Source organism: Flagellimonas marinaquae, from assembly GCF_023716465.1.
In the GTDB taxonomy this organism is placed as follows: Bacteria; Bacteroidota; Bacteroidia; order Flavobacteriales; family Flavobacteriaceae; genus Flagellimonas; species Flagellimonas alginolytica.
Genome location: NZ_CP092415.1, coordinates 1,368,874 through 1,484,216, shown reverse-complemented (window position 1 = coordinate 1,484,216; position 115,343 = coordinate 1,368,874). Strand labels below are relative to the sequence as shown.

99 protein-coding genes and 1 tRNA gene (2 of these 100 only partly in view) are annotated in these 115,343 nt (G+C 41.6%); 42 read left to right on the top strand and 58 right to left on the bottom strand.

Annotated elements, in window-relative coordinates:
* Positions 1-1,187, bottom strand: the 5' portion of a protein-coding gene (locus MJO53_RS06690; RefSeq protein WP_252080961.1) for a sigma-54-dependent transcriptional regulator. 178 nt of this gene lie to the left of the window's left edge; only the first 1,187 of its 1,365 coding nucleotides appear in the window; its start codon is at positions 1,185-1,187; its stop codon lies beyond the left edge, outside the window.
* 203 nt (positions 1,188-1,390) lie between these two features.
* Here MJO53_RS06690 and MJO53_RS06685 point away from each other — a divergent pair, with 203 nt between their 5' ends.
* The 10 genes from MJO53_RS06685 to MJO53_RS06640 all read left to right on the top strand — a co-directional run bounded on the left by MJO53_RS06685 (position 1,391) and on the right by MJO53_RS06640 (position 19,209).
* Positions 1,391-2,731 carry a TolC family protein gene (locus MJO53_RS06685; RefSeq protein ID WP_224836023.1) on the top strand — a complete coding sequence of 447 codons (1,341 nt, stop codon included), beginning with the start codon at positions 1,391-1,393 and terminating at the stop codon, positions 2,729-2,731.
* A gap of 8 nt (positions 2,732-2,739) precedes the next feature.
* Entirely contained in the window at positions 2,740-3,990 is a 1,251-nt protein-coding gene (locus MJO53_RS06680) for an efflux RND transporter periplasmic adaptor subunit (RefSeq protein ID WP_224836024.1), read from the top strand.
* Between the two features lie 70 nt (positions 3,991-4,060).
* Positions 4,061-4,756, top strand: coding sequence for an ABC transporter ATP-binding protein (locus MJO53_RS06675; RefSeq protein ID WP_224836025.1), 696 nt, complete (start codon positions 4,061-4,063; stop codon positions 4,754-4,756).
* A 113-nt stretch (positions 4,757-4,869) separates the two neighbouring features.
* Entirely contained in the window at positions 4,870-7,218 is a 2,349-nt protein-coding gene (locus MJO53_RS06670) for an ABC transporter permease (protein WP_252080960.1), read from the top strand.
* Positions 7,219-7,240: 22 nt separating this feature from the next.
* A complete protein-coding gene (locus tag MJO53_RS06665) occupies positions 7,241-9,640 on the top strand; it encodes an ABC transporter permease (protein ID WP_252080959.1) in 2,400 nt (799 codons plus the stop codon).
* 47 nt (positions 9,641-9,687) lie between these two features.
* Positions 9,688-12,120, top strand: a complete 2,433-nt coding sequence (locus tag MJO53_RS06660) for an ABC transporter permease (protein WP_252080958.1) — start codon at positions 9,688-9,690, stop codon at positions 12,118-12,120.
* Positions 12,121-12,144: 24 nt separating this feature from the next.
* Complete coding sequence (locus MJO53_RS06655) at positions 12,145-14,595, top strand: FtsX-like permease family protein (RefSeq protein WP_252080957.1); 2,451 nt, start codon at positions 12,145-12,147, stop codon at positions 14,593-14,595.
* Between the two features lie 29 nt (positions 14,596-14,624).
* Positions 14,625-17,039, top strand: coding sequence for an ABC transporter permease (locus MJO53_RS06650; RefSeq protein WP_252080956.1), 2,415 nt, complete (start codon positions 14,625-14,627; stop codon positions 17,037-17,039).
* 9 nt (positions 17,040-17,048) lie between these two features.
* Complete coding sequence (locus tag MJO53_RS06645; protein ID WP_252080955.1) at positions 17,049-18,545, top strand: serine hydrolase domain-containing protein; 1,497 nt, start codon at positions 17,049-17,051, stop codon at positions 18,543-18,545.
* Between the two features lies 1 nt (position 18,546).
* The gene (locus tag MJO53_RS06640; RefSeq protein WP_224836031.1) at positions 18,547-19,209 is read left to right on the top strand and encodes an ABC transporter ATP-binding protein; all 663 of its coding nucleotides are present in this window, start codon (positions 18,547-18,549) and stop codon (positions 19,207-19,209) included.
* Here the strand turns inward: MJO53_RS06640 and MJO53_RS06635 are convergent.
* From MJO53_RS06635 to pdxA, 7 genes are all read right to left on the bottom strand, one after another.
* Positions 19,206-20,324, bottom strand: coding sequence for an NAD(P)/FAD-dependent oxidoreductase (locus MJO53_RS06635; protein WP_252080954.1), 1,119 nt, complete (start codon positions 20,322-20,324; stop codon positions 19,206-19,208). The genes MJO53_RS06640 and MJO53_RS06635 overlap by 4 nt on opposite strands.
* Before the next feature lie 33 nt (positions 20,325-20,357).
* On the bottom strand, positions 20,358-21,716 hold the full coding sequence (accC, locus tag MJO53_RS06630) for an acetyl-CoA carboxylase biotin carboxylase subunit (protein WP_224836033.1): 1,359 nt from the start codon (positions 21,714-21,716) through the stop codon (positions 20,358-20,360).
* Between the two features lie 87 nt (positions 21,717-21,803).
* Positions 21,804-22,304: an acetyl-CoA carboxylase biotin carboxyl carrier protein gene (accB, locus tag MJO53_RS06625; protein WP_224836034.1), complete on the bottom strand. Its 501-nt coding sequence runs from the start codon at positions 22,302-22,304 to the stop codon at positions 21,804-21,806.
* 26 nt (positions 22,305-22,330) lie between these two features.
* On the bottom strand, positions 22,331-23,326 hold the full coding sequence (locus MJO53_RS06620; RefSeq protein WP_252080953.1) for a beta-ketoacyl-ACP synthase III: 996 nt from the start codon (positions 23,324-23,326) through the stop codon (positions 22,331-22,333).
* Between the two features lie 176 nt (positions 23,327-23,502).
* Positions 23,503-23,703 (bottom strand): 50S ribosomal protein L32, encoded by a 201-nt coding sequence (rpmF, locus tag MJO53_RS06615; RefSeq protein WP_100816683.1) that lies wholly within the window; start codon positions 23,701-23,703, stop codon positions 23,503-23,505.
* Positions 23,704-23,710: 7 nt separating this feature from the next.
* Entirely contained in the window at positions 23,711-24,244 is a 534-nt protein-coding gene (locus tag MJO53_RS06610; RefSeq protein WP_252080952.1) for a YceD family protein, read from the bottom strand.
* 110 nt (positions 24,245-24,354) lie between these two features.
* On the bottom strand, positions 24,355-25,407 hold the full coding sequence (gene pdxA / locus MJO53_RS06605; protein WP_252080951.1) for a 4-hydroxythreonine-4-phosphate dehydrogenase PdxA: 1,053 nt from the start codon (positions 25,405-25,407) through the stop codon (positions 24,355-24,357).
* 58 nt (positions 25,408-25,465) lie between these two features.
* Between pdxA and MJO53_RS06600 the strand changes: the two genes are divergently transcribed.
* Positions 25,466-26,056, top strand: coding sequence for a riboflavin synthase (locus tag MJO53_RS06600; protein ID WP_252080950.1), 591 nt, complete (start codon positions 25,466-25,468; stop codon positions 26,054-26,056).
* Positions 26,057-26,061: 5 nt separating this feature from the next.
* Here MJO53_RS06600 and MJO53_RS06595 read toward each other — a convergent pair whose 3' ends face one another.
* Positions 26,062-27,864, bottom strand: coding sequence for a sodium:solute symporter family protein (locus tag MJO53_RS06595; RefSeq protein WP_252080949.1), 1,803 nt, complete (start codon positions 27,862-27,864; stop codon positions 26,062-26,064).
* Positions 27,865-27,932: 68 nt separating this feature from the next.
* Between MJO53_RS06595 and MJO53_RS06590 the strand changes: the two genes are divergently transcribed.
* Positions 27,933-28,688, top strand: a complete 756-nt coding sequence (locus MJO53_RS06590; protein WP_252080948.1) for a sulfite exporter TauE/SafE family protein — start codon at positions 27,933-27,935, stop codon at positions 28,686-28,688.
* Positions 28,689-28,809: 121 nt separating this feature from the next.
* Here MJO53_RS06590 and MJO53_RS06585 read toward each other — a convergent pair whose 3' ends face one another.
* The 8 genes from MJO53_RS06585 to MJO53_RS06550 form a co-directional block, all read right to left on the bottom strand.
* A complete protein-coding gene (locus MJO53_RS06585) occupies positions 28,810-31,425 on the bottom strand; it encodes a M14 family metallopeptidase (protein WP_252080947.1) in 2,616 nt (871 codons plus the stop codon).
* A 132-nt stretch (positions 31,426-31,557) separates the two neighbouring features.
* Positions 31,558-31,965 (bottom strand): alternative ribosome rescue aminoacyl-tRNA hydrolase ArfB, encoded by a 408-nt coding sequence (gene arfB, locus MJO53_RS06580; protein WP_252080946.1) that lies wholly within the window; start codon positions 31,963-31,965, stop codon positions 31,558-31,560.
* The gene (locus MJO53_RS06575) at positions 31,943-32,938 is read right to left on the bottom strand and encodes a sulfate/molybdate ABC transporter ATP-binding protein (RefSeq protein ID WP_224836043.1); all 996 of its coding nucleotides are present in this window, start codon (positions 32,936-32,938) and stop codon (positions 31,943-31,945) included. Before MJO53_RS06575 ends, arfB begins: the two co-directional genes overlap by 23 nt.
* Positions 32,939-33,082: 144 nt before the next feature.
* Positions 33,083-35,239 (bottom strand): prolyl oligopeptidase family serine peptidase, encoded by a 2,157-nt coding sequence (locus MJO53_RS06570; protein WP_252080945.1) that lies wholly within the window; start codon positions 35,237-35,239, stop codon positions 33,083-33,085.
* Between the two features lie 77 nt (positions 35,240-35,316).
* Positions 35,317-36,330 carry an aspartate-semialdehyde dehydrogenase gene (locus MJO53_RS06565; protein WP_252080944.1) on the bottom strand — a complete coding sequence of 338 codons (1,014 nt, stop codon included), beginning with the start codon at positions 36,328-36,330 and terminating at the stop codon, positions 35,317-35,319.
* 191 nt (positions 36,331-36,521) lie between these two features.
* Positions 36,522-36,929 (bottom strand): large-conductance mechanosensitive channel protein MscL, encoded by a 408-nt coding sequence (gene mscL / locus MJO53_RS06560; protein ID WP_224836046.1) that lies wholly within the window; start codon positions 36,927-36,929, stop codon positions 36,522-36,524.
* Between the two features lie 75 nt (positions 36,930-37,004).
* Entirely contained in the window at positions 37,005-38,114 is a 1,110-nt protein-coding gene (alr, locus tag MJO53_RS06555) for an alanine racemase (RefSeq protein ID WP_252080943.1), read from the bottom strand.
* Complete coding sequence (locus tag MJO53_RS06550; RefSeq protein WP_252080941.1) at positions 38,107-38,751, bottom strand: thymidine kinase; 645 nt, start codon at positions 38,749-38,751, stop codon at positions 38,107-38,109. The genes alr and MJO53_RS06550 overlap by 8 nt, the downstream gene beginning before the upstream one ends.
* A gap of 155 nt (positions 38,752-38,906) precedes the next feature.
* On the opposite strand from MJO53_RS06550, the gene MJO53_RS06545 reads away from it, so the two are divergent.
* Both MJO53_RS06545 and rsmI read left to right on the top strand, forming a co-directional pair.
* A complete protein-coding gene (locus MJO53_RS06545) occupies positions 38,907-39,593 on the top strand; it encodes a hypothetical protein (protein WP_252080939.1) in 687 nt (228 codons plus the stop codon).
* A 47-nt stretch (positions 39,594-39,640) separates the two neighbouring features.
* Complete coding sequence (rsmI, locus tag MJO53_RS06540) at positions 39,641-40,315, top strand: 16S rRNA (cytidine(1402)-2'-O)-methyltransferase (protein ID WP_252080937.1); 675 nt, start codon at positions 39,641-39,643, stop codon at positions 40,313-40,315.
* Here the strand turns inward: rsmI and MJO53_RS06535 are convergent.
* The 5 genes from MJO53_RS06535 to MJO53_RS06515 form a co-directional block, all read right to left on the bottom strand.
* Positions 40,312-40,509, bottom strand: coding sequence for a helix-turn-helix transcriptional regulator (locus MJO53_RS06535; RefSeq protein ID WP_207030963.1), 198 nt, complete (start codon positions 40,507-40,509; stop codon positions 40,312-40,314). The two genes, rsmI and MJO53_RS06535, sit on opposite strands and share 4 nt — an antisense overlap.
* A complete protein-coding gene (locus MJO53_RS06530; RefSeq protein ID WP_252080935.1) occupies positions 40,506-40,916 on the bottom strand; it encodes a hypothetical protein in 411 nt (136 codons plus the stop codon). Before MJO53_RS06530 ends, MJO53_RS06535 begins: the two co-directional genes overlap by 4 nt.
* 90 nt (positions 40,917-41,006) lie before the next feature.
* On the bottom strand, positions 41,007-41,591 hold the full coding sequence (locus tag MJO53_RS06525; protein ID WP_252080933.1) for a Crp/Fnr family transcriptional regulator: 585 nt from the start codon (positions 41,589-41,591) through the stop codon (positions 41,007-41,009).
* A 66-nt stretch (positions 41,592-41,657) separates the two neighbouring features.
* Entirely contained in the window at positions 41,658-42,248 is a 591-nt protein-coding gene (locus MJO53_RS06520) for a DinB family protein (protein ID WP_252080931.1), read from the bottom strand.
* A gap of 90 nt (positions 42,249-42,338) precedes the next feature.
* On the bottom strand, positions 42,339-42,941 hold the full coding sequence (locus MJO53_RS06515) for a carboxymuconolactone decarboxylase family protein (protein ID WP_224836053.1): 603 nt from the start codon (positions 42,939-42,941) through the stop codon (positions 42,339-42,341).
* A 55-nt stretch (positions 42,942-42,996) separates the two neighbouring features.
* On the opposite strand from MJO53_RS06515, the gene MJO53_RS06510 reads away from it, so the two are divergent.
* The 4 genes from MJO53_RS06510 (at position 42,997) to MJO53_RS06495 (ending at position 47,148) form a co-directional block, all read left to right on the top strand.
* Positions 42,997-43,419 (top strand): OsmC family protein, encoded by a 423-nt coding sequence (locus MJO53_RS06510; RefSeq protein ID WP_224836054.1) that lies wholly within the window; start codon positions 42,997-42,999, stop codon positions 43,417-43,419.
* A 94-nt stretch (positions 43,420-43,513) separates the two neighbouring features.
* Entirely contained in the window at positions 43,514-44,185 is a 672-nt protein-coding gene (locus MJO53_RS06505; RefSeq protein ID WP_252080928.1) for a lysoplasmalogenase, read from the top strand.
* An 8-nt stretch (positions 44,186-44,193) separates the two neighbouring features.
* Positions 44,194-45,882, top strand: a complete 1,689-nt coding sequence (gene recJ, locus MJO53_RS06500; RefSeq protein WP_252080927.1) for a single-stranded-DNA-specific exonuclease RecJ — start codon at positions 44,194-44,196, stop codon at positions 45,880-45,882.
* Between the two features lie 6 nt (positions 45,883-45,888).
* Entirely contained in the window at positions 45,889-47,148 is a 1,260-nt protein-coding gene (locus tag MJO53_RS06495) for an MFS transporter (protein ID WP_252080925.1), read from the top strand.
* Here the strand turns inward: MJO53_RS06495 and MJO53_RS06490 are convergent.
* The 4 genes from MJO53_RS06490 to MJO53_RS06475 all read right to left on the bottom strand — a co-directional run bounded on the left by MJO53_RS06490 (position 47,145) and on the right by MJO53_RS06475 (position 50,793).
* Positions 47,145-47,912, bottom strand: a complete 768-nt coding sequence (locus MJO53_RS06490) for a UDP-2,3-diacylglucosamine diphosphatase (protein ID WP_252080923.1) — start codon at positions 47,910-47,912, stop codon at positions 47,145-47,147. The two genes, MJO53_RS06495 and MJO53_RS06490, sit on opposite strands and share 4 nt — an antisense overlap.
* 231 nt (positions 47,913-48,143) lie before the next feature.
* Positions 48,144-48,911 (bottom strand): enoyl-CoA hydratase/isomerase family protein, encoded by a 768-nt coding sequence (locus MJO53_RS06485; RefSeq protein WP_252080922.1) that lies wholly within the window; start codon positions 48,909-48,911, stop codon positions 48,144-48,146.
* A gap of 34 nt (positions 48,912-48,945) precedes the next feature.
* Positions 48,946-50,280: an MATE family efflux transporter gene (locus tag MJO53_RS06480; RefSeq protein ID WP_252080921.1), complete on the bottom strand. Its 1,335-nt coding sequence runs from the start codon at positions 50,278-50,280 to the stop codon at positions 48,946-48,948.
* A 12-nt stretch (positions 50,281-50,292) separates the two neighbouring features.
* Positions 50,293-50,793: a GNAT family N-acetyltransferase gene (locus MJO53_RS06475; RefSeq protein ID WP_252080920.1), complete on the bottom strand. Its 501-nt coding sequence runs from the start codon at positions 50,791-50,793 to the stop codon at positions 50,293-50,295.
* Between the two features lie 53 nt (positions 50,794-50,846).
* On the opposite strand from MJO53_RS06475, the gene MJO53_RS06470 reads away from it, so the two are divergent.
* The 3 genes from MJO53_RS06470 to MJO53_RS06460 all read left to right on the top strand — a co-directional run bounded on the left by MJO53_RS06470 (position 50,847) and on the right by MJO53_RS06460 (position 52,182).
* Positions 50,847-51,644, top strand: coding sequence for a universal stress protein (locus MJO53_RS06470; RefSeq protein WP_224836062.1), 798 nt, complete (start codon positions 50,847-50,849; stop codon positions 51,642-51,644).
* 57 nt (positions 51,645-51,701) lie between these two features.
* Positions 51,702-51,775 (top strand) — tRNA-Ala (locus tag MJO53_RS06465).
* Positions 51,776-52,014: 239 nt separating this feature from the next.
* Positions 52,015-52,182 carry a hypothetical protein gene (locus MJO53_RS06460; protein WP_252080919.1) on the top strand — a complete coding sequence of 56 codons (168 nt, stop codon included), beginning with the start codon at positions 52,015-52,017 and terminating at the stop codon, positions 52,180-52,182.
* 584 nt (positions 52,183-52,766) lie between these two features.
* Here MJO53_RS06460 and MJO53_RS06455 read toward each other — a convergent pair.
* The 13 genes from MJO53_RS06455 to MJO53_RS06395 form a co-directional block, all read right to left on the bottom strand.
* Complete coding sequence (locus MJO53_RS06455; RefSeq protein WP_252080917.1) at positions 52,767-53,276, bottom strand: phosphohydrolase; 510 nt, start codon at positions 53,274-53,276, stop codon at positions 52,767-52,769.
* A gap of 288 nt (positions 53,277-53,564) precedes the next feature.
* Entirely contained in the window at positions 53,565-54,569 is a 1,005-nt protein-coding gene (locus MJO53_RS06450; RefSeq protein ID WP_252080916.1) for a hypothetical protein, read from the bottom strand.
* A gap of 44 nt (positions 54,570-54,613) precedes the next feature.
* A complete protein-coding gene (locus tag MJO53_RS06445; RefSeq protein ID WP_252080914.1) occupies positions 54,614-55,357 on the bottom strand; it encodes a PP2C family protein-serine/threonine phosphatase in 744 nt (247 codons plus the stop codon).
* 5 nt (positions 55,358-55,362) lie between these two features.
* Positions 55,363-58,125, bottom strand: coding sequence for a serine/threonine-protein kinase (locus MJO53_RS06440; RefSeq protein ID WP_252080912.1), 2,763 nt, complete (start codon positions 58,123-58,125; stop codon positions 55,363-55,365).
* A gap of 45 nt (positions 58,126-58,170) precedes the next feature.
* A complete protein-coding gene (locus tag MJO53_RS06435) occupies positions 58,171-58,944 on the bottom strand; it encodes a tetratricopeptide repeat protein (RefSeq protein ID WP_252080911.1) in 774 nt (257 codons plus the stop codon).
* Between the two features lie 4 nt (positions 58,945-58,948).
* Positions 58,949-59,371: a hypothetical protein gene (locus MJO53_RS06430; RefSeq protein ID WP_252080910.1), complete on the bottom strand. Its 423-nt coding sequence runs from the start codon at positions 59,369-59,371 to the stop codon at positions 58,949-58,951.
* Positions 59,372-59,523: 152 nt separating this feature from the next.
* Entirely contained in the window at positions 59,524-60,630 is a 1,107-nt protein-coding gene (locus tag MJO53_RS06425; protein WP_252080909.1) for a WG repeat-containing protein, read from the bottom strand.
* A 6-nt stretch (positions 60,631-60,636) separates the two neighbouring features.
* The gene (locus MJO53_RS06420; protein ID WP_252080908.1) at positions 60,637-61,875 is read right to left on the bottom strand and encodes a hypothetical protein; all 1,239 of its coding nucleotides are present in this window, start codon (positions 61,873-61,875) and stop codon (positions 60,637-60,639) included.
* Between the two features lies 1 nt (position 61,876).
* Positions 61,877-62,440: an RNA polymerase sigma factor gene (locus MJO53_RS06415; protein ID WP_252080907.1), complete on the bottom strand. Its 564-nt coding sequence runs from the start codon at positions 62,438-62,440 to the stop codon at positions 61,877-61,879.
* A gap of 17 nt (positions 62,441-62,457) precedes the next feature.
* On the bottom strand, positions 62,458-63,327 hold the full coding sequence (locus MJO53_RS06410) for a hypothetical protein (protein WP_252080906.1): 870 nt from the start codon (positions 63,325-63,327) through the stop codon (positions 62,458-62,460).
* Complete coding sequence (locus MJO53_RS06405) at positions 63,324-65,666, bottom strand: FHA domain-containing protein (protein ID WP_252080905.1); 2,343 nt, start codon at positions 65,664-65,666, stop codon at positions 63,324-63,326. The genes MJO53_RS06410 and MJO53_RS06405 overlap by 4 nt, the downstream gene beginning before the upstream one ends.
* A 5-nt stretch (positions 65,667-65,671) precedes the next feature.
* Positions 65,672-66,508, bottom strand: coding sequence for a M48 family metallopeptidase (locus MJO53_RS06400; RefSeq protein WP_008183741.1), 837 nt, complete (start codon positions 66,506-66,508; stop codon positions 65,672-65,674).
* Positions 66,509-66,568: 60 nt separating this feature from the next.
* Positions 66,569-68,152 (bottom strand): PcfJ domain-containing protein, encoded by a 1,584-nt coding sequence (locus tag MJO53_RS06395; protein ID WP_252080904.1) that lies wholly within the window; start codon positions 68,150-68,152, stop codon positions 66,569-66,571.
* Positions 68,153-68,706: 554 nt separating this feature from the next.
* On the opposite strand from MJO53_RS06395, the gene MJO53_RS06390 reads away from it, so the two are divergent.
* The 6 genes from MJO53_RS06390 to MJO53_RS06365 all read left to right on the top strand — a co-directional run bounded on the left by MJO53_RS06390 (position 68,707) and on the right by MJO53_RS06365 (position 73,039).
* Entirely contained in the window at positions 68,707-68,976 is a 270-nt protein-coding gene (locus tag MJO53_RS06390) for a helix-turn-helix domain-containing protein (protein WP_252080903.1), read from the top strand.
* A 75-nt stretch (positions 68,977-69,051) separates the two neighbouring features.
* Positions 69,052-70,257 carry a primase-helicase family protein gene (locus MJO53_RS06385; protein ID WP_252080902.1) on the top strand — a complete coding sequence of 402 codons (1,206 nt, stop codon included), beginning with the start codon at positions 69,052-69,054 and terminating at the stop codon, positions 70,255-70,257.
* 205 nt (positions 70,258-70,462) lie between these two features.
* Positions 70,463-71,365: a CHC2 zinc finger domain-containing protein gene (locus MJO53_RS06380; RefSeq protein ID WP_252080901.1), complete on the top strand. Its 903-nt coding sequence runs from the start codon at positions 70,463-70,465 to the stop codon at positions 71,363-71,365.
* A gap of 12 nt (positions 71,366-71,377) precedes the next feature.
* A complete protein-coding gene (gene mbpA, locus MJO53_RS06375) occupies positions 71,378-71,707 on the top strand; it encodes a mobilization protein MbpA (RefSeq protein WP_252080899.1) in 330 nt (109 codons plus the stop codon).
* 5 nt (positions 71,708-71,712) lie between these two features.
* The gene (locus MJO53_RS06370; RefSeq protein WP_252080897.1) at positions 71,713-72,573 is read left to right on the top strand and encodes a relaxase/mobilization nuclease domain-containing protein; all 861 of its coding nucleotides are present in this window, start codon (positions 71,713-71,715) and stop codon (positions 72,571-72,573) included.
* Positions 72,574-72,583: 10 nt separating this feature from the next.
* The gene (locus MJO53_RS06365; protein WP_252080896.1) at positions 72,584-73,039 is read left to right on the top strand and encodes a DUF6730 family protein; all 456 of its coding nucleotides are present in this window, start codon (positions 72,584-72,586) and stop codon (positions 73,037-73,039) included.
* A gap of 115 nt (positions 73,040-73,154) precedes the next feature.
* On the opposite strand, the gene MJO53_RS06360 is transcribed toward MJO53_RS06365, so the two are convergent.
* The 3 genes from MJO53_RS06360 to MJO53_RS06350 all read right to left on the bottom strand — a co-directional run bounded on the left by MJO53_RS06360 (position 73,155) and on the right by MJO53_RS06350 (position 76,415).
* Positions 73,155-74,372 carry a site-specific integrase gene (locus MJO53_RS06360; RefSeq protein WP_252080895.1) on the bottom strand — a complete coding sequence of 406 codons (1,218 nt, stop codon included), beginning with the start codon at positions 74,370-74,372 and terminating at the stop codon, positions 73,155-73,157.
* A 230-nt stretch (positions 74,373-74,602) separates the two neighbouring features.
* Positions 74,603-75,397, bottom strand: coding sequence for an RluA family pseudouridine synthase (locus tag MJO53_RS06355; protein ID WP_252080894.1), 795 nt, complete (start codon positions 75,395-75,397; stop codon positions 74,603-74,605).
* Positions 75,398-75,470: 73 nt separating this feature from the next.
* Positions 75,471-76,415 (bottom strand): TolB family protein, encoded by a 945-nt coding sequence (locus tag MJO53_RS06350; RefSeq protein ID WP_252080893.1) that lies wholly within the window; start codon positions 76,413-76,415, stop codon positions 75,471-75,473.
* A gap of 157 nt (positions 76,416-76,572) precedes the next feature.
* Between MJO53_RS06350 and MJO53_RS06345 the strand changes: the two genes are divergently transcribed.
* Complete coding sequence (locus MJO53_RS06345; RefSeq protein ID WP_252080892.1) at positions 76,573-77,283, top strand: SDR family oxidoreductase; 711 nt, start codon at positions 76,573-76,575, stop codon at positions 77,281-77,283.
* Here MJO53_RS06345 and MJO53_RS06340 read toward each other — a convergent pair whose 3' ends face one another.
* From MJO53_RS06340 to MJO53_RS06325, 4 genes are all read right to left on the bottom strand, one after another.
* Complete coding sequence (locus tag MJO53_RS06340; RefSeq protein WP_252080891.1) at positions 77,284-80,016, bottom strand: PD-(D/E)XK nuclease family protein; 2,733 nt, start codon at positions 80,014-80,016, stop codon at positions 77,284-77,286.
* A 62-nt stretch (positions 80,017-80,078) separates the two neighbouring features.
* On the bottom strand, positions 80,079-81,437 hold the full coding sequence (locus MJO53_RS06335; protein WP_252080890.1) for an OmpA family protein: 1,359 nt from the start codon (positions 81,435-81,437) through the stop codon (positions 80,079-80,081).
* A gap of 123 nt (positions 81,438-81,560) precedes the next feature.
* Positions 81,561-82,754 carry a glycine C-acetyltransferase gene (gene kbl / locus MJO53_RS06330; RefSeq protein ID WP_252080889.1) on the bottom strand — a complete coding sequence of 398 codons (1,194 nt, stop codon included), beginning with the start codon at positions 82,752-82,754 and terminating at the stop codon, positions 81,561-81,563.
* Positions 82,755-82,768: 14 nt separating this feature from the next.
* Positions 82,769-85,888 (bottom strand): UvrD-helicase domain-containing protein, encoded by a 3,120-nt coding sequence (locus tag MJO53_RS06325; protein WP_252080888.1) that lies wholly within the window; start codon positions 85,886-85,888, stop codon positions 82,769-82,771.
* 121 nt (positions 85,889-86,009) lie between these two features.
* Here MJO53_RS06325 and MJO53_RS06320 point away from each other — a divergent pair, with 121 nt between their 5' ends.
* Positions 86,010-86,618, top strand: coding sequence for a superoxide dismutase (locus MJO53_RS06320; protein WP_252080887.1), 609 nt, complete (start codon positions 86,010-86,012; stop codon positions 86,616-86,618).
* Between the two features lie 52 nt (positions 86,619-86,670).
* Here the strand turns inward: MJO53_RS06320 and MJO53_RS06315 are convergent, their stop codons facing one another.
* The gene (locus MJO53_RS06315) at positions 86,671-88,470 is read right to left on the bottom strand and encodes a M61 family metallopeptidase (protein WP_252080886.1); all 1,800 of its coding nucleotides are present in this window, start codon (positions 88,468-88,470) and stop codon (positions 86,671-86,673) included.
* A 150-nt stretch (positions 88,471-88,620) separates the two neighbouring features.
* Here MJO53_RS06315 and MJO53_RS06310 point away from each other — a divergent pair, with 150 nt between their 5' ends.
* A complete protein-coding gene (locus MJO53_RS06310) occupies positions 88,621-89,007 on the top strand; it encodes a DUF2007 domain-containing protein (protein WP_252080885.1) in 387 nt (128 codons plus the stop codon).
* A 16-nt stretch (positions 89,008-89,023) separates the two neighbouring features.
* Here MJO53_RS06310 and MJO53_RS06305 read toward each other — a convergent pair whose 3' ends face one another.
* A complete protein-coding gene (locus MJO53_RS06305) occupies positions 89,024-90,523 on the bottom strand; it encodes an ArnT family glycosyltransferase (protein WP_252080884.1) in 1,500 nt (499 codons plus the stop codon).
* A 383-nt stretch (positions 90,524-90,906) separates the two neighbouring features.
* On the opposite strand from MJO53_RS06305, the gene MJO53_RS06300 reads away from it, so the two are divergent.
* Both MJO53_RS06300 and MJO53_RS06295 read left to right on the top strand, forming a co-directional pair.
* On the top strand, positions 90,907-91,482 hold the full coding sequence (locus tag MJO53_RS06300) for a hypothetical protein (RefSeq protein WP_224836074.1): 576 nt from the start codon (positions 90,907-90,909) through the stop codon (positions 91,480-91,482).
* A 7-nt stretch (positions 91,483-91,489) separates the two neighbouring features.
* Entirely contained in the window at positions 91,490-92,917 is a 1,428-nt protein-coding gene (locus MJO53_RS06295; protein WP_252080883.1) for a flotillin family protein, read from the top strand.
* Positions 92,918-92,965: 48 nt separating this feature from the next.
* Here MJO53_RS06295 and MJO53_RS06290 read toward each other — a convergent pair whose 3' ends face one another.
* Positions 92,966-94,462 carry a PLP-dependent aminotransferase family protein gene (locus MJO53_RS06290; protein WP_252080882.1) on the bottom strand — a complete coding sequence of 499 codons (1,497 nt, stop codon included), beginning with the start codon at positions 94,460-94,462 and terminating at the stop codon, positions 92,966-92,968.
* Between the two features lie 91 nt (positions 94,463-94,553).
* Between MJO53_RS06290 and MJO53_RS06285 the strand changes: the two genes are divergently transcribed.
* Together MJO53_RS06285 and MJO53_RS06280 are read left to right on the top strand one after the other, a co-directional pair.
* Positions 94,554-96,386 carry a TonB-dependent receptor plug domain-containing protein gene (locus tag MJO53_RS06285; RefSeq protein WP_252080881.1) on the top strand — a complete coding sequence of 611 codons (1,833 nt, stop codon included), beginning with the start codon at positions 94,554-94,556 and terminating at the stop codon, positions 96,384-96,386.
* Positions 96,387-96,573: 187 nt separating this feature from the next.
* A complete protein-coding gene (locus MJO53_RS06280; RefSeq protein ID WP_252080880.1) occupies positions 96,574-97,443 on the top strand; it encodes a cupin-like domain-containing protein in 870 nt (289 codons plus the stop codon).
* Positions 97,444-97,446: 3 nt separating this feature from the next.
* Here the strand turns inward: MJO53_RS06280 and MJO53_RS06275 are convergent, their stop codons facing one another.
* The 4 genes from MJO53_RS06275 to MJO53_RS06260 form a co-directional block, all read right to left on the bottom strand.
* Entirely contained in the window at positions 97,447-97,932 is a 486-nt protein-coding gene (locus MJO53_RS06275) for a regulatory protein RecX (RefSeq protein ID WP_252080879.1), read from the bottom strand.
* Between the two features lie 7 nt (positions 97,933-97,939).
* A complete protein-coding gene (locus MJO53_RS06270; protein WP_252080878.1) occupies positions 97,940-100,294 on the bottom strand; it encodes a glycogen debranching protein in 2,355 nt (784 codons plus the stop codon).
* Between the two features lie 90 nt (positions 100,295-100,384).
* Entirely contained in the window at positions 100,385-101,935 is a 1,551-nt protein-coding gene (locus MJO53_RS06265; protein ID WP_252080877.1) for a ribonuclease E/G, read from the bottom strand.
* A 272-nt stretch (positions 101,936-102,207) separates the two neighbouring features.
* Complete coding sequence (locus MJO53_RS06260) at positions 102,208-102,498, bottom strand: HU family DNA-binding protein (protein WP_014032385.1); 291 nt, start codon at positions 102,496-102,498, stop codon at positions 102,208-102,210.
* Positions 102,499-102,622: 124 nt separating this feature from the next.
* Here MJO53_RS06260 and mutY point away from each other — a divergent pair, with 124 nt between their 5' ends.
* From mutY to gldD, 4 genes are read left to right on the top strand one after another with little or no spacing between them, the layout of a single operon-like run.
* Positions 102,623-103,660, top strand: coding sequence for an A/G-specific adenine glycosylase (gene mutY, locus MJO53_RS06255; RefSeq protein ID WP_252080875.1), 1,038 nt, complete (start codon positions 102,623-102,625; stop codon positions 103,658-103,660).
* Positions 103,661-103,683: 23 nt separating this feature from the next.
* A complete protein-coding gene (locus MJO53_RS06250; protein WP_224836083.1) occupies positions 103,684-104,166 on the top strand; it encodes a single-stranded DNA-binding protein in 483 nt (160 codons plus the stop codon).
* A 29-nt stretch (positions 104,167-104,195) separates the two neighbouring features.
* Positions 104,196-105,506: a gliding motility-associated protein GldE gene (locus MJO53_RS06245; protein WP_252080874.1), complete on the top strand. Its 1,311-nt coding sequence runs from the start codon at positions 104,196-104,198 to the stop codon at positions 105,504-105,506.
* Complete coding sequence (gene gldD / locus MJO53_RS06240) at positions 105,496-106,053, top strand: gliding motility lipoprotein GldD (RefSeq protein WP_224836085.1); 558 nt, start codon at positions 105,496-105,498, stop codon at positions 106,051-106,053. Before MJO53_RS06245 ends, gldD begins: the two co-directional genes overlap by 11 nt.
* Here gldD and MJO53_RS06235 read toward each other — a convergent pair whose 3' ends face one another.
* On the bottom strand, positions 106,054-106,488 hold the full coding sequence (locus MJO53_RS06235) for a hypothetical protein (RefSeq protein WP_224836086.1): 435 nt from the start codon (positions 106,486-106,488) through the stop codon (positions 106,054-106,056).
* A 136-nt stretch (positions 106,489-106,624) separates the two neighbouring features.
* Between MJO53_RS06235 and MJO53_RS06230 the strand changes: the two genes are divergently transcribed.
* The gene (locus tag MJO53_RS06230) at positions 106,625-107,014 is read left to right on the top strand and encodes a hypothetical protein (protein WP_224836087.1); all 390 of its coding nucleotides are present in this window, start codon (positions 106,625-106,627) and stop codon (positions 107,012-107,014) included.
* Between the two features lie 64 nt (positions 107,015-107,078).
* Complete coding sequence (locus tag MJO53_RS06225; protein ID WP_252080873.1) at positions 107,079-109,193, top strand: TonB-dependent receptor domain-containing protein; 2,115 nt, start codon at positions 107,079-107,081, stop codon at positions 109,191-109,193.
* 804 nt (positions 109,194-109,997) lie between these two features.
* On the opposite strand, the gene MJO53_RS06220 is transcribed toward MJO53_RS06225, so the two are convergent.
* From MJO53_RS06220 to MJO53_RS06205, 4 genes are all read right to left on the bottom strand, one after another.
* Positions 109,998-111,896: an amidophosphoribosyltransferase gene (locus tag MJO53_RS06220; protein ID WP_224836089.1), complete on the bottom strand. Its 1,899-nt coding sequence runs from the start codon at positions 111,894-111,896 to the stop codon at positions 109,998-110,000.
* Positions 111,897-111,940: 44 nt separating this feature from the next.
* Entirely contained in the window at positions 111,941-112,867 is a 927-nt protein-coding gene (locus MJO53_RS06215) for a PfkB family carbohydrate kinase (protein WP_224836090.1), read from the bottom strand.
* Positions 112,868-113,022: 155 nt separating this feature from the next.
* Positions 113,023-113,658 (bottom strand): viroplasmin family protein, encoded by a 636-nt coding sequence (locus MJO53_RS06210; protein WP_252080872.1) that lies wholly within the window; start codon positions 113,656-113,658, stop codon positions 113,023-113,025.
* Complete coding sequence (locus MJO53_RS06205; protein ID WP_252080871.1) at positions 113,658-114,221, bottom strand: phosphoribosylglycinamide formyltransferase; 564 nt, start codon at positions 114,219-114,221, stop codon at positions 113,658-113,660. The genes MJO53_RS06210 and MJO53_RS06205 overlap by 1 nt, the downstream gene beginning before the upstream one ends.
* 162 nt (positions 114,222-114,383) lie before the next feature.
* Here MJO53_RS06205 and MJO53_RS06200 point away from each other — a divergent pair, with 162 nt between their 5' ends.
* A complete protein-coding gene (locus MJO53_RS06200) occupies positions 114,384-114,617 on the top strand; it encodes an acyl carrier protein (protein WP_009778413.1) in 234 nt (77 codons plus the stop codon).
* Between the two features lie 101 nt (positions 114,618-114,718).
* Positions 114,719-115,343 carry the 5' portion of a beta-ketoacyl-ACP synthase II gene (gene fabF, locus MJO53_RS06195; protein WP_224836093.1) on the top strand. It continues 626 nt past the right edge of the window, so only the first 625 of its 1,251 coding nucleotides appear in the window; its start codon is at positions 114,719-114,721; its stop codon lies off the right edge, out of view.

Genomic DNA, 115,343 nt, shown 5'->3' with positions numbered 1-115,343 from the left:
AGAAAATCCGAAGGCTTTAAAACATTGCCATCGGATAGGATAACCGCTCGTTCCATGGTATGTTGTAATTCACGAACATTGCCTGGCCATGCATATTCCAGGAGTTTTTCCTGTGCAGTTTGATTTATCCTTAGACCCCCTTTATCATATTTATGGGCAAATTTTTTAAGGAAAAAGTCTGCCAACACTAAAATATCATCATCCCTATCTCTGAGGGGGGGGACTTCGATATGAATGGTATTGATGCGGTACAATAGATCTTCGCGGAACAATCCATTGGCGACCATTTGCTCCAAATTGCAATTGGTGGCACAGATAAGCCGAATATCCACATCGATAGGTTTGTTCGAGCCTACCCTTACCACTGTTCTGTTTTGGATGGAGGACAATAGTTTTGCCTGCATTTGTAGGGAAAGGTTACCAATCTCATCCAAAAAAAGCGAACCTTGGTGTGCGGCCTCGAATTTACCCGCCCTATCTTCTTTGGCATCGGTAAATGATCCTTTAACATGCCCAAAAAGTTCACTTTCGAACAAGTTTTCGGCTATGGACCCCATGTCTACCGGAATAAAAACTTCTTCTTTTCGGGTCGATAATCTGTGCAGCTCACGAGCAATTAGTTCTTTTCCAGTGCCATTTTCACCGGTAATCAGTACGTTAACGTCCGTTTTTGCCACTTTTGCCACTAAGTTCAACACCGCGGTAAGCGCCTTGGATTGACCGATAATATAATTTCTTCCCTCGTTAATGACCTGTTTTAGATGGTTCTCTTTTTTCTTGAGCTTATTTATTTCTTGTTTGGACTTTCTAAGCTCATGGGCGGATTTTACGGTAGTCATTAAACGTTCGTTGTTCCATGGCTTCAATACAAAGTCGGATGCTCCTTGCTTCAGGGCCTTTACCGCCAAATCCACGGCTCCATAGGCTGTCATCATTATTACTGAGGTGTCCGGGGATCGTTTTTTTATCTCGTTGAGCCAGAACAGTCCTTCGTTCCCGGTGTTGACGCCAGCAGAAAAATTCATGTCGAGAAGCACAATGTCTATTTTTTCCAAGTTTGGAAAAGAGGTGATCTGGTTGGGATTGAATATCGTTTGGACGCTTTTGTACTCAAACTGCAAAAGAATTTCCAAAGCACTCAGTACGCTTTTGTTATCATCAACCACTAAAATATTGGCATCGACCATAAGACTACTATTTCCTATTCTTTTTTAAAACTAGTAAATGCCAGAGTACAAATGCCAAAAGTGTAAAATATTTGGACAAATTTTGTACAAAATTTTTACACCTCATTCAAGCATATTATAACTTTACGGACACAACTGTCTGGTAATCAGCAATAATTTATTTTGGCACAAGAATAGCCTTGAATTTGGCACAGGATATCATTATGAGATTAAAAACATACATAACATCATTATTTCTTATCACATCCGTGGTAGCGTTCTCGCAAAAGTTGTGGACTTTGGAAGCATGTGTGGACTATGCCATTGAACACAATCTACAGGTAAAGAACACTACATATAATAATGATTCCAGCAAAGAATCTTACAGACAGTCGGTCAGGGATTTGTTGCCTACTGTTTCTGGCTCGGCCGACTACACCATTCGATACGGTAGGTCCGCAGACCCACAGACCAACGATTTTGTGAACACGGATTTTTTTAGCAATAATTATTCACTCAACGCCAATTTGGATCTGTTCCGGGGCTTTCAAAAATTGAATACCATCCGCGCATCCAAATTTATCTACAAGGCTACCCAAGAAGATATATTACAGGAAAAATTTTTGTTGGCCTTTAGGGTAATGAGCGCGTATTACGATATTAAGTTTTTTGAAGGGTTGGTGGCCAATTCCCTGGAGCAGCTCGAAATTTCGCAAGGAAATTACGACTTGGTGGCCAAGCAGGTGGAATTGGGCTTGATGGCCGGCGCCGATCTTTACGAAGCAGAATCCAATCTATTGGGGGATAAACTGTTATTGACCCAAAACAGGAACCAACTTACCAATGCCAAACTGGTATTGATCCAAGAAATGAACTGGACCGGAGCGTCCGATATACAACTGCAGGAAACCATGGGCCAGGAAATGGCGGCCATGGAAGAGCGGATTTCCCTGGACTCGCTGTACAAAACAGCAAGAGATTTTGTGCCGTTGGTAAAATCACAGGAATACCGGGTCACGGCAGCAAAAAAGCAAATGCAGGCCACAAGGGGCTCCTTATATCCTTCTTTATCTTTATTTGCGGGTTACGGCACCAGTTATTTCGAAACGAACGTGGATCAGAACGGAGAGGTGATTCCATTTAAAACACAGTTTACGGACAATCAGTCCAAATTTGTAGGAGCGCAATTGAACATTCCGATCAGTAGTGGATGGTCCAATCACTCACGGGTAAAGCAACAGAAAATAGCCTATATGCAGGCCAAAAACAATTTAGAGATACAAGAGCAGGAACTATTTCAATTATTACAACAATTGGTGCAGGACAACAGGGCCTTAATTGCCGAGTACGAACAGAGTGCCAAACAAGTGGAATCTCAAAAAATTGCGTTTGACATTGCACAAAAACGTTACGAAAAAGGACTGATCAACGCATTGGAACTTTTTCAGGCAAAAAATCTGTACGGAGTTGCACAGAACCAGAACCTGCAAGTAGGCCTAAGACTTAAAGTAAATCAAAGCACCATAGATTTTTATAACGGGCTGCCCATTTTCAATATCAACTAAAACATACCATGGATATACAATTAGAAAAAAAGAAAGGACTTAAACTCAAACACTACGGCTACATCGCTTTGGGGATATTACTATTGTTTGTTGGTTATAAATTGGTATTTGCCAGTTCCATGTCCACTTTTAGAACCGAAAAAGAACGTTTATCACTTTCCACGGTTACCGATGGCAAGTTTGACGACTATATTACCATTAATGGTAATGTGGCGCCGATAGCTACTATTTATATGGATGCCTACGAAGGCGGACGGGTTTCCGAAAAACTGATAGAGGAAGGCTCCATGGTAAAAAAGGGGGACATTATCCTAAGACTGGAAAACATGGCCCTGTACGAACAAATTTTGGCCAGTGAAAGTAACTTGGCCCTAAAACAGAACGATCTACGATCTACCAAGCTCACTTTTGATTCCAGACAGGTAGAAGGTAGAAGGTCCTTGGCCACAGCAGAGTACGATCTCCAACGCTTAAAACGTAACTACGAGCAGAACCAAGAATTGTTCAAAGACGAACTAATATCCAAGGAAACCTACCTACTGTCCAAAGAAAACTACGAACTGGCCAAAAAACAATACGATATTGTTAAGCTCCAAACAGAGCAGGACGATGAATTGCGCAAAACATCATTAACTGGATTGGATGCCGACCTCGCAAGGATGCAAAAAACACTTTCCATGGTCTATGATCGCTTGGACCACCTAAATGTTCGCGCCCCCGCCGACGGACAATTGGGTTTTTTGGATGCTGAAATAGGGCAAAATATTTCACAGGGACAACGCATAGGGCAAATTAATGTACTTACCGATTTTAAAATTGAAGCGGATATAGACGAACATTATATAGATCGCGTAAAAAGAGATCTTTCGGCCACTTTGGAGCGTAATGGGAACGAATACAAATTGCGATTGCGAAAAGTGTACCCTGAGGTGAGAAACGGAAGGTTCCGGGTGGATCTGGTCTTTGTGGATGACAAGCCAGAAACCATCCGTGCCGGACAGAGCTACAATATCAGATTACAACTAGGGGAGTCCAACGATGCGCTTTTATTGCCGAAAGGAGGATTTTTCCAAAGCACCGGAGGACAATGGGTTTTTGTTGTAGACCCAAACGGGAACGAAGCCATTAGGCGAAACATAAGATTGGGAAAACAAAACTCAAGATATTATGAGGTCTTGGAAGGGCTTCAGCCAGGAGAACAGGTCATTACCAGCAACTACGATAGTTTTGGCGATGCCGAGCGGATCGTATTGAAATGATCCAAGCCTATGTAACAATCATCAAAAACGAACAGTCTTTACAATAAATCGAAAAAAACAACCATCAAAAATGATACAGATAACAAACCTAAAAAAGAGTTTTCGAACGGAAGAAGTGGAAACCTTGGCGCTTAACGGCGTAAATCTAAAAGTGGAAGAAGGTGAATTCGTCGCAATCATGGGCCCTTCTGGATGTGGTAAATCAACCCTGTTGAATATTATCGGCATGCTGGACAATCCATCCGAGGGAAGTTACAATTTTGCCGGACACGAAGTCGGCGGCCTAAAAGAAAGCCAGCGTACCCAACTTAGAAAAGGAAATCTCGGATTTGTTTTCCAGAGCTTTAACCTGATCGATGAGCTAACGGTTTTTGAGAATGTAGAACTACCCTTGATCTACCTTAAGATGAACAAAGCTGAACGCAAGGAAAAGGTGTTGAAAGTTTTGGAACGGATGAAGATCGCACATCGGGAAAAACATTTTCCACAACAGCTATCCGGAGGGCAACAACAAAGGGTGGCCATAGCAAGAGCAGTAGTAACCAATCCAAAATTGATATTGGCGGATGAGCCGACCGGTAACTTGGATTCCAAAAACGGAATAGAGGTAATGAACCTGTTGACCGAACTCAACCAAGAAGGGACCACTATTGTAATGGTAACTCACTCCGATCGCGACTCACACTATGCGCATAGGGTCATTAACCTATTTGACGGTCAAATTGTGACCGAGAGCCAAAACAAACCTATGAAAAGTATGGTATAGGAGTTTATTCACCTGCCCTGATCGAGTTTATGTCGAGCGCCAGACTGCCGCAGCCAGGTAGTCGAAGCAAAGGGTCAATCAAAAAAACAATCAAATAAATCAAAACCATAATCATGTTCAAGAACAACCTAAAAATCGCATGGCGAAACCTCTGGAAAAATAAAGGCTATAGCATGCTGAACATTTTTGGACTGACTATCGGCATTACATGTGCCGCCATGATCTTGCTCTGGGTAGAGGATGAGGTAGGGTACGATAAGAATTTTGCGAAACAGGATGTGGTGTATTATATACCTACCAATCAGCAGTACGATGGCGAGTGGAGAACCTTTTTTGAGGCCACTCCCGGTCCGTTGGCCGAAGTTTTGAAACAGGAAGTACCCGGTATTATTGGTGCTGCTAGAACAAAAGGCGAAGATCTTTTATTTAGGGTAAATGAAATATCGGTCAATAAATACGGACGATTTGCAGATCCTGATTTTTTGAGCATGTTCAGCTTAAATTTTGTTGAAGGCAACCTGGAAACCGCTTTCAATGAGGTGGATGCCATCATCATTTCACAAGAAACTGCAAAGCAATTATTTGGGGGAAATTCTTCTGCCATTGGTAAAGTGGTTAAAATAAATAACGATACCAATTATACGATTTCGGGGGTATACGAAGATTTGCCCAAAAACGTGACCTATGGTTTTGATTGGGTAGCTCCTTTTGAACGTTTTGCCAAAGGGAAGGATTGGATGAAGGAATATGGAGCTAATTTTTCTGACACTTTTGTTGAACTATCTCCCGAAGCAAATTTTGATGTTGTCAATCAGAAAGTGAAGCAAATACTTCCCGAAAAGACAGAAGACGATGAAACCGTTGCCTTTTTGTTCTCAATGAAAGATTGGCATTTAAGGTCCACTTTTGAAGGAGGAAAAAACGTCGGAGGCCAAATTACCTACGTTCGGCTGTTCAGCCTTATCGCGATCATTATATTGTTGATCGCCTGTATCAACTTCATGAACTTGGCAACTGCCCGTAGCGAAAAGCGGGCCAACGAGGTTGGAGTGCGAAAAGTATTGGGGTCCGGAAGAAAGGGGTTGATCTCACAATTCATGGCAGAAGCTATAATAACCGCAACCATCTCCACTTTTGTGAGCATACTGTTGTTAAAATTACTGATGCCGCAATTTAATATACTTATCGATAAGCAATTGGAGCTACGGCTTTTGGACCCTGTCCATTTACTTACTCTGGCCGGCATTACATTGGTATGTGGTATTGTTGCAGGGTGGTACCCAGCCTTTTATTTGTCCTCTTTTATGCCAGTGGAGGTGCTAAAAGGGGCACGAATAACAAAAGGGAGCGCAGCATTCATTAGAAAAGGATTGGTCGCCGCCCAATTTGTAGTTTCCATTGTGTTCATTATCAGTACCATTATCGTTTACCAACAGATACAGCATGTAAAAGCACGCGATTTGGGCTATGATAAGGAAAACTTGGTCAAAATACCAGTGACCGGGGATATGATCAAAAATTTTGTTCCTATTGAAGAGGAAATGAAGGCATCGGGCAATATAGAAAGCATCGGGCTGAACAATTCCGACATCCTTTCCGGGGGCAACAATACATCGGGGCTCAAATGGCAGGGGGGCGTAGATACCGAAAATGTCCTGGTTTCGGTGAGGAATATCACATCCGATTTTTTCAATACCGCAGGAATGGAAATTATTGAAGGAAGAGGGTTCAGTAAAAATCCCGCTCAGGACAGTACCAATATCATCGTGACGGAATCTTTTGCAAAATTGATGGGGAGTGGAAGTGCCATTGGTAAAACCGTGGAAGAGGACTATCCTGTAATCGGGGTGGTGAAAGATTATTTATACGACGATATGTACGGAACCAGTGACCCCGTTATATTTTTTAACGACCCGAGCGAAGCCCGTTTTATGTATGTGAAGGCCAAATCCGGTATAGCAACGGCAACGGCTTTGGCAACTATGGAGGCATCATTGAAAAAGTTCAACCCAGCTTTTCCTTTTGAATACGAATTTGTGGATGATGCTTACGATGCCAAATTTAAGAGCGAAAAATTAATAGGAAGCCTTTCGCAAATTTTTGCATTGCTGGCCATATTCATCTCCTGTTTGGGATTGTTCGGGCTGTCGGCCTTTACCGCAGACCAACGTAGAAAGGAAATTGGTGTACGTAAGGTGTTGGGGTCTAGTGTAACCGGAATTGTTGGCCTACTGTCCAAAGATTTTATGCGTTTGGTGCTCATGGCCATAATCATTGCCGTTCCAGTGGCCTGGTTCTTAATGCAGAATTGGCTGGAGGGCTATTCCTATCGTATTTCCATAAATGCTTGGGCATTTGCCATAGCAGGGGCCATTGCCATAATCATTGCCTTGGTGACCATAAGTTTTCAGGCCATAAATGCGGCCAGGGTCAACCCGGTAAAAAGTTTACGTTCAGAATAAATCAATCAAAAAACCATCGATCATGTTTAAGAATTATCTAAAAATTGCCTGGAGGAACCTTACCAAGAACAAGGGATATACCATAATCAATGTAGGAGGTCTGGCCCTTGGCATGGCCGTAGCCCTGATCATAGGGCTGTGGATCATGGACGAGCTTTCGCACAACAGCTACTTTTCCAATAAAAACCGGATAGCCCAGGTGTTCCAATCACAGACCTTTAACGGTGAAACCGGAACAGGCCCTGCGATACCACGCCCTTTGGAAATGGCATTTCGGGAAAGTTATATGGATAATTTTAAACATATGGTGATGTCTTCATGGACCACGCCCCAGTATCTAAAGTATAAAGAAACCAGTATTTCCAGAGAAGGAAACTTTACACAAAGGGAAGCGCCCGAAATGTTGGACTTAAACATTTTAAAGGGCGAAATGGACGGAATTCGGGAAATTAATTCCATTATGCTATCCGAATCTACCGCAGAAGCACTTTTTGGAAATGAAGACCCTATTGGCAAAACTATAGAGGTAAACAGTCAATACGACATGATGGTAACAGCGGTTTACGAGGATATTCCTTTCAATACATCTTTTAACGACACTCATTTTTTAATGCCTTGGGATAAATACGTATCCATCAACGAATGGATAAAAAATGCCGAGGACCAATGGGGGAACAACTCGTTTCAAATGTTTGTTCAGATAGCCGACAATACAACGATGGAAACCGTAACTGAAAAGATTCGGAATGTTAAGAAAAACCTGAACGAGGACACCGTTGAATTTAATCCTCAATTGTTTTTGTTGCCAATGGAAGACTGGCACTTACGATCTCGGTTCGAGAACGGAATGCAGGTCGGTGGCAGAATAAAATATGTATGGTTGTTCGGGATAATCGGTGTTTTTGTCCTTTTGTTGGCATGTATCAATTTTATGAACCTTAGTACCGCACGATCTGAGAAAAGAGCGAAGGAAGTAGGCATCAGAAAATCAATAGGATCACAGCGGGGCCAGTTGATCAATCAATTTTTGGGCGAGTCCTTTTTAGTTGTGCTTTTTGCTTTTTTTATCGCTATTGTGATCGTTGTGCTATCTCTAAACGGATTTAATGATTTGGCCAGAAAAAAGATTGAGTTTCCTTGGCTATCAATGGGGTTTTGGGGCGCCTCCTTGGCATTTATATTGTTCACAGCGCTTCTGGCCGGCAGTTACCCGGCACTTTACCTTTCCTCGTTTCGACCCGTAGATGTTCTAAAGGGCACCTTTAAGGCGGGCAAACACTCTGGCTTGCCAAGAAAAATCTTAGTCGTGGTACAGTTTACGGTTTCCGTGGCCTTTATTATCGGAACTGTTATCGTAATGCAACAAATCAATCATGCCAAAAACCGACCTATTGGTTACGATAAGGAAGGATTGATTCAAGTGCCTACCATGAGCGAAGATTTTACGGGAAAGTTTGAATTGATGCGAGAAGCGTTCACAAACTCTGGAGCAGTGACAGAAATGTCCACTTCAAGTGCACCCACAACCAATATTTGGTCCAATCGGAGCGGATTCAAATGGGAAGGAAAACCAGAAGGATTTCAAGAAGATCTTGCATGGACCGAGGTATCTCCCGAGTATGCAAAAAGCCTTAATCTAAAAATTGTGGCAGGGCGTGATTTCTCAAGAGATTTTGCTTCCGATTCCACAGCCGTGCTCATAAATGAAACTGCCGTAAAATATATGGGACTACAGGACCCGGTAGGCAAGTTTATTACGGACTCCGACACCGAAGACCCATTTGAACCCATGAAGATCATTGGAGTGGTTCAGGACATGATTGCCCAATCCCCATACGAACCAGTAAAACAAGGTATGTATGTATTCGACAGGCACGGAAATGGCTCATATTATAATATGAGATTGAACCCCAACCAAAGTGCCAGTCAAAATATTGCGATAATCGAAAGGGTTTTTAAAGAACACTTCCCAAATATCCCTTTTCATTATGATTTTGTTGATGAGGAATATGGCGAAAAATTTGCAGCGGAGGAACGCATTGGTCGACTTTCGGGCATTTTTACCGCTCTGGCCATTTTGATCAGTTGTTTGGGACTGTTCGGTCTAACCTCTTTTGTGGCGGAACAGCGAACCAAGGAGATTGGGGTAAGAAAAGTGCTGGGAGCATCTGTATTTAATGTGTGGAACATGTTGTCCAAGGACTTTTTAAAGCTCGTGATCATTTCCTGCTTTATTGCAGTGCCAATTGCCTATTATGTAATGAACGGGTGGTTACAAGAGTATCCCTACCGTGTGATATTGAAATGGTGGATTTTTGTCCTGGCCATGATCGGGGCCATGGCCGTAACCATAATCACGGTAAGTTTTCAGGCGATCAAGGCGGCAAAATCCAACCCGGCCCGAAGTTTACGAACAGAATAACATCAATTCTGTAGGAGTAATAACTACATCAATCAAAAACGAACACCATGTTTAGGAACAATCTAAAAATAGCCTGGAGAAGCCTTAAAAAGCAGCCATTCTTCACCTTTCTCAATGTTTTCGGATTAGCAATAGGAATGGCTGGTGGGCTTTTGCTCGGCCTTTACATTTACGATGACCTGAGCCACGATAAAATGTTCACGGACGCGGAACGCATCTATCGCATCAATACGGATATGAAGTTCGGCGGTGCAGCGGAAGAAAATGCCGAGGTATCGGCACCCATGGCAGGAGCCATGGTAAACGACATACCCCAAGTGGAGATGGCCACAAGGTTTCGAAATATAGGAGGTGTTTTTATTCGTTCCCAAAACGCTAAAGACAATGTTCGGGAGCCCCAAGTATCCTATGCCGACTCTACGTTTTTCGATATGTTCGGCATTGAATTGCTGTATGGTGATAAGCGAACCGCATTGACAGAGCCCAATACAATGGTGATTACAAGAACTGCTGCCGAAAAACACTTTCCCATAGATCGGGCCGTAGGAAAAACACTTGTGATCAATGATCAAGATATGTACACCGTAACAGGTGTACTGGAAGACTTGCCGAAGAACTCAATTTTTAAGGACAAACCTCTTTTCTTGGCCATGTCCGGATATGAGGATGCCCAGTTGGCCGAATGGGGCAACCATAATTATTTTACCTTCATAAAATTGGTGCCCGGCACCACCGGAACCGACATACAAAATGAGTTACAGGCCATGGTGGGAAGATATTTGATTCCCTACGCACAGCGGTTTTTTCCGGGCATTACGGAACAGCAATTTCTGGATTCAGGCAATTATGTGAACTATTCCACCATTCCTTTGACCGACATTCACTTACATTCTGGAAGAAACCCGGAGTTCAGTGCCGTGAGCGATATCAAAAACGTGTATATTCTAGGAGCCATTGCTCTTATTTTACTGGTATTGGCCAGTGTTAACTTTATGAACCTTTCCACGGCGCATTCGCTAAAACGAGCAAAAGAAGTAGGAATTAGAAAAACATTGGGGTCCCAGCGCAGCGGATTGATTGGTCAGTTTTTAACGGAGTCTGGACTTATCGCCATGGGAGCCCTGATATTTGCCATAATCGTGGCCTATATTGCCATTCCTTTCTATAATGAGCTTTCAGGAAAAGAATTGTCCGTTCCTTTTTCCAATCCAATTTTTTGGCTGATTTTGATTATTGCCGCATTGGTTCTTGGTCTGTTTTCCGGAAGTTATCCTGCCTTTTTTATGTCACGTTTTGTAGCGGCAAAAGTACTTAAGGGGCAAGGGGACAACGCCATCGGCGGTGGAAGGGTAAGGAATGCCCTGGTCATACTGCAATTTAGTATATCGGTGTTTTTGATCATGGGCACACTCACCGTATTTCAACAACTCAGATTTATCCAGGGCAAAGATCTGGGGTATGGAAAGAACCAAGTGTTGATCATAGGAGGAGTAAACGCACTCGAAGGAAGAAAACAAGCATTTAAAGATGCCGTATTGCGACTTAGTCAAGTAGACAATGCCACATTGAGCAGCTTTTTGCCCACACCTTCGGCCCGCAGCAGCGGCACTTATTTGTTGGCAGAAGACCGCAGCCAGGAAAAATCCATCAACATGCAACAATGGGCCGTGGACGATGATTATTTGATTACTATTGGACTTTCCTTGGTTTCCGGACGAACTTTCGATCTCGATAAATTCGCCACAGACTCATTGGCCATAATTGTGAACGAGAAAGCGGTCTCCATACTCGGAAAAACACCGGAAACCGTTATCGGAACCCAATTTGTAAATAATTTGGAAGAGGGCACCTTATCAACCGTAATTGGAGTGGTAAAAGACTTTCATTTTGAGACACTAAGAGAAGAAGTAGGGGCTCTTGCTCTGTTCAATGGAGCGGAATTTTCCAGCAACTTGGCCATAAAGCTAAATGGAGGCGATGTGTCCCGAACTCTTACCGAAATTGAGAATATTTGGAGGAATATGGCGCCTACCCAGCCATTCGACAGTTATTTTATGGACGATTCTTTTAACACCAGCTACGATGCGGAACAAAGACTGGGAAGGATTTTTATGATCTTCACCATATTGTCCATTATTATTGCCTGTCTTGGACTTTTGGGCCTAGCTACATTCAATGCTCAAAAACGCGTAAAGGAAATCGGTGTAAGAAAAGTACTGGGAGCAGGCGTGGGACAGATAGTTTACCGTTTGTCCTCGGACTTTTTAAAACTGGTGGGGCTTGCGGTGGTTATAGCTTTGCCATTGGGCTGGTATGCCATGGACCGTTGGCTACAGGATTTCTCGTACCGAATCGATATTCCATGGTGGATTTTTGCCCTGTCCGCATTGTTGGCTGTCGGCGTTGCACTTGTAACCGTGAGCTACCAAAGTATAAAGGCAGCCATTGTGAATCCGGTGAAGAGCCTAAGGGCAGAATAAAAGGAAACAAATTAAAAAAGTAAAATGATCGTAAACTATCTTAAAATCGCTTTGCGGAGTATATTAAAGAACAAGCTCTTTTCCTTGATCAATGTACTGGGGCTTTCCATAGGTGTTTGTGCTACGATGGTGATCGGTTCAATTGTCCATTACGATTTTACGTTCGATACCTTTCATAAAGATAAGGACAGAATTTACCGGTTAACGACGGAGTGGGAATCCCACGGAAATACGTTTTCCAATCGAGGGGTCGCCCTACCGTTGGCCCGTACTTTTCAAGAAGGAACAACAGGGGTTGAACTGGCCACCCATTTTAGAAACACAAGTTTTTCAAAAGTTGAAAACAAGAACTTGGACCTCACATTTAAGAACATTCAAAACTCCATTTTAGCGGATAATACCTACTTTCAGTTGTTTACCTACGATTGGATTGCTGGAGACAAGGAGTCGGCACTTGCCGAAGCTGCCCAAGTGGTACTCACAAGAAAAACAGCAGAAAAATACTTCCCGCATACGGAAGTTGGGACTGTTGTTGGTAAAACGTTGATGTATAACGATTCCATTCCGGTAAAAGTAACGGGCGTGGTAGCCAATTTTACCCAGAACAGCGATTTAAGGTTTAGTGAGTTTATGTCCATGGCATCGGCCAAAATGTTTGGCCTGCCCGATATAGAAACAAATAATGAATGGAACAGTACCAGTTCAGGAAACCAATTATTTTTTAAGATAAAGGACGAGGCAAGTATAGTTGCCATACGATCCCGTTTGGATGCATTGGCCAAAGAACATAAAAATAAAGCGCCTTGGGCCGAGAACGAAACACGCACCTTTCTTATGCAACCCCTTTCCGAAATACATTTTGGCGGGGAATACGCTGAGTATCCTTTCAATAATTCGGAACACGTTGCGAGTATAAAAGTGCTAAAGAGTTTAGGGTTTGTGGCTTTGTTCCTTTTATTGTTGGGATGTGCCAATTTTATTAACCTTAATTCGGCACAAGCACTCACAAGGGCAAAAGAAATAGGAATACGCAAAACACTGGGCAGCTCCAAAAAGCAGGTGATTCGGCAGTTTTTGTTTGAATCATTCATTTTAACCAGTATAGCGGCAGCGTTATCTCTGGTACTGGCACCTTTTCTTCTCCGGCAATTCTCAGATTTTTTGCCTGGAGATATTTCACTCTCCGTGCTTTATTCCTTTGTTGGGATACTTGGAATTATTGGTCTAGTTGTCCTGGTAGCCATATTGTCCGGGTTTTATCCTGCTTTTGTGCTATCCGGGTTTCGACCGGCATCCGTTTTAAAAGGTCAATTTTCCAAAGGAGATCAAGGTGTACGATTGCGGAAGACCTTAACGGTTTTTCAATTTGTGGTCGCACAGGTTTTTATCATCGGGACCCTTTTGGTGGCCAAACAACTGCATTATGTAATGAACACCGACATGGGCATTAAAACCGATGCCGTAGCATTTGTTACCGTTCCACGGAACGATCGATCAGCGATTAAAAAAGAGCGTTTTTTTAGTCAAGTAAAAGAAATCAAACAACTATCCTCAGTTAGTTTGGGAGGAGACCCTCCGGCTTCGAACAGTTATACGTCCACCGTGCTCGATTACTTTAAGGGTGATCTTGAGAAGCATCAATCCACTCAAATACTGTGGGGCGATGCAAATTATTTGGATACCTACAATATTCCCATCATATCTGGTCGTGATCGTTTGAACGACAGTATACAGGAGTATGTCGTAAACGAAGCTTTTGCCAAGGAAATGGGGTTTGAAAACCCCGAGGACGTGGTCGGTGAATTTTTAAAACTGGACACTACGAACATTCAGATAGTAGGACTTATGCAGGATTTTAACCAACGCTCTTTAAAATCAGGAATAAACCCAATGGCAATGACCGGGGATTGGGGCGGGGACAACTATTCGCCCTTCCATAGTGTGCATTTTGATCTGGGCCCAGATCCTGAACAATGGGACGTTGCAATCAAACAAATCGAGGAAGCTTGGTCCACAGTTTATCCGGAAGAGGAAATGCGTCTTCAGTTTATGGATGAGATAGTCAAGAATTTTTATCGTACCGAAAGAAGCACGGTTCAATTACTAAAATGGGCTACGGGATTGGCCATATTGATCAGTTGTATGGGACTTTTGGGATTGGTTGTATATACCACGGAACGCAGGGTAAAGGAAATCGGGGTTCGCAAAGTGTTGGGGGCCAATGTTGCACAATTGAACCTATTGCTCTGTAAGGAATTTTTGATTTTGGTAGGAATTGCTTTTGCGATCTCTGTGCCCATTTCGTGGTACCTGATACAAGAATGGATTCAGGACTTTGCCTATAAAACCAATATGAGTTGGTGGGTATTTATGTCCGGTGGCTTAGGAATGGTATTGGTGGCCATTGCGGTGATCAGCGCCAGAACCTATAAAACGGCAAAGATCAACCCCGTGGATAGCCTAAGGAACGAATAGTCGAAAATCATCAATCAAAAAACTATAGTATGTTCAAGAACTATTTAAAAATCGCTTGGAGAAATCTTATCAAGAACAGAATATTTACCTTATCCAATATGATAGGATTGACCTCCGCATTTGCTGTGGCCATTCTCTTGGTAATGACGGCACTTTTTGAACTTTCCTACGACCAGTTCCATAAAAATAAAGATGTGGCGTATCAACTTTACTTATCCCACCAAACCCCAAGGGGAGTAGAGGCAAGTGTGTCCAACCCTGTTCCTTTGGCACCAGCCCTTAAAGAGGAGGTTGCTGGCATAAAATATATCGCAAGAACTGTGAGCGAGGATGTTTTGGTCACCTACAATACCAAGGAGCTGAGTTTGGATGCCGAGTATGTTGATCCGGAATTTTTTAAAATTTTTACCTATCCAACCTTGTGGGATGATACAAGAAATCCTTTGCCAGAGAAGAATTCTGTTGGAATTACCGTTAAGACCGCAAAAAAAATATTCGGCACCGTGGATAATGTGGTCGGAAAAACGATTTCCATAAAAATCGGACGAGAAGAAAAGCCATTTACGATTGCTTCCATTTTAAAGGATACCCCGGCCAATAGCAGCATCGATTTTGGGATAGTGATTCCATTTGAGAACCATCCGGAATTTCTTTCCAACATTGATCGCTGGGATTCCCAGTTCCACCCAATTTATCTTCAATTGGAAAATGGAGTGGATCCAATACAGTTTGAGCAGAGTACAGAGGCCTTTACCTCGCTCCATTACCAAGAAAGCATAGAAAGCGATATTAGGGATGGAGCACAACCCAATGCGGAAGGCCATTACAAGCAATTCCATTTGACACCTATAACCGATCTACACTTTGTATCTTATAATACCGGAGTGGCGGAGGCGAACCGTACATTTCCAATTATAATTTTGTGCATTGCCATGGTAATTATTTTTATAGTTAGCGCAAACTTTATAAACATGAGCATTGCCCTTAGCGAGAAACGCTTAAAGGAAGTTGGCATGCGTAAAACCTTGGGCGCTATACAAAAGCAATTGTTCTTTCAGTTTTGGATGGAGAGTCTATTTGTTTTTGCATTGTCCATCGTACTGGGATTAATGGTCAGCCAAATGCTATTGAACCCATTTAAGACACTTTTTAATACCAAGGCCACTTTCGCCGATGTTGCCCAACCAGAAGTAATCCTAATTTTTGGACTGGTTATTTTTTGTATCACCTTGATAGCAGGAGGATATCCGGCATTGTTGATGAGTAAATTGGGTGCTCTGAAAGCCTTAAAAGGCAAATTAGACCTTGGTAAAAATAGATTGCGTAATGGACTCATTGTAGTGCAGTTTGCCATAGCCATTATTTTGATCAGCGGAACTTTGGTTTTGAACGGTCAATTGGATTTTATGAGGAACAAGGATTTGGGTTACAACAAAGAACAAGTGATCTCTATACCCTTAAATGGCAAAAAACAGAGTTACAATGTGGTACAACTGTTACGGGAAGAACTTACGGGAAACCCGGATATTTTAAGCGTGACCGGCGCGGACAACAACCTTGGTTTGGGTCGGGACGGAAGCCTTTCCAGCAGTATGATGGGTTTTGATTACCAAGGGCGTGGCGTGGTCACAAATACCATTACTGTTGATTACGACTATGCAGAGACCTTAGACCTGGAAATAATAACGGGCCGAATGTTCAACAGGGAACACCAGACCGATAGTCTTAGTTTGGTCATAAACGAGACCATGGCAAAACAATTGGGAGCAGAGGACCCATTAGCGGTCACTATACCCATGGACGAAGACGTGGTGTACTCTGTAATAGGGGTGATAAAAGATTACAATTTTCAGGATGTGGGTAAAAAAATAGAGCCGCTCACACTTTTTATGGATAAAAATTGGGACCTGTACTATGCCTATGTGAAGGTATCACCAAATAATGTGGCAAATTCCTTTGAAGCCATTAAAACTGCTTGGAAAAAAATAGAGCCCCAAGCAGAGTTTTTGGGGTCTTTTTTGGATGAAAACGTAGATCGGACTTTCCGCCGGGAAAAAACAATGGCGACAATAATTACCAGTGGGAGTATACTTGGCATTTTATTGAGCTGTATAGGCCTTTTTGCCATCTCCATGTTAGTGGTGGCACAAAGAACCAAGGAGATAGGTGTACGAAAAGTGGTTGGGGCCAGTGTTTCCTCCGTAGCACTTTTGCTTACCAAGGATTTTTTAAAACTTGTTGGTCTGGCCTTTATAATTGCCACACCGATTGCATGGTATTTTTTGCATGAATGGTTACAGAACTATGCTTCGCACGTGTATCTAAGTCCGTTGTTTTTTGTAGGTGCCGGCCTTGTAGCCTCTTTTATAGCATTGGTTACCGTTGGGTCACGAACCGTAAAAGCAGCTTCGATCAATCCCGTGAAAAGTTTACGGACAGAATAATTATACAACATGAGATACTCTGTATTGCAAGCCATAGGTCTGATATTACTGTTTGTAGTGACTACTTTTGGCCAAACTCCCGTTACTAAAAACGAACTTGAGCTTAAAATTGATAACTATTTGAGCCAAAGTGAAAACAATGGATATTCGGGAAGTGTACTTGTGGCCAAAAAAGGAAAGGTTATTTTTTCAAAAGGGTATGGTTGGGCCGATAAAAAATTGAAAATTAAGAACACCCCATCTACAGTATTCAATATTGGTTCTGTGACAAAGCAATTTACCGCAGCGGCAATATTAAAGCTAATGGAAGATGGCAAGTTGGATGTTTCGGATAAAATTGAAAAGTTCTTCCCTCAATCACCCATCGATAAGAAGAATATTACCGTTCATCAATTACTTGTACAGACATCTGGTATATCACCAAGTACAGGAGGTTTTAGATACGACCCAGCTAAAAAAGAAGCCTTTTTAAAGGAGTTTTTTACATCCAAGCTAATGTATGCCCCCGGAACCAAGCACACCTATGCCAATGCCAATTACATAATGTTGGCCGCTATTATTGAGAAAGTCTCCCAAATGGATTATGAATCATTTTTAAGAATCAACTTTTGGGAACCTTTACAAATGAACCATACCGGGTACAAAGGAATTGGGTTTAATAGCGAGCGAATTGCTCACGGGTATTATTACCATTACACCACAGGGCAATGGAAAGATTGGGGGATAACACAACAGTATTTGCCCGCGAACAATGATCATTGGTACAGTATCGGAAAAGGCGATATATACTCTACGGTAGAAGATTTATATACTTGGCACCTGGCATTGGAAAAAAACACAGTACTTTCTGCCGAATCCAAAAAAATGATGGAGTACCCATATGTGTCCGAGAATGAATCAAACAGTTCCTTTTATGGGTATGGTTGGGCGATATTCAATACACAGAACAACTCAAAAATTGTTGCACACAACGGCAGCAATGGCATTTACTTTGCGGACTTCCTCAGATTTGTTGAGGACGATATGGTAATTATTGCATTGTCGAGCAGTATTTTAAATCCACAATCGGAGAATGTTGCGTGGGAAATTGCATCAATGGCGACGGATAAAGATTATGATCCCGATCCTATACCAAAAAACTCATATGAATTGGTTTTTGATTTTATAAGGACAAATACACCTAATAAATTGAGCGAATTGCCAGGGTTTATAGAAAAGCGAACAGGAGCGCCAATAAAGGAAAAGGCATTGTTGAACCGTATTGGATTTAAGCAGGTTTCGGAAGATTTGGACATAAATTGGGGCATAGCACTTTTAAAATTGAATACCGAGCTTTTCCCCGAAGACGGAAACCTATGGGATACCTTGGGAGAAGGCTATTTTTTGATAAACGACACGGTTAACTCATTAAAAAGCTATAAAAAAGCCTTGGAACTTAAGCCCGAATCTAATTGCTACTGGTGCGATAATGCAACTAAAAGGATAGAACAACTAAATAAGAAATAACATGCTACTACAACTTAACAACATATTTAAATGGGTCCATTCAGGGGGTCAACGCTTTTTTTTGCTCAAGGACATAAACCTCGAAGTACAGGAAGGAGAGTTTATTTCGGTAATGGGACCATCGGGCTCCGGTAAATCCACATTGCTAAACGTTATCGGGATGCTCGATACCTTTGACGAGGGCGAGTATAATTTTATGGACGAATCTGTACATTCATTAAAAGAAAAACACAGATCAAACCTGTACAAACAATATATCGGTTTTGTGTTCCAGTCCTATCATTTACTGGATGACCTCACCGTAAAGGAAAACCTGGAAATGCCGCTTATCTATAAAAAGATAAAAGGCTCCGAACGCAAGGCAATGGTTGCCGATATGTTGGACCGTTTTAATATTGTTGGAAAAAAAGATCTTTTTCCCGCACAATTGAGTGGAGGACAACAACAGCTGGTCGGAGTGGCCAGAGCGCTTATATCCAACCCTAAATTGATCTTGGCAGATGAGCCTACGGGCAACCTAAACTCAACCCAAGGAGAAGAAATCATGGAGCTTTTTAAACAATTGAATGATGACGGGGTAACCATAATTCAAGTGACACACTCTGAGAAAAATGCGGAATACGGTTCCAGGATCATTAATTTGTTGGACGGAAGAATGGTTTAATCGGCCAGATCGGCCAATTCTTCTCCTACTAGACTCCCTAGGGCTACGCCCATTCCACCCAAACGTACACCGCAGTAAACGGAATTGGAAACGGGCTTGATAATAGGTGTTTTTTGTTTACCCACCCCCATTATTCCGCTCCACCTACGGTCAATTTTTACGGGTTGATTGGGCAAGATCATGGTTTTAAGCAAAACTTCCAATTGATTTTGGATAAGGTCCGTTTGTCCAAATTCAACGGTCTCTTCCGCATCAAAATCAAGATTTCTTCCGCCCCCGAACAAGATCCTATTCTCTATGTTCCTGAAATAATAGTAACCTTCATCAAAATGAAAGGTACCTTTTATAGGTAGGTCTTTAATAGGCTCTGTGACCAACACCTGTGCCCTGGCAGGCAGAACGGTATCAGATTTGAGCAATTTGGAAGCAAATCCATTGGTAGCAACAAATACTTTCTTGGTTGTAAATTCGAAACCGGGCGTTTTTATGATAGCTCTGTTTTGCAAATCGACCACCTCTTCAACCAAAACCCCATTTATGATCGGTATTTCCATGGACAAGCATTTTTGGATCAAGGAGCGCATCATTTTTCCGGTATCCAATTGTCCTTCCTCTGTATGGGTGATGTATTTATTCTGGATTTTCCCAAAATTGAAGCTATTGTCGTTGGTCACAAACGGACCTTTCCCAAATATGGGTTCCATGAGACCGTTGAGGTATGGGATGGACTCCAAACATTTATCGAACAACTGCGTTTTTCCTAAAGGAAAAAGCTCGTGACTGCCGTGCAATTGAAAATCTATGGCCGTATCGCCAAGTAGTTTACGTAGTCTTTGAATTCCTTTGTTTCGCTTTTGGACCAATTCCACTACTTCCTGCTCCGTATGATGCTGCAGGTCCGATAATATTTCTGAAGCACTCCCGAAGCAGGCAAACCCCGCATTTTTAGTGCTGGCACCCTGTGGAAGAATTCCTTTTTCTAAAATCAAGATAGAGCTTTTGGGATATTTTTCCTTTAAACGGACAGCGCAATTAATTCCAACGATCCCACTGCCAACTACAGTAAAATCAACGTTGGAAAACCAGCTTTTATATTCCCAATAACTTAAATCCATAACTAAAAAACCCCGAATTGATCGGGGCTTAGCTTAATGTTCTTGTTTATATTTTGGATCCATTTTAAAATCTTCCATAAACTTGGTGGTATAATTACCGGCCAAATAATCTGGATGGTCCATCAACTGACGATGGAATGGAATCGTAGTTTTTATCCCTTCGATTACAAATTCGTCCAAGGCCCTTCTCATTTTGTTGATGGCCTCCTCTCGAGTTTGGGCAGTGGTAATCAACTTGGCGATCATGGAATCATAATTCGGAGGAATCATATAACCACTGTACACGTGGGTATCCAGACGAACTCCGTGACCACCTGGCGTGTGCAGGGTAGTGATTTTTCCCGGAGATGGTCTAAAGTCGTTATAAGGGTCTTCGGCATTGATCCGGCACTCTATGGAGTGTAACTTGGGATAGTAGTTTTTGCCCGAGATAGGTACACCGCCAGCGACCAATATTTGCTCGCGGATCAAATCGTAGTCCACGACTTGTTCGGTTATAGGATGTTCTACCTGAATACGGGTGTTCATTTCCATAAAGTAGAAGTTTCGGTGCTTGTCCACTAAAAACTCTATGGTGCCTGCTCCTTCGTATTTAATAAACTCCGCGGCCTTTACAGCGGCCTTTCCCATATCTTCTCGCAGCTTGTCCGTCATAAACGGAGAAGGGGTCTCTTCGGTAAGTTTTTGATGCCTACGTTGTACGGAACAGTCCCTTTCCGATAAATGGCAGGCTTTTCCATACTGATCCCCCACTACTTGAATTTCGATATGGCGAGGCTCCTCTATCAACTTTTCCATATACATGCCACCGTTGCCAAAGGCAGCAGTTGCTTCTGTAACGGCGCTGTTAAAGTTTTTCTCCATCTCGTCTTCGGACCAAATGGCGCGCATACCTTTACCACCACCACCGGCTGTAGCTTTGATCATCACAGGATACCCCATTTTCTTGGCCTCCTTTTTGGCATGATCTACATCTTTGAGCAAGCCTTCGGAACCTGGCACGGTGGGAACACCGGCTTTTTTCATGGTTTCTTTAGCGGTCGCCTTATCTCCCATTTTGTCTATTTGCTCGCCAGAGGCACCGATAAACTTAATATCGTGCTCTGCACAGATCTTGGAGAATTTAGAGTTTTCGGATAGAAAACCGTATCCTGGATGTATGGCATCGGCGTTGGTTATTTCCGCGGCCGCTATAATATTTGGAATCTTGAGGTAAGATTCGCTACTGGGTGCTGGGCCAATACAAACAGCTTCGTCTGCAAAGCGCACATGAAGACTCTCTTCATCGGCCTTGGAGTAAACGGCAACTGTTTTAATACCCATTTCCTTGCAGGTTCTAATGATCCTCAAGGCAATTTCACCCCTATTCGCAATCAATACTTTTTTAAACATAGAGCACAATCTTAAATTTTGAATGATAAAATTTTAAATGGTCCCGAGCAACATTGGCGTTGCTCAAGCTATATCATCTAAAATTTACTACGATGGGTCTACCAAGAACAATGGTTGGTCAAACTCAACAGGAGAGGAATCGTCAACCAATATCTTAACTATCTTACCGGAAACTTCTGATTCGATATCGTTAAAAAGTTTCATCGCCTCTATCACACAAAGAACATCGCCTTGGTTTATAGTGCTGCCAACTTCAACGAACGGTGGTTTGTCCGGAGATGGCTTCCTGTAGAATGTTCCTATGATGGGGGATTTAATGGTAATGTATTTTGAGTCATCATCGGCTTTACCTGGAGCTGATGGTGATGGTGCCGCTGCTTCCTGCGGTGCGGCCTGTGTTGCGACTGGCGCAGCTGCTGTAGGCGCTTGGGCTACGGGAATCTGTTGTACGATTGTGGTTTCTGGTGTACTGGAGTCGTTGCTTCCTGTTCGAATGGTGATCTTAATGTCCTCCATTTCCAACTTTACCTCGCTGGCACCCGATTTGGCCACAAACTTGATCAAACTTTGAATTTCCTTAATGTCCATGGATTATAATTTAGTTAGTTGTGTGATTAAGAGTTATAGGCCCATTTAAGATAAATGGAACCCCATGTAAAACCTCCACCAAAAGCGGCGAAAATAATATTGTCTCCCTTTTTTAATTGCTTTTCGAAATCGTAAAGCAACAAAGGTAATGTAGCGGATGTTGTATTTCCGTAACGTTCTATGTTTATGAGAACCTTTTCAGGCTCCAGGCCCATTCGGTTGGCCGTGGCGTCGATAATCCGTTTATTGGCCTGGTGAGGTGCCAACCATTGTACATCATCCTTGCTCAGGTTGTTACGCTCCATGATCAATGCGGAAACATCGGCCATATTGGAAACGGCAAACTTAAAAACGGATTTGCCATCCTGAAAAACGTAATGCTGTTTGTTTTTAACGGTTTCTTCCGAAGCGGGCATAATGGAACCTCCTGCATCTATCTTTAAAAACTGACGCCCTATGCCATCGGATCGCAAATATTCGTCCTGTAGTCCCAAACCTTCATCGTTCGGTTCAAAGAGAACCGCTCCGGCACCATCACCAAAAATTATACAGGTGGTTCTATCGGTATAGTCTATTATGGACGACATTTTATCGGCCCCGATCAGCAATACTTTTTTATACCTGCCAGACTCTATATAACTGGCCGCGGTGGACATGCCATATAAAAAACTGGAACAGGCAGCTTGCAGATCATAAGCGAATGCGTTTGTCGCACCGATTTCCGAAGCTACAAAAGCGGCAGTAGCTGCTACTGGCATATCCGGAGTTGCTGTGGCAACCAGGACCATATCTATTTCGGAAGCATCGACACCTCGTTTTTTAAGCAAATCTTCTGCGGCCTTTATAGCCATAAAAGATGTGCCCGCGTTCTCTTCTTTTAGGATTCGTCTTTCCTTTATTCCCGTTCTGGTGGTGATCCACTCGTCGTTGGTATCCACCATGGTTTCCAATACTTTATTGGAAAGAACAAAATCTGGAAGGTATCCTCCTACAGCTGTTATCGCTGCCGTTGTTTTCTTCATTTTAGCCTCTCTTTATTGTCAAAAACATTGAAATTTGACCCAAAAGCGGTGAAAATTAGTCATTTTATATGACTTTACGGGTAAAATTAACCGATTTTGGGGGTGTTAATATGGGCGCATAAAAAAACTCCCGTTAATTATTCAACGGGAGTTGCTTTATTTTAAGGGAGTTGCGGTTAGGCCGCAGTTTCCTCTTCAGTTTTGTCTATTAACACTTGGCCTCGGTAGTACAATTTACCTTCGTGCCAGTGAGCTCTGTGGAACAAGTGCATTTCACCTGTTGTTGAGTCTTTGGCAATTGTTGGCGCAACTGCTTTGTAGTGGGTTCTTCTTTTATCCCTTCTGGTTTTCGATATTTTTCTCTTAGGATGTGCCATTATTAACCTATTTATCCGTTAGTAACTTTTTTAAATCGTCCCATCTGGGATCTGTTTTTTCTGATGATGTGGTTTTCTCTTTTGGCTGAAGCTCTTCCAGCTTGTCCAAGATATCCGATTGGAGCGAACCGTCTTCCACACCGGGATGAACCCTTTTTTGTGGGACGGCCAGTACCAGCATCTCATAAATATACTGTGCAATGTTGAACTGGTGTTCGCCATGGGGAATGATCAAGATTTCATCATCTTCATCGTTGTACTCTTCGCCAAATTTGACGACGAGCTTTAAATCGGAGTCGATAGGTTGGTCGAAAGGTTCGCCAGTTAGATCGCAATCCACATTTACAGTTCCCTTGGCTTTTATCCGTAGTTCCATCATGGTGCTCATTTTTTCCAAAATGGCATCTACATGAACGGAAGCTCCGTTAAATTCTTGGTAGTCAAAAGATTCAAAGAACGCATCATCGATTTCGTACACAAATTTATGTTCTCCCAGCTTCAGACCTGAAAAAGGGATCATATACTCTTTCAGCTTCATCATTTCTACACTTAAGGTTTGTGTACCAGCCTTTAAAGGCGGGTGCAAAGATACTACTAATTTACAAAACTGCAATTCTTACAACAACAAATATCCAAATTGCTTCTAACTTTTTAATTGCCACGCTTCATTTTTTGTTTTTGCAACGGGTTTTTGTGCAAGTCCAAGTATTCGGTCCTGTTTTTAAACACTTGGATTCCAGTAAATACCGCCTCTTTAAAAGAGCTTTCGTCGGCCATTCCTTTTCCTGCTATTTCATAGGCAGTTCCATGGTCGGGAGAAGTCCTTACCTTATCCAATCCGGCCGTGTAATTTACTCCCTTTCCAAAGGAAAGCGTCTTAAAAGGGATCAAACCTTGGTCGTGATAGGCTGCCAAAACGGCATCAAACCCCTTATGGTTATCGGAGCCAAAAAAGCTATCTGCGGAATAAGGGCCATAAACCAAAGTACCTTTGTTAAAAAGTTCTTGTATTGTGGGCTTAAGTACTTTATCATCTTCTTCACCTATGGTCCCGTTGTCTCCGGAATGCGGATTGATTCCCAACATTGCAATCTTGGGCCGTCGAATCCCAAAATCCATTTTTAAGGATTTCTCCATAATGGCAATTTTGTTACGGATTAATTTAGGCGTAATGGTTTTGGCCACATCTTTAACGGCGATGTGGTCGGTTAACAAACCAACGCGCAACTCGTTGGTTACCATAAACATTAAGCTTTCACCTTTAAGTTCTTGGGCAAGGAAGTCCGTATGGCCGGGGAAATTAAAGTCCTCCGATTGTATGTTGTTTTTGTTGATGGGCGCCGTTACCAACACATCGATTTTATCCTCTTTCAAAGCAGCAACGGCCGCTCGTAGGGAGCGTATGGCATAATCGCCCCCTTGCTTTGTGGCCTCCCCATAGGCAATGTTCGGCATCTCTTTCCAAACATTTACTATGTTGATTTTGCCTTCCAGTGCTTGATCGGCATCCCTAACACCATTGAATTTTATGTTAAGGCCCAAATCTTTGATCTGTTGTGAAATAGTTTTATTGGACGCAAAGAATACCGGCGTACAAAAGTCCAACATACGAGGGTCTTCAAACGTTTTTAGTGCCACTTCGCACCCAATTCCATTAATGTCCCCAATAGAGATCCCTAACTTTATTTTTTGATTTTCCTTCATAAAATGAACGCTGTTATGGCTACTTTTGCATTACAAAACTAGTCAATTAATAATACACATGTTCACAGGGATCATTGAGACTTTGGGTAAGGTTGAAAAGATAGAAAAAGATGGGGGAAATCTCCATATTACCGTTAGGGCCGAGATTACCTCGGAGTTGAAGATAGACCAAAGCGTTTCGCACAATGGGGTCTGCCTCACCGTAGTGTCCTTGGACGGGGATAATTATACCGTAACGGCAATCGAGGAAACCTTGAGCAAAACCAATTTGGGCGAGTTAAAAGTTGGCGATGAGGTAAATTTAGAGCGAGCTATGGTGTTGGGCGCCCGATTGGACGGTCATATTGTGCAGGGCCACGTAGATCAAACGGCCGTTTGCCAATCCATTGATCAAAAAGACGGAAGCTGGATCTACACTTTTGAGTACAATCCCCATGTAAACAATGTGACCATAGAAAAAGGATCCATTACCGTGGACGGTGTAAGTTTAACAGTGGTAAACTCACAGAAGAACAGCTTTAGTGTCGCAATTATACCCTACACTTACGAACACACCCGATTTCATGCCTACAAAGTAGGTTCTACCGTAAACTTGGAGTTTGATGTGGTCGGAAAGTATGTTTCGAGGTTATTGGAACTGCGAGACTAAGTCGATTAGAATACATTTTTCATTCCCCGCCAAATTCTCAAAAGTATGAATGTGGCTACCAATACCAAGATACTGAGCCCCATGGCCAAAGGATAATTGCCGTAGATCCAATTTCCGGTAGCAAAAAGACAACCATAAACCAAAATACAACCAACGATCATGGCCAAAACACCGGATGGGACGCTCCATTTCACATTTTCATCATCCAAAGAAATGCCTTCGGCCTTAGCTTCTTCATGAAGCTTTTTCCATCCTGGGCCACCAGGTTTTGTGGTTTTGTAGAAACGGTAGAGCACTTTGTTTTCTTCTGGTTTGGTCAAAAATGTAGTGGCTAACCATAAAATAGTGGTAATAAGAACAACCAGTGGAAATTTGCTCCATGTGGGGAAAGGAGCCCCGTCTGATAAAAAGAGGACATCTTCATATTGCCAGAATACTATTGAAATAATTCCGGATGAGAACATTGCCACTATTTCGCTCCACGCATTTATTCGCCACCAGAACCATCTCAATAAAAAGATAAGTCCAGTACCTGCCCCGAACATAATGATTATATCGAATAGCTGGGTCGCATTGCTAAGTTCCAAAGCGAATAGACTGCTCAGGACCATCAGGACGACCGTGGAAATCCGTCCCACATTAACCAACTCTTTTTCGGAAGCTTTTTTGTTGACCTGCTGTTTGTAAAAATCATTCACAATATAAGAGGATCCCCAATTAAGGTGGGTGGAGATGGTTGACATATATGCCGCTCCCAACGATGCCAATACCAGTCCCAATAGTCCTGTGGGCAGCATGGTAAGCATGGCAGAGTAGGCCAGATCATTTTTGAGGATGTTTTCCGGCACATCGGGAAAGGCTTGCCGGATACTTTCCAAATCCGGAAATACAACAATAGACGCCAATGCTACCAATATCCATGGCCAGGGTCTAAGGGCATAATGCAAAATGTTGAAGAAAAAGGTTGCTCCAATGGCATGGTTTTCATTTTTTGCGGCCAGCATACGTTGTGCAATATAACCGCCTCCGCCAGGTTCACCGCCGGGGTACCAAGCACTCCACCATTGGACCGCTAGGGGTATGATCAATAAACTTATCAAAGCATCGGTATCCGAAAAATCGGGAAGTATCGACATTTTTTCCTGTACCTGTGTATTGGCCAAAATATTGTCCAGCCCACCAACTTCTGGCATATTCACCAAATATACCGCGGCTCCAATGGCACCGCCCATAGCAACAAAAAACAGAATGAAATCTGTGTAGACCACACCTCTAAACCCTCCAATGGCACTAAAGACCACAGTTACGGTGCCACCGATAAGAACGGTTTCAACAGGTTCCAGACCGAGCATTACCTGCCCAATTTTGATAGCGGCCAAGGTTACGGCCGACATGGCCATTACATTAAAGACCACACCAAGATATAAAGACCGGAACCCTCTTAAGAAATGAGCAGGTTTTCCTCCATATCTAAGGTCATAAAACTCCATATCGGTAGCGACATTGGATTTTCTCCATAGTTTGGCATATACAAAAACCGTGAGCAGGCCGGTAAGTAAAAAGGCCCACCAGCCCCAGTTTCCGGATACACCGTCCGTCCGTACAAAATCCGTTACCAGGTTGGGGGTGTCGGTAGAGAAAGTGGTAGCCACCATCGAGAACCCTAAAAGCCACCAAGGCATGCTGCGCCCCGATAAAAAGTACTCAGCCGTGTTTTTGCCAGATGTTTTGGATACGTATATTCCAATAAAGAGAACAAGGGCAAAAAACCCAAAAATGATGATGTAATCTAAAAGTTCTAGTTTCATTTGCTTGGTTTGGCTGGAGTTAAAGATAGCTTTTTTGGGTTACTTTTGTGTACCTCTAAAAATGCTACATGCTTCTCTCTGCTTTTTCCGATATATCTGTTACTGCTTGGGCCATGGCCGCTACAGCGGCTTTTTTAATGGGTGTTTCCAAGGCCGGACTTAAAGGGATGTCCATTTTTAATGTAACCCTTATGGCATTGGCTTTCGGTTCGCGTGCATCTACGGGGCTCTTTATTCCCTTGTTGATCGTGGGCGATGTTTTTGCCGTGGTCTATTACAACCGGCATACCCAATGGAAATACATTATAAAATTTATTCCATGGATGATCTTGGGGATCTTGGCCGGGGTATTTATTGGAAAAGATCTGCCAGAGCGCGAATTTAAATGGGGCATGGTGGTAGTGATATTTATTAGTTTGGGGATGCTGATCTGGTGGGATCGCAGGAAGTCCAAAAAGGTCCCTACCCATTGGTTGTTTTCCGGCTCCATGGGCGTTTTGGCGGGGATTTGCACCATGATTGGGAATTTGGCGGGAGCATTTACCAATATTTTCTTTTTGGCCATGCGATTGCCAAAAAATGAATTTGTGGGCACGGCGGCATGGCTGTTTTTTATTACCAACCTGTTTAAACTGCCTTTTCATGTTTTTGTTTGGAAAACAATCTCGGCAGATAGCCTATTGATTAATTTGAGATTATTGCCGGCAATTGGAGGCGGTTTGATCTTAGGTGTTTTTTTGGTGAAGAAGATCAACGAAAAAAATTACAAACGCTTTATTTTGATCGTAACCGCGATTGGTGCCGTGGCGATTTTGTTTAAGTGAGAGGATATCATGGATTTTCATCAATCTGAAACCCATACAGAACGATAGGTTTCACATTCTTTACAAGAAAAAAAACCGCATCAATTTGATGCGGTTTTCCTTTATACATTAAGATGCTCTTCTACTCTGAAGCACCTTCATAAATCGCATTAAAAATCAATTTGTAAGTGCCGCGTGGCTGTGCCCTAAATTGCGGACGGAAGGCAAACAAGATGGCCGCACCTTTTCCGTACTTGGCTTTTACCATTGCCGGCTTTTTTGCTATATAGCGATCTTCGCCCATGGCCCAGCCGCTCATCAACAGATCTTTTGCAGCATAGTTAACAATAACTTCGACTTCGGGGGCAGGGGCATCTTTAATGTCCTCTTTTCCGCCTTCGCCCGTTTTTCTCTGTTTGTTTATGGTAAAGGCCCTGCTCCTGTTAAAGGAAACGGCAACGGTGTCCTTCATACCGAAGGCCAACGGATGAGAAGTATCCACTCCGGCCTTGATCAAGGAGCCGGGAATAAAGAAATCGTTGTTGTCGGCGCCTTTTACGGCATCGCGCAATGGCAAACCAAATTGTTCTATCACAAAATCACTGGCGGCATCAAAAGCAATCAAGGTTCCGCCTTCCTCAACATAGTTGCTCAACGCCAATGTTCCTTTAAGCCCAATTCCTCCCGTGAATTTCTCGGGCATGCTCATTGTATTGTGTCCGTGCAAAATGGAGCTTGCTCTTTGCGATGGGATAATAATGGCATCATACTGCGATAAATCCTTGGTTTTTATGTCGGCATCGTGCAAGGTATCCATATCAAACTCATATTCGTCCATGATAAAGCGTGTCCAACCTTCATCCATATTGGCCACCCAAGACTTGTACAAACCTACTTTGGGCAAATGGATTTTTTTGAGTTGTACTTCTGGTTTTGCGGACAGTCCAGTGAATTCCAATCCGAATTCATCTGCTAGTGATTCCATCAATTCCTTATCTCCAGAAACAATGTAGGATCCTGCCGGAAAGGTTTTCTTGCCCGCTTTGAACTCGGTCATGCTCTTGTGTGCCGTACCTCCTGCCTTTAGTATTTTGTTTGTTGCGATTACGGAGGCATTGGTGTTTACGTTAAGTGCATATCCGAAGGAACCATTTCGGTTTAAGGTACCTTCGTAATAGTTAACCAAGCCCGATACTTTTTCGGTAGGTGCTTTAAAAGGCTTTTCTATTTTAGCGACCTCAATTCCCATTTGCATGGGCAATGTCCATCCTGCCAAATCATAAGGGGTGTCCGGAGGACCGCCCGGATATTGAAAGCGGGTGGGGTAGTTTTGCTTTTCCATGAGGTCTAGCAAGTACGGTCTAAACGCCTGTGCGGTATAGATTAAGTAAGAACCTTTTTCGTATTCTACACCGTTCACCGTAAAATCCTTGGTGGCTCTTTGGACTTCGATTCCGCCTCTGAGCAAAACATTTACCAAATTTACGGCCTCAAAGGAATCCCATTGTTCTTTACCGATAATGTAAGCATACAGACCTTCTGTTTTGCCTTTATCGACAGAAGATTTACCCATTTTGTAGATGTTGTACAGGTAGTTGCTCTTACGGTCGGCAGCAAGGTCCAAAGTAGCCCATGTTGCGGTCAACATATAATCAACAGCATCCCTAAAATGGGACTCTCCACCTTTCCATGGGTCTGGGTACATAATGTCGGTGCCATCGGTAGGTGTTCCTCCGGCTACGGTCTTGGGCAATTTCTCAGGGTCGTAATATCGTGGTGTGGGGGAGGCATGCCCTGTTTCGGTCAAAATACCGATCATATTATGGTAATAGGGCACGGTACGTGCTCCACCGTTCCAGAACATTGTATAAAAGTTATCGGCAATGGCTCCGGGCATATTTTCCAAAGAAAAACGTTTGGACATGGCAGAACCAACTTCGCTTACTCCTGATGTAATTGCCGGATGTATTCTTGGGTTTACTGGGTCGGCATAGGGAGGAATGGAAATCTTGGTCCAAGATGGTGAAGTCTGATGATGATTAAAAACAATCTGCGGGTACCACTCGTTGTACAGTATTTTGGTAACATTGTAGGTTTCCGGTAGGTTGTTCATAAACCAATCACGGTTATTGTCGTGCCCCATATAATAGTGGTAAAGAATCGGGGGGCGAGATGTTTCGTAAGGTGTCCCCAAGTTTTTACGGTACCAATCAGCGACGATATCCAGACCATCGGGGTTCATATTGGGCATAATAATGGTAATCACATTATTCCTTATCTTTTTCATTTCCTCTGTTTCGGAAGTGGCCAAGGTGTATGCCATTTCCGGAGTAACTTGTGTACCTGCCAGTTCCGTAGAGTGGATACCGCCATCCACCCAAACAATGGCTTTTCCTTCTTCGGACAATTTTACGGCTTCTTGTTCGCCCACTTGCACGCGCGCCAATTTGGTGCTGATATCCTTCCATTTATCCAACTGTGCCAAGTTTTCTTCCGAGGAAACAAAAACAATATACATTTTGCGACCTAAAACAGTCTCACCGATCTCTTGCATTTTTACCCTGCTGGAAGCATTGTCCAGCTTCATCAAGTAATCTTCGATCTGTGAATAATCAGCCAATTTATAATCGGCACCTAATTTAAATCCAAATACATCTTCTGGTTTGGGAACATTCTGGGCTATTGAAAATGCAGCACAGAACAAAAACAAAACGGTGGAGTACAGTAGTGTTTTTAAGCTTTTAGTTTTAGAAATCATTTTATGAATTAGTTTAATATGCTTGAAATTTAAGCATTTGTATTGAGGAAATTAAATGGATATGATATCAATTTATCACAGATGTTTTTTTTGAAGGGTTGGTAATTCTGTGAGTTAATAACTGAAAAATTATCAGTTTCCCAAATCGGGACGCTTACGGGATATCTTTTTCTCTGCGGTTTTCTTTTTGGACTTTAACCGTTTTTCTTTAGAAGTTTTGGTGGGTTTGGTCGCTTTTCGCTTTTTAGGGATTATCAATGCATTTTTTAGAATGTCGAAAAAACGTTTGACTACAAGGTCTTTGTTGCGGTGTTGACTGCGAGCTTCGTCGCATTGCAAAATTAAAGCGCTATCTTGGGTAAGTCGGGATTGTAGTTTAAGAAGTATCCGTTGTTTTTCCCTATCGGATAGTCCTTGCGAAGTAGAAATATTAAAAGTGAGTTCCACTTTCGAAGAAACTTTGTTTACGTGTTGCCCACCGGCACCACTGCTTCGCATGGCCTTGAACTGAAGTTCCCTATGAATTTGTTTTTTGTCCAACCTGAAGCCTTTTGTTAATGGTCTTCAAAGATACATTAAGAAAAATGGTTGTTCCTTCCTCCTGTTTTTTCTCGGAGTTGAAGAAAATGATGGTTCCATCTATAGCTGTTCCTTCATTCAGGTAATGGCCGCCACTAAAAAAACTTTGTCTTACCTCCACTTGTAGGCCCGAAGAATCGGAAAATTTGAATTCGTGTGGATAGACCAACACCGATTTATCGATTTCGGAATAAGATTTCAATAACTTCATGGGCACTTGGTTCACTTGTCCGAACAAAGAGGCTGTGTAATAATTGGGTGGATTGTTGTACAGGTCTTTGGTGTTTTCATTGGCGATTATTGTACCGTTTTCCAAGATAAGGGTGCGCTCAGCGAAGGGAAGTACATCACTGGGGTCGTGGCTTGCCGTAAGTACGGTAATGCCTTGTTTTTTTAGGTATAAAAAAAGATTTCTCCTAAGGGAACTGCGCTTAAAGTTATCGATATGGCCAAAAGGTTCGTCCAAAAGCAAGACTTCTGGTTCTTGCGCCAATACCCGGGCAAGTGCCACACGCTGCTGTTGGCCTCCACTGAGAAATTTTACTTTGGTCTTGGCATATGGCATCATTTCGATAAGCTCCAACAATTCGTTGATTCTTTCCTCGTGTGTTTCCCGCTCAAAAACAGAAAGGAACTGACCTATATTTTCTTCTACGGAGATGAATGGCATCAAATCAAAATCTTGGGCCAAATATTTCATGTATGGCTCTCCGGGAACCAGATTAAAATTGGGTCCAAGAGCTTCTTTTTCGCCCCAAAAAACAGAGCCTTCTTCTACATGGAGCAGCCCGTAGATGATTTTCAGCAAGGTGCTTTTTCCAGAGCCGCTTTCGCCCATTAAGGCCACATGCTCCCCTGGAGCAACGTCAAAAGCAATATCCTTTAAAATGGCCCGGTTTTTATAACCGAAAGAATTTATTTGAACTTTTAGCATAAACGTGTAAAAAGCTGTTCAGAAGCTATGTTTGTCAACCTGAACTTGTTTCAGGTTCTCACATTATGTTGTTTTTAATGTATAAGATTCTGAAATAAATTCAGAATGACGTTTTAAGTTACTTTCTGAACAGCCTATAATATGTCAATCTTTAAACTCTTTGAGCACTGCTTGGTTGGGCAATTCATCAAATCCCATATTGAACAGCGTAAACCCGAAGATGTCGGCATACTGTTCAATGGTCTTGCTTACCGGGGTGCCCGCTCCATGTCCTGCATTGGTCTCGATTCGGATCAAAGTAGGTTGGTCTCCGGCTTGTTTTTCCTGTAATTCGGCAGCAAATTTAAAACTGTGCGCTGGAACCACGCGATCATCGTGATCTCCTGTAGTGACCAAAGTAGCTGGGTAGGCAGTACCTTCTTTTACGTTGTGCACGGGAGAATATCCTTTAATGTAGTTGAACATTTCTTCGTTATCCTCGGAAGTTCCATAATCGTAGGCCCATCCTGCACCAGCAGTAAACGTGTGATAGCGTAACATGTCCATTACACCTACGGCAGGCAAAGCCACTTGCATTAGATCGGGTCGCTGGGTCATGGTTGCACCCACCAAAAGACCACCATTAGATCCTCCACGGATGGCCAAATATTCTTTTGAGGTGTATTTGTTTTCGATCAAATATTCGGCAGCGGCGATGAAGTCATCGAACACATTCTGTTTTTGAAGCTTGGTGCCCGCATCGTGCCATTTTTTGCCGTACTCCCCACCTCCTCTTAGGTTGGGAACGGCATACACGCCGCCTTGCTCCATCCAAACAGCATTTACTATGCTGAAAGAGGGTGTAAGGCTCACATTAAAACCGCCATAGCCGTATAGGATGGTCGGGTTTTTTCCGTTAAGTTCCGTTCCTTTTTTATAGGTAATGATCATAGGCACTTTAGTGCCGTCCTTGGAGTTGTAGAAAACTTGTTTTGATTCGTAGTTGTCCGGATCAAAATCAATCTGAGGCTTCCAATATTGCTCGTACTCCCCAGTTTCCACATTGTATTTGTAAGTGGATCCAGGTGTATTGTAATTGGTAAAGGAGAAATAAAATTCCTTGTCCTCCTTTTTGCCGCCAAACCCACCTGCGCTTCCTACGCCTGGCAGCTCAACTTCTCGGATTAATTTTCCGTCATAATCGTATTGGAGTACTTTGGAAATGGCGTCTACCATGTATTCGGTAAAGAAATATCCTCCTCCGGTTCCTGCGGTCAAAACATTTTCTGTTTCTGGGATAAGGTCTTTCCAATTATCGGGAGTAGGGTTGGATGCATCTACAACGACCACCTTTTTGTTGGGAGCCTCACGGTTGGTTACCAAATAGAGTTTTGACCCTTCGTTTTCGATAACATAAGTATCGGAATCAGTGTCGTCCAAAATAGTCACTAGTTCAGGATTATCTTGGGAGAGGTCCATCAGAAACAATTTATTGCCCGATGTTGATACCGAAGCGGAAATGAACAAATACTTCTGATCTTCCGAAACATAACCGCCTACGTAACGGTGTTTTTCCTCATCAGTTCCACCAAATATGATCTTATCTTCAGATTGTGGTGTTCCCAATTTGTGGTAATACAATTTGTGTTGGTCCGTTTTTGCTGAAAGCTCGCTTCCTTCGGGCTTGTCGTAGCTGGAGTAAAAGAAACCATCGTTTCCTTTCCACGAAATTCCACTGAACTTGATATCCACCAAGGTATCCTCAACTATTTCCATGGATTCGGCATTGATCACAATGCCCTTGCGCCAATCGCTCCCTCCTTCGGAAATAAGGTAGGCGGCTTTGGAACCGTCTTTGGTAAAACTTAGGCCCATTAAAGATGTAGTACCATCCTCGGAAAAAGTGTTAGGGTCCAAAAAGACCTCTTCTTTACCATCGTCTTTTTTACGGTAAACCACATATTGGTTCTGTAGACCGTTGTTTTTGTAGTAATAGGTATAATCTCCTTCTTTGAATGGGGAGCCTACTTTTTCGTAGTTCCAAAGTTTTTCCAGTCGGTTTTTAAGATCCTTGCGGAATGGAATTTTATCCAAATAACCAAAAGTCGTGGCATTTTGCTGTTTTACCCATGCTTCGGTTTCTTCGCTGCGATCATCCTCCAACCAACGATATGGGTCGGGAACTTCTGTACCGAAGTAATTATCTACGGTATCAACTTTTTTGGTAGTGGGGTAGGTCACGGTAATAGGTTCTCTTTGTTTTGTAGTTTCTTGGCAGGCTGCAAACAAAACCAAAGCAGCCAACAGACTAATGTTTTTCATGTTTTATCGGATTGATTCTGATAAAAATACCACAAAAGACATAAACCAATTGGCTGCAATCGATGCTTTAACGAAATTTATGAAATTAGTTCAGATGTATTCGAAACCAGATTGTTCTTTACCAAATACTCCGCAATCTGCACTGCATTGGTTGCAGCCCCTTTTCTTAGGTTGTCCGCCACGATCCACATGTTCAATGTGTTGGGTTGTGTCTCGTCCCTTCTAATTCTACCAACAAAAACATCGTCCTTCCCGTTGGCAAAAACAGGCATGGGGTAAGTGTTTGTTTCTGGATTGTCCTGCACTACGATACCGGGGGTTTTACTGAGGAGCTTTCGAACTTCGGCCAAATCAAAGTCGTTGTGAAACTCTACATTTACGGATTCGGAGTGCCCGCCAGCGGTTGGAATACGTACAGCAGTCGCGGTAACGGAAAAGGTGCGGTCGTCCAATATTTTTTGAGGCTCTCGAGCCAGTTTCATCTCTTCTTTGGTATACCCGTTTTCCAAGAAAACGTCGCAATGGGGCAAGGCGTTTCGGTTGATGGGGTAGGGATAGGCCATTTCCCCTTCGATGCCCGCGGCTTCGTTTTCCATTTGTTCCACAGCTTTGACCCCTGTTCCCGAAACGGATTGATAGGTGGAAACTACGACACGTTTCATCTGGTATTTTTTGTGCAAAGGGTCTAAAGCCAGCACCATTTGAATGGTGGAACAGTTGGGATTTGCTATGATTTTGTCGTCTGCGGTCAATTCACTGGCATTGATTTCTGGTACCACCAATTTTTTGGTGGGGTCCATACGCCAAGCTGAGGAGTTATCGATAACCGTAGTTCCGACTTCTGCAAATTTGGGCGCCCATTCGAGCGAAGTGTCTCCACCGGCCGAAAAAATGGCAATATCGGGTCGAGCGGCTACCGCATCTGCCAAGCCGATTACGGTATGCTCCTCGTTTTTGTAAGTCAATTTTTTGCCAACGGAACGCTCCGAGGCAACCAACAACAATTCTGAAATTGGGAAGTTACGCTCTTCCAATACTTTCAACATCACTTCGCCTACCATTCCGGTGGCTCCAACAACTGCTACTTTCATCTTAAAACTATTTCTTGTAGCAAAGGTAATTCAGTCAGCGGTTTAAACAAGCATATATAGTTTCATTTATAAAAAAATAACAAAACGTTATAAATAAAACAACCATCAATGTATTAGCGAAACACATTGATGGTTTTTAAAGGTTATTTTGATGTAGCGGAGTGCTGAATTATTTTCAGCATCAACGATTTTTATTTTTTCAACAAATCGCGGATTTCGGCCAAGAGTTCCTCTTGGGACGGTCCTTTCGGAGCTTCTGGCGCAGGTTCCTCTTTTTTCTTCATTTTGTTTACGCCTTTTACAATAAGGAACATAACAAATGCAACGATAATAAAATCGATAACATTGGTTAAGAACGAACCGTACAATACGGCAATTTCGCCTACAATTTCTCCGGCATCATTTGGTGTGCCTTCAGTGATCACATATTTCAAATCGTTGAAATCTGAGTTGAACAATAATCCGATCAAAGGAGAAACAATTCCTCCGGTAAAAGATGACACTACTTCTTTAAAAGCAGCACCCATAACGAAACCAACGGCGATATCCACCAGGTTTCCTTTCATTGCAAAGTCTTTAAACTCTTTTAAAAATCCCATTTTATAGTCAAGTATTGGTTATATAGAAACAAATTAAGCAAAAAAGCCGTCCATTTGGTTAAAAACACAAACAAATTATTGATTTAAGACCTCTCTTTTTACTCTTTGAGAAATAGCGGTAAGAATTTCATAAGAAATCGTGTTGGCCATGGAGGCCAATTGTTCAGCAGATTTTTCGGAACCAAAAATTATGGCTTCATCTCCCTCTTGGCAGTCAATTTTCGTGACATCTACCATGATCATATCCATACACACATTTCCGATTATAGGAGCCTTTTCCCCATTAATGGTAACAAATCCCTTGCCTTTTCCATACTGACGGCCAATACCATCTGCATGCCCTATGGGCAAAGTAGCACTTTTAATCGCACTGGTTGCTTTAAATGCTCGATTATAGCCTACGGATTGATCGAGTCCAATTTCGTGAATTTGAGAGATTATGGTTTTTAAGGTTGCCACAGGTTGTAGTTGTGCATCCACTTCTGCTTGATTGCCATAGCCATAAAGACCAATTCCACTACGGACCATCTCAAATTGTGCTTCAGGATAATTGATGATTCCCGATGTGTTCAACATATGGCGGATGGGGGCATAGCCCAACTTTTCCGTCATGGCATCGCTTATGTTTTTGAAAGAGCTGATCTGTTTTAAACTGAACACTCGTTCGTTTACATCTTCCGAGGCTACCAAATGAGAAAAAACAGAATTAATTTTTATGCACCTGTTCTCTTTGGTCTTTTCTACGATAGAATCAACATCTGCTTCAGAAAAGCCTAAACGGTTCAGCCCGGTATTGAATTTAATATGGATTGGATAATCCGTTTGTTTTTTTTCTTTTGCCCTGTCCAGAAATTGGTTCAGGATGTTTATGGAATAGATGCTCGGTTCCAATTGATTTGCGATCAAATCATCAAAATTTGAGGCCAATGGATGCAAAACCAAAATAGGTAGTTTTATACCCGATTCCCGAAGTAAAACTCCCTCACTTACGTAGGCTACGGCCAGATAATCGGCACCTAGTTCCTCTAATTTTTGTGCAATGGCCACCATGTCGCTCCCATAGGCAAATGCTTTAACGACCCCTAAGAATTTTGTGTCTGGATCAATTTTGGATCGCAGTACGTTGTAGTTGTGCGTTAGTGCCAACAGGTCCAAAACCAAGGTGGTTTCTCCTACCTTACTCATCCGATTTATTGTTTTTGGCGCTTACTTCTTCTGTGTCCACATCCATTTCTTTTATTTTTTCGCGCAACATGGCCTTGTAGAAAGCAGCCCTGCTCAAGGGTTCATATTCTTCGGTTTCGCCCAAGAGCACCAAGTTGTCGTTTAAGGATTTTCTAAAACTGTAATTGGCCAAATTCCCCGTTCGGGTGCAAACGGCGTGTACTTTAGTGACATATTCGGCGGTCGCCATTAAGGCGGGCATAGGGCCAAAGGGATTTCCTTTAAAGTCCATATCCAATCCGGCGACCACAACGCGGACTCCTCTATTGGCCAAATCGTTGCAAACGGTAACAATTTCCTCATCGAAGAATTGCGCCTCATCGATTCCGACCACATCGCAATCGTCTGCCAAAAGCCTAATATTGGCAGCTGCAGGCACAGGAGTAGATCTAATTTCGTTGGAGTCGTGAGAAATAACGTTTTCTTCGTGGTAGCGTGTGTCCACGATCGGTTTAAAGATCTCTACTTTCTGTTTGGCGAACTGGGCCCGTTTTAAACGTCGAATCAGCTCTTCTGTTTTTCCCGAAAACATGGAGCCGCAAATCACCTCGATCCATCCAAATTGTTCTTTATGGTTTACTGTGTTTTCGAGAAACATAACGTATTTTTGAAAGAAATTGTTTGTTTTCCCGTTATAATGGGACGAGCACAAAGCTACTAAAAAATTGAACCCTTGTTTTCAATAAGATTTTAACCTTTTGTTGATAGGGTTTTTGCAAAATCGTTTTATTTTTATAGTAAAGAATAAAAGCTATGATACGGAAATTGAGGGAAGAGTTGATCAAATTGTCCACCGAAATAATTACGGCAAGGGAAGATACCGATCTTGCGGCACTTTATGATAGATCTAAAGAAATATATGAGAAATTGGCCGTATTGAAGTTTATCGATGAAAAACTGAGTGATGTTGAAGTCGATGTTTCCCAGAACGTCATAGCCTCAAGATTCGAGAAAATGGCAAACGCCGTTTTGAGCGGAAACACCTCTGTTCCCGAGAGCAATCCGCACCAAGAGGACATTATAACCACCCCATCCATGGAAACCATTAAGGATATTGTTTCCGAAATGCCTTCCAATGCGGATTTGGAACGTGTGTTCGCGGAGTTTGTGGCCAAGCCAAACTTTATGAAGAACGACAAGGAAAATCTGGCACCACAAGAGGATAGTCCAGTTTCTGCACCATCTGCAAAGTCCGTAAACGATAGGTTGGCAAAAGATTTTCAGGTAGGGCTCAACGATAAGCTGGCATTTGTAAAGCATCTGTTCAACAACAGTATGGAGGATTACACCCGGGTGCTATCCCAACTCACCACCATAGATTCACAGGAGCGATCGATAGCTTTTATCAACAATATGGTTAAGCCCGAGTACAATAATTGGAAAGGTAAGGAAGAGTACGAAGCCCGATTTGTGGCTCTTATCGAAAGACGGTTCGCTTAAATTGATTTTTTCAAGCTGAATTTAATCTCAAGGCCGTAACTTTGGGTATGGGAAAATTATATCTGGTTCCTACACCGATCGGAAATTTGGAAGATATGACCTTTCGTGCCATTAAAGTGCTTAAAGAGGTCGATGTGGTCTTGGCAGAAGATACCCGGACCAGCGGAAAACTCCTCAAGCATTTTGAAATCAACACCTCGTTGCAGAGCCATCATATGCACAACGAGCATAAACAGGTGGATGTGTTGGTACAAAAAATGAAAGAAGGGACAACTTACGCTCTCATATCCGATGCAGGCACCCCGGCTATTTCCGATCCAGGATTTTTATTGACCCGTGCTTGTGTGGAAAACGGTATTGCAGTAGAGTGTTTGCCCGGAGCAACTGCCTTTGTTCCTGCTTTAGTGAACAGTGGATTGCCCAATGACCGATTTGTTTTTGAGGGATTTTTGCCTGTAAAAAAAGGCCGTCAGACACGACTTTTGGAACTTGCCGAAGAAACCCGAACTATGGTTTTTTACGAATCGCCCCATAAGCTCCTTAAAACCTTGACCCATTTCGCCGAGTATTTTGGAGAAGACAGACCCATTTCCGTATCCCGGGAATTGACCAAATTATACGAAGAGACCGTTCGCGGAACGGTTACGGAGGTACTGGAGCACTTTAACAATAAGACGCCCAAAGGCGAATTTGTGATTGTGGTCGGCGGACGTAAGGATTAATCCTCATCAATAATAAATAATTCCTCCACGGGAAGATTGAACAATCTGCCCATTTTTAATGCCAAGGTAACCGAAGGATTGAATTTATCCTTTTCTATGGCATGGATGGTCTGTCGTGAAACGCCCAATTCTTTGGCCAGTTCGGCTTGGGTCATATCCAATCTTGCTCTTTCCACTTTTACCAAATTCTTCATGAATGCGCCTGTTTTTTAAAGTAGAATATGATCAAAAACAATATCATGAATAATGATAGAACCATGTCTAAACTAACTTCATAATAAACGTCGAAAAGATAAATGGCCAAGGCAATAATCAATAAGATAATTACGGTAGTCTGATAGGATTGTAATCTGATTAATCTTATAAAGTCATCTTCAACTTTTTCTTTGGACAACATGTAGATCAAAAGACCTATTACTGGCAGAACATTGACAAAATAAAAAAGTGTTGTTCCCAGTAAATCTTCAAAATAATGATGTGTTCCGTCTGGAGAACCATTGAATCCATCTAAAAATCCATCCCCTGCTACGAAAAACAGGGAGATAAAGAAAACAAAAAGGCCAAGTCGTTTGCCCCAGTTTGGTAGTATTTGAACATCCATTTGCTAGTATTTTTGTCTAAAAGTAAATAAAACTTTACATTTTTACAAATATTATAGCTTTATTGAGGTATTTCAATGGGCAAAGAAAAATCAGTACACATTGGCCGCCCTCAATCGGCTGAAAGTCTCGGGTTTCATGTTGAGGTAAGATGCCAGGTACTTTTGTGGAATTACCTTTAATTCTTCTGGGCATCTTTTCATAAAGGCAACATAGCGTTGCTCGGCCGTAAGGGTTAAAAGCTCCACCTCTCTGGACAATCGCCCAAAAAGCACGTCCTGGAAAAAAAGATGTCCCCATTTATAAAAAGAGAGGTGGTTTTTGAACATCTCATCATAGTCCTGTTTGCATAAAGCCAGTAATTTAGATGGTTTCAAAGCTTCCAAGAAAATTTTAGAGGGCTCTCCTCTTACAAAGGAATCAAATACTCCTGAAGGGCTTCCGGCGTAGGAAAATCCCAAAACCACTTTTTCGCCTTTTTCATTTAGCACATAGATTGCTTGTACACCCTCCAGAACAATATAAAAGTTACGCTCTATACTTTCCGCTTCCGTAATTATATCATACTGATCAAATGATTTCAGTGTCCAAAGGGATGTAAAATGTTGTTCTTCATCTTTCGATAAATCAAGATTTGAAAAGAAAGATTTCAAAATAAGGGATGCTTCGACCTCCATTGTTTAGAATCACTTGGTTTCCATAAAAATAGGAATAATACAGTTGGGGCAATTTCCCACTATAAATTACTGAGTCAAGACTTTCTGTTGATTTAAAATTTCATCAATTTGTACCATATGCCTCTCCAAATGGCACAACAGAAACTCAAAACTTTCTGGTAGATAGAACTTTACAATGGGTCCTATCCCTGAAGTGATTTTAATTTTGGATATATCTTTATTTCTACTTTTTAGGATTGAATGCTTCAGGTGACCATGAAGCTCAAAAAATTCACGAAAAATATCTTCCACTTTTTCCTTCCCCATATTTTTCCTGTCCAACAAGGGTTCAAATCGTTTCATGGTCTTCATTTTCCATTTTCTTCGGATTCCTTTGGGACGTAGCATTTCAATGATCATTTTTTGCCAAGGTCTGGCTCTAAAGGGCTTTTGCTCTTCATTTGAATCGGTCATATTGGAAATTGCTTCATCTAACTGATTTCGGTAAGGGCCGTAGGCAATATTTAAGTGTGCCAATACTTCAATAATGCTCCATGTATCCGGAACCGATACGTTTGTTAGCATATCTGTATCGAGTTCTTGTAGGGACACCACATTGTTGAGCACAATGTTCAATCGTTGAATTTGGTTTTCAGGTGTTAGGAATAACTTGGCCATACGCTTAAAAATTGTTGTTGATTTAAAACCACAAATTTTAAGGTAATCAAGCACATAAATGTTGATGCAGATCAAGAAATCATATACATATCAATATTTGCTGCCATCGTGCTTGCCCTTTTCCCAGCCTACTTCGCCTAAGTATTTTTCAGCACTTTCCACGGCGCCATTCTCAATATTGGTGCCCATGGAGTCGTTCCAACGGTTCAGGTACCCAAAGAGAGAGATTACACCCATCATTTCAACGATCTCGCCATCGTTCCAATATTTATGGAGTCTTTCTTTTATATCGGCGTTTACGGTGTTCGGAACCTGAGAAGCAGCTAGCGCAAAATCCAAAGCGGCTCTTTCCGCTTCCGAAAAAGCAGGATGGGTTCTATATTCCCAGATATTTTCAAGTTGGTCTTGCTCGGCGCCATAACGTTCCGCAGCGCGTATGGCGTGGGCTTGGCAGTATCTGCATCCGGTCGCGTTGCTGCTTACCCAGGCAATCATTCGTTTAAGGGCAGAGGTTACCTTTCCCTCGTTGGCCATAACCGCTTTGTTAAGGTTGATAAACGCCTTGGAAATAGCGGGCCTGTGCTGCATGGTTAAAACGGAATTCGGGCAAAACCCAAGTGTTTCGTTAAAGAACTCCGCCAGTTGTTTGGTTTCCAAGTCATGATCGGGAGATAGAGGATTTACTAAGGCCATCGATGAGATTTTAAGTTGTATTTTTGATTTCTACAAGAAACAAAAATTTATATTCATGACAAATCACATTACCACCAAATGGCTTGGTGAAATGGCTTTTGAAAGCAATAACCCATCCGGGGAGACCATAAAAATAGATGCAGGACCGGAAAGCGGTGGATCTGGAGAAGGATTGCGCCCCAAGGCATTGATGCTATCTTCTCTGGCAGGTTGTTCGGGCCTGGACGTGGCATCCCTCATCAAAAAAATGAAACTGGATGTAAAGGAGTTCAAGATAGAGACCATTGCAAACCTTACCGATGAGCATCCAAAATATTACGATTCCGTTGTAATAGAGTATCATTTTACCGGCTCTGACCTTAACGAGGAAAAGCTGAAAAAAGCGGTAGACCTATCAGTGGAAAAATACTGTGGTGTAATGGAAATGTTCAGGAAGTTTGCAAAATTGGACATCAAAATTTTATATCACAATAGCTAAAATGTAGAAAAGGACGATAACCCCTGGTTCCTTTTTGGCGAAATGGGATTTTTACCAAAATCCTACATGTTTTTACTTGTAAAATATAAATCAAATGTGGCTAAAAAAGAATGGGTTATATGTACTGCTAGCGGTTTCCGTGATTCTTGCAATGTTGGGGGTTACGACCGAAAACTTTGTTTTTAAGTCCGGTACGGCAGGTATGGGGGCTGTTATTATCCTCATCATGGGTATTGTGGACAAATCTAGGATTAAAGAAGCTTGGTGGATAATCGGAGCTTTTTTATTTTCCATAATCGGGGATTGGTTTTTATCCCATATGAACGGTGATAGCACCATGTTCGTAAAGGGAATCGCCCTGTTTTTTTTGGCCCACTTGGGGTATTTGCTCTACGCATTGCGGAACGGTCGTATAAGAGGAATGTTTACTGCGATTGTTTTGACTATCTATTTGGCATTTTTCTTTTTAGTGCTCTATCCCACTTTTACAGATGTTACGTTGATGATTGCATCTTTGGTGTATTTGCTCATTTCTTGTTTTTCTTTGGGCGCGGCCATGGGGATAAAAGGAGACCTGGCCGCTAAAAGAAGCTTTATTTTTGGAATTGTACTGATTATTTTTTCGGATACTATAATTGCATTCAAAGAATTCGTGGGTTATCATTCGTTCGATTTTCTGATTACACCTACCTACTACCTGGCCCACATTTTTATTACATTTTCACTCGTTAAAAGATTTAAAAGCAACGTCCCAACATCAAACTAATACCTAATATGCGCTGGACCGTAAAACCAAAACCAGAACAAAAAAGCATTGATGATCTTTCCGAAGCATTGGGAGTTGATGATTTAATTGCCCAATTGTTGATCCAACGAGGAGTGACCAATTATGAGGAGGCCAAAAGCTTTTTCCGACCAGAGTTAACCCATTTGCACGACCCTTTTTTAATGAAGGGAATGCAAAAGGCAGTGGAGCGCATTGAGCAAGCTTTTGCCAATGGTGAAAACATTTTGGTCTATGGGGATTACGATGTGGACGGAACCACTTCGGTAGCCCTGATGAGCTCTTATTTGCAAGAAACCCACCCTAATGTCGCGACTTATATTCCCGATCGCTATGCTGAAGGCTACGGAATTTCGTTTAAAGGGATCGATTTTGCCGCCGACAATGATATTGGCCTTATGATTGCCCTGGATTGCGGCATCAAGGCCATTGAGCAGATTGCTTATGCCAAGGACAAAGGTATTGACGTGATCGTTTGTGATCATCACCGACCGGGGAAAGATTTACCGGAAGCAGTGGCGATTTTGGATCCAAAACAAGAGGATTGTGCATATCCTTACAAGGAGCTTTGCGGATGCGGCGTTGGCTTTAAATTGATTCAGGCTCTGGCCGATCAGCAAGGAAAGACCATCGACGACATTTTGCTTTACCTGGATTTAGTGGCCACCGCCATTGCCGCGGACATAGTTCCGATTACGGGAGAAAACCGGGTTCTGGCCTATTACGGGTTAATGGTCATCAACGAAAACCCGAGAACCGGGATCAAAGCATTGATCGATCAGACCAAAAAGCGCGAACTTACCATTACGGATGTAGTGTTCATCTTGGCACCTCGGATCAATGCCGCAGGACGGATGAAGCATGGCCAACACGCTGTAGAGTTGTTAACCGAAACCAATTTTTTGCAAGCACAACGTTTTGCATCGGAAATTGAATCGTTCAATACCGAAAGACGGAGTTTGGACCAAGAGATCACACAAGAGGCCTTGGTGCAAATACAAGAAAATCGAGAAGAGGACAAGTTCACTTCTGTGGTCTATAACGAAAATTGGCATAAGGGAGTCATAGGAATTGTGGCGTCTAGATTAACAGAAACCTATTATCGGCCCACTTTGGTGTTTACCAAAAGTGGGGACAAATTGGCTGCTTCGGCACGTTCGGTCAAGGGGTTTGATATTTACAATGCCCTTGAAGGCTGTTCAGATTGCTTGGAGCAGTTTGGCGGACATATGTATGCAGCAGGACTTACCCTATTGGAAGAACAGTACGAACTCTTCAAAAAGCAGTTTGAAAAAGTAGTTTCTGAATCAATTGACCCAAAATTGTTGCAGCCCGAAATTTCTATCGACGCAAAAATTTCAATGCATCAAATCACACCAAAACTAATGCGGATCTTAAAGCAATTCGCCCCATTTGGACCGGGTAACATGGCACCTGTTTTTATGGCAGAAGGTTTAAAGGATACCGGCCATGCCCGAGGGGTGGGACAGGGCGAAAAGCACTTGAAATGCAGTCTCTATCAGCCCGGTTCCAATCCCATTGGCGCAATTGGGTTTAATTTGGGCAATAAATTGACACGAGTTAAAAGCATAAAACCATTTGATGCCGTATTTTCGTTGGATGAAAATGAATGGAACGGAACGGTGAGCCTTCAGTTAAAACTAAGAGATATTCGCTAGCAATTTATGGACCCCTACGCAGCACTTCGTTATAAGGAATTCAACATATTTTTATTGGTACGTTTTGCCATGGTCTTTGCATGGTCCATGCAGTTTATTGTGATAGAATGGCAAGTGTATTCCTTGACCAAGGACCCACTTTCACTAGGCATTATCGGGTTGATGGAAGTGATTCCTGCGGTGAGTATGGCCCTGTTTGCCGGACATATTGTAGATCAGCGGGAAAAGCGAAACCTTTTGGTGACTTGCATTGCTGGATTCTCGGTAATCAGTCTTGGGCTGTTCTTGTTGAGCTGGCCCGGGCTTGAAGATTCTTGGGAATCTAAAACCATACTGTACTCGATTTATGCCTTGGTTTTTTTGGGCGGGTTTGTGCGTTCGTTTTTGGGCCCTACAATTTTCTCTTTGATCGCTTTGATCGTTCCCAAAAAAATATACCCCAATGCCGCAACATGGAGCAGTTCCACATGGCAGTTGGCATCTGTTTTGGGTCCGGCCTTGGCCGGGTTCTCGATCAGTTGGATCGGGGTACATTGGAGCATGTGCCTTATTTTTGGGTTTTCGGTACTTGCACTTATTTTCTTGTTCCAAATACCGAGAAAACCAATCTTAAATCCAAAAATCGGTGAGCCGGTATTTCAAAGTTTACGAGATGGACTCAAGTTTGTTTTTGGGAACAAGGCCATTTTTGGAGCCCTGACCTTAGACATGGTCGCTGTTTTATTCGGTGGCGCTGTTGCACTGTTGCCAGTATATGCTCAGGATATTTTACATGTGGGTTCCGAAGGCTTTGGGATTTTACGTGCAGCCCCAGCGGTAGGGGCTTCCATAACCATGCTTGGCTCAACACGGTTTCCATTGCATAAAAAAGCAGGTAAAAAATTATTGATGGCCGTTTTTGCTTTTGGTATTTGTATTATCGTATTTGGACTGTCGGAATTGTTTTGGCTATCCGTAATAGCCTTGTTTTTGAGTGGTGCGGTGGATGGTGTTTCCATGATCATACGGCAGACTATTTTACAATTGAAAACGCCGGACAATATGCGAGGAAGGGTCGCATCTGTGAATTCTATGTTCGTTGGGTCGTCCAACGAGTTGGGGGCATTTGAAAGTGGATTGGCGGCCAAATTATTGGGAACGGTTACAGCAGTGGTTTTCGGTGGGTGCATGACGCTTTTGACCGCTGGAACAACCGCGATTGTTTCACCGACCTTTCGCCGACTGGATCTTCAAAAAGACATTGATGAACATGAAAAGGAGGATTAACCCTGCAGTTTCTCCAAAGTCAATTTTTCACCATCAAAAACGGCATAGGTATAATAGGAAATCCAATCCCCAAGATTGGTGTAGGTGGATTTTTCGTTGAGTTTGATTTCCATGGGCAGGTGTCGATGACCAAAAATAAAATGGTCATAGTGTTGTTGCTCCAGTTTGCGCTTGGCATATAAAATCAGCCATTCTTTGTCCTCACCCAAAAATGTAGCATCCGCATCTCCAGAAATAACCTTGTTGTTCACGGAAAGATGTTGCCCTAAGCGAACACCCAAATCAGGGTGCAACCATTTAAAAAGCCATTTGGCCAAGGGATTGGTGAACACTTTCTTCATTCGTTTGAAACCTTTATCGTGAGGACCCAATCCATCCCCATGTCCGATAAAAAAGGAAGCGTCGTTGATAAGGAACTGCTGTGGTTTGTGGTAAACGGGAATATTGAGTTCTTCCTCAAAATAGCCGTTCATCCATAGATCATGGTTGCCCACAAAATAGGTAATTTGGATGCCCATGTCCGATAGCTCGGCCAGTTTTCCCAAGGTGCGGGTAAAGCCTTTGGGAACCACAGTTTTGTACTCGAACCAAAAATCAAAAAGGTCGCCCATTAAAAAAATGGCAGCGGCATCATCTTTTATGGAATCCAGCCAAGCTACAAATTTTTTTTCACGGGGGAGACTATCCTTTCGAGTGGGTGCTCCGAGATGGTTATCGCTCGCGAAATAGACTTTTTTGCCTTTAGGCAGGGCAATGTTCTTCATTTATTTTTTGTAACGTCGGTTGCTTCGTATTCTGTTGACCACATATACCACAATCACAAAGAGCGCGAGTATGGGGAAAACTAAATCATTCATATTCTAAATTTTATAATTCTTCTCTCGTTTTAAACCGTCATGCTGAACTTGATTCAGCATCTCACAACTTTATCTTTTTAATGAGACCCTGAAACTAGTTCAGGGTGACGCATATTTTTATAATTAGAGAGCACACAACTACTTTTTAAACTTTTCCAATGCTTTTTTAGTATCGGGCGATAGTGCCAATCTTCCGGAGGCTTCGGCACGCACCAACAATAAGTCGTCCCAATGCTCGGTTCCTTGCCAAAGCACTTTTTTCATTTCAGCAAGGGCTTCGGGATTATAGCTCGCCAACTTTTGCAGGTGAATGTCCAGTTCTTTGTCCATTTCGGAAATGGAACCGTATACCTTGGCATAAAGTCCCTGTTCTTTGGCCCAATAGGCATTTTTCCATTCTGTGGGATACAAAGTGAGTTCTGCCAAAGCCGCCTTTCCCATTTTACGTTCCACCGCAGGGGCAATTACGAACGGACCTATTCCTATGGAAATCTCGGATAGTTTGATTGCCGCTGCTTCGGTAGCATGCACATAATCGCAGGCCGAGGCCAATCCGACTCCGCCACCAACAGTTTTCCCTTGCACCCGGCCGATAATGGGTTTGGGACATTTGCGCATGGCATTGATCACATGGGCAAATCCGCTGAAGAACTGTTTTCCTTCTTCTAAATTGGAAACTGCCACCAGTTCATCAAAAGAAGCGCCGGCGCAAAAGGCCCGTTCCCCTTCTGATTTTAAGACAATAACGGAAACTTCATTATTTTCCCCTAGTGCAACTAACTCCTTGGCCAGTCGTGCCAAAAGCTCCGAAACAAAAGAATTGCTTGCCGGATGGCCAAATTCGACCGTAGCGATCCTGTTTTCTATTCGAGTATATAAACTTCCGTTGGTTCTATCAGTTGTCATTCAATTTAGTTATCAGATGTCTTTGGATACTAAATTAAGGGTTTTGAACCAAGGGCCGGAACTTTCTTCTAAATTTCCAGACCAGTGAGAATCCGCGAATCATCATCCAAACAATAAAAGCGATCCAAATGGCGTAAAAACCAAGACCTAAATACATGCCCAGGTAAAGACAGGGGATAAACCCCAAAAAGGTGGCGGCAAGGAGTACATTTCTCAGGTATTTCATTTCGCCCATACCCTTAAAAATCCCATCAAAAATAAAGGCCAAGGTGTTCATGGGAAGTCCTAAGATTACAATATAAAAAATGCTGTAAAAGGTGTTGAGCACGATTTCCTCGTTCGAAAAAAGTTGACCAATGGGTCGATAAAAAATAAATCCGAAGCACATAAGGGCCAGACTTACGATCATTCCGTACTTGAATATTGTTTTGGCCAAATTCCAAAGGCCATCATAATCTTCGGCTCCCAAAAGTTTACCGCCCATACTGTTGCCTGCTGCGGCATAACCATCAATAAAAAATGCGGCGAACAACCATAGGTTAACAGCAATGGTATGTGCCCCGATAAAGCAATCTCCTAAAGTAGTGGCTTCTCGAACGGCCAACATCAACGCAGCATTTAGGGCCAAGGTTCTTACAAAAAGGTTAAGGCTCATAAAAATGAGTCGTTTGATCTCTTTGTTCAGCGGGAGGGTCAACTTTAGGCTGATATCCGTTTTCTTCATTAAAAAGAATAGTGCCAAAAGCGCCATAATGGCCTGTGCAATCAAACTGGCCCATGCGGCACCTTCCAAATATAGTGCAGGGATAAAACCTTCAATACCATAAACAAACACAAAATCGAGTACAATATTAAGTCCTGCCCCAAGCATGGCGATGACCATTGGGTAGAAGGTGTTTTGCAAACCCCGGAAGATACCAAAAATGGCAAAGGTGAACAGGGTAAGCGGAAATCCCCAAACCCGAATGGAATAATAGGAGACACAATACTCCAATATTTTTCCCGATGCATTGAAGAGCGAAAAAATCTCTTCAATTACAAAAATAGTGGTGATCAACACAATGATGCTTAAACAGATGTTGAGAAAAATGGCTTGTGCGGGCATATTTTTTACCTCGTCCAATCTTCCTGCTCCCAAATATTGTGATATAATGGCGGAAATGGAACTTCGGGTCTGGCCCAAAACCCAAATCAGCATCGACAAAAAGGAGCCCACTATACCGGCCGCAGCCAAAGATTCAAGTCCGTCTACCGGAATATTGCCAACAATAGCGGTATCGGTAATGGACAGTATAGGTTCTGCAATGCCCGATATGGTAGCGGGAACCGCCAATTGGTTAATGCTCCTAAAATTTACCTCTTTGCTCAAATCGGGTGCAAGTTACAGCACTAATTCATAACAATGAAAGGGATGTTCGCTTTGTTTTGGAAAGAAGATGTCGCCTAGTTTTTGATATCCCCGTTGTTCGTAAAATCTTTGGTTTCTTTTGTTCTGGGAAAAGGTGTCCAACCGCACCGATACAAATCCATTTTTCTTGGAATGGCTTTCAGCAAAGTCCATTAGCCCTTGGGCCAACCCTTTTCCTTGATGATCCGGATGGACTGATAAACGATGGATATACGAGCTGTTGCCATTAGGTGTAAGCCACTGTATGGGTATGTACTCGTCGTCCATTAAAGTTGATATGACGATAGTGCCCAAAATAATGTGGTTTTCTTCAATCACGTAGAGTTCGTTGCGCTGAATGTCTTTTAAAAAGGCTTGTTTGGAGGGGTAATGTTCGTTCCATTGAAAAATTCCATTTTGTTGCATTTTTACGGCACAGGCCTTGGTAATCGACAAGATGTCGGTGATTTCGGAAATCTTTGCTCGTCTTATCATTGATTCGTTTCAATTTAATTGTAAATTTAAGGTTTAATCATAATCACCAAACCATGAACAATATACTTGTACCTATTGGAACTTCTCCAAATGCTTCTCAAACCTTACAATATGCGGTTGATTTTGCTTCCGAATTCGGGGCTATGATCTATGTTATGGATGTTTTTTCCGTGACTACTGCCGTAGGGAGTTTGGCGAATGTGGAAGAAAAAGTAGCAAAAAGTAGCAAGGAACAGTTAAAAGGAGTTATAGATCAAGTAGACACCAAAGGTGTTGAGATAAAAATAGCGACCTATAATGGCGATATTATCGATGGTTTGAAGAGCATTAACAAAGAACTTGGCATTGACTTGATCATTATTGCCCCGAGAAGTAATGATATTAAAGAAGAACTTTATTTGGGCAACACATCTGGAAGAATTATCAAACAGACCGAGATCCCGACCTTGATCGTTCCAAAGGGAACAACTTTTAAACCTGTCAAAAAGATTTTAACGGCCTTTGGGTCCGGTATTTTGAAGCGTAGTAGTATTTTGAACCCTTTGATCATTATCAAAAACAAGTTTAGATCGGAAATAAGCTTATTGTTGGTAAAGAGACCAGGTTATACCGAGGATGACTTAAAAGTTAACACTGCCTTGATGGATTTGAGCTCCCAATTGACCATTACCGAGAACGGTACAACGTATTTAGGGGTAACGGAATATTTCCAAAAGGAACAACCGGATATGCTATGCGTGTTCCGAAGAAAGCGTGGGTTCTTTAAAAAACTATGGGAAAAGAATACCATACAAAAATCGGAGTTCTTTGTTAAGATACCGGTATTGGTGCTCAGTGTTAAAAAAGATTAGGGAAGTAATGCAATTTTTGATAGTTTCGGAAAAAAGTATTTATTTTGCGCTCTCCTTGGGGGATTAGCTCAGTTGGCTAGAGCGCTTGCCTGGCAGGCAAGAGGCCACCGGTTCGAATCCGGTATTCTCCACTAATGTTTACAAGGGCTTCAAGAGTTTATGACTTTTGAAGCTTTTTTCATTTGCACGCAATTTGCACGCAATTTTGGTTTCAAATTAAACTTAGTTTTTTATGATATAAACTGGTCTGTTTTGATGTTTTTCACTCTTTGGAGTATATTTTTGAAAGAGTATCACATCATCTATTACATTCTTAACTTCTTCTTAGCTTTAAAAAGCTATGTCCCATAAAAGGTGAATTTACGAAACCATGAAAGAAACCACCATTGAGACTAACTCTGGGAAAGTAGTAATTATTGGAGAACCGTTCCTTAAATCGCCCGTTGTGAAAGACTGGAGTGAAAAACCAGCAGATTCCTTTAAATTCTTCGGACCAAGAAATCTTTTAAAAAACTTCAAAAAGAAGTTCAATTCTTAGGTGAGCACGAACGACTACAACACTGTGTAAGGTTTAAAAATATTTGAGTAAGGTTTCTAAGAAATATTCCTTTATAACCTATCCGAATCTGGCCAATATTCCTCGTCCAATTTAAGCTCATACTTCTTGAAAAAGAAATGATTGTTTACCATAGGATTTTTGTCATTGTAAAAGAAGGTTTCGGTTAATTGTGCAATAAGTTTTTCCTTCAGTTGCTTTTGGGACAATTTCTCTTTCCTTATCCATAGAAATAATCTTTTTAGAAGATTTTTCTACCTCAGGTTTTTCAACTAATATTCTTCCTTATTCTTTGGGATGTATAACAAATGTTCACCACTGTGGCTGTTCTCCCTTATACACACCTTTCCATTAAAAGGAAAGATTTCAACGGATTCGGCGAGTCCTTTACGAAATAAAAACATTGATGTTTTAAATCTTCACGATGACTATTAAAGAAAAATATGATATTAAAATAGCCTTAATGCCAACTTTTACCGTTTTTGTAGGACTAATTGAATCAGCTTAAAAAATATCAATCTTAAACAAAAAAGTGAGTGTTCCGTTTTTTTATAGTTGATATCATATTACTCCTCCAATATTTTTTTTAAGTATTCAGAGACTTCTTCGCATTCGGGAACAAATATTTTGGTTATAAAAGCCTCATTCTCAACTTTGTATTTTTCAAACATCCTTGAACCATTATTTTTTGAATGAGTTACATTGGCAATTCTATCGCAAAACTTTATGAATGAAGCATTTTTGGTCTCTCTGATTCCCTTATAGTATTTGTCATTGGCCCGCTCCTGCCTGGTCCGTCCCTTTTCATTTGTCAAGGCATAAGCAAGTTCAGCAATTGTTTCATTTGTCTCCCTCTTGACATCGTTGTAGGTCTCTCTTGCATCTTCAATAATATCGTGTACCCAACAAGCAGCCAATACATTTTCCCGTTCATCAAATTCTATCAAGTGTATAAATTTCAAAGCTGTTTCAAACACCATGTTTAAATGAAAATCATAATCATGTTCGCCATATTTTTGATTTACACTTTTATGTTTTCTGATAGCGTAGTCTTTTGTTCTTTCCAGTATATCCATAATTGTATGGTCTATTTTTGTCTTTGGAGAATTATGGTCACCTTCTCAAGGAATTCAAAATTTGTTTTAAGAAAAGAGAAAACCCAAATAGTCATTACATTAAAACTTGAGTAAATATCCTGATTCTTTTTCACTTTTTGCTTCCCAAAACCAATGGGAATATCATTTATATCATTCTCCAACTACTAGTGGATGGAGGCATAGATGTTCTTTCAATCAGGTTTTCATGTTTTGAACCATAGGAGTATATTGATAAATTTCATTAAAAAAGGAATCTCCACAAAAAATCTACCTGGAATATTCTCCTTTCGCATAAGAAGCCAATATGGATGCATTTGGTGTTTTACAATTATTCGGGAAATCGGAGAAATAGATACATTTCGGAATACCTTTTTCAAAGGTGATCCTAACAGTTCCTGGACTGTTGGTTTTGAACCCGTTGTATCTGTAATTTGCGACCAGCTCTGTGGGTCTTCCTCTGGCATTTGTATATTTTTTTACACCGGATACACTGTTTGGAACGTAACGATTGAATGCCCAAGTTTTTGCCTGGTCGTCCACTAGGTCGTCTATCAATCTTTCAAAGTCTTGGTCACCACTTGGCCCTCCTGAATTTTTTATTTTTTCATATTTGCTGCGCTCCTTCATTCGAATTGCCGGCCGGTCCAATGCAAACAATCGCAAATTCTCTTCAAGGCGCTCAATAGAGGGACTGGAACAGGGATTAAGATTGAAGATCATGGTCATATCCGTTGCCAGACCTTTGGCTTTATGGGCCATATCAACGGTATTTCCCATGGCGTTGGGATCGGTCATAATCTCAATAGTAGTCTTTAGTGCGTTTCTGTTCTGTATGTCACGAACGGTCAAATAAGCCCCGTAAAGTTGAGGACGTGCATAGATTCCTGTACCCACGGTTTCCCACTGTACGCATGTCCTATCCGTCTCCACCCCGAAAACATCGGTTTTGACTCGTTCCCTAACGCAAACATCTTCCATAATCTCAACTTTATCATAGGGTAGTGCTTGAGGGCAATGCTTTCCAAAAGCCCTTAGATATTGACTGAATAAAGATAGGAATTCCATGTCCTCCCTGGTCATTTCAATGTTTTCAAAATGCCCCCGAAAGATATAGTCAAAGAACTCTGCATAGTATAATCCTTCTGTATTCAGTTCCATGGAATCGCCGCTCTTTTTAATATTGATTGGATGTTGTTCAACAGGGTAATCAAAGGAACTAAGGAACATAACTATCATTATAAGGACTGAATTTTTTAAATACGTATTTTTCATCGGTTCAAATTTTCTATAGAAGTTTTTAAGGCTCAAAGCAGTACCTATATCTTATCAATTTTTATTAGGTAAAAGGAGTAATTATCCTTCGTGTTTCCCTTTGCCTCGGCCGTTATCATTGCTGATATTTTCTCAACAGGAATTTCCTTTTTAAACAACTTTCCAATTTTTTCCTCGTCTATATTCTCGAGGATTCCATCGGAACAGAGCATAAAGAAATCATTCTCTTGAAGATTTTCGATGGTTTTCACATCTACTTTGGATGGGTTCAGGCCATTGATTGCCCTCGTAATGATATGCCGTTTGGGATGGTTCCTTGCTTCCCGCGGCGTAATCTCTCCCATATCCAACATTGCCTCCACAACTGAATGGTCCTTGGTGCGGTAGAGCACTTCTCCATCACGAATATGGTATATCCTGCTATCACCTAACCAAGCTATCTGCACTTTTCCAACTTGGTCTGATATATACAAAAGACTCAATGTACTTGCCATGCCCTTTGATTCCGGAAAGTTTCTTAAATGTTCACGGAAGGTATTTTCCACAAATTCTAGGGCTTTCGACCAATAGGCTGGATCTTGCACTCCCCTGGAAGGGTTATCTTTGATAAAGGAAGCCATTTCGTTACACACCAGACGGGATGCCAATTCACCTTTGGCCTGGCCACCGACACCGTCACATACCATGAACAGACGGGAATCCTTGGTTGGAATTGCAGGGTATATGGTATCCTCATTTGATTCCCTACTGCCTATTTCATTGCAACGGACCGGTAGTTGAATTTCCATTTTCTTCAATATTTTTTAACAACCCAATCACAGGCTTTTTTATACCCCTTTTCACAAGATCGTTGAAACCAGGTTTTTGCCAGATAGGTGTTTTTTCCGGTTCCAAGGCCACTATAGTAACAAGAGGCTAGGTTATACATTCCGACTCGATCACCATTTTTGGCAGACTTTTGATATAGTTCAAAAGCCCGTTTCATGTTTTTAGACCCTCCGAGGCCACTGTCGTACATATAGCCGAGATAACTTTGCGCATTGGCATGATTTCGATCGGCCGCCTTTTGGAACCATTTTTTGGCAGCGTAATAATATTTGCCATTGTAATACATCACCGCCACCCTGTATTGGCTGTGCAAGTCACCATTTTCTGCGGCTTTCAAATACCACGGGGTAGCATTTCCTTTTTTGTCCTTGCCCAACTTGAGGTCGTAATACAGGTCAGCCAATTTTATTTGGGCTTCGAGATGGCCTTTAGTAGCTACATTGAGATACCTTCTTTCGGCTTCCAAATAGTCTACAGGCCCAGCCAAACCCTTTTCAGCCATAGTGCCTAACATGAAGTCTGCAGCTAAAATATCTTGGGCCGCTGATTTGGTAAAAAATTCTTTGGCCTTTTCGTAATCCTTGTTTATTCCTTTTCCTTCATAATATAATCTGCCTAAAGCGTAAAGAGCTGAACCTTGATTTTGACCAGCGGCAAGCTCATAATATTTTATTGCCTTGGGCAGATCTATGGTTCCATCCGCTTCCCCATATTCAAGGATTTTGGCCATCATGTATTGTGAGTTGGCATACCCTTTGTCAGCGGCTTTTTGGTACCAACCTTTTGCATTTTTTATGTCTTTTGTAATACCCCATCCATAATAGTGCAGAAGACCCATATTGTGCATTCCGAACGTATTTCCCTTATCGGCCGCCAATTGGAACCATTTCTTGGCCTCTTGATAATTCTTGTCGGTGAAATATAAAGTGCCCAATTCATTTTGAGCTCCCAAATGTCCTTTATCTGCCGCTTTGGTCAACCATTGTATTGCCTTTATGCGGTCCATTTTAGCCAATACTCCATTTTTATAGAAAATGCCCAGATTAAATTGGGAAATAATATCCTCGTTCTCAGCAGCGATTGTAAATAGTTCCAAAGCCTTCACAGTATCTTTGGCCACATACTGACCAAACCTGTACATATTTGCCATGCCCCGATATCCAGAATACCTGCCGATGGACGCGCATTTTTCATACCCCTCGAACGCTTCCTTATAATTTTTTTCAGACGTATTGAGGATTGCTAGGTTTTCGATTGCAGCTGGATGGCCCTTACTAGAAGCTTTTTCATAATACAGTTTTGCCTTACTCGCGTCCTTTTCCATAACAAAACCAAAAAAGTGCATTAACCCCCTTAGATTTAGAGCCTCTGGGTTGCCATCATCGCTTAGAGTCACAATGCTGTTCTTTGCCTTTCCATAGAATTTTTTGGCCTCGACCGTGTCCATATCCACACCGAGTTCGTTCTGATAGGCCCATCCATGATTAAAGTTCGCCAGGTCATATCCTGCATCAATGGCCATATCCGCATATTCAAAGCCCTTTTCGTAATCGACCTCTGTCCCGTACCCATTTTGATTGAATCTGGAAAGGAAATAAAAGGCTTCTCCGGACCCATAGTCGGAGGCCTTAATAAAGATGTCATAGGCCTCTTTGAATTTGCCTTCTTTATAAAGGTTCCACCCATCTGCCAAAAGCGTATTTATCTTGTTGGAGCGATAAAAAGCGTAGCCCCCGAAGCCCAGTCCCAAAACCAAAAAGAATGTTATCAGGGCAGGCCAGACCTTTTTCCTTTTTCCCCTTTTACCTTTGTCCTTGGATATATTTGAAGGAATAAAAATGGTGCCCTCGCCATCATCGATTTCGTTCACCGCACGTACGAAGCCGGAGACAGAGGAAAATCTATCTATGGCATTTTTTTCAAGACTGGTGCGTAAAATGGCTTTATATTTTTCTGGAACTTCCGAGTAATCCGGTTCTTCACCAATGATACTATCCCTGGTCAGTTCATAGTCCTTACTGCCATGACCAAAAGGTAATTTACCCGTCAACATCTTGTAAAACATGATTCCCAAGGCCCAAACGTCCGTTCGTTCACCGATTTCACCATTCAATCCAAACTTCTTTTTGAAGAACTGCTCAGGGGCCATATAATGGGGTGTTCCTACCCCCTCGGTCATGGACTGTTGGATGGTTTTTTCGGATAGGACATCTTGACTGATACCAAAATCCGTTATTTTGGAAACTCTATTTCCGCCTCTATCCTTGCCGAAAAGAACATTGCCAGGCTTTAAATCCCTATGAATGATACCCTGTCCATGAAGATAATCCACGGCTTGGGCGACTTCCAAAATGATTTTTTCGGAATCCTCTAGGGACAGGCCTTTTTGTATGGCCTGGGCTAAGGTGCCCTCCCCAGCATATTCCATAATAAGAACTGGATAGCTGGCATTTCTTCCCATGGCATCTTTGTGGACAATGTACTCGAGATCATAATAAGTGATCAGATGCGTATGAGAAAGCCCATCAATTTTGGAGAACTCCTGTTCCAGACTGTACTTTTTCTGTCCCGTACTCCCTTGTGTACCCCTGGATACGGCTTCTTTGTAAATCTTTAGTGCCACATACCTGCCTTCGGTATTTAAATCACGTGCCTTGAAAACCTCGGCAAATCCACCTTCCGCGATTAGGTCTTTTTCAGGGTCCCACTCATAATGTGATAGTATCATAGGTTTTTTGTTGTTTGTTCGGTCGTTTTCTAAATGTACTAAAAATCAATGTTGTTCTTGGATATGAGCCACCATTTTGCATGCCCCATCATGGCCTTGTCCACAAGCTTTGTTGAACCATACCTTCGCCTTGCCCAAGTCTTTCGGAATTTCCACCCCTTCATAGTAGAGGTTGCCCAATGTCACATTTGCATTGGTGTTTCCTATATCCGATGCTTGTTCAAATAGCGGAACGGCTTGCTGGATGTCTTTTGGCACTCCCTGGCCCTTGAGGTGCATGATTCCCAAATTGAATATCGCCGGGGCATATTTCTTTTTTGCCGATTTTTGAAAGTATGCAAAAGCCTTGGAATAGTCCACTTTGACATTTTTCCCAAAATAGTATGTGCAACCCCTTTCAAAAAGGGACTTTCCGCTTTTTGGAAAGAACCAAATCACCGCCAATATTACCATTAATATCCAAAGAGAAAAACCCCATAGCCAATCCGTAAATGGTATTTCGTAAGACGGCATAGGATTCGGGAGACTACCGTTTTCTTGAAAGGATAAAAGTTGTTGGTTATCCAGTGGATAGTACGATCCAAACTTTCCCCTAATGCCCAAAACGTAGCCATCATCCTTTATGTATACTCCCATAAAGAAGAATTGGGAAGTGGTCTTATATCCTAAATAAAGATCTTCCCCATTCGAACCCTTTATGTCTACATCCATAATTTTTTCTATGCGTTCGCTTTTTCCGAAAAGACCCCTGACCCTTTTGGCCATGGCTATGTTTGGAACGAGGGCCATTAAGAATACTATCAAAACAAATTTTTTCATTATTTCAGCTTTTATGGTTATAATTAGAGTTTGATCTACTTACTTTTTTGAAAGCCCATTTCCTGGCTTCTTCCCCAAACCGGGTATGCTCTCCGAGCAAGTCCCTAAAACTGTGCGATTCGAAAAATGCACAACCAGCACAAAACGATACCTCGCTTTCCGAATCATAGAGACCTTTAACGTAAAGTTTCTCCAAATTGGTCAATTTGATAACTTTTTGTTCTTCCAATGCCTCACATAGCACTACCGCCAAATATCTTTTTCCGGTATCATTCGAGAAAAGCAGCTTACGGATCTTTTCATGTTCCGATCTTTTTATGGCCAACTCCATTTCCAAAACCAACTTTGTTGGTCTGCCGAAAAAAGAGCAGTGAAATCCTATGACTGACCGTTGTTCTTGTGCATTTTGGGTATATCCATGTTTCATCCCTGATATTAGGAAGCAGAATACGAAGGAAATAATCAATAAAAGTGGGGGTAATTTAAAGCTTATGTAATTTAAGGTCTTCATCTTCTGTTTGGTTCATGTTTACATACATGTATAACCATAAAATGAAAATGTCATCTTTTTTACGACCTCTATTCTTTTATCCGTTCAAAGGGTGAGCTGCATTTTCTGAAAATTCCCAAATAATCAAGGCTTACAGGAATGACCTCATCGCCGTCGGTATTCACCGCGCCCCATTTTTTTTCAAATTTGACCGGGGCCAAACCGTAGGAAAACCTTTTGGCTTCCCAGTACCTTAGAGGAACTACCTCATCCCCATCACTATTTATAAAGCCTCCAAGGGAATTGACAACGAAAGCAAACCCGTCTTTAAAACCATGAGTCATAGAAAACTTGAATGGTATGACCTCGATTCCATCTGAATTGATGAAACCATATTTGTTACTGAATTGAACCGCTGCCAGGCCTTCAGAAAAAGCTTGGGGTTCATTGAGCACATAATGGAATGGGGATTCCTCATTATATTTAAATTCAGTAATGGGATTTCCTTGGGAATCAAGATATCCCCAATATTTATCTTTCGCCACGGCAACCCTGCCCTCAGAAAATATACTGGCATGCTCATATTTGCCAGGAATTGTTTCATTGCCCCTCTTGTCTATAAAACCATAACCGTTTCCAAATTCTACACGGGCCAAACCTTCTGAAAATTCCGAGGCATCGGTATACTTTAAAGAAATGATCTCGTTACCTATTTTGTCGATGTAGCCCCATTTCCCATTTAATTCGACTTCGGCCAAACCTTCTTGAAATTCGTAGGTAGTGCTATACTTTGGGGGTATGACCATTTCGCCAAGTTTATTGATGTATCCCCATTTTCCATTTGTTTTGACCGCGGCCAGACCTTCTGAAAACCCATAAATTTCTTCAAATTTACTTACGTCGATTTCTTCTCCATCTGTATTTGCTATGAAGGACTTCTCTTCTAGTTTTAACTTGACAAAACCATCATTAAAAAAATTATAGGAACCATCTATGTCAAAAATGGGAGGAATCACGAATTCTCCCACAGTATTTATGAAGCCGCATTTTTCTCCAAGCACTACCTTCGCTAAGCCTTCATAAAAACCAAAGGCCCTATCAAATTGGAGCGGTATTTCAAAATCGCACGCTTTATTGATATATCCCCATTTTCCGCGAACGAGAGCCGGGGCAAGGATTTTGTCTCTTTTTTCCATTCCCATTTATCTTTCTTCGTAAACTACTGTTTTTATGGGTTCCCTTGTTATAAAAAGTCGTGCCAATCTGTTCTTGGTAATATCAACGGTAACTAAGGGCGTCGCATCTTTTGCATCTTCATCCAAAGCATAAATTTGACTGTCCTGGACCAGGTAATAGTAATATCGTCCAGCTTCTTCCACACGGTATACCATTGCCTTTTCCAAATCCAGATCGGCTTGGATTATAAGTTCCAACTGCCGTTCTTCTTTATTGAAAAAATATGTTTGTTCTCCACTATTGTCATTATCAAACCTAACCAACAATTCCGATAGGACAGTTGAAGCATTTTGGACGCCAACAATGTTCACGGTTACCTCTTCTTGGGATGGAACTGATTTAATGGGTCTATTGAAAAGTGTATTCACCCCCTTGTTGTTGCGCTTTGCATCAACCTTTATCAACGGTAACCTCCGTTTTGTTTTTTCCAGATCATAGTAGTCGTTTTTATACTTAAGAAAATAGCCAGATTCCTTGTTCTTTAAAATCCTAAGGGACAGGGCTTCCAATTTCCCCATCAATGGACGACCGTACAATTTGAAAACACCGTCATGAAAAGTATAGGAAAGGGACCTAGAGGATTGATATTTTCTTACCGCTCTGCTTGGAAGGGTTTTGTAACCACCAATAGCCAATTGTACCTCGCTCTCTGTGTTGGGATTTTGAACACTGTCGTGTTTTTGTAAACCATCGGTATTCTCTCGATTGACCAGATTGTCATTATCCTGCACTCTATCAATATCTGGCTTATCCAGCTTATTTTCTTCGACCAGTTTTCCCTCATCCAGATCAAAAATGGAATCGGTCTTCATTGTGGATGTTGTATCCACGTCCACCACGGTGGGTTCGGTGTTTGATGTTGAAGGGCCGTACTGATTGAACAGTAAAATGGCCCCACCGATTATCAAACAGGCTGCTATTGCCCCACTATAAATGAAAAGTCTTCGATATCTTCCGTTTGGTCGGTCTGAAGTTGGAGTTTCTTGGTTTTCTTGATACTCTTTATAGTACTTTCGTAAGCGGTTCTTTAATTCTGCCTTTTCTTTCTTGGTTATTCCCTCATATATTTTTTCATAGACCCTTACCTCTTTGGCAAAATCGGGATTGTGGTGCATTAATTCCTCTACCTCATCTTTTTCCGATGGGGCCAGTGTACCTCGAAGGTATTTGTCTATCAATGCTATGTACTTTAATTCCTCTATCATTTTACTGTTCTAAAGCGATTATGTCCTCGTACGAAATGCTGGACCTTAGCTTTTTGAGACATCTTAATTTTTGCTGGCTTGCCGACCTGGCGCTTGAATAGTTGAACCTTTCGGCGATATCCTCCATGCGCATGCCAAAAAAAATAGCGGTTTCCAGAAGGGATTTGCACGGTTCCCCCAAGCGTGACATGGCCCTGCCCAAATAATCCTTTAATCTGGGCCCTGGGTGGGTAACCTCATAGATCAGTTCTTCTTCAAACTTGCTTTCAAAACCATTGGCTTCCCTAGGTTGTTCGTGGCGCTTTCTTCGGTTGAGTTGGTTGAGCCACTGTCTTTTAGAAATTTCAAACAGGTATGTGCTTATTTTACTTCTTTGCTCGTATTTTCCCGACATGACATTCTTGTAAAAGACGATTATCGCTTCTTGGAACACATCGAGGGCATCTTCCTCGTCCCCATTGTTTCTGCAAATCCAGCTTTTTACCATCCCCAAATGGGCATATAACTGCCCAAGGCATTCCTCGTTACCTGATTTTAGCTGGCGTAAAAGTTCGTGGTCAGTCATTTAGTCAAAAGGCTTTCTTAAAAACTTATTTCAAGTAGGTCTTCTATGGGCACATTGAACCTATACCCCTCTATAAGTACCTGTGCCTCCCCCAAAATAACAAAATTCACTTTTTGATCGGTCAGCCAAGAGAATTTCATTTGTTTCAACAAGTCCAGATTGTTAAAAGTAACCTGTAAAGGAATTATTTGTGACCCCATGGGTTTCTGATCATATGGTTCTTCCAACGTCCAATGTGCTACGGATTCTTTAGCCTTATCCAGATAAAAGCCCAGCTCCAAACTATCGATTTGATATGCAATGGGCATTTGGTTGATGGCCTCCATTTCGAGTCTGAGTTGCGTTTTTCTTAAAGAAGGTAGCTTGTCACTGGATATGGAGCGTAACTTAAAATTTTTACCATAGTCCAAGTTTTGCTCAATCTGGGTCAGAATAGCTTCTTTGGTATTAAGATGAATTTGGTCATCCAATCCTATACTGAAAGAGTTCAACATAAAGCTGACCTTTCCGTTTCCCTTGAGCTCAAAAGTCGAAGAGTCCGAGGTAAGCAGTTCGGGATAAAATGTGCTTAACCTTTTTAGGCTTATTTTGCAGCTTACAGGGATTCCTATGGTATCATTTGCATTTAGCGCAATCTGTTCCTTTAAGAATCCATTGCCCACCAACGAGTCCCTATAGTAGATTTCCATACTGGATTGGCGCAATTTTGTCCTGACATTGTTTGGGTTGTAAACAATGTAGTCCATCCCTACCATAAGGGTGTCATTTTTGGAATTCAAAATGGCAATGTTGTCGATGGCCACGAATTCCGGTCTCTTGGCACATGAGATAATGACAGAAAGGACGGCAAACAGGACTGTTGCCTTTATTTCGGTTGTTATTTTCATAGGGCATCCTTCTTTTTAAGTGATACGAAAATCAGCAGGTAAAAAAGCATGCTGAGAATGGCGATGGCTAGAAGGTTCCTATCAAACCCATCAAAGAGACTTCCTATCAATTTTCCTTGGTCCACCAGTTTTTCATTATAAAGGTCCAATATTCGAAGGGCTGAGGAGGGGGCATCCCGTACCCCGTTGGCAGGAGGGGGCAGTGCCACTGTAGCAATTACGGATTGTGTGGTATCGACAGTGCCTTCCAAATTCGGGGATACTTTGTCCTGTACCCGTGCCAATCCCTCGGTGCCCCATCTTCCCAGAGTGAAAAAACTCAACAGTTCCACAAGGGTATTGTTTATTTTGGTCATTACCCCTGCCAACATAATCTGTGGCATCAATGCAATGGGTACCACTGTCATCACCTTTTCTGTATTGTTGAAGGTCGCTGAGAGCCAAAGCCCTATGAGTGACGCCGAAACGGAGATATAGAACATGAATGCCGCGCTTCCCCAAAACGAGCGAAGAAATATCTCTTCAAAGTCGGGGTGGGAATTCCATTTAAAGTTAACATACACAATGCCCACAAAAATCAGGGTCTGAATCAGTGCGATGAGCGCAAGAACCGCCCATTTGGAAAGAATATATGTATTGATGGCCAAATTGAACATGCGCTCCCTTTTGTAAATGGGGAGTTCCCCGACAATTTCCTTGGCGGCATTACTGACTCCGAACCAAATCCCTGAAATGGCCATCAAGAACAGCACCCCTACCTGGAACTTGTCAAAGACCAAACAAACAAGCCCCCCTATAATAACAGGTTGTGCCAAGAGAAGTCCGAGGTTCTCCCTGTCGTTGACCTTGATTCTGAAATACCTGGAAATCAGCCAGAACAATTGCAGCCAATGGGAGTCTTTCCGCTCTTTTTTGATTTCCTGGTTAATCGTCCTAGGCACACTTTGCTTGGGCGGTTTTTGATAAAACTTACCAACCACCTCGAAATCGCTCATTTTGCTGTAAACCTCTACAATATTGCCCACTTCAAAATGGGCTGTCAATAAATCCGCTGATCCTTTAAAGACCAAATGCCCCTGTACTCCCAGAAATATGACCTCATCCACATAACTGAGGTCTTCTGGTTTGTGAGTGACCATGACTATAGTAGTCCCATTGTGTGCCAATTCTTTTAAGCTGGTCAAGAAACCCTCTATAGTTTCAGGATCCAGTGGAGAGGTGGGTTCATCCAAAAAGAGGATAGTAGGTTCGGTCAAAAGTTCCACGGCAATGGAGACACGCTTGCGTTGACCGCCAGATAGACTACCTACTTTTATAGTCCGAATATCTTTCTCTTTGTCTTGGTCCAGATTTAGATCGGAGATTACCTTGTCTATTCTTTCATTGATTTCTTCATTGGTCGTATCATCCGGCAAACGCAATTTGGCGGCATAGAACAAGGTCTTGTAAACGGTCAGTTCCCTATGGACAATATCATCCTGTGGTACGTATCCTATCTTTTTTTTGATTAAGCCAAAATTTTCTGTCAGCGAAAGTCCATGAATCAGTACTTCCCCAGAAGTGGCGGGATTCTCCCCATTGAGACATTTTAATAAAGTTGATTTTCCGCAACCTGAGGGACCCATCAATGCCACGAACTTGGATTGATGGATATCCAGTGACATATCTTGGAGCCCGATTTTGTTGTTCGGGTATTTTTTTTGTATGGCACGGGCCATAATGGCACTTTTGATTTTTCTTAGGTCTCTGGGACCGTTACCAAGTGTTATGCTGTAAAAGGATATGGTGATAGTATCACTGTCGTTCAGCTTTGTCTTGGTCCTTACTTCTTTTCCGTTTAGATAGGTCTTATTGGTAGACCCTAGGTCCTCAACCCAAAAACTTCCCTGGGAATATGACAGCAGGGCATGTTCACGGGTCACCGTAGGGTCTTCCAAAACAAGGTCATTACTTTTTTGGCGTCCAACTTTTAAAATCCCTTTCGCCATTATTTTTTGTTTGAAATCGAATGGACCTTGTCTTTCAATTTCTTCTTGTTCCTTTTTTTTGGTAGGTTTTTCAGTGGAAAGGTAAAAGGTTAAAGAAGCGATATTGACCATGTCCCCTGGTTTCAAACTTGACCAAACATTAGGCTGCAGGCGTTTTTTATTCACCTTGGTACCATTGGCACTCTCCAAGTCGATGATAAAGACCCCTTCTGATCTTCGTTCAATTTGGGCATGCTCCCGGGAGACCCTTCTACCGTCCACTTCAATCTCCGCACCGTGTCCATTTCTTCCAATGGTCAGCTTTTTCCCCGGCTCAAGGGGTATCGACCGCGTATTGTAAATTAAATACATCTCTTTTATCTATTGTTGTCTATATAGGAGTGTATGCAGTTCTTTCTATGTTCTGCAAAGGGGTGTGTCGAAGTAAGCTTTCTTAGCAAATCCTGTTTTTCATATCGCTCCAATTTTTTGAAAAAATCCGCAAATCGGTTAACATTGTACCCTGCGGCCTTGGCAAGCTCAAAGCCGACTTTGTCGGCCTCATATTCGTCAATTTGATCAAAGGGCGGGGCCAGTGTTCTGTTGATTTTACTGGCTATTTCCGCAAAACCGTCCATTCGGGTCATATCCCCTAGATCAGTGGAGAGTGTGAGCTTGGTCACTTTACGCTGGGTGTGCAATCGGTCCTCGTGGGCAACTTCATGACCAATGATGAAGGCCAGTTCGTCATAGGAATCCACAAAGTCCAATAGTCCGGTGGTGATGTAGAGATAGCCACCAAGAGTGGCGAAAGCATTGATTTCATCCGATTTAAGTATGCTCAATTTGTAGTTTACCCCTTTACGGGAAACGTTCTTTGAGATTTCTTGTAGGATTTCCTCGACCTTTTCCCTGGCAAAATGGGTGTTGTCCAATTGGCCCAACAAGACGTATCGGCTGTAAATTTCCCTGCCGATGGAGCTTTTGGAATTACTGCTGATATAGAGTGCAAAATCAAGCCAATTGTTCTCCGCCTGTTTCAATAGAAAGGCGGGGCCATCAAATGCATGGCCACAGTTGTTCAACAAGGCTGCATCTTCAACTTTGGAGGTGTAGACGGCTATAGCTTCGTCAAGTTTATCCAAGGGCAGTTCCTGTGCACCGGACCATTTAAAAAGGAGAATGACTAGAAGAGTGGAAAGGGTTGGTTTCATCTTGTTTTTATGGTATATAACCAAATGTAGCAAATGTCATCTTTTAAGTGGAAAATTTCCCTATAAATCTTTGCTACAGACACTTGACAACCACTGCTTGGTCACTTTGGATTCCTCCTCCGAAGGTCTTCTGTTGCCTTTGCCCAAGCACTGTACCAATATGCGGAACTTTGGACTTATCTCGATTGTAATGACCCTGTTTCCATTCTTTTTCAGGGAGAAAATTGCCGAAGTGCCCGAGGCGCACCTTCCTGCATAGGTTCCCACACAATGACGCATAATCCGTCCTTCTTCATACAATTGTTTGCCGTTGGTCAGTTCCACAAAATCCCATGTATTGTCCTTCCCGTCCGTAAAGGTCCAATCCCAATAATGCCCCTCCCATTGGTATCCTATCCATGAGGGCAAGTATCGGGAGGCCAAATATTCCTCGCTGGCCGCGAGCACGTTATTTACCGTCCTCCCCTTCCATGTAAATTCCGCTTCAATACCATTACGAGTCGCTTCGGTATATCGATGAAGAGCCCAATCAATTATTAGGTTGCTTTCCTCGTCGCTTATTGACTCTCGGTTTCTAATCAACCATACCACCGTGTTTTTCCAAAATCTGCGATAAGGCTCATCGGACGTCCGTTCCGTCGGGTCAATCACCAGTGAACGACTGTACATAATGCGCATGAAGTCCTGTTGGTTCCCTCCCAACCTTCGTATTTCTGCATAGAGACATGATTCCATGGGGTAATCGGTGTTGGGTGCGTCTTTAAGAAAGTGCTGGAATTTATTGGAAATATTCCATCCAAAGTATTCTGACGCCTTCTTAAGACTTCCACCTTGTCCAATAATCAAGTACCAGCATATCCACTTGAAGGGAATGTAGTCTCTTCCAAAGCCGCCATTGTGATTTGGGAACCATTGTTCATTGAGAAAACTGGGCACATAGTATGCTGTGAAAAGGTGATCAAGGATGTGTGCTCCGCTTTCCGGTGTCCAAGATTCAGGACCTCTCAACCAAAAAGGGGACAACAAACTGCACCACTTTGCAATAAACTCCCCATGTTCTGGGCCTACCGCCTTTCTGATTATTTCGATATTTGATAGATCACCAATCGCTTTTCGTAGGTATTCCACGGTCTTGTCCATAGTGTCTGGTAGATTATTTAAATCCTTAAAATAGGAGTGCAGTCTTTCCTCGATTTGGTTCCCCGGCACCAAAGTCTTTTGAAGTTCTTGTAGACGTGAATCCCAAGGCAGCATATCACCGATGTTTAACTTCTGAACCGTCCTTTCCTGGCTGATGACCTTCTCGTACACCCTTTGATAATTGTATTCGCAGATATCTTCTTGGCTTCCCATGCCAATGTCGCTATAATAGCAATCAACACAACAGTGGAAACCGGGAATATAACCATTCAAAGCGGCCAAAGGGTCCCTTAGGTTGTTCCAGTACATATCATGGACATGGCCTCCAGATTTGTCTAAATGGTATTGTTCCAGTTCTTGCTCCAAAGAAGTCTGGGAATTCTTCAATTCATAAAGTCGTTGCCAACGCCAGTTGTGGGGTTTTTTGTAAAACTTACGGCCCATTTTGGAATGCTTTTGATTATCCTCTAGTAGTATATAACTAAAATAAGGGAATATCATCATTAAAGTTTGTTTGTAAGCAGATTGAATGAAATTTATTGGTTTAACAGTTTTCTTAGCCGTATTTTAAATCCAGTATTTAACGGGATGGTTTGTTTTTTTGTTTTCATTGAGTTACCCGTTTTAATTGATATTCATGAGTATCACAATAAGAACGAATTTTAGAACAGTTTTTCCCAGAAATGTTTAGCTTTCTATCAGAGGCATTAAAACTTGAAATAAACAAACACAAAAATCCACCTCTTCTATAGCACCAGTTTTCAACTTCTGCTAGTCTTAATTGTTGATAACCCCAATTTCTTCTATTCAACCACCTATTTGCCCATATTAAAAATAGCTTGATTTGGTATCAAATAAAACCAAATAAATCTAAGGATTCATCAATGCTATTTAATCTGAACTATTTTTATGTAAAAAACAGTAAATCAGATATTTGTGAATAAAATATGTCGTCCAATCTTACTTTTCCCTAATCCTCTCTTTATCTTTATCCAAAGAATTCTTCAAAAGAAAACAAAAGCGCTTTTGTTCATTTTTAATCTATAAAAAGAAACAAAATGGACAATTTTTTGATACTCGAACGGCTCGACCGTTTGGAAAGGCTAATGATAGCCAACAAAGAGGTGCTCACATTTGATGAGGCCTGTGATTACACCGGCATATCAAGAAGCTATCTGTACAAGCTTACCGCTGCGGGGCATATCCCGCACTCCAAGCCCAATGGAAAACTGATATTCTTTGAAAGGGAAAAGATAGTCAGTTGGTTGCTACAGAACCAACGTAAGCCATTGCCGGAAAGCGATACGATTGTGGATTCAAATCCTTAGCCACGGAATCATTTTTAAATTATTTGTGGATTCACCAAAAGTGGAAGTAATCACAAAATTCCAAAAAGCACCAATATGGAAACAGTACCATACATAAGGGTCGGGACCACTTTTTACAAGTTGGTCAGGGTTCCGACCATTTCCGGACATTTCAACGAGCAGCTGGTCCCTTGGAACGAGCATATCATCAAGCAGGACCATGGCAAGGACTATCTGGGCAAGGTGCCCAAATATGATGGGTTCGCCTGTATTCCCTGCCATGTGGATTTTAAAAAGGAGCACCATGGTTTCTACAACACCTATTCCCCATTGTCGCACCAACCGAAAGAGGGAAGCATCAAAAGGACACGGGCCTTTTTGGGGCATATCTTCGGCAACCAGCTGGAGCTGGGATTGGACTATCTGAAACTCCTGTACCAAAGACCGGTGCAGGTGCTCCCCATCCTCTGTCTGGTCTCCACGGAAAGGAACACCGGGAAAAGCACGTTCCTCAAATGGCTCAAGGAAATCTTTGGAAACAACCTTACCTATCTGACCAATGACAGCTTTGCAAGCCAATTCAATGCGGACTGGGCTAACAAGCTGCTGATATGCGTTGACGAGGTACTGTTCAACAAAGAGGAGCTTACTGAGCGCATCAAATATCTGAGCACCACCAACCGGAACAAACTGGAGGCCAAGGGAAAGGACAAACGGGAAGTGGAGTTCTTCGGGAAGTTCATCCTCTGTAGTAATAACGAGGACAGTTTTATCAAGATCGATGCCCATGAGACCAGGTTCTGGGTTAGGAAGATTCCTTCACTTAAAAGGGAGGACACCGATTTCTTGGACCAGTTGTCCAAGGAAGTGCCCGCTTTTTTGGATTTCCTGTCAAAAAGGGAATACAGCACAAAACAAAGAACCCGAATGTGGTTCACGCCCAAACAGGTTTATACCACAGCACTGAAGAAACTGGTGAACAATAACCGGAACAGGGTGGAGAAGGAACTGGCCAGCCTATTGCTCAGTGCCATGGAAAAGTTCGAGATGGACTATGTGGACCTTTGTCCCATCGATGCCCTGCACATGCTCAACCGCACACGGGTCAAGACCGACCTTACCCAACTGAGGCGGTTGCTAAAAAATGATTGGAAACTGGACAACCAGCCCAATTCCAATAAGTACCAAAAGATTACCATCTGGAACACCGGTGAGATCAACATCGAGGACGCCAAGGGAAGGTACTTTACCATAAAAAAGAATTTTTTGATCCAAAATTTTGATGATTTGATGACAGATTGATATAAGCCCAGTGTTTATAAGGGTTCAGGCTGTCATCACTTTGTCATCATTCTGTCATCAAAATAAAAAATGATGACAGGGACAATGAAGAAAAAAACAAAAGTGATGAAACGATGACAAAGTGATGACGGGGGAACAACCAGTATTTACAGGGTCTCCCAGAGATTTGTCATCAAATCATCAAAAATCGATTAAAAACAGAACCATGAAGGAAAAGAGAATGGACTGCGAAAAAGCCCGCAACATTGACATCGTTTCCACGCTGGCCAAGTCGGGGCACTTTCCAGTCCGGAAAACGGAAAAAGAAGCTTGGTTCCTCAGCCCGTTCCGGAGCGAGACCCAAGCCTCTTTCAAGGTATCATTGAAGAAAAACTATTGGATAGACTTCGGGACCTTCGAAGGGGGCAGTACCATAGACCTGGTCATGAAAATGGAGAACTGTTCGGTAAAGGAGGCATTGGAGCGTTTGTCCGGAAATATGGACCATTTTTCTTTTCACCGGCGGTCGAATCCAACCAAAACTGAACATAAGGCCAATCCTATTGAAATCATCGAGGTAAAGGAAATCGAACACCAGGCCCTACAAAACTATCTGAGCTCCAGAAAGATATCGACCAAGACCGCAAGAAAACTTTGCAAGGAAATCCATTATCGAATAGGTGGTCGAAAATACTTTGCCATCGGACTCAGGAACAGGTCGGGAGGCTGGGAGCTGCGAAACAGATATTGGAAAGGGTCCACATCGCCAAAGGATGTTTCGATGATCGGGAAGAGATTCAAGAAATTGGCCATTACAGAAGGCATGTTCGATATGCTGACCCTAATGGAGCTGATACCGGATATCGGGAATAGCCATGACCTTTTGATATTGAACACCACGGCCTTTGTAAAACGGATGACCACAGAGATAGGGGAATATGAAAATGTGGAGCTGTTTCTTGATAGGGACAAAACGGGACTGGGGATGGCGGAACTGTTATTGGAAAAGTGCCCGAACAGCAGGGATATGTCATTTCTCTATGAGGATTTTAAGGACATGAACGAATGGAAGGTAAAAAGCGCGAAGGATGAAGTTCGGCAACGAATTCAAGATGTGTCATTGTCATGACAAATCTTGCTTTTGCTCCCGAAGGTCGCAAAAGATGATGGAAAAATGAAGAAAGAGTTCGTCCAGTTCCGGTGCTCGGTCTACGAGAAGAAACTGCTGAAGATCAAGGCCCGGAAGAGCGGTCTTTCCATCAGTGAGTATTGCCGCCGTGCGGCCTTCGAAGACCGGATAGTGGAGCGGATGACGGACGAACAGATAGAGGCCTATAAACTATTGGTCAAATACCAGCGGAACTTCAAATTAATCACGAACATGTTCCGGAAGCGGAACCCCAAGTTGGCAGAGGAAACTGCTCAACTGGCCAAAGAGATACGACAACACCTTTTAAATTTTAAGAAATGATTGGCATGGGCAAATCCATATCGCACACTGCAGCCTCGATGAGCTATGGGATGAACCAGGAGAAAGGATCGGAGATTGTCCACAGCCAATATCTGGCCGGGGAGACCCCTCGGGAGATTACCGAGGAGTTCAAGGTCATCCAAGAGCAGAACGAACTGTGCCGGAAGAACACGCTGAGCTTTGTGCTGAGTCCCACCATTGAGGACGGGAGGAAACTGGAAAGGGAACAGCTCAAGGAAATGACCGAAAGGTTCCTTAAGGAAATGAACCTCAAGCAGCATCAGGCCGTTGCCTTTGTCCATAGGGACAAGGAACATGTGCATGTCCACCTGTATGCCAACCGGATAAACTTTCAGGGGAAGGCCTATAACGACAGTTTTATCGGGAAGCGTAGCCAACAAGTAGCGGAGCGGGTGGCCAAACAAATGGACCTGACCACGGTAAGGGAGGTACAGCAGGAAAAACTCTACCGGATGCAACATGTCCGCTCTGAAATACAGAAGATCCATGAAAAGGTCATGGCCAGGGAGCGGCCAAGGGACTTTGACCAGTACATCAAGTCCATGGAGCAGAACAATGTAAAGGTCATCCCGAGCATTAACAGGCAGAACCAATTGCAGGGTTTCCGTTTTGAGCATAAGGGAACCAATCTCAAGGGAAGCGAGGTGCACCGGTCCATGTCCATGGGCCGGATTGCCCGTCAAATGAACTTTGAAAGGAACATGGCACAACGAATCGCCAAGGACAAGAGCATGCAGCTTTTGGGCAGGACAGTGAATATCCCGACAAGTTTGACTCAGACCATCATAAAGAAAACCATAAAATTGGCCATAAAAGTGGTCAGGGACACTGGAATAGGAATCTAAATACAACAACATGGCAAAGCTGGATGAAATAGCGGAACTGTTGACTGAGGAAATCAACGGCTTTGAGAAGAGCATCGGCCGATTGGAAAAGGCACATGAAAATTTGAAAAACCTTCCATTAAGGCCTGACACCACTGAGTTAAATAATCTTCTAAAGGAGTACGGCAACAACCAAAAAGACAATATTGAGGAACAACAAAGATTGATGCAAAGGATTCTTCATAAAGTAGAGCGATCCATTCTATTGCCCAGTTGGGCCACAAAACTTGCTTGGGGGTTGTTGGTCGCGGTCCTTTTGGTCCTTGGTTTTTCAATCCATCAGGTATCAAGGATAGCCAAGAAGGAAGAGGCTGCTTATTTAAAAGGTCAGCATGATACCATTGAACACTACGGGACATTCTTTAAAGAAAACCCAGAGGCAAAGGTACTATACCAAAAATGGTTGGAGGATAATGGCCAAAAGTAGGACAGCGCCCTATCCTATTTTTGTTCAACGCTTATCTTCCCAAACGCTACAAAAATAGGCCAGGATCCATGCGCTGAAGTTGTGAGTAAGGATTTGGGACTAGGAAGGGATAAGGCTACAGTTTAACCAATTTCTGATTATAATTGTCTAGTATATTATTCGGCAAGGACTTCAGATATATTTGAGTAGTTGATAGTCGATTATGGCCAAGCATGGAAGAAATAGCTTGTAAGGGAACGTCCTGCAGCATAGCTTGGGTTGCAAAACTATGACGAGATACATATGAGGTCAACCGCTGCTCTATCTTGCATTTTTTTGCAATTTCTTTAAGCCCTTTATTATATCTCTTTCGTGCCCATAAGACGTCTTTATATTGAAGTTCAAATGTGGCTCTTTTAATGATTGGAAATATAAATTCAGACCTCTCTTTATCCTTAAGATAAAACGAGAGGATTTCCTTTAACTGAGGCGTGATGTTAATATCATAAGGCTTTGACGTTTTTTTTCTTTGGAATTTAATTCGGTTGTCAATGATATTTTGAACCCTTAAAAAAGCCAAGTCCATAAAGGAAATACCATAAAGCATATAAGAGGCAAGGAAGTAATTTCTATAGTGAAACAGACTATCCGTTTCTTCCAGTTTTAAAAGCATAATTGATTTGATGCTTTTAATGTCAAGCGCTCTTTTTTCTGTAGGAGTAGTTTTAATCTTATAATGTGTAAAAGGATAAGCATCTCTGGAAACAACATCAGACTTAATGGCCTTGTTAAAGACCGCTTTGATTGTTCTCATATACGTCGATAGGCTGTTAACAGAATTACCTTTGGAAAAGTGCCAGTTCTCAAATCTTTTGAGAAAATCATAATTGATTTCGTTGAATTTGATATCATTTCCATCAACGAATTTCTCCAATACCTTAATTACCGCGTAGTATGTGTTTGCATTACCATAACGTTCAGCTGCTTTTAACTCATCGACAATATCCTCGCTAAACTTAAAAAATGAATCCAATGATGCGGTTTTTACAATCTTCTTCTTAAGCTGCAAAATGGATAAAAAGTTAAGCTCGTCCTTTTCGTTCAGGTCATTAATTATGTCGACCGCTCTGGTCTTTTCTTTTAAGAGTTGATTATTTAGTTTACTAACTGATGAAGTTCCTTTGAATGCTCTTTTAACTTTCTCGTTTTTATTATCCCAAAATTCCTTTTTTATTGATTGACCTAAGCTTATGGAAGTTGTTTTTCGAAAATGGGTTAACCGTAAAATAATAGGATAGGAGTCATCTTTTTTCTTCCTACGCGTATCTAAAGAAAGTTTTATATTAGTATTCATCCTAATCAAAGGTAAAAAAAATTTGCACGCAATTTGCACGCAAATGGGTGATTTTATTTGAAATTAAATGAATACGAAATTATATAAAATATTGAAAAACAAATTATTATGTATTTATTTGTATTGGATTGATATGGTAATCCTCTTGCTGGCAGGCAAGAGGCCACCGGTTCGAATCCGGTATTCTCCACCAAAAATGTAAAAGCACCTCAAACAGGGTGCTTTTTTATTTAGAGAAGGAAAATCATCCCAAACTTTTCAGGCAGCACATTTGTTATTTTGATGGTTTTTTTAGTAAACGGATGCTCAAACTCCAAAGTGTGTGCGTGCAGGTACAGGCCCTTCCCTTTTAAAACCAACCCCTCTATCGCGTAATCTTTGTCTCCCAGAATAGGATGCCCCAAACCGTGAAGATGTTTTCGCAATTGATGCCTTCTGCCCGTTTTGGGACTTAATTCTACTAAATTCAATGTACCGAAACGTTCCGAGGGCACGGATTTCATTACATTATAATCCGATCGGGAGGGTTTTCCATCTATCTCCGTGGTAACTGCTCCATTGGATCTCATCTTTCCAATGGTAACGGCATAATAGGTTTTGCAAATTAGCTTATCCTCAAACAGTTTGTTTAAAGCACGGATGCTAGTGCTCGTTTTGCCCACCAAAACAATACCCGTGGTGGCATAATCCAAACGGTGGACAGGTTGGGGAGTTACAGCATCTGATAGCGAACTGGGTTGTAGGTTCTGCGGCAAAGCATTGGCGATGGTCCTGAACTTGTTGCCGCTCACTTCAATGCCAGCAGGTTTGTGTATAGCGGCCAGATGGTCATCCTCAAACAATACTTTAAGGGGAAGTATAAGTTGCCTTTTGGGTATATTTTTTTGAGGAATGGATAAAACAATGTGTTCTCCACCAGAAATTATGGTCGCGGTGGTGGCATGTATTCCATTTACCGTTATATATCTTTTCTTTAAAGCCTTTTTAAGTGCCGATTTGGTGGGCAAAGCTTTAAAAATTCCCACACCATACTCCTGTAGCCGTTGGGGCACCGTAATATGAGGAACGGTATGGTTTTCAATTTGCTTAATGATGCTTCTACTCTTTAGTGATGCCCTTGATTTTTAATTGGGTCATATAGATTTTACTCAATCCATTATTGCTTTCGTACATGTATTTTTGAAATTCCGATACAGAGTTGAATAACTTGGGGGATAGTTCGTTGCGACGACTAGTAAAATAGAGCGTTTGGTCTCCTTCGTGATAGAACGGGCAATATTCCATGTATTTGGTATTGATCGGAGCTCCAACATTTCTCGCTTTTTCCCAGTTTCCCCGATCATCTTTTACGGAAATATAGATATCCCCACTACCTAGACCATCCTCTTCGTTATATCGGGAAAAAAGAATAAAGTCCTCTTCTTTGGAAATAAAGGCATTGAATTCATACCCGGGAGTATTAATGTTTTTATCCAATAGTTGTGGTGTTGAATAAGAACCATTTTCCCAACGTGAGAAGTAAATATCATCTTTTCCAAGTCCGTTCGGCGACTCCAAGGTAAAGTATAGGTTGTTGTTTTTACTTAATGATGGATAAAATTCATTTAGGCCCGAATTTATGGGAGCGCCAATGTTTTTGGGCATGGACCATTCTTGGTCAGAACCACCTCGTTCCACATACCAGATGTCAAAATCTTTTTTTTCTTTGCTCAAGTCGTCCAATGGTCTATTGGAAACAAAGAATAATCGTTTTCCATCGTGAGACAAAAACGGTTCCAAATCCATATAAGAACTCGAAAAAGACATCAGTTCGGGCTCTGTCCATTCGTTTCCCTTTTTTTGGATAAAGGCGATTTGGGAAATATCTTGCAATGGGCTCTGAATAGTAAAAAATGCTTCGCTACCATTTTCTGAAATACATAAATCACGAACATTTAGGAATTTGTTCAGTGCGCTGTTAAATTGCGTAATGTCGTTTTGATCTTGTGCGATTGCCTGGTTCAAACAAAGTACCAGTAAAATTATCAATCTACTTTTTGCCATGGCTTAATTAATCATATCAATAACCGTAAATGTACCATATTTTATACCATGGTTTAGCGTGTCCTCCTTTCCTGCAACAAACTTTATCAACCTTTTAATATCTGTTTTTTGTATTTGGCCCATGCTTTTTTGAACTTTACTTCAAAACAAAATCAACATGAAATTAGAAGGAAAAGTAGCGTACATTACTGGAGGAACCAAGGGTATAGGATATGGGATTGCCGAAAGCTTGTTGGAGCAGGGCATGAAAGTAGCGATTAGTGGACGAAGTCAAGAAAGTGCCGATGAAGCTGTAAAAAGGCTGAATAAACCGGATAGGGTATTGGGCTTGGTATCCGATGTTTCCAAATTGGGCGATGAGAAAAAGGCCGTTGCCGCTGTCCTCGATACATGGGGGCAGTTGGATGTGGTTATGGCGAACGCAGGAGTGGGTCATTTTGCACCAATCGATGAATTGGAGGACGATAAATGGCATCAGATGATAAATACTAACCTGAACGGGGTGTACTACACCTTAAAAGCATCCGTAGAGGCTTTAAAAACATCGGAAGGGTATTATATGACCTTGGCAAGCTTGGCGGGGACCAACTTTTTTGCCACCGCAGCGGGCTACAATGCCACAAAATTTGGCGTGGTAGGATTTACCCAGGCCGCAATGCTCGATTTAAGACAATACAATATAAAGGTCACCACGATTATGCCGGGATCGGTGTCCAGTAATTTTAACAACAACGACCCATCGGATAAAGATGCGTGGAAGATACAGCCAGAGGATATCGGGAAATTGGTCGTTGATTTGTTGACCATGCATCCACGTACCTTGCCCAGTAAAATAGAAGTACGCCCCACGCGTCCCGATTTAAAATAATTAGACCGCCTTTTCGATCAGGGGAATAGTAGGGTTGCATATTTCCTGTATAAGTAAGAACAAGTATTTTTCAAAGGTTGCAAGAGTATCCGAATGTATTCGGGTATTCTTCTCCTCTGAAAACGGAAACAGGCCTTTGCCCAAGTGCTTAAAGGATATAATGCCGGCCTGTACTTCGCCAATATTGTGTTTTTTGGAAAACAGATAAGCATAGCATAGCAATTGGAACGCTTTGCTCTTGTCGTAATCCGTGATCAGTTCGTTCCAATCTGTGACTTTTACATTTTTTGGCTCTACTTTACCGGTTTTGTAGTCGATAATGCGCACGGTTCCATCAAACTGATCTACACGGTCCAATGTTCCCTTTAGGGTGATGGGAAAACCGACCCCGGGAACTGTAATTATTTCTTCGTAACGTTCCTCGAGTGCCAATATTTTGATTTCGTGCCGTTTAAGTTGACGTAGCTCATCGTCCAAGAAATTTTGCAGATACTTGAGGATAACATTGTACACCAATAGAAACTTTCCTTTGGAAACATCGACCCCAGAGAGGTTTTGGGTGAAATGATGTTGCACCACTTCAGGCACTTTCTCTTTTAAGGATTTAATATGTTCTTCGGTCAAAAATTGATTAATGAGCGGTTTGTATAGCTGCTCTAGGCTATCGTGAATAATGGTTCCAAAAGTGTTGGCCGCAATATTTTCTTCCACTTCATCCAAATCATTGATCTTAAGAATGTTTCTGGTATAAAAATCGATTGGATTTCGAATGTAATTGGTAAGCGAAGTGGGTGAAAAGCCTTTTTCTGTAAATGCCATAAGATCATCCATGAAACGGCTGTCCTTTTCCATTTGGATCAGTGGCTTTGCCTCAATGGATATTTTTGGGGTGGCAATAGTATGGGCAATGTGCGGTATAAGATTTTTATCGGTCAATAATTGGGAAATCAATCGGCTTTTTTCTCCACCTTCCAACACATCGGGTTCTGTATTGTAGGTAATGTAAATATTCTTGGCGCGTTGTATCAAACGGTAAAAGTGATAAACATAAATGGCATCTTTTTCCTTGTAAGTGGGCAGGCCATAATCACGTTTTACATCAAAGGGTATAAAGGAATTGTTTGACTTTCCCGAGGGAAGAATCCCTTCGTTCACAGAGGTGATAATGACAATGTCAAAATCCAAGTTTCTGCTTTCCAACATTCCCATAATCTGAAACCCAGTTAAAGGTTGACCGATAAAATCCAAGGATTCCATATTGGCCAATTGCTTGAAAAGATTTTTAATGGACCTGAGTTCTCCCACAAAATCCACTTGGTCCAAATATTGTCCCAATTGATTGAAAAGAGTATAGAATCTGTACAAGTATTCCAGTTCTAATGCATTTTTCTCGTTTTGATAAATGTTTTTTAACCGCTCAATGAGCCCTAGACAATTGTTTATCCAATCCATCGGCGATATTTTTCCTGAATGAAAAATAAGGGTCAATAAATCTTCTGCCTTGGGATATTTTAAAAGTGCTTCCTTGTTTATATAGAGTAGGTTACCTTCTTTAATATCTTTGGATAGATTTTGAGCAAAGTTGCCTTGGTCTTCACCGGATAGGGTAAGTGTGTACGGATTGGAGAGCAATTCCAAGACACGTTTAAAAAACCATCCTTGGTCGGAAACATTTAGATGTAATTCCAAATAGCTTATAAAAAAGGAATACAAAACTGTTTTGTCCAAAGGCATCCCCATGGTGATGTTTACCTCTGGGATGCTACTGGGAACAGCATTGAGCATAGGGTTTAGTAAAGTTTCGTCCGCAAGTACCAATGCAGTTTTGGTAAGGTCTATTTCCTTTGTTTCCCCTAACTTTTTTAATAACTGGCCCACATATTTGGTCTGGGATATGTTTTTGGGAACCCCGGTTATGTTAATATTTTTAGGTTTGAGAAAATTATTCTGAGAATCTATTTTTTGACCGTGTTTGTAGTACGGCCAATTATTTTGATAGTTCCGGATGAACAATCCGGCGTCGTGTATATTGTCGTTTAAAAAGTAGGCGTCTATATCCCAATAAATATGGGCATTCTCTTGAGCTAGACAATGTTCAATGATAGTTGATTCGGCGGCATTTAAGGCATTAAAGCCAATAAATATAATCGGGTTGGACCTGATTTTTCGATTGCTTTCGTTTTTTAGGGCTTTTACGGCTTCTCTTTGGATAAGGCCTTGGTAACCTTTTTTTTGTTCTAACAAGGCGGTGTAGAAAGTATTGTAAATGGTTTCGAGGTTTTTCCACAGCTGTAGATAGTTCTCGATGAGCTCTGATTTATCCTTACTTGTGGACCAATGGTTAATTTCTTTGATGGCGGATAGATAGTTGAGTATATCCGAAGCGGGAATTAGGTAACCATCAATTTCGTTAAAATCTTGTAAGAGGGTCTGTCCCCAGTTTATAAAGGCTGCAAAATCATCGGAATCTTCTATGTTCGAGGATTTGTATACCTCGAACAGCAACAGCAATAAGTCAATATTGGAAGCTTGTTTTAGATCGCATAGCCCTCCTATAAATTCTTGAATGGAGATTATTTCTGGGCTAAAAATGTTTTTTTCGAGACGGTTGGATATATGTTTTTTTAGGAAAGTGCCGGATCGTTTACTGGGCAATACAAAAGTACAGTTTATAAAATTCAACTGTTTGTTTTGGAGGTCGTCCAGTACGTATTCAAGGAATGTTTGTTGCATGGACTAAAAATAAAAAAGGCCCCGCATTTGCGGAGCCTTTTTCTAGAAAACTTTGTTTCTGATTATTTTACCAAGTTGATTTCAACTCGTCTGTTTTGTGCTCTACCAGCTCTTGTGTTGTTGGTAGCGATTGGCTTAGCTTCACCGTAACCGATGGCAGTCAATCTATCAGCAGCGATACCTTTGTCGATCAAGAAATCTCTAACAGAGTTAGCTCTTTTTTCAGATAGGCTCTGGTTAGTAGATTCTCTACCAACGCTGTCAGTGTGACCTTCTACAGTAAACTTAGCGTTAGGATACTCGTTCAAGATTTGGATAATGTCAACCATTACAGAAGTTGATTCTGCTTTGATAGAAGATTTACCAGTATCGAACAAGATAGTTCTAGCGTAGTCGTTCAACTGCTTTTGTACTTCTTCAGTTACTTCTGGGCAACCGTTGTTAGCAACAGTACCGGCGATTTCTGGACACTGATCATCTTTGTCAAGAACTCCATCTCCATCAGTATCAGGCCAAGGGCATCCATCGTTTGCAGCAGGACCAGCTTCGTTAGGACACTTATCGTCTTTGTCAGCGATACCGTCACCGTCAGCATCAGGACAACCAGCTAGTGCAGGAAGACCAGGAGTGCTTGGACAAGCATCATCTTTATCGGCTACACCGTCACCGTCAGAGTCAGGACATCCGTTCATTTCTTTAGATCCAGCTTCGTTAGGACATGCATCTTTAGCATCCTCGATACCATCACCATCAGAATCAGGACATCCGTTGAAGGCTTCTAGACCAGCAACTTCTGGACAAGCATCGTCTTTATCGTAGATACCGTCACCATCAGTGTCAGTACCACCAAATTTGATGCTAAGACCTGCCATGTGTTGGAAGTGTGTAATCAAATAATCTTCGAAAGCATGCTTGTATTGTGTTTGAAGCGTTAAACCAAGGTTGTCAGAGAACCACAAGTTAACACCAACACCACCGTTTACAGTACCGGCACCGATTTCATCGATCCAAGTATAACCACCACCTATTTCAACGAAAGGATCAATGGTAGTGTTTTTAAGGATGTTGTACTTGATAGTACCATCGATAGCATAGTGAGAAAGCTCATCTACTTCGAAGTCTCCGATTTTCTCGATTCTGTTCAAGGAACCTCTGGCTCCAACAGAAAATCCATCACCAACATATTTGGATACACCTACATAAGATACAGAAGGCAAAATATTCCAGTGATCGGATACGTTAAAGTACTCATCGAACAACGTAGTACTGGAAAATGGATTGTTACTATCGTTAGTAGGATAAGCGTCTATTGCATTCACCCCTATGCTTACTTGCCAGGGATTATTTTCGTCTTGCGCTTGTATGCTGTTAATCCCTACAAATACAAGAGCAACAACCAATAATTTGCTAAGATGTTTCATGCTCAAAATTTTAAGTTTAAGTGTTTATCAGCAGCAAATGTAAGTTGTTAAGACTTATTAACAAAATCTAAATTTCTTTTTTTTTGACTCATTTGCCAGAAGATTTATTGCATTTCGTCGAATTTAGATGACCTTTAACGATTTTCCCACCTTGGAAAATGCTTTTATGGCATGGTCCAAATGTTCTTTTTCGTGAGCAGCCGATAGTTGTACGCGTATTCTTGCCTTGCCTTTGGGAACTACGGGATAGAAGAATCCAATAACATATATGCCCTCATCCAACAGCATGTCTGCCATATTCTGTGAGAGCTTGGCGTCGTAGAGCATAACTGGCACTATGGCGGAATCCCCGTCGATAATGTCAAAGCCGGCTTCCTTCATGCCTTTTTTAAAATATTCTGTGTTGCTCTGAAGTTTATCGCGCAATGTGGTGTCCTTGTCCAACATGTCAAAAACCTTAATGGAGGCTCCAACGATGGCAGGTGCCAGGGAATTGGAGAACAGATAGGGTCTGGAACGCTGGCGCAGGAGTTCAATGATTTCTTTTTTTCCTGTGGTATAACCGCCCATGGCACCACCTAGGGCTTTGCCCAAAGTACCTGTTATAATATCAATTCGGTCCATAACGCCTTTTTCTTCCAAGGTACCGCGACCTGTTTCACCAATGAAACCTGCGGCGTGGCATTCATCTATCATTACCATGGCATCATATTTATCGGCGAGGTCGCAAATTTTATCCAATGGGGCCACTAGACCGTCCATGGAGAAAACCCCATCGGTGACTATAATCTTAAAACGGGCTCCATCTGCTTTGCTCTGTTTTAGTTGTACCTCTAGATCGGCCATATCATTATTGGCGTATCGATATCTTTTTGCCTTGCATAAACGAACACCGTCTATAATGGAGGCATGGTTCAAGGAATCGGAGATAATGGCATCCTCAGCCGTGAGCAGGGGTTCAAAAACACCTCCATTGGCATCAAAAGCGGCGGCATATAATATGGTATCCTCGGTACCGCAGAAATCGGCAATTTTCTGTTCCAATTCTTTGTGGATGTCCTGTGTTCCGCAAATAAATCGTACCGAGGACATTCCAAAGCCGTGGGTGTCCATCGCATCTTTGGCGGCTTGGATCACATCTGGGTGGGAGGATAGCCCCAAATAGTTGTTCGCACAAAAATTAATGACCTCTTCACCAGTGGAAATTTTTATGACAGCACCTTGAGGTGATGTTATGATGCGTTCTTTTTTAAAAAGGCCAGCTTCTTTGATTTCTTCCAGCTCTTTGGTCAAATGTTCTTTAATTTTTCCGTACATATCTTTATTTAGCTTTATACAAAAATAGGGTCTATTTCTTGGTCAATATAAACAATAACAGATTCTTTGATGTTATAGCCCATATCTCTCAACACATCTGCGTAGTTGGCAATCTGCTCTTTGTGCTTGGGAGTTGGTTTGCCGGTTTTGTAGTCGATTACGTAGGCATTATTGCCATCCAGTACAATTCTGTCCGGGCGTAATGATCGACCATCTGTGGTTAGAATTTCCTGTTCGTTTAAAATTTGATGGTTTTCCAGGAACAGCTCTTTTAACTTTGGGTGGTTGACCACCGCCATTATTTTTTGTTTGATGTCGACAGTTGCTCCTTTGGGAAAATGCCCCTCGATTTCCAGCTGTTCCAAAATCGGGTCAATATCTTTTGCTGTTTCGATTTGACTCAAGGCAAAATGAATAACATTTCCCATTTCTATGGCTTCCAAACGCTCATCGTCCCACATGCGGCCAGATTTGGTGGAAATGGCAAAGCCAGTATCTTCTTTGGGCCGCGTGAGGTATGGGATATAGTTTTCGGTTGACTCTAAAGTCGAAGAAGATTCATTGTTTACAGGAAATGTACCAATGGCAAAAACACCTTTCTCGGATTCAGATAGGTTTTTTTGCTGAACATACCATTGAAAAAGATCTGGATAGGAGGATGCATCTTCGATAGTAACAATTTCTTTTTTGCCCGATTCTGTAATTACGAACAATCCTTTTACGGGGCGGGTAAGGGCCACATAAAGGACATTCATTGCATCCAACAAGGACTTTTGTTCGACTTCCAAATACTTTGCTTGTGTTACGGGGTTGTACTCCAGCATATCGCTTTTGGTGTTCAAAAGAAACTCATTCAGGCCTATCTTGTCTTCTTGAGGAGTGGCGGCAACCCACGACTTTTTGTCCCTTTTGATCAATGCCGCACTGGCAAATGGAAAAATCACAAAAGGAAATTCTAGTCCTTTGGCTTTGTGGATGGTCATTATTTTTACAGCATCCACTCCATCTGGAGCAGCTATGGACAGGGATTCTTTTTTTACTTCCCAATAATTAAGGAAGGCATACACGCTGGGTCCTTCCCTTTTTTCGAGATCGAGCACTTCGTCCATTAAAAAAGAAATGTGTGCAACGGAACCTTGGTAAAGCTCAAAATGTACAATTGCGGTTTCCAATATGGTGAGTACGGGTTGTCCCTTTAAATCAACAAGGTTAAAACTATATTGGGATGCCAAGAATACCGCTATATTTTCCAAATGTCCGGAAATAAACTCGTGGGCACTATTTTGATCAGGGGATAGATACCTTAATATATGGTATGCTGCTTCCCGGTCTTTTAGGTTTTCAAAAATTCGAAGAACGGATATCAAAAACCTCACTTTTTCATTATTGGCCAATAATAGAGCATCCGAAGAAATAATAGGGATTTTGTGTTGCGCCAAATAATCCGCTAACAACATGCCCTTTTTGTTATCGCGGACCAGCACACAGATGTCGGAATAAGCATATTTTTCCGAAATAATGTGTTGAATATATTTTAAGGTCTCATTACAATAAACGTGATCTTTGTCCTTCTCGTCCTTGTCCAAAAAGCTTATTTGAACGTAGCCACCGGGCTTGTTGTTCGTTTTTTGATGAGAGTCGTTCAAAAAGAGGTTTCGATAATCTTCATTGGCAAGCACAGGAGCCGTTTCTGTAAAAAAGCTATTGTTAAAGTTGACGATCTCGTCAAAACTGCGCCAATTCGTATCCAACGAACTAATACTTGGTTCCACAACAAATGGGTGCGATTTTCCATTGATCAGGTTCAGGAACTGTTCCGCCCTGCCGCCTCGCCAGCGATAAATGGCCTGTTTTACATCGCCCACCAAAAAAAGGGATCCCCGTTCTTGTTTTTCATCCTCACTTTCCAGGGCATTGCCAATTAACGGCACCAAATTTTCCCATTGCATTTTGGAGGTATCCTGGAACTCATCTATAAAATAATGGCGGTATTTTTCGCCCATCCGCTCATAAATAAAAGGTACAGGTTGGTTTTTGATTTCTTTGGAGAGAATTGCGTTCAAAGACGAAATTGGCACAATGTCACGATCTAGTTCTATGTTCTTGATTTCCTTGGCGATTTCGTTCAGGACCGTCATGGGCACTATGTTGCCGTATATGTTTTGGAGATAGGCTAGTTGATGGAGATTTTTCTTTATAAGTAAATATTGCTTTAAAATTAAAGAAGCTAAAACGGAAGAGTCTCTTTTGTCTTTTGCATTTAAGAGTTTTTTGTTCTCTCTAAGGTTTTCCTCCAGTTGGTTGGCATACAGTCTTTTAGTGTCAAAAAAGCCTTCGGATATTTTTATAAAATGATTTGGAAGAGTTCCTCTCGAAAAATCGGTCTGCTCAAATCCTTGATTCTCTATTTCTTGAAGTGCACTTTGAGCCAATTGCACCACTTTTTCCTTAATCGCCTTGCTCTCAGTTGCTATCCGTTTTTGGATTTCCTTAAAATCATTGATCGATTTTTCACGCAATGGTTCCACATGTTCGGCATGGTTTTCTTGAAACAGCAGCTTTCCAATTTCCATTAAATCGTAGGTAATGTCCCAACTTTTATCATCATCAATTTTTTCGAGCGAAAAGGAAATCAAGACCTCTGTAAGGTTCTCGTCGTTCCCGGCGCGCTCTAATAATCTGCCAACAGCTTCTTCCAATAGGACGTCCGTGTTGAGTTCCACTTCAAAATTTTGTGATAGATGAAGGTCTCTTGCAAAGGTCTTTATGATCTTATGGTTAAACTTATCTATGGTGGAAATCTCAAAAAAAGAGTAGTTGTGGAGAATACGCTTTAAAATGAGTTGCGATCTTTGCCGCAATTGTTGTTCGGACAGTGAAAGTTCGTTGCAAATGGCCAAGAACAGACCGTTCTGTTTTTCTGGCACAACATGTTGTCCAAAAGCAAAAAGATTGTCCAAAATCCTGGATTTCATTTCGTCAACTGCCTTATTGGTAAAGGTAATGGCCAAGATTTGACGGAATTTTATGGCGGAATCGTTGGAAAGCAATAATTTTAGGTAGGTTTTGGCAAGGGCATATGTTTTGCCCGAACCTGCAGATGCACTGTATATTTTAAAATTGGAGCCGTCCAAGTGTATTTTTCTTGCAAAATAAGGATTCCCAGCTTGATGTTAACATGGTTTTAGCGGAATATAAATGTTAAAACTTGTATTTTTACCTAAATAAAGTAATAACCTAAAAAAACAGAATATTATGGCTTTTGAACTACCTAAGTTACCGTATGCATACGATGCATTGGAACCCCATATAGATGCAAGGACCATGGAAATCCACCATACCAAGCACCACAATGGCTACACCACTAAGTTGAATGCTGCCATCGAAGGAACAGATATGGACGGAAAAGGAATCGAGGACATTTTGTCCAATTTGGACATGTCCAATGCCGCGGTCAGAAACAATGGTGGCGGATTTTTTAACCACAGTCTTTTTTGGGAAGTAATGTCCCCAAACGGTGGAGGAGCTCCATCCGGAGAATTGGCTTCTGCCATAGATGATGCTTTTGGTTCTTTCGATGCTTTTAAAGAAAAATTCTCGGCCGCTGCCGCTACCCAATTTGGGTCGGGCTGGGCTTGGTTGTGTGCACACAAAGGTGGCAAGTTGGAAGTTTGCTCAACACCAAACCAAGATAATCCACTAATGCCCGGAGTAACTTGCGAAGCACAACCAATTTTAGGATTGGACGTTTGGGAGCATGCATATTATTTGAACTATCAGAACAAGCGACCAGAATACATCGATGCATTTTTTAATGTAATCAATTGGGATAAGGTTGCAGAAAATTACGCTGCCTACAAGTAAGAGCAGAAATTAATACAATTAAAAAGCCGTTCCATTGGAGCGGCTTTTTTTATTATAACTTAATGGTAAGCCATTCTTTTCGCCGTTCCAGCATCTTTTTTGATGGTTGTTGCTCTTTATCCTCCATCAAACTAAATATATAATCCGGACTTGGGATCAAAACCATTTCTGTAGTTTTTTCCTCTCCGAACCTCGCGAATGTTACCAGTAAAGGCTCTCCTATACTGAAATGGTCGAGGTAATCCTCAAAAGATTGGTCTTCGGTAAAGGGTTTATCATTTATACTAAGAACTACATCCCCATTGTCTAGACCGGCTTGGTAGGCAGGACTGCCAATTTTTGTGTTTCTGAGAATCTTATAGCCGGATCTATCGGGCAACATGGAAACATATGCACCAAAATAGGGATAGGTTTCGGGTTGCTCCAATACAACGCCAACGGACTCCATAAGTTTTTTATAGTCGGGCATTTCACTTTTATAGATGTAATTATTGAAGAAATCGTCACCAAAAGTATTTCCTGCGTATTCTTTTAAGGCATCATGTAGGTTTTGAATGGTATATGGAATTTCGGGTTTGCCATATTTTTTCCAGATCGACTTCATATAATCATCCAAGTTCAATCCTTTTTCGCGTAGAGATAGATCTAATGCCAAACCCAAAACACTACCGTAGGAGTAGTAAGAAATAAACATGTTTTCGCGGTTTACCGGATCTACTGAGGTGGCTGCGTCCACAAAAGGGGCTTGGAAGCTCATTTCAATGGGGTTGAAAAATTGCCGTGCGGGAGAGTTCCAAACATAATTGAACGTTCCGGCCAAACCTTCCACATATACTGCGGGCGTTATTAAACCGGCTCTACAAAGAATCAAGTTGGTATAATAACTGGTAAACCCTTCAGCAAACCAAAGTGCACCGCTCATATTGGCTTCTTCAAAGTCAAAAGGTTCCAAAGCTTTAGGACGTATACGCTCCACGTTCCAAGCGTGAAAAAATTCGTGGGATACTGTTCCAATGTTGCGCTCCATTCCACCGTTCGCCAAACTGCGCGTGCTTGTTAAAATGGTGGAGTTCCTGTGCTCCATGCCATCACCAGAGGCATTTGGGATATAGCAGGCCAAAAAGGTATAGCTTCCATAATCAAAATCGGGCAATTCGCCATAAACTTCTTTCTCCGCCAAGACTATTTTCTTTATCTTTTCAAAATACTCATCGGCTTCTTCTTCCGTGCCATTGTGATGCAATGCAAGACTGATGGTCTTTCCATCCAATTTAAACGAGCGAAGCATATAATTGCTGATTTCCGTGGGGCTGTCCATAAAATAATAAAGGTCTGGTGCCGAGTAGGTAGTTCCCGAAACCAATGGAAGTTGCGTAGCGACCTTCCAACCTAAGTCTTCACGGACATTAAAAGTTACCTCGATGCGTCGGTCCTCCAATGTTGGGGCAAACATAAAAGTCGCAGGGATATTCAGGTGCGCATGTGTTTCGTCCACTTGGGAGTAAGTGCCGCCCCCTCTATTGGCAAACAAAACGTATTTTATGTTGATGGTTCCGTCGTGTCCGCTAACTTTCCAAGCATAGGGGTTAGGTCTGGTAACCGTCAAAGCGTTTCCTTTACCGTCTGTGGCTTTAAAGCCATATACGTTTTTGGCAAATTCATGTAGGGCATACCGCCCGGGAGAAGTCCTGCTCATCCGGAACTCAACGGTGTCCGAGGTTAGATCGGGAAAAGAGGCTTCAATAATTGCTTCATGATGTTCGGCGTTCTCGAAAGAGATTTGATAGGTATTGGTCTGTGCGTTTAGTAATAGAACCGAGAATAGCAATAAAAAAGAAAGTGTAATTTTCATTTTTGGTAAAGGTTTAAGATTGACTAAGATACAGTTTAATCAACGTAAGTACTACATTTGTGGAGTGGCTAATTTTTCCCAATTATTTTATATGCATCATTATATCAAAAGAAGACCAGCATTACAATTATTCAGTAAATCGACAGAAGCATGAAAACAGAATTTTACACATTGGGAACCTTTGAATTTCCTGCCGATGCCGTAGTAATTAAAGGAAAGTTGGAAGCAGAGGGGATTCCTGTTTTTTTGAGGGACGAAGCTACCATTAATTCTGACCCTCTGATAAGTGCCGCTCTGGGCGGGGTTAAGCTTCAGGTATATTCGAGCGATAGGGAACGGGCCAAGGAAATTTTTGATGATATCCGGAGTTACGCTACCGATAGGTTGGGAAACCCAGTTGTCTGTCCCAATTGTAAAGCTACCAAATCAGAAATTTATTACTCTAGAAGCAATGTTTTCTATAAGCTGTTTCCATTTTTTGAACCTAGAAAGTACCAATGCATGCAGTGCAACTTTATTACGAGGCCTGCTCGCTGAGCATTGGTCAATGGAATTATTCTAAGCGTTTATAAATTAGACCTCTGCCAACAGTAGCTTCCAAATTGTAATGATCTTCTAGATAAACATCTATGTAGGTGTTGTATTCGACCAATTTCTTGTCGAATATCTTTTTTCCTTTTCTGGCCACCAAAGTTTTAGGCTGGACAACCTCCATAATATATCGGAGTTCTTGCATTCCAGTGTTTCTGGGATTTTCCATAAACGGAAACATTTCTTCGCGGGTTATATTACTTGGGTGGGTCGCTGCTTTTGTGGGGGGTTCCGTATTCAACAGCCAATACCCTATGTGATATTCCGTAAAAAAAATGTTCTCGGCATCCAAATTATGATCATTTATGTATTGGGGCACTTCTATACCTTCACCATTAAAAAAAGTGCCCTTTTCTATTTTGTTGGAAATAATATTCCCATACTCCAAATACGATTCCATTGGGATTAAGATCAGCAAGATGGCAATTAGGGGCCTATATTTTTTTTGAATGGTTGGAAGTTTGGAGAAGGCAATGCCCAAAAGGATCAAAATAAAGGGATATAATTGGATCAAATAATGCCCGTTCACTTTTCCAGCCTGAACAAAGGACAATAAAATGGACAGGGTAATTACAATCAAAAGTTGGATTTTTGTATCCTTCCAATCTATTATTTTAAGAACTGAAAGGGTTATTAAAAGTCCCAAAACCACCAATACAAACGGCAATGTTTTTAAGGTAGAATGTAGTTTTCCTCCAGAATAGGCCAATGGTGCCTCAATTATAGATTGCCAGCACACATGAATTTCGTTCTGGAAATAATAGGGCAATATTGTAAGAATACCGATAAGCACCGCCCCAATCACCATACATGATAATTGCCGGATCCGTAGGGACAATTGTTTTGTTTTTTGTCCCTCCCATATTAAAAACAATCCCAAAAATACGGCAGGATACACCATGTTCAACTTGGATAGTACGGAAAGGGAAATTAGGCCCCCGATGGCCAGATAGGAAACCCAACTCTCTTTGCAAAAAAGAAGATAAATACCCATTACAAAGAACAGAATACTGATATGTTCGGACATTACACCTTGAAGACTACCGAACAAGCTTTGAAAAAAAACACAGAAAACCGCTGTCCAAAAAGCAACTTTTCTAGAAGTAATGTTTGTCGCTATACCGTAGGTGAACAAGGCTGTAAGGGCAACAAGTAAGGAACCAAACAAGCGTATTGCGATAAAGCTCTTACCAAAAAGTTTTATGATCAGGGCAAAGTATAAAAATGTAATGGGAGGCTTAAGGTCCCAAAGATGGGTGTACGGTAAATGACCATCGACCCACGATTGACCCATTAAGATAAAAGTACTCTCGTCGCGATCTATATAATCCCTAAAAAAGAAGGGGAACCGAATACATATGGCCAATAGCGCCAAAATAAATAAGACAGTTTTCCAGTCTAAGCTATGATACCTTAAAGAAGCATTTTTTTGAAGCACGATGGAGTTGAGCAATTGGGCCATTGGTTATCTTCTGTGCAATATATATAAATTTGGATGGTTTGATAGTTTCTTTGCATTTGAAAAATTATTGAAAAGTAATTTGTAACAAAATTTGATTTGTAACTACATATAATTGGAAAGTAGAACAGATCATGTTTTTGAAGCTACAGGCCCTCTTGGCCCCGAAATATTTGTTTTTTATTCTTGAACACCTTGGGCCTGTCCGATTGCGTTCGAAACTTACGAAGCATTTCCCAAAAAGAATGAAACGTTATGGTAAACGCTGCGAGATCTCGTAAAAATGCAGAGTCCATATTACCTTCCGCTGGATAACTTTGATCCTACCAAAATATCGATTCAAAGTAGTATCTTAACACCTATAACCAACTTTAAATTTTAATACCATGGAAAATTGGTTTGCAGCTTTGACTGTGTTTGAGAAAGTCTATTGGATTGTTGCCATTGCTGGTTCGGCAATCCTTTTGGTCCTTGTAATAATAACCTTGATCGGAGGCGATGTAGATGATCTGGGGGATGTGGATACAGACATTGAGGCGGATACTGGAATTGATTTTCAATTTCTATCCTTTAAAAACTTAATGGGCTTCTTTACCATTTTCGGTTGGTCTGGAATTGCATGTATTGAAAATGGGGTGTCCACCGGACTCACAGTCTTCATTTCTGTGGTGTGCGGATTATTAATGATGCTTGCCATGGCTTCCCTATTCTACTATTTGGCAAAATTGCAGAGCAGTGGCACGCTAAAACTCTCCAATGCGGTAAATCAAATAGGAGAAGTGTACCTAACCATTGGAGCTAATCGAACTCGAATCGGCAAAGTTTCCGTAAATGTTCAGGGGACACTGCGCGAACTACAAGCTTTGACCGATGAAGACCAAGACCTGGTACAGGGCAATGTGGTAAAAGTACATGAGGTAACAGACACTGGGATTTTGATCGTTAATCTTTTAAATAAATAAAACTACTATGCTAACACTACCATTACAAATGGGCGGAGGGGCTACCTTACTGGCCATAGGCTTCGCCATCCTCTTTTTCTTTATTATTATAATCTCTTTTATAAGGCGTTATAAAAGATGTCCATCTGACCGTATTCTTGTAGTCTACGGAAAAGTAGGTACAGGTAATTCTGCAAAATGTATTCATGGTGGGGCCGCATTTGTATGGCCGGTAATCCAAGACTATGAATTCTTGGATTTAACACCAATTTCTATCGAAGTTGATCTTACCAATGCACTAAGTCGACAGAATATCCGGGTTAATGTGCCTTCTCGGTTTACTATTGGTATTTCTACAGAGCCGGGAATTATGCAAAATGCCGCTGAACGGCTTTTAGGACTTGGTATGCAAGAAGTTCAGGAATTGGCCAAGGAAATCATATTTGGTCAATTGCGATTGGTCGTTGCTTCCATGGATATTGAAGAAATCAATGCCGACAGGGATAAATTTCTGACCAATATTTCTCAAAGTGTTGAATCGGAACTGAAGAAGGTTGGGTTAAAACTGATCAACGTTAATATTACCGATATTGTAGACGAATCTGGCTACATTGAAGCACTGGGTAAAGAAGCCGCCGCACATGCCATAAATGCGGCAAGGAAATCCGTAGCAGAAAAGAACAGGGATGGTTCTATTGGTGAGGCCAATGCCAAACAAGATGAGCGTACCCAGGTAGCTGCGGCCAATGCCAAAGCGGTAGAAGGGGAAAACGTTGCTAAAATTGATGTTGCCAATTCAGATTCCTTACGAAGACAGCGCGAAGCAGAAGCGGAACGCACAGCGATCGCAGCAGAAAAGGTACAGGCGGCAAAAGCATTGGAAGAGTCTTATGCGGCAGAGAAAGATGCGGAAATGGCTAGGGCAGAGCGCGAAAGAAGCTCCCAAATGGCAGATATTGTCGTACCAGCACAAATAGACAAACAAAAGGTAGAAATTGAAGCGGAAGCTGAGGCCGAAATGATTCGTAGAAGAGCAAAAGGAGAGGCAGATGCAATACTTTTTAAAGCCCAGGCAGAGGCCAAGGGTATATTTGAGGTACTTACCAAACAAGCAGAAGGTCTGGACAAAATCGTTCAGGCAGCAGGAGACAACCCAAAGGATGCAGTACTTTTATTAATTGCGGACAAACTTCCGGAACTTGTTGAAAAACAAGCCGAGGCCATTAAAAATATCAAGATAGATAAGGTCACTGTTTGGGATTCTGGCAATAGTGAAGACGGTAAGAATTCTACGGCAAACTTTATTTCAGGCATGTACAAATCTGTACCGCCTTTACAAGAAATGTTCAACATGGCAGGGATGGAATTGCCAGAATATTTAAAAGGAAAAGATAAGGTTGCCGGGAAAAACTCTAAAGAGGACTTGGACAAGCCGGAATCTTCAGAAAGTGCATAAAACAGACAAACCATTAAAGAGGCCATTTTTACATGGTCTCTTTTTGTTTTATGCAGCTACTACCTGCAGATAAGCTTGTTTTAATTTTTCCATCACAATTTTGAGTTCTTCCTCGTTTAGATGTCCATACCCAAAACGAATGGCACAGGTAGCCTTATTTTGATAGAGGATGGTTTTTGGTACAAATAAATCCAGTTTTTCAGCTTCTTCGGCAAGCTTAATTAAGGATATCGGAGTTTTAAAGCGCAACCACACAGCTAATCCTCCAGAAGGTGTTCGCCAGTCAAGGATATTGGCAAAGTGCTGCTTTAATAAAGCGCTTAAAGCATCTCTACGTTGCTTGTAAGTGACTATATTTTTTTTCTTGAGCCGGTATATTTCGCCTTCGGATATCAATTCGGAAAGCATTTGTTCCTGTATTAAATCTCCTTGGGCATCCAATAATTGAAGGTAGTTTTTGGCTTCGGTTATCACCTGTTCTGGCGCAACAACAAACCCAGTATGAAAACTCGGAAATAAAGACTGACCTAGTTTGCCCAAATAAATAACGTTTCCATCGGCATCTGAACTTGCCATCGGCAACATGGAACTTCCTTCAAATTGAAAATCATGATCATAATCGTCCTCAATTACAGCAAAACCATGAATTTTGGCCAATTCTAACAATTGCAACCTTCTTTTGGTGCTTAAGGTTATTGTTGTGGGATAGTCCCTGTTGGAGCAAACATAGATGCAACGAATGTTCTCATGTAAATAATGTTCCATTATATGGCCAATATCCAAGCCTTCATCATCTATGGGCACTGTTTTTATTTTTGCCCCTGCTTGCTGAAATATCATGTTGGCCACATAATTGCTCAGTTGACCTACCAGTACCAAATCGCCCGGATTAATTAGCACCTGCGAAACAATATACAAGCTCATTTCCGTGCTTCGTGTATTTAATAAATGGGTTGGCTCAATATGAAATCCTCGAGTGGCATTTAAGTAATTACACAGTTGCGTGCTAAAAATGGAAGGGGCAAAAGCACTTGTTCTGTTCCATTTGTTGATCAACGGTTTTCGTTTCATTGCCGCACTGTACCACCTGGAAAATTGATGCACCGGATGCAGTCTTAAATCGGGCTTACCATCGCTTAAAGCATATTTAGCGGTAGTCTCTTCTTTTGTTGAAGAAAGATTAAAGGATTGTTGGAACGGGAACCCGGGGGCTTTTGGATATTCGTATGCCCGATTGATGTGCTGTGTGCTTGCCTTGATTTTTACCTTGGAATTTTCCGGGACCACGACAAAGGTTCCTTTATTGGGTATAATGTTTACCCATCCCTGCGAAGCTAATTCATCGTAAATGGCCACAGCCGTATTCCGATGAACGCCCAATAAATCACTTAACCCTCGTGTCCCAGGTAACTTGCTGCCTTTTTCTAAATAGCCTCTTTGTATCGCGTTCATAATTTGTTGGGCCACTTGCACATATACAGGCTGAACCAAGGATTTATCTATCGATACCAGCTGATTCAATAATTCAAAAACCGGACTATTCATTGTTTTAAAACTGGACTAGTTTAATCGTCCGGAAAGTTAGGACTTTTGCAGCATTAATTGAACAACTTTCAACCGGTTATAAATTCCAATTATGAAGAAATCAATTTTATTTTCTGCGATTTTACTTACGGGTGCTTCTCAGGTAAAAGCACAGCAAGATGATGCTGTTGTAAAAGTAGATTCGTTGAGCGAAGTTGTAGTGACCGCAAATCGTATCGATCTTCCTTTCAAAGAAAATTCAAGAACCATAAACATAGTTACCTCTAGTGATATAAAGAACAGTGCTGCAGTTAATGTTGCGGATTTATTACAACAAGTTGCGGGCGTAGATATTAGGAGGCGCGGTACCGGGGGTAGCCAAGCCGACTTGTACATAAGAGGAGGCGGCTTTGACCAGACCTTATTATTGATTGATGGTGTAAAAATGGACGATGCACAAACCGGTCACCATACCATGAATGCTGCATTACCATTGGAGGTAATAGAAAGAATTGAAATTATAAAAGGACCTGCGGCACGCGTTTTTGGTCAAAATGCATTTGCAGGCGCAATAAATATCATTACCAAAAAGAATTTGAACAATTCGGTGTCCTTAAATGTAGAGGCAGGTTCTTTTGGACAATTGAATGGTAGCGTAACGGCTGGCGTGGAAAAGGAAAACTCATCCCATATCATACATGTGGGCAGGATAACATCCGAAGGTTATAGAAACAACTCGGATTATGATAATGGCAATTACTATTTAAAAAGTATTTTCAATAAAAATGCACAGCCTATAGAAATGACAGCTACATTTATGGAGCGTAATTTTGGGGCCGAGAATTTTTACACCACCAATCCTACCTTTAATGAGTATGAAGAAACTCAAAACAGCCTATTGGCGTTTTCTACCACTTTTAACAACAACAAGCTTAAAATACAACCAAGAATTTACTGGAAACGTAATCAAGATTTATTTTTATTAAGAAGAAACGAACCGAGTTTTTATAGGAACATGCATATTTCCAATAAAATTGGAGTGGAAACCAATGCATCCTACCTCTCTAAACTGGGAATTACAGGTTTTGGGGTAGAGTTTTCCAAAATTTATTTAAGAAGTAACAACCTTGGTAATAGAGATCGTTTTATGTCCAATGTGTTTTTAGAGCACCGCTTTAGTGTTGCGGACAATAAGCTGGATATTACACCAGGTGTGGCACTCACCTACTTTTCAGATTTTAAGTTTAAAGGATTTCCCGGATTGGATATAGGGTATAGCCTAACAAACAATTTTAAAGTATATGGTAACATAGGTTATACTTACCGCGTTCCTACCTATACCGATTTGTTCTACAACGACCCTGTTACTAGTGGAAACGCAGATTTGGAACCAGAGGAAGCTTTTGCACAAGAATTAGGATTAAAGTATACCACAATCAAGTTTAACGCTAGTATAGCTGTTTTTAACAGAGATGCGGATAATCTTATAGATTATATCAGAAACGATATTTCTGAAGACGTATTTACAGCTACTAATATTACAGAGGTAAATACCAAAGGTCTGGAGCTGGATGCCGCCTATAATTTTATGTTCAAAGATTTTGTTCAGACACTGAATGTAGGCTACGCTTTTTTGGATGATAATATTCTGGATCAGAATGAAGCATTATCGCGATATTCTTTGAACACTTTAAAACATCAATACACCACACGCCTAAGTACGCAATTGTTCAAGAATGTACGTCAGAATATAGTTTATAAGTACGCAGAACGTACTACGGGACAAACCTATAATGTTTGGGATGCCTCTTTGGCCGTTAAAGTAAATCAGGCTGAGCTTACCATAACGGCTAGCAATATTTTCGATGCAGATTACATAGAGTCGGGTTTTGTGCCCATGCCGCCGAGCAACGTGCTTTTCGGTCTGCGTTATAGTTTTAGATAGGCACTCCAATCTGTGTTGTAATATCGCACATGAGTAGGATGGAAACTAGTAGGAACAAAGGTCGCCCCCGAAAGCGTGGTCAAGTATTGAAGCTAAAGCGAGACATGGGAAAAACAATTTCAAAAAGTTGGATTGGAGACCATTCAAATCCTTTTCTTAATTTAGTGGTTTCAAATTCATTGAAATCTTGAAGCTGAATCTTGAACAGATACCTCGGGAAAAAACCCTTTCCAAGAAAGAGTTTGTCCAAAAATATTTCAAGCCCCAGAAGCCAGTAGTCATTGAGCGCTTTATTGAGGATTGGCCTGCATATTCCAAATGGAGCTTGGACTATGTAAAAGAGGTGGCAGGGGACAAGGAAGTGCCATTGTACGATGATCGCCCAGTAAAACACGACGAAGGATTCAATGAACCGCACGCTAAAATGAAGATGTCCGATTATGTAGATCTATTGCAAAGTGGTCCAACAAATTACCGAATTTTTCTTTGGAACGTGCTCAAAGAAGTTCCGGTACTTCAAAAAGACTTTTATTACCCGGACTTTGGTTTGCGTTTAATGAAAGGGTTGCCCATGCTATTTTTTGGCGGGGAGGATTCACATACCTTTATGCATTATGACATAGATCTTGCCAATATCTTTCACTTTCATTTTGAAGGGAAAAAGCAGTGCATTCTTTTTTCGCAATCCGAGACCAAATACCTCTATAAAATCCCGCATTCCTTGATTACCAGGGAGGATATTGATTTTGCCGATCCGGATTTAGAAAAATGGCCCGCCCTGCAACATGCAAAAGGGCACATAACAGAGTTGGAACATGGTAATGTCCTTTACATTCCGGAAGGATATTGGCATCATATGAAATATATAACGCCAGGATTTTCAATGAGCTTGAGGGCGGTTGCCAGAAAACCCAGGAATTTTGGCCAAGCGGTCTACAATATTTTTGTAATGAGGCATTTTGATAACCTTATGCGAAAATTCAAAGGACAAAAATGGATAGACTGGAAGAACGAGAAGGCCGTGGAGCGAACACAAAAGCTATTGCTCCAAAAATAATAGCTACCTGATCAGCTCGTTGGTTTTTTCGTAGACCAAATGGCTCTCCCATCCACGGTAGAGTAAATAATCTGCCAATTTCTTCTTTTTTTTAAAGCTATTGGTTTCCTTGATCTGGTCTAATCTTTTTCTGGCCAGCTCATCCAAGGTCCTTAAATAATCTTCATCGGAGATTTCAGCCAGGGCGCTCTTTATGTTGTAGGCAGAAATGTCCCTATACTTTAACTCATTTTTTATGCGGTTTGCCCCCCACTTTTTAATATTGAACTTTCCACGTGCAAATGCCTTTGCAAAACGTTCCTCGTTCAAAAAGTTTTCCTGTATCAAATGCCCAATAATTTGATCTATGGCCTCAGGGATCATGTTCATATTTTTTAGTTTTTCCGTTACCTCTTTGTGGCATCGTTCCTGGTAGGCACAGTAGCGTTCCATTTTTTGGGTTGCTTCTTGGATGGAGTAAAACTTCTGTCCGGAAAATTGTGATCTCATAGATTGCCTATTTGGAAACAACAATGTCCTTATCCGAAAAAGTAAGGATGGTTTTTCCATTTGTTGTGGTCCTTTCTGGATTGCCCTCGGTTGCCATATAATCTGCCTCGGGCAATACGAGCCTTATTTTCCAATCGCCACGAGTCTGTTGAATCTTGATTTTGCTGCCAGAGTACCAAATCGAAACAGTATTGTCCCCTACTTTTACATTTTCCAAAGATGCTTCGCCCCATTCCGTTGGCATCTGTGGTTCAATAACAATGGTTTTTTTATGCGCCATAGGTTGAATTCCAAAAAATTGATTTACAATGGGAACAGCAAAGGCATAAATATTCCAAGCTTGGGTCATCATTCCGTAATCCGGGGAAACTTCGTAGATACTTCCCGGTAGCGCATAGCTAAAAGTGCGGGACATTCTCTGTAAATAGTCCAAAGCTCGATCTGGACGACCATAATTGTTCTCGGCAATGGCCTGTACCCCTGTTGGGAGTGTCATTACCGCACCGGTATAGGAAAATACCTTGCTGCCTTCAAAGGAACCATCGTCCTCGCCTGCGCTTTCATCACGATCGATTCCTGTTACAAAAACCCCAAATGGATTAGTAAATTTTGTGGCATTGTCCAAGGCCAAAATCGCTTTGGTGGAATCTGCAATTCCCATTTCCATGGGAGTGTTCACCACCCAGTTATGATAAAGCACAAAAGGCCTGGGTGTATCGGAAGGGTTGCTCAAAATTTGTTGTTTGGTGGCCTCCAGCTCTTCAATGGCCCAAGGTTTGTTCAAAGTGTCCGCCCTTACCAAGGCATCTTCTATTAAATGAAGGGCTTGGTCATCGGTTCCAATAAAATCCGCATAAGAATTAAACGTCTCCGACCAAAACTGTTCGTTGATCTTTGTCTTTAGCTCATCTGCCAAATTTTGATATTTTTTGGCCAATTCCGAATTGCCCAATTCTTCGGCTATCAGGGCAGCATCGGCAAAAGCTCGTTGGGTGTAAGAGGCAACATCGATCATTTCACTGTCAAGTCCATGGATTTCCATCATTCCAAAGCCATCGGGAAAAAGGTTGTTGTTGTCGTCGTTTTCTTCCAATAGCCAATTCAACCCCTTTTTTATGGTCGGAAAATACCTGGTCAAAAATTCTTTGTCGCCGTTCCATTTGTATATTTCCCATATCAACGATGTGAACTGGGGAGTTTCATTAATATTACCTTTATTAAAAACTACTCCGTTGGTGGACATTTCATGAAGAATCCTACCGTTGGTGTTAACGGCCATGGAAACACTGTCCAAAAGTTCTATGGTCTGTTCAACTACTTTATCCTGTCCAATGGCCATGTAGCCTTTTAGGGCATATTCGCTATCGACCCCAAAATACCAGGGGTAATCCGGTATACCGGCCCCAATTCCTGTTCCTATCTCTGGAATTGTGCGCACCAACCAATCACAATTGTACTTTAACCACTTAAAGGTTTCTTGTAAGTGTTTGTCAGGAATAGTCAGCTTGGACTGATTTGTAAGCGCTTCGTAGCGGGATTTCTTTTCTTGAAACAAGTCTTTGCGTTGGCTCAGTATGGTTTTGTATTGATCTAGTGCAATTTCTTCGGAAGTATAAGAGCCAGCTACGGCAAAGTTGATAACCTGCTCGGATTTAGAAGGTACTTGAACGGTATAGGTTAAAAAATGGGAAGTACAGTTGGGTTGTTTTGCACTTTTGATTTCCTGTGTTGCAATTGGGGCTTGGTCCGACCCAAAAACATTGTGCCATGGATTTAAACTGTCTTTTACCAACCAGTGATTTTCTTTTAAAACCCCATAGTCTTTGGTGTCCAACATTTTGGATTGTTCCCCTAGCCATGTGGGTCTTAAATTGGTATGCCCAGTGAATTTTAATTGTCCTTCTATATTTTTGGAACTATTGTTTCTTATGATGAACTGTATCGAAATGCCTTGAATGTTATCGGGCACAAACTGAACTCGCTCAATTACAAGGGTATCGTCTTCAAGTTCAAAAATGTGTTTGTTGGCAAAGGGGTAGTTCACAAATTCCGAAGCCTTGTTGAGTAAATATGTGTTTGCGTTCACAGTTAGTTCTGCATCAAAGCCATCCATAAGTTTAATGGGGTGGTTCCATATTCCACCCATTTCGCCCTTTATGTGCCAACCCAAAGGCGGGAAGGTACCATCTTGATGTCCGACCATGTAAACTCTGTTCCCGGCCGTTACAAAAGGAGAGGACAAATATTCGCTGTTCCCCGAAATACTAGGGGTCTCTTTCAATATGTCGGAAAGTAACGGTTCAGATTTTGGGGTACAGGCCAAAATCAATAAGGAGCAAAGCAAGGGGATTCTAATTTTCATAATAATTGTGCTTGTCTTTCAAAAATAAAGCTTTGAACGGAAATGTATAAAAGCAAAAAAGCGACCCCAAAAAAATGGAGTCGCTTTGTATTATGCTCGTATTGTTTTACCGTCTTTATCCTTAAAACGATATTCGAGATACGTGTAAGCATCCCTAGGTTGGATCTTTATCCATTTTTTATAGGTTTTGAACCATTTGGAACGGATAGATGGGAACCCTTTGGTAAGGTAAGCTGCAATAAACGGATGGATATTAAGAACAATTCCATTGTTTTTTTGCTTTTGTTTTAGGATTCTTTCCAAGTCCGCTTGGATCTTATCGATCAACACAATGGGAGCTTCTACTTCGGCTCCCGCCAGGTTCGGGTTTTCCTCGCTGGTTTTTATATTCATTTCCGGACGCACTCTTTGTCGTGTAATTTGAACAAGTCCAAATTTACTCGGGGGCAAAATTTTGTGTTTGGCCCTATCGTCCTTCATTTCTTCCCTAAGGTGATCGTACAGTTTTCTGCGGTGATCGCCTTTGGTCATATCAATAAAATCCACAACGATGATTCCACCCATGTCCCGCAATCGTAATTGTCTTGCAATTTCGGTAGCGGCCAATAGGTTTACCTCTAATGCTGTATCCTCTTGGTTTTTTGCCTTGTTGGAGCGGTTACCACTGTTTACGTCTATAACGTGCAGCGCTTCGGTATGCTCAATTACAAGATAAGCTCCTCGGCTCATGGATGCAGTTCGGCCAAACGAGGTTTTTATTTGGCGTTCAATACCAAATTTTTCAAAAATGGGTGCCGAACCGGTGTATTGCTTTACAATGGATTCTTTTTCTGGTGCGATTTCGTGCACATAATCCTTGATTTGGTTGTAAAGCGTTTCATCATCAACATGGATTCCGGTAAAGGAATCGTTGAATACATCCCTAAGGATGGAGGAGGCCCTGTTCAATTCCACCAATACTTTGGATGGATGGGGCGCTCTTTGCAATTTCTTGCACATTGCTACCCATTTGGATAACAAGTTCTGGAGATCTTTGTCCAGTTCTGCAACCTTTTTGCCTTCTGCTACGGTACGGATAATTACACCAAATCCTTTGGGTTTTATACTTTTTACAAGTCTAATAAGTCGGTCCTTTTCTTCTTTGCTCGCTATCTTTTGGGATACCGAAACTCTATCTGAAAAAGGCACCATTACCAAGTATCGCCCAGCGATAGAAAGCTCGGAGCTTATTCTTGGTCCCTTGGTGGAGATGGGTTCTTTTACAATTTGTACGAGTAGCGACTGATTGGCTTTTAATACATCGTTGATGCTGCCATTCTTGTCAATATCTTTTTCAAATGGAAAATCTTTTAGGGTGTAGTCCTTTAACTTCCCTGTTTTAGCTTTTTTGATAAATTTCAACATGGAAGACAGTTGTGGTCCGAGGTCATGGTAGTGCAGGAACGCATCTTTTTCATAACCTACGTTAACGAAAGCCGCATTAAGGCCCGTTACGGGTTTTCTAATCTTGGCTAGGAAAATATCCCCTACGGAAAAGTTGTTGTTGTCTTCTTCTTTGTGTAATTCTACTAATTTTCCATCCTTTAATAAGGCAAAATCGACTGCTTCCGGCGTAGATCTTACTATTAATTCTCTATTCACCTGAATCGATTTTAATTTATCCCACATGAATTTTGGGACAAATGATTAAACAATATATGGAATCGGTTATTTTTCGAACCGATTGAAATTCGTTTTTGGAATCTCTATGTCAAAGAACGTAATTGGGTAAAACGAAAAAGTAGTTGAAACAACTACTTTTTCTTGTGTCGGTTAGCTCTTCTGCGCTTCTTGCGCTTGTGCGTGGCTACCTTATGTCTTTTTCTTTTTTTTCCACTCGGCATATGGCTCTTGCTTTTGAGTTGTTAATTATATTATTTTACTTGTACATTGGTCTTTACGCCCTCCACAAATACTTTGGCCGGCTTAAAAGCAGGAATATTGTGTGCAGGAATTTTTATGGTAGTGTTCTTGGAAATGTTCCTACCTGTTTTTTCCGCTCTGGTCTTGATGATAAAGCTACCAAAACCTCTTAAATAAACATTGTCTCCATTCTCTAAAGATGATTTAACCTCCTCCATAAAGGATTCAACTGTCGCTTGCACGTCTCCTTTTTCAATACCTAGTTTTTCTGAGATCCTAGTTACAATATCTGCTTTCGTCATTTCGTCTTATTAATTTTCTAATTTTTTTCGGCTTGCAAATATAAACATTATAATTAATCTTTCCCTTTAACCCTTTAATTTTAAGTATATAAACTGATACATTTGACCTTTATTACTTTCTTTGATGAGTTTTGCCCAAAAAATCCTGAATTGGTACCATGAAAATCAGAGAGATCTGCCATGGAGAAGAACACGTGACCCATATAAGGTTTGGTTATCGGAAATTATACTCCAACAGACTCGCGTTGTGCAAGGTATGCCCTATTATTTGCGATTTGTTGATGCTTTCCCAACGGTTCAAGATCTTGCCAAAGCACCAGAAGAACAAGTGTTGAAACTATGGCAGGGGCTAGGATACTATTCCCGAGCGCGAAACCTGCATGCCACAGCAAAAATAGTAGCGAACAATTTTGATGGCCAATTTCCCAATACATATAAAGAGTTAAAAACGTTAAAAGGGGTTGGCGATTACACCGCAAGTGCCATTGCATCTTTTTGTTTTGATGCTCCGGAACCGGTTGTGGACGGAAATGTATATCGTGTATTGTCCCGATATTTTGGAGTAGATATACCTATTAATAGTACCAAGGGCATCAGATATTTTAAGGAATTGGCCCGAGAGGTAATGGATTCAGGGAACATTAGGGATTACAATCAAGGTATAATGGAATTTGGAGCCGTACAATGCGCCCCCAAAAAAACCTACTGTTTATTGTGCCCCTTGCAGGAAAGTTGTGTAGCTGTCAAAGATGGAAAAGTGAGTGAGCTACCTCTAAAACTGAACAAGACCAAGGTAAAGAACCGCTATTTTAATTATGTAATTCCCATCGATCCGGAAAATAATACCATCTTGGAGCAAAGAACAGCAAAGGGTATTTGGCAAAATCTGTATCAGTTTCCTCTTGTAGAGTCCGATAAGAACCTTAAGGCGGAGGAACTAAAACTTTTAATCCAAGGGAATGGCCAATTGCCGGAATATGAGTCCTTATCCTTATATAATAATGAAACCATTGTGCACAAATTGTCCCATCAACATTTGCACACAAAATTTTGGATCCTAAAAACTTCCTATATCTTAGAGGAGGGAACGCCCTGGAAAAAGATAGGCGATTTTCCTGTACCAGTTTTGATAGCAGATTTTATCAAGACATTTAAAATTTAGTACTTTTGATTAATTAAAGAAATATGAGCGGAACATTAAACAAAGTAATGCTGATCGGGCATTTGGGGGACGAAGTCAAAGTACACTACTTTGAAGGAGGCAATTGTATCGGCAGATTTCCCTTGGCCACCAACGAGACCTATACCAACAGGCAAACGGGCGAAAGAGTTACCAATACGGATTGGCACAACATTGTGGTACGGAACAAGGCTGCTGAAATTTGTGAAAAATACCTGAGCAAAGGCGATAAAGTATATGTGGAGGGCCGTTTAAAAAACAGACAATGGCAGGGTGAGGACGGAAATACCCGATACACTACCGAAGTACACGTACAGGATTTTACCTTTTTAACGACCAAAAAGGAAAGCCTGTCCGCCGGACAAGGAGGAACGGTGAATGCACAGACATCCCCGTCGTCTTCGAACTACCAAGAACCATCCAAGCAGGAAAGACCTTCGGCGCCTATTCAAAATTCAGAAGAAGAGGATGACGACCTACCATTCTAAGAACTAAAGATTAAAAAAGCAATATTAAATTGGATCCCGAGCCCCATAGTTTGGCAATTTATCTTACCACTTTTAGTGGACTCTTCACCTTAAAAATTGTTGTGCTGGTACTGCTATTGGCATGCTCCGCATTAATTTCGGCCGCAGAAGTGGCACTTTTTGGTCTCTCGCAGACCAATTTGAACGAAATGCAGGAAAACGATTCCCAACGAGGCAAACTTGTTGTACAATTGTTGGACAAGCCCAAAAAGTTGCTGGCCACCATACTGATCACCAACAATGCCATCAATATTGGAATTGTTCTACTATTTAGTTCCATTGGCGATACCATTTTTGAAGGAATCGAAGGAACCTTGCGCTTTTTATTGGAAGTGGTAGTGGCCACTTTCTTAATATTAATGTTCGGTGAGATCTTGCCCAAAATCTACGCGAACCGCAATCGTGTTCAGTTTTCCCATTTTATGGCCATTCCACTAAAAGGACTCAATTATATATTTACCCCTTTAAGTTCCCCAATGCGGTCGATTACATTATACATGGAAGATAAGTTGGGAAAGAAAAAATCCAATTTAAGCATTAATCACCTATCGCAAGCGCTCGAACTGGCCTCCGAGGGGGATACCACCAAAGAAGAACAGAAAATATTGGAAGGCATCGTAACGTTTGGCAATACCGATACCAAGCAGGTAATGCGACCGCGGATAGATATTTTTGCCGTCAACGAGAAAATGAAATTCCCGGAGGTAATCGAGGAGATAAAGAAAAACGGCTATTCTAGAATTCCGGTATTTTCGGAAAATATGGATAATGTTTTGGGTGTACTTTACGTGAAAGACCTTTTGCCTTATATCGATAGAAAAACCTTTAATTGGATGTCCTTGATACGAGAGCCTTACTTTGTCCCGGAAAACAAAAAATTGGACGATTTGTTGCTAGAGTTTCAGGAAAAAAAGAACCATTTGGCCGTGGTCGTGGACGAATATGGCGGCACCTCTGGAATTGTTACCTTGGAAGATATAATAGAGGAGATCGTTGGGGATATTAGTGATGAGTTCGACGACGAAGATCTGGTATTCTCCAAATTGGACGACCATAATTATGTTTTCGATGGCAAAACGGCCTTAAAGGATTTCTATCGGGTCGTAAAAATTGAAGAAGAAGAGGAGTTCGAGAGCAAGAAAGGAGAATCCGAGACCATAGCGGGATTTGTGTTGGAAATATCGGGCAGTTTTCCCAAGATCGGAGAAAAAGTTATGTTCAAGGACTACCGCTTTATTGTGGAGAGCATGGACAAGAAAAGATTAAAACGAATAAAAGTTACATTGCCACATGAAACATAAAATTTTGATTTTAGTTATGGTAACCTCCCTATTTTTAAGCTGTAAGGATGATGTGTTGCCAAAGCCCAAGGCCATGTTGCATTTGGATTATCCAACCGCCCAATACACAATTACCGATGCCGACTGTGTATACACCTTTAATAAGAACACACTTTCCAATATAAAAGAAAACAAGGATTGTTCTTTGGTTCTGGACTATCCTATTATGAACGGGTCTATATATTTAACGTACAAGCCTGTGCGGGGTAACCTGGATACCTTATTGGTAGATGCACAAAAATTGTCGTACGAACATGTGGTCAAGGCCGACAATATTGTTGAGCAACCTTTTATCAATGCCGAGAAAAAGGTCTATGGGATGTTTTATGAAGTAAGTGGCAATGCCGCATCGCAATCCCAGTTTTATGTAACGGACAGTATTAACCACTTTGTAACCGGATCCCTGTATTTTTACGCAAAACCCAATTACGATTCCATTTTACCGGCCGCTATATATCTGCAGAACGATATCAGGAAAATTATGGAAAGTCTGGAATGGAAAAACTGATTATTGCACAGTATCCTTGGCAAGCAGTGCCTGCGCGCGCTCAATGCTGCCATTGATCTTGTCCTTCACCACTTTTACCTTTTCCTCTTCTTCGTCCAGCCACTGTTGCTTTTCTTCGGAAAGCTCTTTTCCTTCCAATATTTCTTCGTGGTCAAACCTGTCTCCAAAATCCTTCATCCAGTCCATCATGGCCCTATTGGCTTCTTGTAGATCCTTCATGGCTACTTCGTAATTCTGTCCCATTTCGGTGGAATCCACTTTTGGCTTTATTTCGCCAACAAGCTTTCCTATGGTGCTCATCTTAGGCATTACCTCGTCATGGATGGCCATTACCTTTTTCATTTGGGAGGACTCTTCCGTCGATTTTTTTTCCTCTTTACAGGAAAAACTCAAGAATAGGACAGAGCAAATTAAAATGGCTTGGAATTTTTTCATTGTGTACAAATTTTGCACAAAAATAACCATACCACAAACACTATCATACAATTCGCAATCATTAAATCCGGTAAGATGATTTTTGTCATAAAAAACAATAGGGACTACGAATATATTTGCTTTCAAATTCATGTTTTTGCGAAGAATTGTTTCCATATTCAATTTTAGAACAGTTTATACGGGCTTGTTCATCAGCTTAATACTGATGAGCAATCTTCGTTTTTCTTCCATGTATGTGTATTACAGTTTGGATAGGGAAGGTTTTGTAGAACAACTTTGCGAAAACAAGGATGTGCCCGAATTGAACTGTGATGGAAAATGTGTTTTGGCACAAATGCTCAACGCACAAACCGAAGACGACGAGCCCTTTCCACAAATTGGTTGGGAGGAGGTTTTGGTGTTTTATATGGAATTGCCTAAAGTTTTTCTTTTCCGTAGTGATGAAAACGGTCTAAACGTATTTTATCACAAGGATCACTACACATATAGTTTTACCGATACCCCATTAGAACCACCAAGGGTTTAAGGTTTTTTTCTGAAAATGGTCTGTAGCCTGGACCATGCATGTTAAATCTTAAACAATAATCAAAATGAATAAAAGTATACTGGCAAAACTATGTGTTTTGCTTATGGGTACCGGTGTGCTGTACGCGCAACAGTCTACCGAACAAGATACCTTGACCAAAGAGCCGGTGCAATTGGACGAAGTACTGGTAGAAGGAAAGAGAAAGACAGACCCTGTTTTTTCTACCTTTAAAAGTGAGCCGGCGCGAAAAATTGTGCAATCCAAAAATGTAGCCGATCTATTTAAGGACATTAATGGCTTTGGGTTGATCAAACGGGGGAATTATGCAATAGACCCATCGTTTCGTGCTTCCCAATACGAGCAATTGAATGTCCAGTTCAATGGCGGTACCAAAGTTATGCATGCCTGCCCCAACCGAATGGATCCCATAACCACCCATGTAATTCCCGAGGAGATTGAACGCGTAGAAGTTGTAAAAGGGCCGTATACCTTTAGGTATGGTCCAACTTTTGGTGGAATTGTAAACTTGGTGACCCAAGAGGTGGAAAAGCAAGCAAAAGGTTACCATGGTACCGTTAATTTTGGTGGCGAGAACAATGGAAACGCCCTTACAAGTTTCGCTAATTTAAAATATGTTGGAGAGCAGTTCGATGTAAACCTGAACTTTGGGTATCGTGATTTTGGAAATTACCAAGATGGGGATGGCAACGAAATACCATCATCATTCAGAAGTACGGATTATGGAGTGCAAGTAGGCTTTAATCCAACGGAAAACCAAAGATTGCAAGTTGGTTTTAGACAATCCTTCGGAAGGGATGTGCTGCATGCCGGTCTGCCCATGGATACCGAAATAGACGATAGCAACGTACTTTCGGTAGATTATAAATTGGACAATATTTCCGATGGATTAAAAACCTTGAACGCTAAGGTGTACCGTTCCAAGGTAGATCATGTAATGACCAACGAACTGAGACCTAGCTTTATGATGACAGAGGCAGTTTCGGAAGTGGATGCGATTACAATTGGTGGCAGGGTCGAATTGGAATGGCGCCCCGGTTCAGATATAAAGCTCTACACGGGATTGGATGCATTCTCCGTAGGAAGAACGGGTGAAAGAACCCGTTTGGTGAAAAGGAACATGATGACGGGAGATCCACTGCCCGCTCCCATGGAGTTTGTGGATGGTGTTTGGCAAGATTCCCAAATAGATGATTACGGATTGTTCGTAGAGGCAAAATATCCGTTATCCACCAAGCTTTTGCTCAACGTCGGGGCAAGGTACGATATGGTTCGTTCCAAATCCGATGACCCTTCCGATGATTTTATCGCAGAATATCCCGATTTGGATACTCGAACCGAGCACAATATAAGTACAACAGCCTCCTTCAAATATATGGTGTCTTCGGATGTCTTGTTAGAGTTGGCCTTTGGTAGAGGTGTGCGATCAGCGAACATGATCGAGAGGTATATCAACCACTTTACTGTGGGGCAGGACCCATTCGAATATGTGGGAAATCCCAATCTGGATGCCGAGGTAAATAATCAATTTGAGCTGGGGATCAAAACAAAAACAGACTTTGAGAATTACTTTTTTAACCGTTTGGACTATGGAGCATCGGTTTATTATTCCATTTACGACAACTATATTGTTCCGGTAATTGACCCAACTTTGGACAAAAAATATATGCCAATGGCAGAACCGACCGAAGTTAAACGGTTCGTGAATTTGGACGATGCATACAAAACAGGATTCGAAGTTTATGGAGAGTTGGCATTTTTGGAGGACTTTAGCTTTAAAACAGAGTTGTCCTATGTTTATGCAAAAAACAAGGATTTGAATGAATCCCTGCCGTTGACCCCACCTCTAGTGACACGTTTTAACCTTAATTTTGAAAAAGAGAAAATATGGGCCAAGGCCACTTATACCCTTACTTCGGAACAGTCGGACATTGCACTGTCTTTTGGAGAGCAGGTTACAGATGGTTATGGTGTTGTGGATTTGAGCTTTGGTGCAAGACCATTCAAACATTTTACAGTGGGAGTAGCTGCATCCAACATTTTTGATGCGACCTACAATAACCACTTGAACTTTTCTTTTGTGAATCAAGCTGATTTTGGTCGAGTGCCCATTAACGACCCAGGAAGAAATCTATCCGCATTTGTTCAATATAAATTTTAAGAGCAAAAGTGCTATCGATTAAAAAAGGCGTCCTGATGAGGGGCGCTTTTTTTATTGTATTCCTAGAAATAAGAACTCATAATTGCAAAGTTTTGATTACGTAATTTTCGAAAGTCTTTGTAATTACTCCATCTTTTCTAAAAGATAATCTTCTTTCTCAATTGATTACCGGCTATCCGTAAAAGACAAAAATTCTTATTCATGTTTATAAAATAGAAAAGGGCGAGGAAGTCCTCACCCTTTTCGTCCCAAATCTTACCATAAACTTAACCTACTTATGCTATGGCACGACTAAAATACTGGTATTGTGTAAAATAACAAAGGGTTTTAAAAAATATTTTGCTTTTGGAAGTAAAAATAAAATGTGCAGTTCATCGATAAAATTGTTAAAACCTTGGTAGTCAAACATAAAGAAGCCGGAGCATGCTCCGGCTTCTTTCCCCAAATCTTACCATGAACTTAACCTACTTATGCTATGGTCCTCCAAATGTAAGTCAAGAGTTGATTTTGAACCCAAGCTTTTAGATGAAACCCTCTTTAATTGGTTGAAATGTTCAACAGGGCTCGATTATTGATAAATGTCAAGAAAACAAAGGAGAGAGTGAAATATGGGCAAAGTTGTAGAAAATAAAAAAGGTGGATAAACTCCACCTTTTTTGCCCCAAATCTTACCATGAACTTAACCTACTTATGCTATGGCAAGTACTAAAGTAGGGTTGTGGGTTTCTGTTCGTATAAAAACCCGCTATACTGCTAGTTTCATCGATAAAGCGCACAGATTGCGCTCTTTTTCTATGTGGTTGATTAATAAGCTCTTTCGTTCTTTCCTTCAAAAAAATTGATAAACGCCTTGTTGACCACCTTATTACCGCCCGGGGTGGGATAATTTCCTGTAAAATACCAATCGCCCAAGTTTTTGGGACAGGCGCTATGCAAACCTTCAATGGTTTGATAAATAATCTCTACCTCTGCATTTATTCCTTCAGGACTTAGAATTTCCCCGATCTTCTTGGAAATTTGTTTTGCTGAGAATGGTGCATAAAATTCCTTCACGTAGTTTATCACATTTTTGTCTGAAGCTTCGGTCTGGGTAAGGCACTTCTCATAAATCTCTTTGATCAAGTGGGTAGTGCCATGTTCCTCGTGCAAAGCCAAAGCTGCCTTAAAGGCAACAAAATCTTCCAACTTTGCCATATCGATACCATAACAGTCCGGATAGCGGATCTGTGGTGCAGAGGACACAACCACTATTTTCTTGGGAGACAAACGGTCCAGTATTTTTAAAATACTACGTTTTAAGGTAGTACCGCGAACAATGCTATCATCTATAATTACCAGATTATCGGTAGGTTTTACAGAGCCATAGGAGATGTCGTAAACGTGGGCCACCAGATCATCCCTGCTGCTATCTTGGGTGATAAAGGTTCTTAACTTGGCATCTTTGATGGCCACTTTTTCTATTCGCGGACGAATGTTCAATATTTTATGAAGCTCCTCGCCTGTCATGTTCGGCCCCAAGGCCAGAATTTGTTCTTCTTTTTTCTTGTTGAGGTAATTTTGAGCCTCCTTTACCATTCCAAAGAACGAAGTTTCCGCAGTATTCGGAATGTAAGAGAAGACGGTATTCTCCAAATCGTTGTCGATGGACTTCAAAATTTCTGGAAAAACCAGTTTCCCCAATTTTTTTCTTTCCTGGTAGATTTCTTTATCACTCCCTCTGGAGAAATAGATGCGTTCAAAAGAGCAGGCTTTTCGCTCGGTAGGTTCCAAAATACGTTTTAACGCCATGGAGCCATTTTTCTTAATGATTACTGCATGGCCCGGATCTAGCTCTTTTACATCATCAAAATTTACATTGAACACGGTCTGGATCACGGGGCGTTCGGATGCTACGACCACAACTTCATCATCCTGATAATAGTATGCCGGTCGGATTCCTGCCGGGTCGCGCATTACAAAAGCATCGCCATGCCCGATCAATCCGCTCATGGCGTAACCGCCGTCCCAGTTTTTGGAAGCCTTTCGTAGTATTTTGGCAACGTTCAAGCGTTCGGCAATAAGTGGAGAGGCCTCTCTTTTGGAGTACCCTTCTTTTTTGACCTCCTTGTACAATTTTGCCACGGCGTCATCCAAAAAATGGCCGATTTTTTCCATTACGGTAACGGTATCGGCTTTTTCTTTGGGGTGCTGACCCAAGGCCACCAAGTTGCCAAAAAGCTCGTCAACATTGGTCATGTTAAAGTTGCCGGCCACAATAAGGTTTCTGTGCATCCAGTTGTTCTGTCTCAGAAACGGGTGTACGCTCTCGATACTGTTTTTTCCAAAGGTGCCATACCTAACGTGTCCCATCAAAAGTTCCCCAATGTACGGGATGTTCTTTTTTTGCCACGCTACATCATCTTCAAACTCTGGGTTTTCGGTCAGTGCCGTATTGATACGGTTGTTGATCTGGGCAAAAATATCCTGGATGGGCTGCTGCTGTGCCGATCTTACCCGGCTCATATATCTTTCCCCAGGCTCCATATCCATTTTAATGCTTGCAAAACCGGCGCCATCCTGTCCGCGGTTATGCTGCTTTTCCATCATTAAGTACATCTTGTTTACACCATAAAAAGCTGTACCGTACTTTTCTTTATAGTACTCCAAGGGTTTAAGCAAACGGATCAACGATATTCCGCATTCGTGCTTAATAGGATCACTCATAGCAAATCAAATAAAAAAAGCCCCGAAAATTTCAGGGCACGCATTTAGGTTAATTCAATATTGAACTGTGTCAGTTCCTTAAACTGTTGTAAGCGGGCATTTACCTCGCTTTTATGTAAATCCACCATGCGCTCGGTGCCAAATTTCTCTACACAGAACGATGCTAAATTGGAGCCATGTATAATGGCGTTCTTCATACTTTCAAATGATATGTTGCCTACCTCTGTCAAGTACCCCACAAATCCACCGGCGAAAGTGTCGCCGGCACCGGTAGGATCAAATACTTCTTCCAATGGCAATGCGGGCGCAAAGAAAATATTTTCCTTGTGGAACAAAAGTGCTCCATGCTCCCCTTTTTTAATGACGACGTATTTAGGCCCCATCTTTTGAATTTTTTCGGCCGCTTTCACCAAGGAATATTCCTCGGTCATTTGTCTGGCTTCTTCATCATTAATAGTGATAACATCTATTTCAGAGATTACCTTCATCAAATCGTCCCAACTATTGTCCATCCAAAAGTTCATGGTATCCAAAACTATGAGTTTTGGTCGTTTTTCCATTTGATTGATTACACTTAGCTGGATGTTGGGGTGAAGATTGCCGAGCATTACTATGTCCGCATCGGTAAAGTTGCTCGGTACTACGGGATTAAAATCGGCCAGAGTATTTAGTTCTGTGGCCAAGGTATCTCGAGAGTTTAGGTCGTTATGGTATTTTCCTTCCCAGAAAAAAGTTTTGCCTCCTTTTACCACTTCAACACCGGATAGGTCGATGTCCTTGTTTATAAAAATGTCCATGTAGGACTGTGGAAAGTCGTCTCCGACGACAGAAACAATTGCGGAGTCTATTTTGTATTGTGATGCTGCCAAACCTATAAATGTGCCGGCACCACCCAATATTCTTCCTGTTTTTCCGAACGGTGTTTCAATAGCGTCGAAGGCCATGGTCCCCACGATCAGTAATTTGCCCATTACCTAAATTTTGCTGCAAATATACGGTTTGATATTCCATATTGGAATCATTAACAAAGGATTTAAGAAAAACAGAGAATAAATGAGGGATTAAACTCAAGTTCAAGCGCAAACTTAATAAAGGCGTGCCATCTAATATTACTGGTATCTGCTTTCTATTTTCTGCCAAAATCAGCAGGTATTTCCCCCCAGGCCTTGGTCTCCCATTTAACTATTGGGGTGTTGAACCGATTTTTTTTGAGCCATTCTTCGGCACGTGCAATAAGCTCAAAAAGCTGTGCATTTTTCTCGGTTTTGTTCAGTTTGGTTCCACATTTTTTCTTTCTTACCCACCCAATTGCAATTCTGGAATCGGAATAGAGGGTACGTTCACTTTTTTGTTGTTTTAAAAACGCCAATCCATGGACCAACGCCAAAAACTCACCTACATTACTAGTACCCTGTTCAAAAGGGCCTTGGTGAAAAAGGACTCTTTTACTTTTGGTATCCACACCGCGGTATTCCATTTTTCCCGGGTTGCCGCTGGAGGCCGCATCCACCGCTATAGAATTATAATTGGGATTCCCGATTTTAAGCAGTTCCTCTGGAGTAAGTTCGCTTTTGCCCTTGGATTTACCCTTGAAATCCGCATAATTGCCGTTGTAGGCTTTTTTGGCCTCTTCGAACGTAGCAAAGGATTTGTATTGTGCTCCTTTAATGCCATCTATTTGCGCCTTACAATCGGCCCAAGACTCGAAAATTCCGGGATGTTTTCCTTTCCAAACCACATAAAACTTTTTTTTCTTGGCCATTAGGACAGTAGTTTTTTGATCACTTTAGGGAAATGCTCGTATTCCAACTGGTGTACCTTTTGAGCTATGGTTTCTGGGGTGTCCGTGGGTTCGATCATGGTCTTGGCCTGAAATATGATGGCACCTTCGTCGTAATTTTCGTTGACATAATGTATGGTTATGCCGGTTTCGCTTTCATTGTTGTCCTTAACGGCCTTGTGTACCTTGTCGCCGTACATGCCCTTTCCGCCATAATCGGGCAAAAGGGCAGGATGTATGTTTACGATTTTATTTGGATACGCCTCAACAAGGTTTTCCGGTATTTTCCAAAGGAAGCCGGCTAGTACCACAAGATCCGTCTGTAGACCGTGTAAAAGATCCACTATAGCACCGGAACCCTTAAAAGCTGGCCCGTTAAAATAGAAAGCGGGCACGCCGAGGCGGTCGCAGCGCTCAAGTACTTTTGCCGAATTTTTATTGGTAAGTACCGCCGCAACCGTGATCGCAGTGTCTTTGCGAAAAAAGGATATGATATTTTCTGCATTGGACCCACTGCCCGATGCAAAGATTACAATTCGTTTCATTCGTTAGGAATTGATATGATTTTGGACTAAATTACGTCGGCTAAAGTAAGATACACTGATGTAAGATGTTTAATTTGAATCACATTTTATCGTCAAATAGTGTATTTAATCCAAAGTTTTATATTTTTGCCAACGATTTAAATTTTTAAAACCACAATAATTATGTCAGACATTGCATCAAGAGTAAAGGCTATCATCGTTGATAAACTAGGTGTAGATGAAAATGAAGTAGTTGCAGAAGCTAGCTTTACCAACGACTTAGGAGCGGATTCCTTGGACACTGTTGAACTTATCATGGAGTTTGAGAAAGAATTTGATATTCAGATACCAGATGACCAAGCAGAAAACATCGCCACTGTAGGTCAGGCCATTAGCTATATAGAAGAAGCTAAGTAATTATATGATATATCGCTAAAGATTATAAATTATCCATGTGATTGTTGTCACATGGATAATTTTTTTTATAATTTACGTCTAAAGGGTAAAAAAATAGTTCAATGCAGTTAAAGCGAGTTGTGGTTACCGGAATGGGAGCGTTAACGCCCATTGGTAATAATTTGGAAGCTTATTGGGAAGGACTACGAACCGGAAAAAGCGGTTCTGCCCCCATTACATACTTCGATACCGAAAAATTTAAAACAAAGTTTGCTTGCGAGCTTAAAGGGTACGATCCTTCGGATTTTTTTGATAGGAAGGAAGCTAGAAAACTAGATAGGTTTGCCCAATATGCCCTGGTTTCATCGGATGAGGCCATAGCAGACTCTGGAATAGACTTGGACGTTGTGGACAAGTTTAGGGTTGGTGTAGTATGGGGCGCGGGAATCGGAGGTTTGGAAACTTTTCAGAACGAGGTGATCAGCTATGCCAATGGCGATGGAACACCACGTTTTAATCCGTTCTTTATTCCAAAAATGATTGCGGATATAGCACCTGGGAACATATCCATTAAACATGGATTTATGGGACCAAACTATACCACTGTCTCTGCATGTGCCTCTTCGGCCAATGCCATGATCGATGCGCTCAACTACATTAGATTGGGTCATTGCGATGTTATTGTGACAGGTGGTAGCGAAGCCGCTGTAACTATTGCAGGTATGGGCGGATTTAATGCCATGCATG

Bases quoted from the DNA above. Each gene is read 5' to 3' on its own strand.
- MJO53_RS06595 (WP_252080949.1), bottom strand. From the start codon at position 27,864: ATGAAACTAGAACTTTTAGATTACATCATCATTTTTGGGTTTTTTGCC.
- MJO53_RS06590 (WP_252080948.1), top strand. From the start codon at position 27,933: ATGCTTCTCTCTGCTTTTTCCGATATATCTGTTACTGCTTGGGCCATG.
- MJO53_RS06405 (WP_252080905.1), bottom strand. From the start codon at position 65,666: ATGTATTTAATTTACAATACGCGGTCGATACCCCTTGAGCCGGGGAAA.
- MJO53_RS06220 (WP_224836089.1), bottom strand. From the start codon at position 111,896: ATGAGTGATCCTATTAAGCACGAATGCGGAATATCGTTGATCCGTTTG.
- MJO53_RS06490 (WP_252080923.1), bottom strand. From the start codon at position 47,912: ATGAAGAACATTGCCCTGCCTAAAGGCAAAAAAGTCTATTTCGCGAGC.
- MJO53_RS06275 (WP_252080879.1), bottom strand. From the start codon at position 97,932: ATGAGATCACAATTTTCCGGACAGAAGTTTTACTCCATCCAAGAAGCA.
- MJO53_RS06515 (WP_224836053.1), bottom strand. From the start codon at position 42,941: ATGGCCTTAGTAAATCCTCTATCTCCCGATCATGACTTGGAAACCAAA.
- MJO53_RS06340 (WP_252080891.1), bottom strand. From the start codon at position 80,016: ATGCAACAAACATTCCTTGAATACGTACTGGACGACCTCCAAAACAAA.
- accC (WP_224836033.1), bottom strand. From the start codon at position 21,716: ATGTTTAAAAAAGTATTGATTGCGAATAGGGGTGAAATTGCCTTGAGG.
- MJO53_RS06210 (WP_252080872.1), bottom strand. From the start codon at position 113,658: ATGGCCAAGAAAAAAAAGTTTTATGTGGTTTGGAAAGGAAAACATCCC.
- MJO53_RS06415 (WP_252080907.1), bottom strand. From the start codon at position 62,440: ATGACTGACCACGAACTTTTACGCCAGCTAAAATCAGGTAACGAGGAA.
- MJO53_RS06535 (WP_207030963.1), bottom strand. From the start codon at position 40,509: ATGAAGAATTTGGTAAAAGTGGAAAGAGCAAGATTGGATATGACCCAA.
- alr (WP_252080943.1), bottom strand. From the start codon at position 38,114: ATGAGTAAGGTAGGAGAAACCACCTTGGTTTTGGACCTGTTGGCACTA.
- MJO53_RS06345 (WP_252080892.1), top strand. From the start codon at position 76,573: ATGAAATTAGAAGGAAAAGTAGCGTACATTACTGGAGGAACCAAGGGT.
- MJO53_RS06235 (WP_224836086.1), bottom strand. From the start codon at position 106,488: ATGAAAAAATTCCAAGCCATTTTAATTTGCTCTGTCCTATTCTTGAGT.
- MJO53_RS06505 (WP_252080928.1), top strand. From the start codon at position 43,514: ATGTGGCTAAAAAAGAATGGGTTATATGTACTGCTAGCGGTTTCCGTG.
- MJO53_RS06425 (WP_252080909.1), bottom strand. From the start codon at position 60,630: ATGGAAAAAAGAGACAAAATCCTTGCCCCGGCTCTCGTTCGCGGAAAA.
- MJO53_RS06215 (WP_224836090.1), bottom strand. From the start codon at position 112,867: ATGGGCAAATTACTGATCGTGGGGACCATGGCCTTCGACGCTATTGAA.
- MJO53_RS06365 (WP_252080896.1), top strand. From the start codon at position 72,584: ATGGCAAAGCTGGATGAAATAGCGGAACTGTTGACTGAGGAAATCAAC.
- MJO53_RS06460 (WP_252080919.1), top strand. From the start codon at position 52,015: ATGAAAGAAACCACCATTGAGACTAACTCTGGGAAAGTAGTAATTATT.
- MJO53_RS06370 (WP_252080897.1), top strand. From the start codon at position 71,713: ATGGGCAAATCCATATCGCACACTGCAGCCTCGATGAGCTATGGGATG.
- MJO53_RS06380 (WP_252080901.1), top strand. From the start codon at position 70,463: ATGAAGGAAAAGAGAATGGACTGCGAAAAAGCCCGCAACATTGACATC.
- MJO53_RS06650 (WP_252080956.1), top strand. From the start codon at position 14,625: ATGTTCAAGAACTATTTAAAAATCGCTTGGAGAAATCTTATCAAGAAC.
- MJO53_RS06430 (WP_252080910.1), bottom strand. From the start codon at position 59,371: ATGAAACATGGATATACCCAAAATGCACAAGAACAACGGTCAGTCATA.
- MJO53_RS06285 (WP_252080881.1), top strand. From the start codon at position 94,554: ATGAAGAAATCAATTTTATTTTCTGCGATTTTACTTACGGGTGCTTCT.
- kbl (WP_252080889.1), bottom strand. From the start codon at position 82,754: ATGTACGGAAAAATTAAAGAACATTTGACCAAAGAGCTGGAAGAAATC.
- MJO53_RS06640 (WP_224836031.1), top strand. From the start codon at position 18,547: ATGCTACTACAACTTAACAACATATTTAAATGGGTCCATTCAGGGGGT.
- MJO53_RS06575 (WP_224836043.1), bottom strand. From the start codon at position 32,938: ATGCTAAAAGTTCAAATAAATTCTTTCGGTTATAAAAACCGGGCCATT.
- MJO53_RS06520 (WP_252080931.1), bottom strand. From the start codon at position 42,248: ATGGCCAAGTTATTCCTAACACCTGAAAACCAAATTCAACGATTGAAC.
- MJO53_RS06610 (WP_252080952.1), bottom strand. From the start codon at position 24,244: ATGATGAAGCTGAAAGAGTATATGATCCCTTTTTCAGGTCTGAAGCTG.
- accB (WP_224836034.1), bottom strand. From the start codon at position 22,304: ATGGACATTAAGGAAATTCAAAGTTTGATCAAGTTTGTGGCCAAATCG.
- MJO53_RS06350 (WP_252080893.1), bottom strand. From the start codon at position 76,415: ATGGCAAAAAGTAGATTGATAATTTTACTGGTACTTTGTTTGAACCAG.
- MJO53_RS06260 (WP_014032385.1), bottom strand. From the start codon at position 102,498: ATGACGAAAGCAGATATTGTAACTAGGATCTCAGAAAAACTAGGTATT.
- MJO53_RS06360 (WP_252080895.1), bottom strand. From the start codon at position 74,372: ATGAATACTAATATAAAACTTTCTTTAGATACGCGTAGGAAGAAAAAA.
- MJO53_RS06305 (WP_252080884.1), bottom strand. From the start codon at position 90,523: ATGGCCCAATTGCTCAACTCCATCGTGCTTCAAAAAAATGCTTCTTTA.
- MJO53_RS06435 (WP_252080911.1), bottom strand. From the start codon at position 58,944: ATGAAAAAATTTGTTTTGATAGTATTCTTAATGGCCCTCGTTCCAAAC.
- MJO53_RS06320 (WP_252080887.1), top strand. From the start codon at position 86,010: ATGGCTTTTGAACTACCTAAGTTACCGTATGCATACGATGCATTGGAA.
- MJO53_RS06680 (WP_224836024.1), top strand. From the start codon at position 2,740: ATGGATATACAATTAGAAAAAAAGAAAGGACTTAAACTCAAACACTAC.
- MJO53_RS06290 (WP_252080882.1), bottom strand. From the start codon at position 94,462: ATGAATAGTCCGGTTTTTGAATTATTGAATCAGCTGGTATCGATAGAT.
- MJO53_RS06600 (WP_252080950.1), top strand. From the start codon at position 25,466: ATGTTCACAGGGATCATTGAGACTTTGGGTAAGGTTGAAAAGATAGAA.
- MJO53_RS06635 (WP_252080954.1), bottom strand. From the start codon at position 20,324: ATGGATTTAAGTTATTGGGAATATAAAAGCTGGTTTTCCAACGTTGAT.
- MJO53_RS06495 (WP_252080925.1), top strand. From the start codon at position 45,889: ATGGACCCCTACGCAGCACTTCGTTATAAGGAATTCAACATATTTTTA.
- MJO53_RS06335 (WP_252080890.1), bottom strand. From the start codon at position 81,437: ATGAAACATCTTAGCAAATTATTGGTTGTTGCTCTTGTATTTGTAGGG.
- MJO53_RS06585 (WP_252080947.1), bottom strand. From the start codon at position 31,425: ATGATTTCTAAAACTAAAAGCTTAAAAACACTACTGTACTCCACCGTT.
- MJO53_RS06470 (WP_224836062.1), top strand. From the start codon at position 50,847: ATGAACAATATACTTGTACCTATTGGAACTTCTCCAAATGCTTCTCAA.
- MJO53_RS06440 (WP_252080912.1), bottom strand. From the start codon at position 58,125: ATGATACTATCACATTATGAGTGGGACCCTGAAAAAGACCTAATCGCG.
- recJ (WP_252080927.1), top strand. From the start codon at position 44,194: ATGCGCTGGACCGTAAAACCAAAACCAGAACAAAAAAGCATTGATGAT.
- rsmI (WP_252080937.1), top strand. From the start codon at position 39,641: ATGGGAAAATTATATCTGGTTCCTACACCGATCGGAAATTTGGAAGAT.
- MJO53_RS06450 (WP_252080916.1), bottom strand. From the start codon at position 54,569: ATGAAAAATACGTATTTAAAAAATTCAGTCCTTATAATGATAGTTATG.
- MJO53_RS06545 (WP_252080939.1), top strand. From the start codon at position 38,907: ATGATACGGAAATTGAGGGAAGAGTTGATCAAATTGTCCACCGAAATA.
- MJO53_RS06665 (WP_252080959.1), top strand. From the start codon at position 7,241: ATGTTTAAGAATTATCTAAAAATTGCCTGGAGGAACCTTACCAAGAAC.
- gldD (WP_224836085.1), top strand. From the start codon at position 105,496: ATGAAACATAAAATTTTGATTTTAGTTATGGTAACCTCCCTATTTTTA.
- MJO53_RS06620 (WP_252080953.1), bottom strand. From the start codon at position 23,326: ATGAAGAAAACAACGGCAGCGATAACAGCTGTAGGAGGATACCTTCCA.
- MJO53_RS06485 (WP_252080922.1), bottom strand. From the start codon at position 48,911: ATGACAACTGATAGAACCAACGGAAGTTTATATACTCGAATAGAAAAC.
- MJO53_RS06530 (WP_252080935.1), bottom strand. From the start codon at position 40,916: ATGGATGTTCAAATACTACCAAACTGGGGCAAACGACTTGGCCTTTTT.
- MJO53_RS06200 (WP_009778413.1), top strand. From the start codon at position 114,384: ATGTCAGACATTGCATCAAGAGTAAAGGCTATCATCGTTGATAAACTA.
- MJO53_RS06270 (WP_252080878.1), bottom strand. From the start codon at position 100,294: ATGAAAATTAGAATCCCCTTGCTTTGCTCCTTATTGATTTTGGCCTGT.
- MJO53_RS06300 (WP_224836074.1), top strand. From the start codon at position 90,907: ATGGAAAATTGGTTTGCAGCTTTGACTGTGTTTGAGAAAGTCTATTGG.
- MJO53_RS06250 (WP_224836083.1), top strand. From the start codon at position 103,684: ATGAGCGGAACATTAAACAAAGTAATGCTGATCGGGCATTTGGGGGAC.
- MJO53_RS06420 (WP_252080908.1), bottom strand. From the start codon at position 61,875: ATGATAGAGGAATTAAAGTACATAGCATTGATAGACAAATACCTTCGA.
- MJO53_RS06685 (WP_224836023.1), top strand. From the start codon at position 1,391: ATGAGATTAAAAACATACATAACATCATTATTTCTTATCACATCCGTG.
- mutY (WP_252080875.1), top strand. From the start codon at position 102,623: ATGAGTTTTGCCCAAAAAATCCTGAATTGGTACCATGAAAATCAGAGA.
- pdxA (WP_252080951.1), bottom strand. From the start codon at position 25,407: ATGAAGGAAAATCAAAAAATAAAGTTAGGGATCTCTATTGGGGACATT.
- MJO53_RS06225 (WP_252080873.1), top strand. From the start codon at position 107,079: ATGAATAAAAGTATACTGGCAAAACTATGTGTTTTGCTTATGGGTACC.
- MJO53_RS06455 (WP_252080917.1), bottom strand. From the start codon at position 53,276: ATGGATATACTGGAAAGAACAAAAGACTACGCTATCAGAAAACATAAA.
- MJO53_RS06655 (WP_252080957.1), top strand. From the start codon at position 12,145: ATGATCGTAAACTATCTTAAAATCGCTTTGCGGAGTATATTAAAGAAC.
- MJO53_RS06310 (WP_252080885.1), top strand. From the start codon at position 88,621: ATGAAAACAGAATTTTACACATTGGGAACCTTTGAATTTCCTGCCGAT.
- mscL (WP_224836046.1), bottom strand. From the start codon at position 36,929: ATGGGATTTTTAAAAGAGTTTAAAGACTTTGCAATGAAAGGAAACCTG.
- MJO53_RS06645 (WP_252080955.1), top strand. From the start codon at position 17,049: ATGAGATACTCTGTATTGCAAGCCATAGGTCTGATATTACTGTTTGTA.
- MJO53_RS06390 (WP_252080903.1), top strand. From the start codon at position 68,707: ATGGACAATTTTTTGATACTCGAACGGCTCGACCGTTTGGAAAGGCTA.
- rpmF (WP_100816683.1), bottom strand. From the start codon at position 23,703: ATGGCACATCCTAAGAGAAAAATATCGAAAACCAGAAGGGATAAAAGA.
- MJO53_RS06525 (WP_252080933.1), bottom strand. From the start codon at position 41,591: ATGGAGGTCGAAGCATCCCTTATTTTGAAATCTTTCTTTTCAAATCTT.
- MJO53_RS06205 (WP_252080871.1), bottom strand. From the start codon at position 114,221: ATGAAACGAATTGTAATCTTTGCATCGGGCAGTGGGTCCAATGCAGAA.
- MJO53_RS06550 (WP_252080941.1), bottom strand. From the start codon at position 38,751: ATGTTTCTCGAAAACACAGTAAACCATAAAGAACAATTTGGATGGATC.
- MJO53_RS06510 (WP_224836054.1), top strand. From the start codon at position 42,997: ATGACAAATCACATTACCACCAAATGGCTTGGTGAAATGGCTTTTGAA.
- MJO53_RS06670 (WP_252080960.1), top strand. From the start codon at position 4,870: ATGTTCAAGAACAACCTAAAAATCGCATGGCGAAACCTCTGGAAAAAT.
- MJO53_RS06570 (WP_252080945.1), bottom strand. From the start codon at position 35,239: ATGAAAAACATTAGTCTGTTGGCTGCTTTGGTTTTGTTTGCAGCCTGC.
- MJO53_RS06660 (WP_252080958.1), top strand. From the start codon at position 9,688: ATGTTTAGGAACAATCTAAAAATAGCCTGGAGAAGCCTTAAAAAGCAG.
- MJO53_RS06400 (WP_008183741.1), bottom strand. From the start codon at position 66,508: ATGAAACCAACCCTTTCCACTCTTCTAGTCATTCTCCTTTTTAAATGG.
- MJO53_RS06475 (WP_252080920.1), bottom strand. From the start codon at position 50,793: ATGATAAGACGAGCAAAGATTTCCGAAATCACCGACATCTTGTCGATT.
- MJO53_RS06675 (WP_224836025.1), top strand. From the start codon at position 4,061: ATGATACAGATAACAAACCTAAAAAAGAGTTTTCGAACGGAAGAAGTG.
- MJO53_RS06385 (WP_252080902.1), top strand. From the start codon at position 69,052: ATGGAAACAGTACCATACATAAGGGTCGGGACCACTTTTTACAAGTTG.
- MJO53_RS06565 (WP_252080944.1), bottom strand. From the start codon at position 36,330: ATGAAAGTAGCAGTTGTTGGAGCCACCGGAATGGTAGGCGAAGTGATG.
- MJO53_RS06295 (WP_252080883.1), top strand. From the start codon at position 91,490: ATGCTAACACTACCATTACAAATGGGCGGAGGGGCTACCTTACTGGCC.
- MJO53_RS06445 (WP_252080914.1), bottom strand. From the start codon at position 55,357: ATGGAAATTCAACTACCGGTCCGTTGCAATGAAATAGGCAGTAGGGAA.
- MJO53_RS06315 (WP_252080886.1), bottom strand. From the start codon at position 88,470: ATGAAAATTACACTTTCTTTTTTATTGCTATTCTCGGTTCTATTACTA.
- MJO53_RS06410 (WP_252080906.1), bottom strand. From the start codon at position 63,327: ATGAAAATAACAACCGAAATAAAGGCAACAGTCCTGTTTGCCGTCCTT.
- MJO53_RS06395 (WP_252080904.1), bottom strand. From the start codon at position 68,152: ATGATGATATTCCCTTATTTTAGTTATATACTACTAGAGGATAATCAA.